The following is a 115,343-nucleotide window of genomic DNA, read 5'->3' as shown; positions in this document are numbered from 1 at the left end:
CTACAGACTTTGACTATACGCTATCTATGGACCCTCGACCGCGCTGGTCAGCAGTCCCGCAATGGCCTCGCGACTGAGAACGAACTAATCGATTTACTCAATAAAGAAGCCTTGCCCTGTGTGATGCCCGCTGATTGGCTCCTGGCGACTATGCAAATCGATATGGAAGGCAGCGGCCTTTCGATCCACGAGTCCAAGCACAATCCCCAGGATACGTGGAAGCTTGAACTGAAACTGGCGGCGTGAAACCGAGCGCTACACGGAAACCGGGAACATGACAATGAGTGAACTGACCGTAGAAGATGCAACGAAGCGGATCTATGAATCCCTTCAGGCCGACAATGTCGATATCGACGAGCGCATCGCAGACCTCAAGGCGGCGCTGACGCGTGCAGGCCAGAAAGAGGCCCTGTTCGACCCCGCCAAGCTCGTGCAGAGCAATCGCGAGGGCCGGAAACGGATGAAGGCGTATTTTCGCCAGCGCGGGGTCACTGTTAAGTTCTCGGATTGACGCAAACTCCTAGCGAGTAAGAATACGCCAATCTGACGGCTTTTGTTGCCGGCTTTGCGCCACTGCATTGATCGGTTGCTGGTTTGACGAAAGCGATGCCACTCGTGGCTGACGCTATCTGACCTAATTTTGTCTGGATTTGATTCGGCCCGGTGTAGTATCCCCTCGCGCGGTTAGACCTGTGTCGCGCGCTCATACCATTTCGGGAGATGATGCAATGTTCACGCACGTCATGATTGGCAGCAACGACCTGGAGCAAGCTAGACGGTTTCACGACGCCACGTTCGTCGCACTGGGAGGCAAGCCCGGCGAGATGGATGCGAGAGGCAGGCTGATATACGCCCACGAGGGCGGTCGGCTGATGATCACGAAACCGATCGATGGCAATCCGGCAACGGCCGCCAACGGCGGGACCATCGGTATCGCCGCCACGAGCCCAGATCATGTTTTGGGTTGGCATTCCGCGGGCACGGCGAACGGTGGCACAGCAATCGAGAGCCCGCCCTCGGAGCGTCCGAACGGGGCGTTCGTCGCATATCTCCGCGATCCTGATGGAAATAAACTGAGCGCGCGATCTCAGCCGACGAAGTGAGGTGGCATCATCCGAACTATATATCGAAGCCGTGAAAGCTCAAGAATGCTCGTGTCTGAAGGCTGAAACGAAATCCTTACGGGCTAACTCCACAACGCGGATATCGGAACAGCGGACAAACGTTCCCCGAACGGGCCGCGCCAATTCCGGAATAGTTCACGAGTTGTCCCGAATGCTAGGCAGCAGAATGGTGATGCCATCCAGGCGTCCCAGCGCGCCCTCTGCCCCACCCACCGCCTCCAGTGAAGCCATTTTGTCATCGCTCGCGCGCGTAAAGAGCAGTAGCCGGCATCGGCGACCGGTTCTAACGTGTCGATGTCTTTCGACATCCAGGCGCACAATCCAGCCTCGCTTCAACGGCAGACACTCTGACAACCTGGCGGTCCGCGAACCACAGATGCCATCGGCGCCTGCGGCGGCAACGGTTGTTGCCGGGATTGCACGCGCCACCGCGCATTGCCGCGTCATGTCGCATGACACGGCCTTCAGAATGGGAACACAAATGAAAAAATTCATCCGGTCACTGATAATACCCGCGCTGATGTTCGCGTCGCATGTTCATGCGGCCAATCTTCCGATCAAATTGACGCTCGACTGGAAGATCCAGGGTATCCACGCCTGGTTCTATCTTGCCAAGGAAAAAGGCTACTTCGCCGACGAGGGACTGGATGTCCAGATCGATCAGGGAGAAGGCTCGGCGGTGACGGTCACACGCATCATGTCCGGCGCCTATGACGCAGGCTTCGGCGATATGAACGCCATCATCCAGAATGCGTTGATGAAGCCCGACGTATCGCCTGTCATGGTCTATCAGATCTACAATCAGCCGCCGTTTTCAGTTCTGGTCAAGAAGGATGGCCCGGTCACCGACCTGAAAAAGCTGGCCGGTCTCAAGATTGGAAGCCCGGCCGGCTCGGCCGCGGGCCGCCTCTTCCCCGCGTTGACCTCGAATGTCGGCATCGATCCAAGCAGCGTGGAAATGGTCAACGTCGCACCGAATATCCAGGAGCAGATGCTGATCCGTGGAAACGTGGATGCAAGCCTGGTCTTCAATGTCACCAGCTATCTGAACCTGATCGGTCTTGGTCTGGACCCCGACAAGGATTTCACCTGGTACAATTATGGTGCTCACGGCGTGGACATCTATTCCAACGGCCTGATGGTCTCCCGCAAATTGATCAACGAACATCCGGAAGCCGTTCGGGGACTGGTGAAGGCCGTGAACAGGGCCATGATCGAGGTCATGCATGATCCCGCGCTCGGCGCGGCGACAGTCAAGGCCGTCGAGCCGCTGATAAACGAGCAGCTGGAAAAGCGCCGGATCGAATTCGCCATCAAGAACCTGATCGTGTCGGAAGAAACCGGCAAGGTTGGCGTCGGTGATGTGGATGTCTCGCGCCTGACGAGATCGATCTCCAGCATCAAGGCTGCCTACGAGCTTAAGGGCGACGTGACGCCAGACAAGGTATTCACGGCCGAATACCTTCCGCCTCTTGCTGAGAGAACCGTCAACTGATCTCAAATAGGCGAGCTCCGGATTTCATCGGAGTTCGCCCACCGTTAACGAGAATGCTTATGAGTGACCGTCAAATCATTGTGGCCAAGGCCCTCATCGGAGAGAGCTACGAGCCGGTTGGACCAGTCGAAATCCGGGTCGAATCGGGCCGTATCACCGCCATCCGATCAGCAACTGACGATGCCGCAACGCCGCGTATCCTGGCCATGCCCGCATTGGTCGATGGACACAATCACGCACGACCGCTGTCGCCAACGTCGTTCGGCGCCGGGATGAAGCCGCTTGAGACCTGGCTGCCTTCGCTTGCCGTCATGCCGGCCGTTGATCCCTACCTCGCAGCGGCCGCGTCATTCGGGCGATCCGCGCGCGGCGGCTGCGTTGCCGTCATGGTGCACCTGATCCGCCCCATGGGCCGTGAGCCTCTGGCGAAAGAAGCGCACGACTATGCCCGCGCTGCTTCGGATGTCGGCGTGTCGATCGGTTTTGCGATCGCCATGCGGGATCGGAACCCGATCGTCTACGGCGACCATACCGACATCGCGGCAAAGCTCGCCGATCGATACAAGATCGACGATATCTGGCGGGCGGAGACGATGTCGCCCGAAGAACAGATCAAGCGCGTTTCGGACGTTGCCTCGGAACTGGAAAATGAGTTGCATGTCGATGTCCAATTCGGCCCCACCGGTGTGCAATGGTGCTCCGACGGCCTTTTGGAAGCGATCGCCAGCGCATCGGCGGAGACCGGTCGCCGCATCCACATCCATCTTTTGGAAACGCGTGAACAGCGCAGGTGGGCCGACCGCACCTATCCCGGTGGTATCATCGAACGTCTGCGTGAAATCGGCCTGCTGTCCCCTCGCCTGACGGTCGCGCATTGTGTTTGGGCAAGGCCGGAAGAACTCTCTGTCCTGGCGAGCCACGGCGTGAAGATCGCCGTCAATCCCTCTTCGAATTTGCACCTGAAATCCGGCATCGCGCGCGCGGGACGGATGAAGGCGTCGGGGCTTCGCTATGGCATCGGCCTTGACGGATGCGCGTTCGACGAGGACGATGACGCCCTGCGGGAACTGCGCCTGTTTCGCATGCTCAATGCTGGCGTGGCTTTCGACGAGGAGATCACGCCCGCTGATGCGCTGGCCGCGGCCTGCGCAACCGGGCGCGAGATGGTCGGTCTCCCTGCCGGCGGACGCATAGACGTCGGCATGCCCGCTGACCTCTTGCTGCTCGATCTCGACCGGCTGGACCGGGACCGCGTGATGGAGGTCGATCCTCGCCACTATCTCTTCGCGCGTGCAACGCAAAGGGACGTCGTCGAGGTGATCCGTGGCGGGAAGACGATCGTGGGGGACGGCAAGGTACTTGGGATCGATCTCGAATCCGTTGAAACGGCGCTTCGCCAGCAATATCGAGCGGCGATCGGTTCGACGCAGCATATCCAGGATGCATTCGCGGCACTCGAACCGTTGATCGGCGCGCATTATCGCGGTTGCTGCTAGAGCGCAGCTTCCGCGCCCAGGTTCAGCGCGCGGTGAGCGTTCGATCTACGTCATCGCCTTGACCAGCCTATCCGCGAAGCTGGACGCGGCGATCGGCAGGACGCGTCCCCTGAGTTGGCACAGTACGAGGTCGGAGCGCGGTATGTCGCGCTCGTCTATCGGCCGGCCGACCAGCCCCATCCCGAAATCCTGCCGCGGCGCGCCGGCCTCGATCTGGAATGAGATCATGTTTCCGCGAAGAACCAGCCCTCTCAGCATCTCGAACGAATTCGATTCCGCCATGATGTCGAACCGGAAGTCGCGGCGGGCAATCACCTCATCGAGAACCTGTCGCCCGCCGAGGCTTTGATCCGGCAATGCGAGCGGCTGTCCGACACAATCGGAAAGCCGAAGCACCTGCTTGGACGCCAGCGGGTGATCTTCCCGCATGATCGCGACCAATCGCTGCGGCAGCGAGGTTAATATGCGTATGCCCGGCCGCATGTAGGCTCGGTAGACCAGAGCGAGATCGACATCGTATTCGACGAGCGCGTTGATCGCCGCGTTATGGTCCATCACCTTCAGATCGAAAACGAGCCGAGGGTTGTCCTTTCGGAACTCCCCGATCTGAAACGGCAGAAAGTCGAGTGCAAGCGCCTGGCTGCAGGCGATCTTCACCGGTCCGCGCCTTAAGCCACGCAGGTCTTCGACTTGTGAACTCAGCCGCTCAGCATCGGCGATCTGACTTCTGGCATAGCGCACAAACAATTCACCCGCCGTGGTCAACTTCACGCCACGCGCACGCCGTTCGAATATCGGCGTTCCTATCTCCAACTCCAGATCCTGGATCTTGCGGTTCATCGCCGATGCCGTGATGTTCATCCGCTCCGCCGCCTGGCGGATCGAGCCCGCTTTGGCGATTTCAGAGACTTGTTGCAGCAATTTCAGATGACGCATCGCTTGCTCCGAGTGAGGCCTTTTTGGCACCGTTCATACACAAAAATTGCGGTTGAGATACACACTGGACCGTGTACTCTCGCATTGCAACATCAAAGAACAAGCCGCGACAAAGGCGGCCTCCCACGACCGGACAAGGGGAACAACAATGGCTAATCACCAGATGAAGACGCGCGCCCGTATGCTGGCGCTTGCCGCCGCCACAGCACTTTCCGCATTGACAGGCACCGCGGCACATGCCGAAACTAGCATCAAGATGGTCCTGAACTGGAAGTATGAGGGGCCGCAGGGCCTACTTTTCCTCGCCGAGGACAAGGGTTACTTCAAGGAGGAAGGCCTCGATGTGACGTTCGACCAGGGCAACGGCTCCGGTGCAGGCGTTCCGCTGGTTGCCAACGGCGCCTATGACATGGCGTTCGGCGACATCAACGCCTTGATCGAACTCGCCGCCAAGAAGCCGGAAGACGCGCCCGTTGGTGTCTTCATGATGTACAGCCAGCCGCCCTTCACCGTCGCCGTAAAGGCAGACAGCCCAATCAAGTCGCCGGCCGATTTTCCTGGCCACACGCTGGGTGGCGCGGCCAATGATGGCGCGCTCAAGCTCTTCCCGGCGCTGTGCTCCATCACCAAGATCGACTGCACCAAGGTGAACATCACCAACATGCAGCCGAACCTTCGCGAGCAGATGCTGATGAAGGGCCAGGTCGAAGGCGTGTTCGGCTATGTCAACACGATCCGCTTCAGCTCCAAGCTCATCGGTGTCGATCCCGACAAGGAACTGCGCTTCATTCGTTACGGCGACTACGGAATGGATCTCTATTCGAACGCCATCATTGCCTCCAAGAAGCTGGTCAAGGACAATCCCGACGCGGTGAAGGGCTTCCTGCGCGCGATCAATAAGAGCATCAAGGACGCGATCAAGGATCCGGACGCAGCGATCGCCGCCGTTCAGAAGCGCGAACCGCTCATCAAGCCAGCCATCGAGCGCGAACGCTTCGACGCGACCATCGCCAACGAGATGAACCACGACGAAATCGCCAAGATCGGCTTCGGTGACGTTGATGACGCCCGTCTCGGCAAGTCGATCGATATCATCGTCAAGGCAAAGGAATTGCCGCGCACACCGGCGCTCACCGAAGTTTTCGATCGCAGCTTCCTCCCCGCCAAGGACGACCGTCTTACGGTCATGAACTGAGCCACCCAATGACGGCGGCGCCAGCGCGCCGCCCCTCCCATCACAGTTGAAATAACGGAAACAACATCATGGACCTGATGCTGAAGGATAAAGTCGTGTTCATCACGGGCCCCGCCAAGGGAATGGGCGCGGCCATCACGCTTGCCTTTGCCAATGAAGGCGCGAAGCTCGCTCTCGTCGGCCGTGATACGGCAGCGATCGGGCCAGTCGCGGAGGAAGCCCGGTCCAAAGGCTGTGCCGTTGTCGTTATCGGATGCGACCTGACAGACGCCGGACAATGTGACGCCGCCGCCCTGAAGACCGTTGAAGCCTTCGGCCGTATCGACGTCCTCGTCAATGTCGCCGGCGGCTCCGGCCCGATGGGCAAAACCGGCGTCGAGACAACACCGGAAGAATTCGACGACATAGTCACGCTCAACATGAACGGCTGTTTCCACACGATCCGCGCGGTTCTGCCGTCGATGATCGAGAACAGCTACGGCAAGGTCGTCAATGTCGGGGGCACCTTCGGCATGAAGGGGCGCGCCGGCCGCCTCGCCTATTCCGCCTCCAAATGGGGCCTACGCGGGATTACCAAGAGCTTCGCGCTCGAGGTCGGCCAGCACAACATCAACGTCAACTGCGTCGCCCCAGGCATGGTCGATGGCCCCCGTTTCCGCGACAAGGTCTGCAAGACCATGGCGCTGAAACTCGGCATCACGGAGGAAGAGGCAGCAAATCGCCATGCGGAAGACTACGCGCTGAAGCGCATCACCGTCGACGACGATGTCGCCAATGCTTGCCTGTTCCTCGCCAGCGACGTCTCGCGCCAGATCACCGGCGTCGACCTGCCCGTCGATGGCGGCTGGGCTGCCCTTTAAGGAGATATGAGATGACCACCGAGATCATTGCAGACCTCGTCGTCCATGGCGGCACGATCGTCACCCCCGACACCCAGTATCTGGCGAGCATCGCCATCAAGGATGGCAAGATCCTCGCGATCGGCGAGAAGGATGCGATGCCCGAGGCCAAGGACAGTCTGGATGCGACCGGTCTCCATATCTTGCCCGGCGCGATCGACGTCCATGTGCACTTCCGCGACCCCGGCTATCCGCAGAAGGAGGATTTTGCGAGCGGCACGGCGGCGGCGGCTTTCGGCGGCGTCACCACCGTCTTCGACATGCCGAACACGCTGCCAGCGATCTCCGATGCCACATCGCTGGCCGAAAAGCATGCGATCGCCGGCGCCAAGGCCCATGTCGACTATGGCCTGTACGCCGTGCTCGGCGAAGACAGCCTGCCGAATATCGGCGAACTGATCGAGGGCGGCGTCATCGGCTTCAAATGCTACATGGGCAACACGTTCGGCCGCATCCCCTCGCCGACGACGGGCGCCATGCTCGAACTCTTCGAGATCGTTGCGCCGACCGGCAAGCGCATTTCGCTGCACGCCGAGACAAATTCGATCATGGAGCGCCGCGAGGCCCGGTTGCGCGCCATGGGCCGCACCGATCCTCTGGCCCACCTCGCCGCCCGCCCGGCCGTCGTGGCGGCGGAAGCCGTTGCCCGCGCCGCCATCCTTGCGGAATGGACGGGCGCGCGTATCCATATCCTCCACATCTCGTCCGCCGCCGAGCTTCGGCCGCTGGCAGAGGCGAAGGCGCGTGGTGCCGATATTACCGGCGAGACCTGCCCGCAATATCTCCTTCTGTCCGCCGATGATTACGAGGCGAAGCGTGGCGTCATCCGCGTCAACCCGCCGGTGCGCGAGGCCGAAAACCAGGATCCGATCTGGCAGGCGCTTGCCGACGGCACGATCGACATGATCGCCACCGACCACGCTCCCCATTCGATCGAGGAAAAGACCCGCGAGGACATCTGGACTGTCGATTGCGGCTTCCCTGGCGTCGAAACACAGATGCCGCTGATGCTGACCGAGCTTGAGCGTCGAGGGGCAAGTCTGTCCGACTATGTGCGCTGGAGCGCCGAGAAGCCCGCCAAGTGCTGGGGCCTTTACCCGACAAAGGGTGCGCTGATGGTGGGTTCGGACGCCGATCTCGCGATCGTCGACACCAACCGCGAGTGGACGATCGACGACGCGCAGATCCAGTCGACGGCGAAAATCTCGCCCTGGCACGGGATGAAGGCAACGGCGCTTCCGATCCACACCATCGTGCGCGGTCGCTTCGCGATGAAGGACCGTACGCTGCAGGACAGCGCCAAGGGTTGGGGCCGTTCGGTTCATGCGATCCAGCAAATGCCGGCACCGGACGTTCGCAACGCCGACCAGACCATGGCCGCCGTGACAGCGCCCAGGAAGGGCTGATCGCCATGAACCAACCTCTCGCAACCGGGGTCGTCCCCGGCAATCCCGTGATCGATCTGGAAAGAGTGAACGTCACTTTCGGTGGCGAGAAGAACAAGACGGTGGCGCTGGCGGAGACGTCGCTCAGGATCGAGAACGGTGAGTTCGTCGCCCTCGTCGGCCCGTCCGGCTGCGGCAAGTCGACGATTCTGAAACTCGTTGCCGGCACGCTCTCGCCATCGAAGGGCAATATTTTCGTAACCGGTCGCGAGATCGGCGCGAACGAGGTCAGGATCGGCATGGCCTTCCAGAACCCGACCCTGCTGCCCTGGCTCAACATCCGCGACAATGTGATGATGCCGCTGAAGATCGTTGCGCCGTTCAAGCATGGCTATGCCAGAAAAAAGAAGGGCGAATACCGCGATCGCGCCGAAGCGCTGCTCTCCAAGGTCGGTCTCTCGGGCTTTGGTGATAAATTCCCCTGGCAGCTCTCGGGCGGCATGCAGCAGCGCGCCTCGCTTTGCCGCGCGTTGATCCATGACCCGACACTTCTGCTTCTGGATGAGCCTTTCGGCGCGCTCGACCAGTTCACCCGCGAGGAACTGTGGGAGATCATGCAGACGCTCTGGATCGAACGGCGCCCAACCGTCGTTCTCGTCACCCACGACCTGAAGGAAGCCGCCTATCTCGCGACCCGCATCTGCGTGATGCAGGCGCGGCCGGGCCGCATCATCGAGGACAGCATCGTTCCCTTCGCCCGTCCACGGACCATCGACGTCTCCTTCCAGCCCGAATTCGTGTCCCTGACGCAAAGGCTCCGCGAGCGCATCGTCGCCGCACGCGCCGTCAACGAGGTGCAGTCATGACAGCCGCCGCCAAACGCCAGATCCTCTCCGCCACCTGCATCGTCGGCTTCTTCGTGCTTTGGGAGGTCATATGCCTCGCCTTCAACGTCTCGGATCTTGTCTTGCCGCGCCCGAGCCAGGTGCTCGTAACGCTCTTTACTCAGTTCCCGGCCATTTGGCCGCACACTATCCAGACGATCTATACGACGCTGCTTGGTCTCGGCCTTGGCATCATCCTTGGGCTGGCGCTCGGTATGTTGATCGGCTCGTCGCGGCTTGCCTATGATGTCGCCTATCCGCTGCTCGTCGGCTTTTCGTCCATCCCGAAGGTCGCGATCGTGCCGATCCTCGTGCTCTGGTTCGGCTCTGGCACCGTTCCCGCCGTGCTAACGGCCATGGTGATGTGCGTCTTCCCAATTGTCGTCAATGTCGCCGCCGGTCTCGCCTCGACCGAGCCGGAACTGCAGGACGTCATGCGGACATTGAAGGCGACGAAGCTCGAGATTCTCTGGAATATCGGGCTGCCGCGCACCATGCCGTATTTCTTCGCATCGCTGAAGGTCGCGGCCACCCTCGCCTTTGTCGGCACCGTCATTTCCGAAACCGTCGCTTCCAACCGGGGGATCGGCAATGTGATGATGATCGCGAGCTCCAGCTTCGACGTGCCGCTGGTCTTCGCCGGCCTGTTCATTCTGGCGGCGCTTGGTGTCGCGCTGTACGTGGTCTTCTCGGTAATCGAGGGGCGCGTTACCGGCTGGGCCAGACGCGGCGACAATTTTTCCGCTGGCGGCTGATACGCCCGCTGGCCCTTACTCTTTCCCATTGACAGGAACAGCAATGACCAAGCTCAAGATCACCGCCGGCCCTTTTACCTTCGACGCCCGCCTGGAGACGGAGGATGCGCCGAAGACTTGCGCTGCCTTCCTCAAGCGCCTGCCCTATGAGAGCAAGATCGTGCACGTCCGCTGGAGCGGTGAAGGCGTTTGGGTGCCGCTCGGCGACGAAGACTTCGGCGTCGGTTACGAGAACCACACCAGTCATCCGGCCCCCGGCCACATCATCCTCTATCCTGGCGGCATCAGCGAGACGGAGATTCTGCTTGCCTATGGCGGCGTGGACTTCTCCTCCAAAATGGGCCAGCTTGCCGGCAATCACTTCATCACCCTGACGTCGGGCCTCGAGAACCTGAAAACGCTCGGCAACCTGACGCTCTGGGAAGGTGCGCAATCCATCCGCTTCGAACTGGCCTGATCCAGCATGCCCCATTACGACGTCTTCCCCACACCAGACACCGTGCATTGGGGCCACCTCGATGCGCGCCGTCGGCCAGTGATCGAGATCGATCCCGGCGACACCGTGACGATCCATAGCGTCAGCGGGTCGCCTTCCGAGGCCTCGCGCAACCCCACCCATTCGGTCCGGCCGGAATTGCAGGCGATCCACGAGGCGCTGGCGCCATCGCCCGGCCCCCACATAATGACCGGCCCAATCCATGTCCGCGGCGCCAAGCCTGGTGACGCCTTGCGTGTCGAGATCCTTGATGTCAGGCTTCGGGATGATTGGGGTTTCAATATCGTGAGGCCAGGCAAGGGCGCGCTGCCGCATGATTTCACGCAAGATGAAACCCTGCATCTGAGCATTGACCGCGAGGCCGGCACCATCAGCACACCTTGGGGCATGATGATGCCGGCACGACCCTTTTTCGGGGTCATGGCTACCGCCCCGAAACCAGAAGATGGTTGCCTGACCTCGATCATTCCGGGCTATTTCGGCGGCAACATGGATAATCGCGAGCTGACTGCCGGCTCGATCCTCTATCTGCCTGTCTCCGTCGAAGGCGCTTTATTCTCGGCCGGCGACGGCCACGCGTCGCAGGGAGACGGCGAGGTCTGCCTGACCGCCGTCGAGACCGGACTGAGCGGAACATTCAAGATCGATGTCGTCAGCGGCGCAGAGCTTGCAATGCCCTACGCCGAGACCGCCGATCACCTGATCGTCATGGCGTTTGACGAGGACTTGCAACAAGCAGTGCAGACCGCCCTTCGCTCTTCGATCCAAATGATCGTCGAAAGAACGCATCTGACGTCGGTACAGGCCTACAGCCTTTGCAGCATGGCTGCCGATCTACGCATCACGCAGGTCGTGAACGTGAAGAAGGGTGCCCATGTGATGATTCCCAAGGCTTTGGTCGCACAAAGTGCCAGAGACTCGTAACGGAGCGAGTCGGCGTGGCTATTTCCGTCTTGGCTCGCTGCCGCTTGGAGACGCTCCAATGCATGCCTAACACGATTGCACATATCTACTCTTATAGACAGCCGATACCAGCGATTACTCTGATGTGCCTGCTGGTCTTGCCGGAAATGAATCACATAGCCTGGTGCTCTTGAGGGGAATCGAACCTTCGGCTCATCTATCTTCATGAACTGATAGGTATGGGACCGGTGCCTTCACTGAGAATTGCGAGATATCGGCGATAACTGAACACGCGGCCACGTTGCAGCCGGTGACCTTATCAACGATGCCCAATCGCTCCAGATCGGCGAGTGCAGCGTTGACCGTTGGTGCGGACAGGCCTTTATCTGAACAATATGGTTCGCCGTGTGAAAAGGGTTCTGCTGGAAAACTTCGTGAATGCGAACTCTATCACTCTCCATTGTGATCCTTTCCCGATCTTCCTTGAAAAGTTCGGCGATCTAGGTCGTAGCTTCAAACGCTTGATTGGCAGTATCCGCCACACCGGCCAGGAAAAAGTCCAGCCAAGCTTCCTATTTCGCTGACAGATCGTTTCGACGAAACGACCAAGCGATGTTTGAATTGGGAAGCAGACATAACCTTATTTAAGCAAGAAGCATGTCATTTAATTAAGCGCTGAGCTTAGGTAAGCGCGCTTAATTAACGCGCGCACGTCGTACACGCGACAATCAATCGTCCGGCACCGCGATCTGGATAAGATCAGCGAGAATAGCTCGTAGCTGCGGCCACGGTGCTTCCTGCAAGCCCGAGCCTGGATCTTCCGTCTCCAGAACACAATGCAGTTTCGCCGCGATGCCGGCGAAAGATTGGGGCGCGGCGTTCCATAGCGCCTCGGATAATTCGTCTTCTGCTTTAGCGGTTTCCGCTTCATCGTGCTGGGCTTTGGAGTATCCGATGCGAAGTGCCACTCTATCCCAGTCAGCATGCCGTGCCGCTAGTTCAGCCAGAGTCGTCCGAAGCATGCCCCCCTGTTTGGGGTCTGACAATAGGCAGTTGATTTCGTCAGCGGTGTAGGCCCAGATGAAACCATCGCCCTCGAAAAGGGCGATTTGCACCCGTGGGAAACTGCCAAACTCGCGGAGCATTTCTGTCTCGAGCCTTTGCTGCCGACGACAGGCGTCGCGGAACGATCTGTGCGCCGTCAGCCAATCACGCCATAAAGCCACCGCGGGATCCGCACTATTCCCAACCCATGCAGGTTGGACCACTCCCTGGGCCTTGATGATCGATGCGGCGGCACCGGCCAATAGGCTCCGGCGCGTTGCCTCAATAGTGTGTTCAGAACCAGTCATTTGCGTGTTCCTCGGCTCCGATAAAACTACATGAACTTGATGCTCCGAAAGCCGATGAAAACGTCGCGAGTATATAGGGGAGTTTTCGGCGAGTGATTGCGCGCAAACTTCTGCTATTCTCAGAATCAGCCATGATCTAAGCTCCTGATAGCTAGATTGTGGTTAGGTCAAGCGAGGATTGCAGCTCCTCTCTTGACCGTCGTGCGACAGCAAATAAGGAGTCTGAAGCAATTAATTATGATGTCAAGGTTATAATATGATAACAGGGGATCAAATTCGTATGGCTCGCGCGGCACTGAAATGGGGTGTGAGAGATCTTGCGAAAGCGGCTGGTGTTACTCCGGCTACAGTAACGCGCATTGAAGGCGGAAAAACCGGGCACACTGCGACGTTGAAGGCAATCCAACTAGCATTTGAAGCGGCAGGTCTGGAATTCCTATTCGAAAATGGAGTCGGTGTTCGTATCACGAAATCCGGCGACTAGTCCGATTTGCCGCCTCTGCTCGCCTGACCGACTTCATGGAGTCCGTTCCGGCCCTGGCGCGGGATGAGCAGTTTTCACCTAATAACGGCTTTGAGATTGAAGCCGAATGTCTATTAATAATAGACAGATTCGCACCTCAATAAAGTCGGGCTCGCATGGACTTTATTTTCATGCTATAATGTCAACCATGAGTGGACAACGAGAAACAAAGCTAAAGCAACTTCTCCATCAAGTCCCACCTGGTTTCTTGGTGGATTCGGACTGGATGACTCGGCACGCGATCTCGAGGCAGTCCGTCTCAGGCTACGTCAGACAGGGCTGGCTCGAGCCCGTCAAGTCGGGCCTGTACCGCCGTCCGTTTTCATCGGGCACTAACCCGGACGTCGTCGGAGGCTGGAAGATACCCGTGCTCTCGGCCGTCTGGCTCATGCAGCATAGATTTCATGTCGGTGGAGCGAGCTCTCTCTCTTTGCTGGGACACGCTCATTACCTGTCGCTAGGCAGCGAATTCGCCCTTTATCTGTACGGATCCAATATCCCGAAATGGCTCTCGAAGCTGCCGACGGAGGCAGACGTAAAGACAAGGAGTAACGTCCTGTTTGGCGAAGGAGCGACTGGCGTTGAGAACGCGAACTTAGACCTTTCCAGCGACGATGATCCAGAACTGGCACAGAGCCCATGGCGCTGGCCGATGCCGATGTCCTCACCCGAACGCGCGATTCTCGAAATGCTCGACGAAGTCCCGAAGGGCGAAAGCTTTCATAAGGTGGACGTGGCGTTTGAGAGCCTTGCTAATCTGCGCCCGAGACTGCTGACGACGCTCCTCTCTCTGTGCCGAAGTGTCAAAACAAAACGCCTCTTCTTCGTCTTCGCCGACAAGCATAATCATGCCTGGCGCCGGTACATTGACATCTCCTCCATAGATCTAGGCACGGGTGATCGGGCGTTGACGCCGGGTGGCCGGCTGCATCCTATGTACCGGATTACAGTACCGGCCAACTTGATGCCAAAGGAGATCCAAAGTGGCCCGTGAACAATACATGCGCCAGGTCGACCTCCTGGTGCGAACCCTTCCTATTATCGCCCGCCAAGAGGCTTTCGCCCTGAAGGGCGGGACTGCGATCAACCTCTTTTATCGCAACATGCCTCGGCTCTCGGTCGATATCGATCTAACCTATCTCCCAATCGAAGACCGTGAAACGACGCTGAAGAATATCGACATGACACTGGAGCATATCCGTGAGGATTTGATTCGTAGTCTGCGCGGTGTGACCGTCCATAGGATCGCCGGCGGCGGAAACAACGACACACGCGTTTTGGTCCGCCAGGGAAATGCCGAAATCAAGATCGAAACGTCACCCGTTGCAAGAGGAACGGTCCATCCGCCTGAACGCCGACGTGTGAGCGCGGCCGTGGAGGACCAATTCGGGTTCGCCGAAACGCAAGTCGTCTCGTTCGAAGACCTGTTCGGCGGAAAACTGCACGCGGCGGTGGACCGGCAGCATCCACGAGACCTGTTCGATGTGAAACTGCTCTATGAAAACGAGGGTCTGACCGACGCCCTGTTCCGGACTTTTCTGATCTATGTTGCCAGTTCCGGGCGCCCGCCGCACGAATTGATCAAGCCGTCGATCGCAAACCTCGACGAAGCCTTCGTGAAAGAGTTCCAAGGGATGACGATCGAGCCCGTCGACCTCGAAGATCTGAAGGCTGCGAGGACCCGAATGACGGCCGATATCCTCGCAAAGCTCGACGACGAGACGATGCGCTTCCTGCTATCACTCCACGACGGCAAACCAGATTTCGGCGCAATCGGCTTGCCCCAGGCGGCCGAACTTCCCGCCGTCCGTTGGAAGCTTCTGAACCTGGAAAAGTTAAAAGCCCAAAACCCAGAGAAACATGCGCAGCAGAGGCGTGAGATACAGGATATTGTGCCGCAGGCTAGTGACAACCTCGAAGCGGCTAAGCGCTGACCTCTAGGGTAGGCCTCACCGATGAACCTCGGCTTCGCTATAATACGTTCTTGAAAGGACGCGAACCATCGACCCGCGAAGGTACTGCAATTATTTAGCGTACACGCCGATGTTCTGGGTCTTGCCTCGAACGAAGATAACTCTCGCTTTCGTTACGGCCAACCGAGCTCACTCTTTGATTTTACTGGCAGTCGGCTTCAAGCTACCGATCGCCTCCTAACAGAAAGCGATCGGTGATCGTCGGGACCTCCTCTCAGCCACACCACTTCTGCACGGCAAGCGCAATGGCCTTTGTGCAGTCGATCAAATCACGCACGGAGACCCGTTCGTTAGGCTGATGCGCTTGCGCAGGATCGCCCGGACCGAAATTGACGGTCGGCGTGTTGCCGAGTCCGGTCGGCAGGCCGATATCGCTATGAGCGCCGAAACCCGACAATGCCGGCGACAGGCCGGCCGTCTCCGCTGCCTCCTGGAAGACGGACACGAAGGGATTATCTGCCGGGATTTCGGCGCAGTCGGCATCGAGAATCCACTCGACGCGGGCAGGATGCTCGCGCAGATAGGGATCTGCCTGGCAGACGTTTCGAACGTGCTCTTCGATCTCGCGCTTGACATTACCGCCGAGCGCAAACTCGTCCTTTTCGCTCGGCAGATATTGCGCGTCGATGATGATTTCAGCACGGCCGGCCATCGACGACGGATGCTCGCCGGCGGTCATCTGGGTAACGATGATCTGGTTCGGCAGGTCCATCAGCGGATGGTTCTTCTTCGGATCGAACATCCAGCGGCGGTTGAGGATATCGATACCATCAAGCATCTGGCGGCAGAGTTGCACCGCATCGACCGGGCCGCTCGTATACCAGGAGTTCGGCGTCAGCTCTGCGTGGCCGCCGATCCCATCGATGATGATCTTACCCCAGAGGATGCCGTGGCAGAGTGGTGCGATGCGGTTCGCGGTCGGCTCCGTCATGATGCCGGCATCAGCCTTGAAGCCGCGGTCGACCATGGCGAGCGAGCCCATGCCGCCGATCTCCTCGTCGACAACGGTGGTGAAGACGACATCGCCCTTCAGTTCGATGCCCATCTCCTTGAGGATTTCGACCGCCATCAGCATGCAGGCGACGCCACCCTTCATGTCGACCGTGCCGCGGCCATGCAGAAAACCGTCCTTCAGCACCGGCACGAATGGGTCGGTGGTCCAGTGCTCGACCGCGCCCGGCGGAACAACGTCGATATGGCCGGTCAGCATGATCGAGCGGCCCTCGCCGGTGCCCTTCAGCGTGCCGCCGAGATTAGGGCGCCCCTCGAAGGTGCGGCCCTTGTTGGCGCCAGGGCGACCCTCGTACTTGGCATAAAGTGCTGGACCATCCGGATCCCAGAGGTCGGTGGTAAAGCCGAGTGCTTCCAGCCGCTTCTGCAGATAGAGCTGGCAGTCACGCTCGCCGGGGCCGGCTTCCTTCGGGTTCGACTTGACGATTGACGGGAAGGACACGAGGTCGCTCAACGTCCTTACGATCCGATCCTGCGCCGCCTCGACGCGTTCGGCAATCTGTTCTTCTAAGGATGGCATGCTTAACTCCAGCGTTTTGAAAGGCGTTCGATGAGGAGGACGGCGATCAGCAGTGCACCGACGATGCCGACTTGCCATACGGTGTTGACGTTGAGTTGCAGAAGCCCGGTCTTCAGCGTGACGAGCAGGATCACGGCGGCGATGACGCCGCCCACTCCACCGACGCCGCCCGTGATGGCGACGCCGCCGAGCATGACAGCCGTCAACGATTCAAGCTCCAAGTTCTGCCCGATATTGGGCCTGCCGCTTCCGAGCCAGGCGAGAGACACTAGCCCCGCCACACCGGCAAGCAGGCCGCTCAGGCCGTAGACAAGAAGCCGGGCGCGATCGACCGGAATACCGACCAGCCGCGCCGAGCGCTCGTTGAAACCCATCGCGAACAGCCACCGCCCCCAGGCGCTGCAGAGAAGCAGCACGGCGGCAACGGCGAAGACCGGCACGACAAGGGTCACGAAGGGCATCGGCAGGGAAAGCACCGCGCCACGGCCCCACGGCAGCAGCCAACCCGGCACGCCGGACTGCGCCGCACCACCGGTCAATGCCAGCGCAAGGCCGGAATAGATGAAGAGCGTGCCGAGTGTGGCGATCAACGGCAGGATCTTCAACCGGGTCACCAGCAGGCCATTGAAGAGCCCCAGCAGCAGCCCGGCAAAGACGCATGCGAGCGGCAGCAGGCTCGGCGGCAGGCCGGCCTTGACGGCGAGCATGGCGAGCACCACCGACAGCGACATGGTGCCGCCGACCGACAGATCGATACCGGAGCCGCCGGCCAGGATGACGACGCACTGCCCGAGCGAGACGAGCGCCAGGATCGTCGAGAACTGCAGCACGGTCGTGACCGTCGACGCACTGAACATAGTCGGTCGAAGGGCCGCGAAGAGCAGGATGACGACAATCCACAACAGGGCGAGCAGCACGAGGATGCGGTTGGAGCCCGAGAGCTTTAGAAGGTTTCTCATCACGACATCCACTTCGCCTTGAATTCACCGATGCGCGAGGCTGGCATCTCGAGCGCGAGCACGCCGATCAGAACCATGCCCGTGACAACTGGCTGCCAGAGCGACGGTACGCCGATCAGAAGCAGGCCGTTCTGCAGGATGCGGAGCAGGATGACGCCGAGCGCCGTGCCGAGCAGGCTGCAGCGGCCGCCCATGATGCTGGTGCCGCCAAGGACCACTGCCGCGATGGCATCGAGCGCCAGCGTGCTGCCGATCGCCATTTCTACGTTGCGATAATTCGCCACGTAGAAGCTCGCGGCCAATCCGGTCAACGTACCGCTGATGACGAAGGTCGCGATCCTGACCTTGGCCACCGGCACGCCCGAAAGCCGCGCCTTCTCCTCAGCATTGCCGATCGACAGCAGATGCGGTCCGTAGGGCGTGCGGCGAAGCCCGAGCCAGACGACGAGATAGGCGAGCGCGATGACGATCACCGATAGCGGCAGGCCGAAAATGGTGCTGGACAGGAGTTGAGTCAGCCCGACGGGCAGACCCGAAAGCCATTGCCCGCCAAGCAGCGCGAATATCCCCATGCGATAGACGCCGAGGAGACCGAGCGTGCCGACGATCGCCGGCACCCGGCCGAGAACGACGACGAGCGCCGTCACCAGACCGAGAACCGCACCGGCCGCCGGGCCGATCAAAAGGCCAAGCGCCGGCGCTACCGACGCTAGCAGGCCATGGGCGACGGCAATGGCGGCAAGCCCCATGAGGATGCCGATCGAGACGTCTATGCTGCCCATCGCCAGCAGCAGGGTCATGCCGAGACCGGCCAGCATCAGCTCTGTGCTGTTGCGGGCGATGGTCGCCGCATTGCCTGCCGTCGCGAAATAGGGTGACGCGACAGAAAATACGATCGAAGCGAGAATGGCGGCGCCAAGCAGCGCCCATTCACGTCCGCCGATGGCGAGAAGACGTGGACTTGACTGTCGCATCACGGATTTTACCTTGCCTTAGAAGTCGAACTTGTCGACGTTTTCGGCGGTAAAGACGGCCGGAGGGCCGAGCAGCAGGATGCCGCTGTCGGCATTGTAGGTGACCGGCGAGGTGAAGCCCGGAACGGTGTTTTCAGCCGCGAAAGGCTTGCCGTCGATCAGCTGCTTTCCGGCCCAGACCGTCAGGTAGCCAAGCTGTGCCGGATCCCACAGGACCGAGAAGCCGAAGGAGCCGCTCTTGAGATAGGCGCGCGCCGTGTTCGGGCTGCAATAGCCGGTACCGATGACGGAGCCGATCTTGCCTGCCGTCTCGATGGCCTGGGCCACACCCGGGCATGTCGAAGAGGCAACCGCGATGATGCCCTTGATATCGGGGTTCGCGGTCATCAGGTCGCCTGATATCTGCGCGGCGCGCTGGGCGGTGCCGCCAGCGAACTGCGGTTCGAGCAGCGTCAGCTTCGGATACCTTTCCTTTGCCCGCTTCTGCATGAAGCCGATCCAGGCGTTGAGGTTGGACGCCGTCGCCTCGCCCGAGACGATGCCGATCTTGGCGTCTTCACCGACGCGCTTGACCATTTCGTCAATGATCGAATTGCCGAGGCCTTCGTCGGTCGCCTGCGCGACATAGACGGCGCGGCCGCTGTCGGGGGCATCGCTGTCGCTGGTGAAGAGCTTGACGCCCTTCGCCTTGGCGGCTTCGACGACCGGGGCAATGGCGGAAGCGTCGAGCACGCTGACGGAGACGGCGCTGACGCCTTGGTCGATAAGGTTCTGGACGATCTGCAGCTGGTCGACCGGATTGGTATCGACCGGGCCCGAATAGATGAAATCGACGCCGAGTTCTTCAGCGGCCTTCTTGCCACCGGCTTCCATGGCATTGAAATAGGGAATGCCGATCAGCTGCGGCACGAAGGCCACCTTCGGCTTGTCCTGCGCAAAAGCGGAGGAAGCAAGCGCGAGCGTCAGTGCGGATACGGCGAGAACTGTTTTGAACTTCGGAAACATGGGATCCTCTCTGGAACGGTTTGACGCGCTTTATTGGTTGTTTTGTTCAAGCGCCCGCACGTCGGGATGAGCGCCTGTGATGAGGGAGACGATTTCTTCGGGGTTGGTCTCTTCCTTCCGCCGCTCGGCGACCTTTCGGCCGCGGAGGAAGACGACCATGCGGTCGGCGACCTCGAAAACATCGGCAATGTTGTGGCTGATCAGCACGACCGCGCAGCCACGTTCTGCAAGCTTGCGGGTGAGCTGCAGCACCTTGCGGGTCTCGGCAACGGCAAGTGCGGCCGTCGGTTCGTCCATGATGACGAGCTTGGCGTTGAGGTTGAGCGCCCGGCAGATCGCGACGGCCTGGCGCTGCCCGCCCGAGAGACTGCCGACAGGCGCCTGCGGGTCGGAGATGTGGGCGTCCAGCTCGTGCAGCAGGCCATCGACCCGGTCGCGCATCGCCTTGCGCCGCAGGAACGGAACCCCGAGAACCGAGCGCTTGAGCTCTCGCCCAAGAAAGACGTTTTCCGAGATCGACAGATTTTCCGACAGCGCGAGCTCCTGAAAAATCGTTGCGATGCCGGAGCTTGCCGCATCCTTGGGCGAAGAGAAATGGACGGGCTCGCCTTCGACCAGCAGCTCGCCGTCGCTCTGCGGATGAGCGCCGGCCAGGATCTTGATGAAGGTGGACTTGCCGGCTCCGTTGTCGCCGAGCAGGGCCAGAACCTCGCCGCCGTTGATCTCGAGATCAACGCCCCTTAGCGCGGTGAGCGCGCCGAAGCGTTTGGTGATCCCGATCGCGCGCAGAAATGGAACAGTCATCGTGCTTGTCCTTCGCTGCTGATCACTTGGCCTGGCTCGCCCAGCGCAGGATGTTCTTCCAGATCGTGGCGTAGCCGGGCCAAGCAACGAACTCGTTCGGAACCCAGTGTGGACCGATATCCGACGTCCAGGCGACGGTGCGACCCTTGCCATAGCTACCGGTGACGAGAAGCGGATGACCTCCTTCTTCCTCGGGCAGAGTGGCCAGAACCTCGATGCCCTCGCCGTCCTTGACGACGACCTCGTTGGCGCCGAGGAGCAGCGGCCATTCGCCTTCGACGCCTTCAAGGATCGGATGGGTTCCCGCGCCGGCGACGACGGCCTTGAAGCCCTCAGGTATCTCCAGACGGTCGTCGTAGGGCAAGCAGGTGACGGGCAGCGCTTCCTCGACCGGCGTGCGGCGCCAGCGCGCCTTGCCATCAATGCCTTGGAAGGAGAAGTAGCCGCCAGCCATGACGAGGCCGCCACCGGTCTTCGTCCATTCGCGGATGAGCTTCAGCCGGTTGGGAACGGGCTTGCCGTGCAGCCATACGGCCGGCGGCAGGAGCAGTGAATTGGCGCCGATATCGGACAGGAGGGTAACCTGGTATTCCGACAGCCCCTCCAGCGTGAAGGGGAATTTCTCGACGCAATCATGCGCCGTCAGATAGGTAATCTCGAACTCGTCGCCCTGAAGGGCGGCGACCAGCGGTTCGGCGCCCAGATGGAAGGTCACGCTGCCGAACTGGTCGAACCCCTTGTAATGGGTCGCCGAGCTGACCCAGCTCTCCCCAACCAGCAAAACCTTCGTCACCATGTCCATCTCCTTGTCTTTTCAGTCATGTCGTTTCGAAAATGTGCCAGCCTTGGCTTCGACCGCCGACAGCAGTGCCTCGAGTTCTCCGGCGCTCGCCGTGCGACCCTGCGCGCCTTCGGCCGTCGTCGTCAGGCTGGCGCCGACGGCGGCGTGGCGCGCGGCATCGACCAGCGGCCGTCCGTGCATCCAAAGGCTGAGGAAAATTCCGGCGAAAGCGTCGCCCGCGCCGGTCGCATCGATCCGGCTCACCGGTAGCGCCGGCACCTCGATTGGCGGGCCACCGCTCTTGCGGAAAACCACCGCGCCGAATTCGCCGAGGGTCAGCACGACGTCGCCGCGCCGCTTTACCCGAGCGATGGTGCGCGCTGCTTCCTCGATCATCGAAGCAAGCGGCGTGCGGATGGCGTAGATCTCGCGCAGCGTATCGTCATTGATGAAGGTCAGGTCGACCTGGCCGATCATGTGCTCGAAGGCCTCCGGATTGCGCGACCCCTCCGGCAAGCCGGCAGTGTGGAGGCTGACATTCCAGCCTGCCTCGTGGAACCGGGCGATAGACGGCATCATGCGTTCGTAGTGGAAGCCCTCGATATGGACGCAGGAGCGAACCCGGCCGGGGGTAATATCCATGTTGGCGGTGAGATCGATCTCGCTGAGCTCGAAGGTCTCGTGAATGATCGTGCGGCTGCCATTGGCCTCGATGATGACCATGGCGCGAGGCAGGCGGTTCTTGCCCGGCCGACGGATCGGCAGCACGTTGACGCCATGCGCCATCAGTTCGGCCATCGCCCACTCGCTGTCGGCATCGTCGCCAACGGCCGTCGCAAGATCGACCTGAAGCCCGTAGGGCGTGCCGACGGCCGCGGCGGCGACGGCAAGGTTGGCAGCCGGGCCACCGAGCGCCTTGTCGATATGGCTTGCGGCGACGCGGTCGTCTCTGTGCGGCAGGACCTGAACGCGACAGAGATAATCGACGCAGATATGACCGACGACGAGCAGGCGAGGATTGCCCTCCGCCGCCTTGACCTTGCGCGCCGACATCATCGGCAGCGACCGAGCAAACACACTTGGGCGATAGGCAAGCTTCTGAATAGTTGCCTGAATTTTTTCGGCGGTCTCCGCTTTTACAGGCACCGTCCCGTTGAGGAAATTGGACACGGTGCCGACCGAAACTCCGGCGGCGCGCGCAACATCCGTAATCGTGGGACGGCCTTTTTTCATCGTTTCCCTGCCAATTGAAGCGCTTCAAGCGTATGGGCGGGTTTCGCGATCGTCAAAGAAACGATATTCCAATGTCTGTCGCAAACTTTGCTAAAATATCGGAAACTCGACAAACAATTGGAAGTATTCCCTTCAAATTGCCCGAATTGAAAATATTTCAATCCAGATTTACGATCGCCCGTTTTCGCTCTCGCCGGCAATCTCAAGCGTCGCCTGTGCCAGCACGTCGCAGCCGGTGACTGCATGCGCAGGCTCGACATATTCGGCCTCGTTGTGACTGAGCCCATCGCGGCACGGAACGAAAATCATAGCAGCCGGTGCGACGCGATTGACGAACAGCGCGTCATGGAAAGCCCCTGACAGCATGGCGGCGCTTTTGATTTTGCGCGCGGCGGCGGCCTGCTCGATCGCCTGCTGCAGCGTGTCGGAAAAAATACAGGGCGCCATATCGAAGGATCGCGTGATTTCGGCGTTGCAGCCCTGCCGCCTCGCCTCCACGGTGATGCACGAGATCACGAGCCGTTCGATATCATCGAGCCGCGATGGTTCTGGATGGCGCATGTCGATTGTGCAGCGGACCCGATCCGGGATCGCGTTGACCGAACCCGGTTCGGCCGAAATGCGTCCGACTGTGAATCTTGCGTCTGGATCATCAGGCATCACCGTCTCGTATAAGCTCGACAAGGCGGCAGTCAGCGCCCGCAGCGGGTCGCGGCGATAGGACAATCCCGTCGTACCGGCATGCGCCGTCTGGCCCGTGACCGCCACGTCCAGCCAACGCGTGCCCTGGATGCCCTTGACCACGCCGATCGGAATTTCGTTTGCCTCGAGCGAAGGCCCCTGCTCGATATGGACTTCGATATAGGCGTGAACCGAAAAGCCGAGCGGAAGCATCTCGGCCTCCGGCAGGCTCGCGATCGTCAGCGCCAACTCCTCGGCAAAGCTGGCGCCATCGGTGGCGACCTTGCCCTGCCAGGCGGCAGGGATCTCGCCGGCAGAAAAGGCCATGGAGCCCATGCAACCCGGCGCAAAGCGGCACCCCTCCTCGTTGGTCCATGAGACCACAACAACGGGGCGTTCCGTCTCGATGCCGGCATCTTCCAGGCTCTCCAGCACTTCGAAGGCGGACAGCGTCCCCAACGCGCCGTCGAACCGGCCGCCGGCTGGCTGGCTGTCGAGGTGACTGCCGATGACAACAGGCGCCGCCGTGTCGTCCCGGCCTTTGCGCCGAATGAATAGGTTTGCCATCGGGTCCTGGAAAACGAGGAATCCCCTCGCCTGCGCAAGCTCGCCCAGAAGCCGCCGCGCGCGACGGTCGCCTTCCGTCAACGCTTGCCGATTGACGCCGCCATTGGCCGTTCCGCCGATGGCGGCAAAAGCTGCGAGCCGCGCATTGAGACGATCGCCGTCGATATCGAGCATAGGATTACCTCAGAGATAGGGAGCGTCATGGAAGGCGATTTCCAGTGCCTGCGCGCGGCCGAAGATGGCACTGAGGCGAGACCGCTTCACCATGCTCATGCCCTCGCCGGCCATATCGAGCTCCGCCTTCAGCCACAGCGCTTGGGCGGCGAAGTCCTCGTGCGCGTGCAGGTCCACCCACGCCTTGAGCAGCGGATCGCTCATCGTGCAACGGACAGCCTCCTTCGACCACGTCCAGTACATCCACTCGGCGGCGAACATCGCCGCGACGGTATCAAGGTAGCCGCCATCGCGGGAGATCGACAGCATACCGTCGCGGAACGCCGCCACTTCGGGCATCGCCGTGTTATAGGCCGCAGGATCGATGCCGCGCTCGGCAAAGGTCTTTTCGAAATAGGCGATCTGCTGGTTGGCCAGCGCATCCAGAACTCCGATCAGCCAGCGCTTCTGGACGATCGTCTCTGCCTTGGCGGCGGCAAAGGCGAAAATCGAAATTGCGGTATCCACGAAGGCGCCCTCGAACACGAGGTAACGCTCGAAAACCTCCTTCGAAAGCCGGTTGGCCTTGATGTCCTCGACGAAGCGATGGTTGACCATCGCATCTAGGACGGCGGCATTTTCACGCAGGATTTGCTCGGAGAGGGTCTCGCTCATATCAGGCTTCCAGACCCGGACGCGCCGCTTCGACGAAGGCTTTGACGCGGGAGAGTTCCACCGGATTCCACCAGACGCCACCTTCCTTCAGCGATGAGGCGACGATGACGCCGTTGGTGCGCTTCAGGATTTCGACGATGTTGTCCTTGGTAACGCCGGAGCCGACGAGCAGCGGCAGGTGGGTCGCCGCACCGATCGTATCGATCTCCTCCACGGTCGCCGAATTGCCGGTCCGCTGGCCAGTGGCAATCACCACGTCGGCGTCGAAGAAGGCGAGATCGCGGGTCAGTTCCTCGATCGTCCGGTCGGCGGTGATCGCGTGCGCGCCATGCTTCACATGGCTGTCTGCGAAGACCTTGATGTGCTCGGCACGCAGGGCCGAACGATAGCGCATCGCCTCGGCCGCACGGCCTTCCATGAAGCCTTCGTTGGCGACATAGGCGTTGGCCCACTGATTGACGCGAATGAACTTGGCGCCGCCGGCCATGGCGATGGCAAACGCCGGAATCGGCGCGTTGGCAAGCACATTGATGCCCATCGGAATGCCCGTGGCGCGACCGATCCGGTCGGTGACAACAGACATGAAGGCGGATGTCTCGGGGCCGATATCGTCGGGCTTGGAGAAGGGAATATCGCCATGGTTCTCAATGATCAAACCGTGCAGCCCGCCTTCAATCAGCGCCTCGGCATCGCGCATCGCCACGTCGTAGATCGCGTCGACACTCGTGCCTCGATAGCGAGGGGCGCCGGGAAAGGGCGAGCAATGGATCATCCCGATCAGTGCCTTGTCAGTGCCGAATATTTCCCTTATGGCGCTTGAATTATTATCCGAAATCGTCTGCATTTTCATTTCCTTTCGAAGGCCAGCCATGCCTGCCAATGTTCGTGCTCATGTCATCGGTAACGTCGCTGTCGACGAAACCATATCCGTGTCGACCATGCCGGAAGCCGGGGCTTCGATCCTCGGCCGCGAAGAAACGCGCGACCTTGGCGGCAAGGGTGCGAACCAGGCGGTGGTCATGGCGCGCACCGGCCTCCCCACCACCCTCGTCGCGGCCGTGGGCGAGGATCTCCGCGCCCAGACTATTCGCAATCAAATGGCGCCGGAACCGGTCGAGGCCAAGCTGATCGCGCTTGCCGGCTGTTCCAGCGACTTCTCTATCATCTTCACCACGCCCGACGGCGAGAACGCCATCGTTACCACCACTGATTCAGCCGGCTCGCTGACGCCGGAAGAAGCCATCGCCGCGCTCGACACCGCCACTGCCGGCGACCTCATGGTCCTGCAGGGCAATCTGAACGCGGCAACCACGCTCGGCCTGCTTCAGGAAGCCCGCCGCCGTGGCCTCGTCACGGCCTTTAACCCCTCGCCTCTCAGGCCCTATTTCGGCGACTTTTGGCCGCTGATCGACATCGCCTTCTTGAACCGAGGCGAGGCGGAAAGCCTCACCGGTTCGTCCGACACAGCAGCGACCGAAAAGCTGCTGCAGTCAGGGGTCCGCCACGTTGTTCTGACGCTCGGCAGCGACGGCGCACTGCTGGCAAGCCGTTCGGCGGCGATTGCCACCATCCCGGCCGTAGCCACCAGGGCGATCGACACCACAGGCGCCGGCGACACTTTCATGGCCGTGGCGCTGGCGTCAGCCGCTTTGCGCGGCGTCGAACTCGACACCCGCGCCATCGGCCATGCCGCATCCGCCTCCGCTCTGACCGTCAGCCGCCGCGGCACCCGCTCGGCTTTCCCGACCAGCGAGGAACTTCAGGCGATCCTGGCGCGCTGAAGCGCGCCGGATCCCATCGACGCCTCAGCGATTGTCGCTCAACCAGCCGAGAATGTTCTTCCAAAGACGGCCGTAGCCTTCCCATTCGCAGAAAGCGGGCGATAGCCAGTGCGGCCCGATATCGGACGTCCAGGCAGCGCTTCGTCCGCTACCGAACGTACCGGTGACGAGCAGCGGATGGCCGCCCTGGTCTTCGGGCAGGCGGGCGACAACCTCGACATCTGCGCGGTCGCGCACCTCGACCTCGTTGACGCCAAGCAGCGGCGGCCATTCACCGTCCATGCCGGCAACCGTCGGGTGGTCCGCCTTGGTGATGACCGCACCCGTGCCTTCCGGAATCTCGACGCGGTCGTCATAGGGCAGGCAGGTAACGGGGAGCACATCCTCGACGGCCGTGCGGCGCCAGCGCGCCTTGCCGTCGATGCCCTGGAAGGAGAAATAGCCGCCGACCATCAAAAGGCCACCGCCCTTTTCCACCCAGGCCTTGATCAGCTTCAGCCGGTTCGGCACGGTCTTCGAATGCAGCCAGACGGCGGGCGGCAAGAGCAGCGAGTTGGCGCCGATATCCGACAGGATGATCACGTCATAGACGTCGAGACCCGCCATATCGAAGGGGAATTTCTCGACGGCCTCGTGGGCCGGCATGTAGGTCAGCTCGTACTCGCTGCCTTCGAGCGCCTTCACCAGCGGCTCGGCGCCGAGATGGAAGGTGACGCTGCCGAACTGGTCGAAGCCTTTGTAGTGGGTGGCGGAGCTGACCCAGCTCTCGCCGACGAGGAGGACTTTCTTGGTCATGGTCTTTCCATTTCTATAGTCGTTTGGCAATCAGGCCTTGGCCTCGAATACCGATCTCGGATTGTCGCGCATGAGAATGTCGAGCTGTTGATCCGTCAGCCCGTGACGCTTCAGCCGTGGCAGAAAGTGCTTGAGGATGTAGGCATATCCATTGCCGCCATAGCGCGTCAGCATCATCTTCAGGAAGACGTCGTGGGAGAGCAGGATGCGGTCGATGTGCCCCTGCTCCACCAGCTTAACGATGGCACGCGCCGCTTCCTCGTCGCTCGGGCACTGGACCTGCTGATCGGCGTAGAAGAAATCCATGCCGATCATGTCATATTCCAGGAAAGCGCCGCGCGAGGCGAGTTCGCCCTGATAGGCGATATCGTCATGCGACGGGTTCATGTGGCAGAGCACGGTATGGCGAAGCTCCGCCCCCTCCTCGGCCGCTATATCCAGCACCTTGTGGCCGAGCCGGAACCAGCCTGGCAGATGCACCATCAGCGGCAGGCCGGTGCGTGCCTGCGCCCTCGCCGCCGCGCGCAGCGACTTCTCTTCCTCACTGGTGAAATCCGAGGATACACCGATCTCGCCGATCAATCCGACCTTGATATCGGTGCCATCGACGCCAACGGTCGCTTCGTGAACGATCTCGTCGGCGATCTGGTCGATCGCCATGCCAGCGACCTTGGCCGGATGCGACGAGCCGAGATAGTAGCCGGCGCCCATGATGATATTGAGCCTGGAAGCCTGCGATATCCGCTTCAGCGCCCGGGGATCACGGCCGATGCCCTGGCACGTCGGCTCGACGACCGTATGGCCGCCATGCGCTGCGAAATCCTTGAGTTCGGTGATCGCCAGCGGCTCGTCATCAAGCGTGATGTTGTGCTTGTTGACGAAGGGGTCCTGATGCAGCTCGCTCAGGATCTCCATGCAGACGAAGCTGTCGGCAAGATACTGGCGCTCCGGCGTTTTCGGCGCGTGCCACCAGCAGCGGCAGTCGTTGAGGATATGCTCGTGCATCAGCGTGATGCCGAGAGAGGAAGCAGGAATAGCTCCCGCCACCGTCATCACCTTGCCCGAGCGTACATGGGCTTCCGATAGTTCGCTCATATCGCCCTCACTTCTTCTTTCCGCCGAAGCGGAAGTCGGTGGTGAAGATCTTGGTGTTGAGCCAGATCGCCACAAGGATGATCGCGCCCGTCACGATCTGCGTGAAGAAGGGCGAGATGTGCATCAGGATAAGCCCGTTGCCGATGACGGCGATGGTCAGGGTGCCAAGAACGGTGCCTAGAATGCTGCCGCGGCCGCCCATCAGTGACGTGCCGCCGAGCACTACGGCCGCGATGACCTGCAGTTCAAAGCCGACGGCTGCGTTCGACGAGCCGGAGCCCAGGCGGGCGGCAATCAGAAGACCCGCCAATGCGCAGGCAATGCCCGACACCATGTAGACCGAGGCCACGATCCATTTCGCCGGCATGCCGACGCGGCGGGCGGCCTCGAGATTGGAGCCGACGGCCACGACCTGCCGGCCGTACTTCGTGTAGGCGATGACAACGTAGCCGATGACGGCCACCAGCACGGCGATCAGCGCCGGCACCGGAAGTCCGAGGAATTCTCCCCGGCCGAGCCAGAAGAAGCCGGGCGCATCCTTGATGGGGATAGAATAACCCTGCGTCAGCCACAGCGCGAAACCACGCAGAATGGAGAGGCCCGCGAGCGTGACGATGAAGGCCGGGATGCCCTGATAGGCCACGAACCAGCCTTGGGCGATGCCCATCAGCGCGCCGAAGGCGATCATGCCGATCACGACTGTCGGCCATGGATAGCCCATGGCCATGATGATCGCGGCCACCGCATTGACGAGCGCCACCTGCGAACCGACGGAAAGGTCGATTCCGCCGGTGATGATGACGAGCGTCATCGCCACTGCAACGACCAGGATGGGAGCCGCCTGGCGCACGACGTTGAGGATATTGCCGAGCGTCAGGAACGTGTCCGTGGTGGCGGAGAAGAAGACGAGACACGCAACGAAGAATATTGCTATCGACAGCACCTGCGCGTGTTCGGAGAGGAAGTCCGCGACCGGCGATCCAGCCGCGCGTTCGGTATACGCGCTCAATGTCTGCCTCCGACGATAAGCTGCACGAGGTCCTGCAGGTCGGTCTTGGCGATATCGCGCTCGGCAACCTTGGTGCCTTCATACATGACGGCAATGCGATCGCAGACGCGGAAGAGATCCTGCAGGCGGTGGGTGATCAGGATAACCGAGACGCCCTTGGCCTTGACCCGGTTGATCAGGTTGAGCACAGCCTCGACTTCCGCAACGGCGAGAGCGGATGTCGGCTCATCCATGATCAGCACCTTCGGATTGAAGGACGCGGCGCGCGCGATGGCAATTGCCTGCCGCTGGCCGCCTGACAGTTTCTCCACCTTGGCGCCGAGACGCGGAATGCGGATTTCGAGCGCATCGAGCATTGCGCGGGCCTCGGTCAGCATGCGAGGCCTGTCGAGGAACGGCCCCTTTGTCAGTTCGCGGCCGAGAAACAGATTGCCGACCACGTCGACATGGTCACACAGGCTGAGATCCTGGAACACCATTTCGATATTGCGGTCGCGCGCATCGGCCGGTCCGCCGAAGCGAACAGCCTCACCATCGACGGCGATCGTGCCGTCATCCGGGATATAGGTGCCGGAGATGACCTTGGTCAGCGTCGACTTACCGGCCGCGTTATCACCAACCAGTCCCAGGCATTCGCCGGGATAGATGTCGAGATCGACGCCGCGCAGTGCCTGATGCGAGCCGAAATTCTTGCGGATGCCCTTCAATGAAATGCGGGGCTGGCGAATGCCGCTTTCGCCGGACTGCCGGGGGAGGATCTCTCCGCCCCCGGCTCCTGCGACAGCGGTTGGGTGCTGTCCGTCAGACATCATTTGAAAACAGCCCGGTAGGGTTCGACGTTCGCCTTGGTGACAATGGTGATCGGCACCGAGATCGTCTTTTCGACGGTTCCGCCGTCCGACACCTTCTTCAGGGCATCAACGGCGGCCGCACCCATGGCGGACGGATCCTGCTGGATGACGGCGGTGACATAGCCCGCGTCGATCCCGGCGATCGCCTGCGCCGTCAGATCCCAACCGAAGACCTTGACGGAAGACTGCTTGCCCTGGCTTTCGACAGCGGCGATGGCGCCCATCAGAGCCGGTTCGCCGGTGGCGTAGACAGCGGTCATGTCGGGGTTGCCGGTGATCAGGTTTTCGGCGGCAGCGAGCGCGTTGTCCTGGATGTTCTGGCCATCGACGACGCCGGCGGTGGTGACGCCTTCGGCACCCTTGACGGTCTTTTCGAAGCCTTCCTGGCGGACGTTTTGGATGAAGGAATTCAACGCGCCGACAACGCCATACTTCACCTTGCCGCCCATGTCGGTCTTCACGTAATCGAGGAAGAACTTGCCCATGTCGGCGCCGGCCTTGGCGTTGTCTACACCGATCTGCGCCTTCTGCGGCCCCTCCGGAAGGATCGCATCGATGGCGACGACCGGGATGCCCGCCGCAGCGGCCTGCTGCACGGCCGGCATGATGCCGTTGACGTCGATGGCAACGACCGCAAGGCCATCGACCTTCTGCTGGATATAGGTCTCGATCGCGCTGTTCTGCGCGGCCGGATCGTTGTTCGCGTTGAAGATCACCAGCTTGGCGCCATCGGCATCGGCCGCCTTCTGCGCGCCTTCGTTCATCTGGTTGAAGAACAGCGCCTGCTGGTTGATCTGGACAAGCGCAAAGGTCTTCTCAGCGGCAAATGCACTTCCGAACGAGATGCCGGCAAGGACGGTGGTTGCGAGTGCAGTCGTAAACGTCCTGCGTGTCAGAATACTCATGTCTAGTTCCTCTGGTTAGGTTCATCTTCGTTGCTTTTTATTTTTCGCCGGCGGTGCAACGGAGTTCCGCACGACGATTTCAACAGGCAGCAGTTCCTCGGAGTGCAAGCTCTCCGGCTCCTGCCAGTTTGTTTCGAGAAGCAGTGCCAGCGCCCGCTCGCCAAGCGCCCGAACGGGCTGGCGGATGGCGGTGAGCGGCGGTGCGAAAAGATGCAAGGGGCTTACGTCATCGAAGCCGATCACCGAGACCTCGCCGGGAATGGAGACGCCCTCGGCAAGCAGCACCTCGATCAAGCCAATCGCTATTTCGTCCGAACTGGCGAAGATTCCCGTTGCCTGCTTGCCCTCATCGATAAACCGGTGTGCAGCTTGCCGACCGAATTCCACCGTGAAGCTGCCTTCGTAGCGGGTCACTTCGAACGCCCCCCCCCGCTCCATAAGTGCCCGCTCCAAGCCCGAGGAACGGCGGCGCGTACTGATCATGTCTTTCGGGCCGCCGATATAGACCACGCGTCGATGCCCGTGGTCCGCGAGATGCCGGCCAGCAAGATAACCGCCCTCCTCGTTGTCGCAAAAAAGCTTTGGCACCATGGCGCTCGGCACATCTTCGTCGACGATGACCACCTTGCCGGTCTGGTTGATCAACGCACCCAGCTCTCCGTCGTCCGGGTGATTGGTCACGAAAATAAGGCCATCGACATGGTTGCGCGCAAGCGCGGTCACGTAGGAAACCTCACGGCCGGGACGGTTCAACGTTACGTGCAGCGACAGGGCAAGGCCGCGCCTGTCCGCCTCTTGCTCTACGGCAGCTACGAACGTCGCGAAGAATGGATTGGCGATATCAGGCACCACAAGCCCGATCGTCTCCGAACGACCGCGACTCAGACGGCGAGCATGCGGGTTAGGCTGGTAACGAAGATCCCTTATTGCCTTCTCGATGCGCTCCTTGGTGTCGAGTGGAAGCTGAAGCGAACCATTCAAAAGCCGCGACACTGTCGTGACCGACACGCCAGCGGCTTCAGCAACGTCCTTCAGGCTTGCAGCTCGATTGCCAGACATCATGTTCCCGTGGCAGCCTAATCGCCATCATCTTGTAAAGCGCTTTACTAAACCGCTTTACAATGCCACTCTCGCTTGCTGTGTCAAGCTTGAAAATTAAGCACGGCGAAAAAAAAGGCGACTCCTCGGTTTGGTTGTTTTCTGGTTTAGCCGAAGGGAATTTCGCTCCTCGCGATAGTTCCACGCTGTAGCAAACGGTCGGTCTTGAACCGATACGAACTGCGGACCCGCTGTTCAACCATCGCCAGTCAATGCAAATTCCCTGCCTTCACCGAAAGCTTATCGATTTGCAGATCCGGGCCGAACTTTAAAAGTCAGACCGCGCCAAACATCCTGGCTGCACTCCGGCTCTTCGAAGACTGTTTGACTTTTGTCAGAGCCCGTGAATAATGTCGAAACTGTTCATTTCTGGAATATGCCGTATGCCTATCCGCCCCACCGACCAGGTTCTGCACAAAGCCGCCTGGCTCTACTACACACATGGTATGCGACAGGATGAGGTGGCCAAGCATCTCGATATTTCCCGGGCTTCCGTTGCCATGTACCTGCGTCGGGCAAGGGAAACAGGCATCGTCAATATCGCGACATCGACGCAGCTTTTCGCAGACGACGTACTGGCGCGTCAGTTGGAAGATGCCATAGGCCTCAAGTCCGTCTGGATTGTTCCGGAGGATCGGCATGCGCTGGATCCAACAGCAGAAATGCCGGTCGTGGCCGCCGCCGTATTTCTGGAACTGATCGGCAAGGGTGATAGGGTCGGCGTTGCCTGGGGGCGAACCGTCTATCACATTGCCGACGTCATGCCCTTCGCCGACCTGCAAGGGGTAACGGTGGTCCAGCTTTGCGGAAACCTAGGCGCGCCCTATTCCTATCGGCCCGACCAATGCACCACCGAAATTGCACGGCGCTTGAACGCAGAAGGTATCAACTTCTATGCGCCGTTGGTTCTAAGCTCCGAGCGGTTGGCGCACGAGCTGCGGCAGGAACCGGTTATCCAGGAGCAATTGGCCACGATACCGGACTGCACGCTCGCGCTTTATTCCGTTGGCGGCATCGAGGCAGACAGCCATCTTGTCAAGTGCGGGGCGCTGACCGCCGAGGAAATGAAGGCGCTGGGCGAGGCAGGCGCTGCCGGTGTCATCGCTGGCCAAGTGATCGACCGCGAGGGGCGATTGATGGATTGCGCCCACAACCGTCGATGCATTTCTGCCGATCTCGACTCCATCCGGTCGATCCCCAAGCGAATGATGGTCGTGCAGGAGGACGAGAAGCTGGAACCTTTGGTCGCTGCTATCAAGGGCGGCTTTGCTTCGCATCTTATCATCACCGCTTCGATGGCGCGGCGTCTGCTCGATCGCTGGAGCGGCACCGCGGCATCAGGCAGCGGGACCTGAATTCAATAAAAGTCAGGCATGGCGGGTGCGGAGGCGCTGGCTTTGCCGTGAACGGAGGAGGACATCATGAAGAATCTTTGGCGCGACAGCGATGCGGAAGCAATGGTCGAAGCCTATGCCAAGAAAGGCATCAATCGCGATCTCGCTCTCAGAACCTACACAACCCGGCTGCTCGGCGGAGAGCCGCGACTGGTGCTGCACGGCGGTGGCAACACGTCGGTCAAGACGGTGGTCAGCGATATCGTCGGCGACGAGTGGGAGGTACTCTGCGTCAAGGGCAGCGGGTGGGACATGGGCACGATCGAGCCTGAAGGGTTGCCCGCGGTCAAGATGGCGTCGCTGCTCAAGGCCCGCAAACTCGACGCGCTGTCGGACGAGGACATGGTGACGCTGCAACGCGCCAACCTGGTCGATCCGGCATCGCCCAATCCCTCGGTCGAGGCGCTTTTGCACGCCTTCCTTCCGCACAAGTTTGTCGACCATACCCATTCGACCGCCATCCTTGCGATCGCCGATCAGGCGGCCAGCAAGGAAATGAGCTCGGCAATCTTCGGCAAAAAGATGGGCTTCGTGCCCTACATCATGCCGGGCTTCGCCCTCGCCAAGGCCGCTGCCGAAGTGTTTGATCGGGACCCCGATGTTGACGGTCTCATCCTCGACAAGCACGGCATCTTCACCTTTGGCGAGACGGCCAAGGTAGCCTACGACAGGATGATCCATTACGTCACGCTGGCGGAAGACTATGTGCGCGACCACGGAAAAAACCCGTTCACGCCGGCAATGCTGCCGCAGACAATCGCTCCCGCGAGCGAGATCGCATCGATGTTGCGTGGCGCCGTTGCGGTCGCGCGCGGCGATGGCCGCTACGATCGCATGGTGAGCGAATTCCGGACGTCCCCTGCGATCCTCGAATTCGTCAATGCACGTGAGGTCGAGGACATGGCCTCACGCGGTGTCTCGACCCCTGATTTGTCGATCCGCATCAAGACCGGTCCGATGGTATTGCCGGCGCCGGACGCCGTTCGGATCGAGGATTTCGCCAGCATCATCGACGCCCGCGTGGCAGCCTTTGTGGCGGATTATACGGAGTACTTCCGCACGAACGACGCGCGTGACGACGTGAAGCGGACGATGCTGGATCCGATGCCACGTCTCACCCTCGTCCCTGGCCTCGGCATGTTCGGCCATGGCCGCACGCTCAAGGACGCAAAGATCGCAGCCGATGTCGGCGAGATGTGGATCGAGGCGGCACGGGATGCGGAATCGGTCGGGCGCTTCGAGCCAGTCAGCCGACCGGATCTTTTCGATCTCGAATACTGGTCGCTGGAACAGGCAAAGCTCGCCGGCGCCAAGCCAAAACCGTTAACGGGACAGGTGGCATTCGTAACCGGCGGTGCCGGCGCCATCGGCGCAGCGACGGCCAAGCTCTTCGCACGCGAAGGAGCGCATATCGTGGTGGCGGATCTCGACGGCGGCAAGGCAAGCGATATCGCCAAGGCGATTGGCAACCAATCGATCGGCGTGGCGTGTGATGTTACGGATCCAGCCTCGGTGCGCGCCGCCTTTGATCGTGCCGTTGCAACCTTCGGGGGCGTCGACATCCTTGTCTCCAATGCCGGCGCGGCATGGGAGGGCGCGATTGCAACGCTTGATGACAGCTTGCTGCGCCGGAGTTTTGAGCTGAATTTCTTCTCGCATCAACTGGTCGCGCAAAATGCCGTCCGGATAATGAAGCAGCAGGGCACCGGCGGCGCATTGCTCTTCAATGCGAGCAAGCAAGCAGTCAATCCCGGGGCAAAATTCGGCGCCTACGGACTGCCGAAGGCCGCGACGCTGTTCCTCTCGCGGCAATACGCCCTAGAGCACGGCGCAGACGGCATCCGTTCGAATGCCGTTAATGCCGACCGCATTCGCTCCGGACTGCTGGACGATGAGATGATCTCCAAGCGGGCCACCGCCCGTGGCCTCTCGGTCAAGGATTATATGGGCGGCAACCTGCTCGGGCAGGAGGTTACCGCCGAGGATGTGGCTCAGGCGTTCCTCAACCATGCGCTGGCCGAGCGCACGACCGCCGACGTCACGACGGTAGACGGCGGCAACATCGCTGCCGCCCTGCGCTAGAACCAGAGCCTAGATTCGCTTCTCCGGTCACTGACCGGAGGGGCCAAGCCTCAGCCAGACGACTCCGCAAACGAAAAAGGCGGCCCGAGGGCCGCCTGCCATTCGTCAGACGAAGCCAGAAGCTACTTCTTGCTCGGCGTCGGCATCCATGCAGGCACCGCGACATCGGCATGGGCGAACTGCGGCAGCTTGGCGCCGAGCTCTTCCATGTTCTTAATGTCGGCATCCTTCAGCTGTTGCTGCGTGATCAGGGTCGGAGGAACGATCACGTTGTGGCCCGGATCTTCGCCGGCAAGCAGCATGGCAAGGGCGCGAACGGACACCTGACCGACCACGGCAGGATTGGTCGCGGCCGTTGCAGCCCAGGCGCTATCCGGTTCGCGCATAGCGGCGATATCGGAGGTGGAAATATCGGCCGAGTAGATTTTCACGCTGGTCGAAAGGCCAGCTTCGTCGACCGCGATCTTTACGCCCTTGGCGAACTCGTCATAGGGCGCGAACATCACCTGGATATCGGGGTTGGCCGAAAGGACCGAGCGGGCCTGGTTGGCGACAGAGTTGGCGATAGGATTGTCCATCGTCCCGAACATCGCGGCTTCCTTGATGCCCGGATACTTCGTCTTGAACTCCTTCCAGGTCTCGTCGCGGCGGTCGAGCGGCGCGATGCCGGCGACATAGACGTAGCCGGCGTTCCAGCTCTCACCGTTGTCCTTGATGGACTGCTCGAGCGCGAGCCGCGCCAGATCGCGGTCGGACTGCTCGATCTGCGGAATCTGCGGATTCTCGACGTTGACGTCGAAGGCAACAACCTTGATCCCGGCGTCGACGGCGCGCTTGGCCGCTTCCTTCATCGATTCCGTCAGGCCATGCTGGATGATGATACCATCGACCTTGAGCGCAATCGCCTGGTCGACCATGTCGGCCTGCAAGGCAGCATCCTGGCGACTGTCAAGCACGCGAAGATCAACGCCAAGGGCCTTGGCCTGCGCTTCGACGCCCGACAGATAGGATTGGAAGAAGTCGCCGGTCGACAGATAACGCACGAGTGCGATCTTGACCTTGCCGGGATTGTCAAAAGGCTTGGGCATTTCGGCCGAAACGGCCATGCCAGAAAAGGCCGTCGCGCCCATTAGACCTATGGTCAGCTTGGCGAGTGTTCTGCGCGTAATATTCATTCCTGTCTCCTCCACAGTAGACGCTTTGTTGTTCATGCGCATGCGCGATGGGCCTCCCAGCCCTATCGTTTGCCTCTCCCCGATAGAGCAAAGGTAAAGACAAGCGCGATGACCAGCACCGCACCCTTGACGAAATCCTGCGTATAATAAGGCGCGTTCATCATCGTCAGGCCCTGCAGGAGAACGCCGACGAAGAGCGCACCAATCGCGGTGCCGAAAGCGTTCGGCTTGGCAACACCAAGCACTGCAAAGCCGATGAGCGCGGCCGCAACCGCATCCAGCAGGAGATTGTTGCCCGAAGCGATATCGCCACGGCCCAGACGCGCCGCAAGCAGGATGCCGCCGATCGAGGCGAAGACGCCTGAGATGACATAGGCGAACATCTTGTAGGCGTTGACCGGCGCACCGGCGAGCTGGGCGGCGCGCTCGTTCGAACCAACAGCGTACATCATCCGGCCGTAGCGGGTGTACTCCAGGAAGAACCAGATGAGCATGGCAAGAACGATCAGCACGACGACGGAAACCGGCACAAGATTGGGTAGGATGAGATCGAAACGATGGCGTCCGAGTGCCAGAAAGGCCGGGTTGAATGTGCCGCTTGCGGTGCTGCCGTCAGGCAGGCTCATGCCGGTCGCAATCGATCGGCCTTCGGTCGGAATGCGCTGCAGCCCGACAAGCAGGAACATCATGCCCAGCGTCGCCAGCAGGTCGGGAACGCGCATGTAGACGACCAGGAAGCCGTTGATCAGCCCAATGACGATACCGATCAGCAGGCACGCGGCAATGGCGGTCGTGGCATCGCCGTCCATGATGACCATGATATAGGACGAGGCCATCATCGCCGTTGTCGCAACGGAGCCAATCGACAGGTCGAAGCCGCCGACGACCATGGTTGCAGTGACGCCAAGCGCCAGGATGCCGGTGATCGAAACGGATTGCAGGATGAAGACGGCGCTTTGCGGCGATGCAAAGCCGCTGGTGACGATAGAGAAATAGACGAGCATGCCCGCCAGCAGCACCAGGAACCCATAGCGGATCGCGAGCTCCCGAATGGTGGCGCTGCTCGCCCGCGGCGGAACGCTTCGTGTCGTCGGCTCGGCAGCGATCGGCGTGTCGTGATCAGTCATTCAATTCACCATTTCATGCTGCCCGGCGATTTCCGCCAGCAGCTTGTTGACGTCGATATTCGCGTTGCGGTGTTCGCCGACCAGGGTCTGCTCGGACATCACGAGAATGCGGTCGGCAATTTCGAAGGCCTCATCGAGCTCGGTGAGAAAGACGATCGTCGCCCTCCCCTTGGCCGAGGTCCGCAGCTTGCCCGCAATATCGCGCCGGGCGGCGATGTCGACGCCCTGAAATGGCTCATCGAGCACCAGCAGCCGGCACGGCTGGCTCAGCCAGCGAGCGACCATGACCTTTTGCTGATTGCCGCCGGACAGCGTGTGCATTTCGTCGCGCTCCGACCGGCAGACAATGCCGAGCGCCGCAATCTGCCGCTTCGCCTCTCCCCGTTCCGAACCACGGCTCGCGACCCCCCCGAGATGCGCGAGCCGCCTCAGGAATGGCAGGCTCATGTTCTCGTAGATATTGAAATCGGGGACGATGCCATTGTCCGTACGGTCCTTGGCAACGAGGAAGACGCCCTCGTTGATTGCCTGTTGCGGTGTGCGGGGCTTGTAAGGCTTGCCATCGAGCACCATCTGGCCGGCGGCGGGCTGCCTTGCGCCGAACAGCGTTTCGGCAAGCGCAGTCTTGCCGACGCCGACGAGGCCGGTGACAGCAACGACTTCCCCCTCGCGAAGGGCAAAGGAGAAGGGCCGAGCACCGCTTGCCAATTGCAGGCTCGCGGCGGAGATAACCGGCGCCCCTCCGGTTTGTACGGTGATGCCGCCATGGCTGATCGTCTTGCCGAGCATGGCGTTGACAGCGCCCTCATAGTCGAGCACGGGGCCGGCAAAGGTACCGGTGATCCGTCCGTCGCGGAGGCTGACGATACTGTCGGCAAGGCGCCGGATATCGGACATCCGGTGCGAAATATAAAGAATGGCCACCCCATGGGCGCGCAGGCGGTCAACAAGCTGGAAAAGCCGTTCAGCCTCGGCGCTCGACAACGACGATGTCGGTTCGTCCAGAATCAGGACTTTCGGCTCGTGCGCCATGGCGCGGGCGATCGCGACCATCTGCCTGTCGGCAAGGGATAGGTCGGCAATGCTGGCGTCGAGATCGATCGACAGGCCCATGCGGTCGGCAACAGCTTTTGCTTCACGCCGCACCCGCCTTGGATTGAAGAACCAGCGGGCCGAGCGACCGTTCAGCCGGTCAAGGGTGAGATTTGTCGCGACATCGAGGTCCGCGACGACACCATCGTTGATGTTCTGATGGACAGTCACGACACCAGCGCGGATGGCCTCCGCTGGCGAGGCCGGAAAGAAGTCCCTTCCCGCGAGCGAGATATGGCCAGCGTCGCGCGTATAGACGCCGCTCAGGATACGAACGAGTGTCGACTTGCCAGCGCCGTTTGCGCCCATGAGCGCGGACACAGAGCCAGCGCGCAGTGAAAGATCGACCCCGCCGAGCACCAGAATACGACCAAACGACTTCCGCAGTCCTTCGACGCGGAACACAGGTTCTTCGTTCATCTCCATCCTCCCAACATGATGCTAGGACGGGAAGTCATCAAATGTCAAGCTCGTTGACATTTGACAAAGTAGCCCATATCAAATGCCATCAAGATCGTTGATTGGGAGATCGCTGGCCGACCAAAGAGGAGGGAAGCCAGCTGTGTGGGGCGGAGACGATCCCGCACGAAAACGATCCGGGAGGAAAGTAATGACGGACACGAAACCGTTCGTGGCGCTATGCCCCGAAACGTTGCCGCAAAGGCTGGGCGCCCTGCCCGAGCTCAGGGCGAGATTTGGAGCCGACAACAGCAGTTGGCGTGTCAGGGAGGTCGGCGACGGCAACCTCAACCTGGTCTTCATCGTCGAAGGCGAACAGGGAAAAGCGATCGTGAAGCAGGCGCTGCCTTACGTGCGCCTTGTCGGCGAGAGCTGGCCACTGCCGCTGAAGCGGTCCTTCTTCGAATATCACGCGCTGGTCCGCCAATCGGAGCGCGACCCCGGCATGGTGCCGGAGATTTTCTATTTCGACGCCGAGCAGGCGATCATTGTCATGGAATTCCTGTCGCCGCACATCATCCTGCGGCGCGCGCTTATCGAGGGCCAGCAATTGCCCAGGATTGGTCGCGATCTCGGCCTCTTCGCTGCGCGGACGCTGTTTCGCGGCTCGGACCTCGCGATGTCCGCGCGCAAGCGCAAGGAGGATCTGGCGCTGTTTTCCGAGAATGTCGAGCTTTGTGACATCACGGAAAACCTCGTCTTCTCCGATCCCTACTTCGAAGCGTCCCTCAACCGGCACACCTCACCGCAGCTTGACGGCCTCGTGGCCGAATTACGGGCTGACCGCGACCTGAAAGTCGAGGCGCAGAAGCTCAAGCATCTCTTTACCGCCAAGGCCGAGACGCTGCTCCATGGCGACCTCCACACCGGATCTGTGATGGTGACGAGCGAAGAGACGCGCGTCATCGACCCGGAATTTGCCTTCTACGGCCCCATTGCCTTCGACGTGGGCATGATGATCGCCAATTTCTGGATGAGCTATTTCTCGCAGGCAGGGCACGAAGAAGACGGTGATCGCGAAGAAATGCGACGCTACCTATTGGGTGTCATCGACGAGATCTGGACGACCTTCCGCGCGGAATTCGCCCGCCTCTGGCACGAGGAGCGCAACGGCATCCTCTACCAGCGATCACTCTTCGAAGATCGCGGCGACCGGCTGGGCTCCGAACAGGCTCTCGACCACATGCTGCACGAGATCTGGACCGACATGCTCGGCTTTGCCGGTGTGGAGATCCATCGCCGTATCCTCGGCCTCGCGCACAATGCCGATTTCGAAACTATTTCGGACCTCGACCTGCGCGCCCGCTGCGAAACGAAAGCCCTGAAGCTGGGCCGCCATCTCGTCGTCAACCGCCGGCAAATTCATAGCCTTGCAGAGATCAACTCTTTGGCCAACAGGCTCGAGAAGGAGATAGTCATTTGAAAGTCGGAGAACGCCACTACCACACCATCTGGCTGAACGAGGACGGCAGATCCGTTGATATCATCGACCAACGGTGGCTGCCGCATGAGTTTCGGGTGGTCACGCTGAAGAACGTGGAGGACGTTGCCGTTGCCATTCGCGACATGTGGGTGCGAGGCGCGCCACTGATCGGCGTGACCGCGGCTTATGGTGTCGCCCTTGCCATGGCCTCCGACAGCAGCAACGCCTCGCTCGACACAGTCTGGGAAACTCTTCACGAGACGCGCCCTACGGCCATCAACCTGCGCTGGGCGCTCGACGCTATGCGTGAGTTTCTGCGCAAGCTGCCGGAAGGCGGGCGAGCTGATGCCGCCTATCGGCGTGCCGCTGAAATCGCGGAGGAAGATGTCGACCTGAACCGCAGCATCGGCATGAACGGCCTTGCCGTCATCCGTGAGATCGCTGCGCGTAAGAAGCCCGGCGAGCCCGTCAACATTCTCACGCACTGCAACGCCGGTTGGCTTGCCACCGTCGATTACGGCACCGCGACCGCCCCGATCTATCTGGCGGCAGAAGAAGGCATTCCGGTGCATGTCTATGTCGATGAAACCCGGCCACGTAACCAGGGCGCCCAGCTGACGGCATGGGAACTGAACGGCCATGGCGTACCGCATACGCTGATCGTCGACAATGCCGGCGGCCACCTGATGCAGCATGGCGACATCGACATGGTCATTGTCGGCACCGACAGGACCACGGCAAACGGCGACGTCTGCAACAAGATCGGGACCTACCTGAAGGCTCTTGCCGCCAAGGACAACAACGTTCCCTTCTATGTGGCACTTCCCTCGCCCACCATCGACTGGACGGTGCACGACGGTGTGCGCGAAATCCCGATCGAGGAGCGCAGCGCCGACGAGGTAACCTTCGTCCAGGGTCGCGGCCTTGACGGCTCGATCGCCACCGTTCGCGTTTCCCCGGATGGAAGTCCCGCGGCCAACCCCGCCTTCGATGTGACGCCGGCACGCCTGATCACCGGCCTCATCACGGAACGCGGCATCGCCGAAGCCTCGCCATTAGGGCTGAAGGCGCTTTTTCCCGAGCGGAGATAATCATGAGCATCCCCAACAAGCAGCGCACGGAGGATGTCGCAGCCGGCATTCGCAAGCGTGTCTTCCTCCATACGATGCGGAACAATGGCGGCTATCTGAGCCAGGCCTGCTCCGCGGCGGAAAGCCTGGCATTCCTCTACAACGAGGCACTCCATCTCGGAGAACCGACACTGCCGAAGGTGCCCCTACCCTTCGCCGGCGTTCCGTCGTCCACGAACCCAGAGGCATTCACCGGGGCGGGTTATCATGGTCCGTTCACGCCCGAATACGACCGCTTCATCGTCTCGCCCGCGCACTATGCGCTCGTCATCTACTCGGCGCTCATTCAGCTGGGTCGTATGGATGAACATGCGCTTGACCATTTCAACCGCGACGGCGGTTCCGTCGAGATGATCGGTGCCGAGCATAGCCCGGGCATGGAGGTAACAACCGGATCGTTGGCGCAGGGCCTCTCCATGGCATCGGGCCTCGCCTGGGCGCGCAAACGCCGCGGCGAACCCGGCAAGGTCTGGGTTTACATGTCCGATGGCGAATTCCAGGAGGGACAGACCTGGGAATGCCTGGCCGCGATGAGCTACCATGGCATAGACAACATTCGCGTCGTCGTAGACGTCAATCGTCAGCAATGCGATGGCGCCATGTCGTCCGTCCTCGATCTCGGCGATCTGCCGGCGCGTGTTGCTTCCTTCGGCGCCACCTGCCGCTCCATTGACGGCCATGACCTGCAGGCCTTCCGGACGGCAGCCGATAGCGCCGAGACGGGAAAGCCGCTCTTGATCCTCGCGAACACCTCGCCATTCGAAGGGATGCCTTTCCTGAAGAAGCGTTCCCCCCGCCTCCACTATGTCCGTTTCAAATCCCCCGACGAGCGCCAGGAAATGCAGGCGGCGATTGCCGCCGAACTCGGCGTCGATGTTTCAGAAATCGCGAGGGCCTGATCATGGTCGAAATCGTCAATCGCCCCTACGCAAAGGCTTTCGAAGCCTTCGCTTCGGCCCGACCTGAAGTACTTTGCCTGTCGGCCGACCTGACATCGTCGTGCGAAGTCGACGGATTCCGCGATCGTTATCCGGATCAGTTTCTGTCGCTTGGGATGGCCGAGCAGAATATGCTGTCCTTTGCCGGTGGGCTGGCTATGCAGGGGTTCCGCCCGTTCATCCATACCTTCTCTGTCTTTCTCTATCGCCGTCCCTACGATCAGTTGATCAACTCGATCGCCTATTCCAACCGCAAGGTCCGGATGATGGGTTTCCTGCCCGGCATCACGACACCGGGCGGCATCACCCATCAGGCGATCGAAGACATATCCGTCATGCGGGCGATCCCGAACATGACAGTGCTCGAGACCGGCGACGCGACCGAAGTGGAAACGGTGCTCGATGTTGCCGACGCCATCGACGGACCCGTCTATGTGCGCGTCTTGCGCGGCGAGGTGCCGCGGCTGTTTTCGACGCCGTTCGAATTCAACCGACTGCGTACGCTGAGCGAAGGCGACGATATCCTTGTCGTCACCTCGGGTGTCTGCACGGAAGAGGCGTTGCGCGCCGCCGGACCGCTGAAGGATCGCGGGATCGGCGTGCACCATCTCCACGCGTCGACGCTGAAGCCGTTCGATCGTGATGGTCTCATCAGGGCTGCGCGCGGCAAGAAGGGTGTTGTCACACTTGAAAACCACACGATCAACGGCGGGCTTGGCTCGCTGGTCGCGGAAATTCTGGCCGAAGAGGGTCTCGGCATCCGCCTTCGCCGGCTGGGGCTGGAAGATACGTTCGCCCATGGCGCTTCCAAGCCCTATCTCATGAAGAAATACGCGCTCGACGCCAGCGCGCTGACGCAGGCGATCGCGCAGCTTCTCGGCCGCGACCTCGATACTGCCGATGCCGAACTTGACGCCGTCCGCCTCGATACGGTGCATTCAGCGCAAAAAGCGGAAGCACTGTGATGGCTGCGCGGTTCTCCGTTACCTACTGGCTCGGCGCCAGCGACGAGAAAGAGGCTCGAGCGCGAGCTCTGGATATCAGCGTCGAACAGACCGTCGAAATCCCGCGCGATATCGTGCCCCACGGTTACGTCGAAGACGAGATCCTCGGGCGGCTCGAGACCTTAACCCCCGACGGCAGCGAGCGCGGCGGCTTTATCGCCGAGATCTCGTACAGCGAGGAGGATGTCGGCGGCGACTTCCTGCAATTGCTGAACATCGTTTTCGGCAACTCGTCCATCAAGACCAACACCCGTGTCGAAGGAATCAGGCTGTCGGCCGGCCTGCGCGCGCTATGCCCCGGACCGCGGTTCGGTGCAGCGGGACTGCGAACGCGCACCGGCGTCACCTCCGGACCGCTGATCATGTCGGCGATCAAGCCGGTCGGTCTGTCGACGGCCGAACTTGCCAAGCTTGCCTACAACTTTGCACTTGGGGGCATGCATCTGATCAAGGATGACCACGGGCTGGTCGACCAGCCGACGTCCCCCTACGCGGATCGGCTTACCGCCTGCGTGACAGCCGTCGCGGAAGCGAATGCCAAGACCGGTTTTCAATGCGCTTACGTGCCGAACATCACAGGCCTTGCCTCGCAAATCGTCGATAGAGCATTCATGGCAAAGGAAGTGGGCGCCGGCGCCGTCATGCTCGCTCCCTCTCTTGTCGGCTTCGACGTTTCGCGCGGCCTTGCCGTAGATCCCGATTTTGGCCTGCCTATCGTCTCCCATCCGACCTTCTCCGGGGCGAATGTCATCACGCCCACGACCGGCTTCTCGCATCGCTTCTTCTTCGGAACCCTGCAGCGGCTGATGGGTGTGGATGCGGTGGTGTTCCCGAACTTCGGCGGCAGGTTTGGCTTCTCGCGCGATGAATGCCTCTCGATTCTAAAAGGCTGCACGGAAGATCTTGGCGACTTGAAGCCGATCTTCCCCGCCCCTGGAGGCGGCATGACCTTCGAACGGGTCCCCGACATGCAGCGCGCCTACGGCGAACACGTGATCTATCTGATAGGCGGTGCGCTTTTGCGCGAAATTGACCTTATTGCCGCGTGCGAGACCCTCCGCGCCGGCATCGGAGCATCAACGCACATTCGCTAACAACGATCAGTCCCGGCTTTTGATGATGCGAATCGAGAATGAGGGGCCTTGCTTGAAACGATCAATCGGCAAAGTGGAATGCACTCGTTGGTTCGGCTTGACAGGAAACGAACCAGCGGATCGCTTCCAGAACGCAATAGACTCAGAACAGATAGAGCTTCTAAGGCGGTAACTATCTCGGCCCCAACGCAAATCATGCGTGTCGATACCGATCACTCGTCTATCGGGAACGCAAAGCCAGCTTTCACACGATCCATCACCACCATAGTCTTGAACCCTTTGATATCGTGGTTCTCATAGAAGAACCTACGCGTGAAGGCCTCGTAGTCCTCCATGTCCTTCGCCGTAATCACCAAGATGAAATCGGCATCGCCCGTCACATAATAGCCGATCATCACTTCTCGGGTGGCGCGGATCGCCGCCTTGAATCGATCGACGATATCGGCCCTTTCGCGCTCAAGCGAGACAAGGACGATCATCGTAATCCCGCGACCGACCGCCTTGGGTGAGACGATCGATACGTCCGCTTCGATCACCCCTTCCTCACGCAATCGCTTCAGCCGGCGCTGACAGGCCGTCGGCGAGAGATTGACGATCTGCGCCAACTCTTCCGAGGTCATGCGATTGTTCTTTTGGACGGCATCGAGAAGTGCCCTGTCGGCGCGATCAAGTGTGGCCATGCAGAAATCCTGCGATCAGTATCGAATCTAAGCACAATTCCTGCATCAGGACTGACATCAATGCAGGCAGTCGATCATGGCGGGAGGTTAGTCTCTTTGTAAACCCTTATTGGAGCTTCGCATGAAAGGCCTTGCCAACAGCGCGCTGAAAAACCTGAAACGACCCGATCTGATCGAGCGCCGGGCCTTTCTGAACGGCACATGGGCTGCGCGCGCAGAGACCCTGGGCGTCATTGATCCGGCAACCGGTGAACAGTTCGCAGATGTCGCGGCCTGCTCTCTTGAGGATGCCGATGCTGCCGTCGACGCCGCGAGAGACGCTTTTCTTGACTGGCGTGACAAGCTTCCCGTGGAACGCGGTCGGATCCTGCTCAAATGGGCAGGGCTGATGCGCGACAATGCCCAGGATCTCGCCATCATCATGACGGCCGAACAGGGCAAGCCGCTGGCAGAATCGCTCGGCGAAATTTCCTATGCCGCGAATTTCCTCGAATGGTTTGCCGGCGAAGCCGAGCGTGCCTATGGCGAAACGTTTCCGAGCCACCTGCCAGGCAGCCGGCTTTCGGTCCAGATGCAGCCGCTTGGCGTTACCGTGGCGATCACACCATGGAACTTTCCCTGCGCCATGATCACGCGCAAGGCCGGCGCTGCGCTGGCGGCTGGCTGCACCATGATCGTCAAGCCTGCCCCTGAAACGCCGCTTTCAGCGCTTGCCTTGGCAAAACTTGCCCAAGAGGCCGGAATGCCGGCCGGCGTCTTCCAGGTTATCACAGGCGAAGCCGCGCAGCTTGCCCGCCGCCTGCTGGAGCACACGGATGTGCGGGCCTTTTCCTTCACCGGCTCGACGGAAGTCGGGCGCATCCTGCTCAGCCAGTCGTCGGCCACCGTGAAGAAAGCCTCGTTGGAACTTGGCGGCCATGCACCTTTCATCCTGTTTGACGACGCCGAATTTTCCAAAGCCGTAAAGGGCTGTATCGGCGCCAAATTCGCCACGTCGGGACAGGATTGCCTCGCCGCCAACAGGATTTACGTCCAGCGCGGCAACTACGATCGGTTCGTGGATGCCTTTGCGAAGGCGACCCGAGAGCTTACGGTCGGCCACGGTCTTGAACCCGCCACCGAGATCGGGCCGATGACGCGGCCGACTGTTGCGGAGAAATGCCGTCAGCAGATCGCCCAGGCGCTTTCGGCCGGTGCACGTCTCGTGTGCGGCGGGCAGGACAGCCCACTCGGTGGCAATTTCATAATGCCAACCGTGCTTGCCGACGTCACCGACGACATGCTGATTGCCCGCGAAGAGACCTTCGGCCCGGTCGCAGCCATACTGCCGTTCGATGACGAGCAGGAGGTACTCTCCCGTGCCAATGCCACCGAAATGGGGCTGGCAGCCTATCTCTACACCAACGATCTTGGCCGGGCGATGCGCCTCACCGATCGACTTGAATACGGCATGATTGCCGTCAACACGCCGAAATTCACCGGCGCCCCGATACCCTTCGGTGGCTGGAAGCAATCCGGCCTTGGTCGCGAAGGCTCGCGCCACGGCCTCCTGGAATATCTCGAAGCAAAATATGTCTGCTTCGGCAATCTCGCTGCATGAAAGGACCCGTTGATATGACCACCAACGTTAACCAGATCGCCACGATGGACCGCAATTCGGTCCTGCATCCCTTCACGCAGCTCAAGGATTTCGCAAGCGGCAAGCTCGGCGATCCGACGATCGTCGAAACCGGCAAGGGCATCCGCATCCAGGATGCCAACGGCACGCAGCTGATCGACGGTTTCGCCGGCCTCTACTGCGTCAATGTCGGCTATGGCCGCACCGAGGTCGCCGAGGCCATCTCGCGCCAAGCCTATCGCCTCGCCTATTACCATTCCTACGCCGCTCACACGACGGATGAGCTCGCGATCCTCTCCGATCGACTGGTGAAGATGGCACCGGGCAAGATGAGCAAGGTTTTCTACGGCATGTCGGGCTCCGATGCCAACGAAACGCAGGCTAAGCTTGTCTGGTACTACAACAACCTGCGCGGCAAGCCGAACAAGAAGAAGATCATCTCCCGCGAACGCGGCTATCACGGTTGCAGCGTGGTTTCCGGTTCAATGACCGGCATGAGTTTTTACCATGACCACATGGACCTACCGCGTGCTGGCATCCTCCACACCGGCGTGCCGCATCACTATTGGGGCGCGGAAGCCGGCGAGACGGAAGTCGAATTTTCCCAGCGCCGTGCCGATGAGCTCGAAGCCTTGATCCTGCGCGAAGACCCCGACACGATCGGCGCCTTTATCGCCGAGCCCGTGCTTGGCACAGGCGGCATCACCCCGCCGCCGCAAGGATACTGGGACGACGTGCAAAAAGTCCTCCGAAAATACGATATCCTGCTCATCGCCGACGAAGTCATCACCGGTTTTGGACGGACCGGCTCGATGTTCGGATCGCAGCACTACGGTATCGAACCCGACCTGATCACCATCGCCAAAGGCCTCACCTCGGCTTACTTCCCGCTATCGGGGGCCATCGTCGGCGAGAAGGTCTACAAGGTGATGGAAGAAGCGGCCGACCGCGTCGGCGCTTTTTCGCACGGTTACACCTATTCCGGCCATCCTATTGGCGCAGCAGCGGCCAATGCCGTTCTCGACATCGTCGAGAAAGAGGATCTACCGGGCAATGCGCGCACGGTTGGCACCTATTTCCAGGCGCAGCTAAAGGCCAAATTCGCTCAACTTCCGATCGTCGGTGAAGTCCGCGGTGTCGGCTTGATGGGGGCCATCGAATTTGTGGCCGACCGGGAAAAGAAGGTACGTTTCGCGCCTGGCCTGACTGTCGGCGCCCGGATCTCCAAAGCCGCACGCAGCCGCGGCCTTATCGCCCGTGCCATGCCGCATGGCGACATCTTGGGTTTCGCACCACCGCTTGTCACGACCAAAGAAGAAGTCGATGAGATCGTTGCCATCGCCGAATCCGCCGTCCGCTCCGTCATGGACGAATTGGTTCGGGCAGGCGAGACGATCTGAGGAAAGCATGTTTGCCGGCGAGACAAACCTCACCTGGCAACAGCGTCTTTGGATTATTTCTGAGGCAATCGCGGCTCGCGATGCATAAGGCTTCAACTTTTGAGAGGAAGCATGCATAATGTCATGAAATTATCGCCTCAAAAACGAGACAATTCATGCGCCGCCAAGCCAATCCCTTCGTTACCGATCCGACTCCCGCGACAAAACCGGTTATCTGGCGGACGAGCGTGGCGAAGCAGAAGGGCGAGACGAAGCATGCGGCTCTGACCGAGCGGATCATCGCCGATATCGATTCCGGCATTCTCAAACCAATGGACCGGATGCCGACGCATCGCGATCTGGCGCGCGAACTCGGCCTGTCAGTTCAGACCGTCAGCCTCTCCTACAAGGAAGCGGAGAGGCTCGGCTATCTGAGTGGCGAGATCGGCCGCGGGACCTTCGTCAAGGCGCGCGTGACGGACCGCGCGGGCCGGATGATGCTCGACCACAGCCAGAACGAGATACTCGACCTCTCGATCATCCGCGCCGTCTATCTCGATGCGCACGAGGATGCTTCGCGCGAGATTTTTCGCGAGCTTGCCGAGAGCGATATCGCAAGCTTCATGCGCCCTTGCCGGCCGATCGCTGGGCTCGACCGGCATCGCGAAACGGCGCGGCTCTGGCTGCAGCCGATGGGCGTCAGCGCCGGCGCCGAGCGCATCCTCGTCACCAACGGGGCGGCACACAGCATCTTCCTCGCCCTGAGCTGCATCATCCGCTCCGGCGATGTCGTGCTGTGCGAGAACCTCACGGATCACGGCATCATCGGGCTCTCAAACATCCTCGGCTTCAGCCTGAAGGGGTTGCCGACAGATGCTGAGGGTATCTTGCCCGATGCGCTGGAAGCGGCTTGCGCCTTGGGCAGTGTCAGGGCGCTGGTGCTCATTCCGACGCTCAACAACCCGACCAGCCACGTTGCCGGTGCAGAGCGGAGGCGCGCGATTGCCGAGATTGCACAGCGTTACGGCATCTTCGTCATCGAGGATGAGGTTTACAGACCGATGATCGAGGAGGACCTGCCCTCGATCACTGAGATGCTGCCCGATCTCGGCTTCTTCGCTACAAGCTTCACCAAGACGGTGCTCACTGGCCTGCGGGTCGGCTACCTCGTCGTTCCGCCCGCCTATTCGATCCGCGCGGCTTCCATCCTGCGGGTATCGAGCTGGAGCGGCACCTATCTGACCGCCGAGATCGCCACGCGCTGGGTCGAGAACGGGACGGCGCAGGAATTGCTGGCGATACAGCGCGAGGAAGCGCGCGCGCGCCAAGGCATCGCCGCCGAGATCCTCGGCAGCCATTTCGCCTCCAGCCACCCGTTGTCGCTCTGCGCATGGTTGAAGGTGCCGCATCACTGGACGGAAGATGGCCTGGTGCGCTCGCTTGCCAACCAGAATGTCGCCGTCACGCCGTCGGAGCCATTCATTGCGGGACCCGGCCACGGCGGCGGCATCCGGATCTGCCTTGGCGGTCGGGTGAGCCAACCGACACTTCGGAAAGCGCTGACAACAGTGCGCCAAGCCTTCGAGCAGCTGCCGCCCGTCTATGACGTCGGCTCCATCGGCTGATGTCCGGTTCAGGGCAATCATTGAATCATTACAATATAATAATTGACATGATTTTACTTCGCTCCCAACATGACAATCATGAAGAGCGAGCCGAGATCAATAGAAAACGAGATGCCGCCAGTCAGTCTGGCTGATATCGAGCGCGCTGCCGATCGCATCCGTGGTCGTGTGACACGCACGCCACTCGTTCACTCCGCTTCGCTTTCCAAGCGGGCTCGTCAACCCATTCATCTGAAGCTCGAGACCCACCAGCCGACCGGCGCCTTTAAGCTGCGCGGCGCGACGAATGCCATTCTCGCGCTCGACCGTGCGGCCCGCGAGCACGGCCTTGCCACCGCCTCGACCGGCAATCACGGCCGCGCCGTCGCCTATGCGGCACGCGCGCTCGGTATCCCCGCAACGATCTGCATGTCATCGATGGTACCGGCCAACAAGGTCGAGGCCATCAGGGCGCTCGGCGCCGAAATCCGCATCGTCGGCGTGTCGCAGGATGATGCGCAGGATGAGGTCGAGCGGCTTGTCGAAAGCCGCGGCCTGACGCCGATCCCGCCGTTCGATCACGCTGACGTCGTTGCCGGTCAGGGCACGATCGGCCTCGAAATCGTCGAGGATCTGCCCGATCTCGCGACCGTTCTCATCCCCCTGTCTGGTGGCGGATTGGCGGGCGGCATCGCTGTCGCGGTCAAGGCGCTGAGGCCGCAGGCGCGGATCGTCGGCATCTCGATGGAGCGTGGCGCCGCCATGCATGCATCGATTGCCGCCGGCAGGCCCGTCGCGGTGCGCGAAGAGGAGACGCTGGCGGATTCGCTTGGCGGCGGCATCGGCCTTTCGAACCGGGTGACCTTCCCGCTCTGCCGCAATCTGCTCGACGAGATCGTCCTGCTGACCGAAGACGAGATCGCCGCGGGAATCCGCCATGCCTCGCATGAAGAAGGCGAGATCGTCGAGGGCGCCGGAGCGGTCGGCATTGCCGCTATTCTTGCCGGCAAAGTCGAACTCACTGGCCCCACAGCCGTGATCCTCTCGGGCGGCAATATCGACGCCAGGGTTCACCGGAATATCATCGAGGGAGGTGCTGCATGAGCCGCATTCGCATCCTGACGGAAAGGGACCTGCGCGCCGTCGTCAGCCTTGATATCTCGGCTGTCGACTGCGTCGAGCAGGCCTTCCTGGCGCTTGCGACGCAGCCGGTGGCGATGCCGCCGATCCTGCGGCTCGACATTCCCGAATTCCGCGGTGAAGTCGACGTCAAGACGGCCTATGTGCCGGGTTTCGATGGCTTCGCGATCAAGGTCAGTCCCGGCTTCTTCGACAATCCGAAGCTCGGCCTGCCCAGCCTCAACGGGTTGATGATCCTGTTCAGCGCCAAAACGGGCCTGGTCGAAGCCCTGCTTCTCGACAACGGCTATCTGACCGACGTGCGCACCGCCGCAGCCGGTGCGGTCGCCGCCCGGCATCTGTCGCGCAAAGAGGCGTCGGTCGCCACGATCTTCGGTGCCGGCATGCAGGCGCAGCTGCAGCTCTCGGCACTGACGCTGGTGCGCCCGATCAAATCGGCACGCATCTGGGCGCGCGATCATGCAAAGGCGGAAAAGCTCGCGGCCGAATGCGCGCGGCAATTCGGCATCGACTTTACCGCCTTCTCCGATCCGCGCGAGGCGATGCGCGGCAGCGACATCGTCGTCACCACCACACCGGCCGAAGAGCCCATCCTGATGGCCGATTGGCTGGAACCCGGCCAGCATTTGACGGCGATGGGTTCGGATTCCGAACACAAGAACGAGATTGATCCCGCCGTCTTCGCCCGGGCCACCTACATTGCCGACCGCCTGTCACAGACCCGCATCCTTGGCGAACTGCACCACGCCATCAAAGCGGGTTCGGCGACGCCGGAGCAGCAATTTGCCGAGCTTGGTGCGGTCATCGCCGGCACAGCGAAGGGCCGCGTCAGCGCCGGGGACATAACCTTTGCCGACCTGACCGGGACCGGTGTGCAGGACACCGCGATCGCCAATCTGGCCGTCAGCCGCGCGACAGCGGCAGGCAGAGGTCAGACAATCGAAAACAAAAGAGAAATGGGAGATGCCGCGTGAGCGTGACGCTGAACTTTACGCGTGAGGAGTATGCCGAGCGTCTGTCCAAGACCCGTCATGCCATGGAAAAGGCCGGGATCGACCTGCTTGTCGTCACCGACCCGTCCAACATGCACTGGCTCTCCGGCTACGATGGCTGGTCCTTCTATGTGCATCAATGCGTTCTGGTGCCGCCATCAGGGGAGCCGATCTGGTATGGCCGCAAGCAGGATGCCAACGGCGCCAAGCGCACCGCATACCTGCATCATGACAATATCATCGGCTACCCGGACCACTATGTGCAATCGACCGAGCGACACCCGATGGATCTGCTCTCGCAGATCATCGACGAGCGCAAATGGTCGGGGCTGACCGTCGGCGTCGAGATGGACAATTACTATTTCTCGGCGGCAGCCTATGCCTCGTTGCAGAGGAACCTGCCGAACGCCCGCTTCAAGGACGCAGCCGGCCTCGTCAACTGGCAGCGCGCCGTCAAGAGCCCGACCGAACTCGACTATATGCGCAAGGCGGGCAAGATCGTCGAGCTGATGCACAAGCGCATCGTCGAGGTCGTCGAACCCGGCATGCGCAAATGCGATCTCGTTGCCGAGATCTATGATGCGGCAATCAGGGGAACGCCGGAGTTCGGCGGCGATTACCCGGCAATCGTACCGCTTCTGCCGTCGGGCGCCGACGCTTCCGCGCCCCACCTCACCTGGGACGACAAGCCGATGCGCATCGGCGAGGGCACGTTCTTCGAGATCGCCGGCGCCTACAAGCGTTATCACTGCCCGCTGTCGCGCACCGTTTTTCTCGGCAACCCGACGCAGGCATTTCTCGATGCCGAAAAGGCGACGCTGGAAGGCATGGAAGCCGGGCTTGCCGCAGCCAAGCCGGGCAACAGCTGCGAGGACATCGCCAACGCCTTCTTTGCCGTGCTGAAGAAATACGGGATCATCAAGGACAATCGCACGGGCTACCCCATAGGGCTCTCCTATCCACCGGACTGGGGCGAGCGCACCATGAGCCTGCGGCCCGGCGACCGGACGGAACTGAAGCCCGGCATGACCTTCCATTTCATGACCGGTCTCTGGCTTGAGGATATGGGGCTGGAGATCACCGAAAGCATCGCGATCACCGAAACCGGCGTCGAATGCCTATCGAATGTGCCGCGACAGCTTTTCGTGAAGGGGTGAGGCAATGCTGACCAGCGCTGCGCTCCGTCCCTCGCCGATCACCCCTACTGTCGATTTCGACGGCAAGGGCGTCCAGCACGGGCATCTGCGCCTGCCCTATAGCCGCGATGACAGCGCCTGGGGCTCGGTTATGATTCCGATCTGCGTCATTGCCAACTGCGAAGGGCCGACCGCGCTGCTGACCGGTGCAAACCATGGCGACGAATATGAGGGGCCCGCGGCACTCTTCGAACTGGCGCAAACGCTAGATCCCGCCGCGATCAACGGACGCGTCATCATCGTGCCGGCGCTCAATTATCCTGCGTTTCGTGCCGGCACACGGACCTCGCCGATCGATCGGGGAAATCTGAACCGCAGCTTTCCGGGCCGCTCGGATGGAACGGTGACGGAGAAGATCGCCGACTACGTCACGCGCCATCTGATACCGCTCGCCGATATCGTGCTCGACTTCCATTCCGGCGGCAGGACATTGGATTTCCTGCCCTATGCCGCGGCCCACGAGCTGCCGGACAAAGACCAGGAAGCGCGCTGCTTCGATGCCGTCGCCGCCTTCGCGGCACCGTTTTCGATGAAGATGCTGGAGATCGATGCGGTCGGCATGCTCGATACGACGGTCGAGGAAATGGGCAAGGTCTTCGTCACCACCGAACTCGGCGGTGCCGGGACGGCCACGGCGCGGTCGATCGAGATTGCCCGCAAGGGCAGCCTCAACCTGCTGCGGCATGCCGGGATCCTTTCGGGTGAACCGAATGCCGTGCCCACTCGTTGGTTGGATATGCCATCGAGCGACTGCTTCACTTTTGCGCAGGATGAGGGACTGATCGCCTTCGCCGCCGATCTCGGCGACCCGGTCAGGACAGGCGAGGTCATCGCCCGCGTCTACTCTGTCGGCAAAACCGGCATTGCGCCAATCGAGTACCGCGCCGCCATGGATGGCGTGCTCGCGGCTCGCCACGTACCCGGCCTGATCAAGGCCGGCGACTGCCTTTCCGTGATCGCGACGATCACGGAGGAGACCTAACCCAAGAGACCCCGCGAGATCCGAAAACGGACAGCAAAACCCTAACCAGAGGAGAATTCGCATGCCAATCAAGACAATCGCCGGCCTTTCCGCCCTTGCACTGATGGTGGGCGTAACGTCCGCCAGCGCGCTTACGCTCTCAGAGGTCAAGGAGCAGGGTTACATCCGCGCCGCGACCGCCAATGAAGTGCCCTATTCCTACATGCAGCCCGACGGCACCTCTGCCGGCATCGGTCCCGATGTCGCCAGCGCCGTGTTGAAATCCATGGGGATTGAGGAGATCAACTGGACGGTGACGCCGTTCGGCACGCTGATTCCGGGCCTCAAGGCAAAGCGCTTCGACTTTGCCGCGGCCGAGCAGAACATCTCGCCGGAGCGCTGCAAGCAGGTCGCCTTCACCGAGCCAAACTCGTCCTATGGTGAAGGCCTGCTCGTCAAAAAGGGCAATCCGAAGGGCCTGAAGACCTATGCCGACATCGCCAACGACCCGTCGCTGACGGTGGCCGTCGTCTCCGGCGCCAACAATGTTGACTTCCTGCGCGCCGTCGGTGTCAAGGATGAGCAGATCGTCTTCATTCCGGCCAATGCCGATGCTATCCCGACCGTGCAGAGCCGTACCGACGCCTATGCGGCGACCGAACTGACTGTCGCGGCGCTCGCCAAGGGCCAGGCCCAGGTCGAGCAGGTCGCGCCGTTCACGGACCCGATCGTCAAGGATGCGCCGGTTCGCAATTATGGTGGCTTTGCCTTCCGCCCGGAAGACAAGGAACTGCGCGACGCCTTCAACGCCGCGCTCGTCAAGTTCCGCACGACGGATGAGTACAAGGCGATCCTCACCAAGTACGGCCTTTCCGAGCAGAGTATCGCTGCAGCCGCCGACAAGAAGGTCGATGACCTCTGCGCCGGCAAGTAACGGCAGAAGGCGCCCGATCCCATCGGTCGGGCGCCGCTCCTAACGCTCAGGAGACTTCCGTATGAACTGGACAGCCTACCTGCCGATGCTTTGGCATGGCGCATTCATCACGATGACGATCACACTGGCGTCGATTGCCGTCGGCGCGATGCTCGCTTTTATTTTCGGCATCCTGCGCGTCGAGGGAGGACCGGTCCTCTCGGCTGTCGCGCTGTGTTACACAGAGGTGTTCCGCGGCACCTCGCTCTTCGTTCAGCTTTTCTGGTTTTACTACGCGCTGCCGCTGGTCGGCCTGAGCTTCGATCCGATCACCACCGGAATCCTGGTGCTGGCGGCCCACGCCGGCGGATATGGCGCAGAGATTGTGCGCGGGGCGCTGTCATCCGTGTCGGTGCAGCAGCTGGAGGCCGCCCGCGCCTTGAATTTCAGCCGCTTCCAGACGCTGTTTCGCATCTCGCTGCCGCAGGCGATCGTCGAGATGATGCCGGCCTTCGGCAATCTAGCGATCGAGACGCTCAAGCTCTCCTCGCTCGTGTCGCTGATATCGATTGCCGATCTCACTTTCGCGGCCCAGTCGATCCGCAACATCACGCTGGATAGCGCGAGCATCTATTCGATCACGCTCCTCTGCTACTTCGCCATGTCGCTGGTGCTGATGGTGGCGATCCGGCTGATCGAGCGTTTCGTGCGGCGCGGACATGCCTTTCCGCAGATGCCCCGTTCGTGAGGATATGACCACATGATGTATGGATACGAATGGGATACGACGACCTGGCTCACCTATACAAGCTCGATCCTGCCGATCATCCTGATCGGCCTGACCGTGACGTTGAAGGCAGCGGCGGCAGGCTTTGCCATCGCGCTCATGCTCGGCCTCGTCTTCGCGCTGCTGCGCCGCAGCCGCGTGATCGCGATCTCCTGGGCTACCGCCTTCGTCGTTGAGTTCCTGCGCGATACGCCTCTTCTGGTGCAGCTGTTCTTTCTCTATTACGTGCTGCCCGACTTCGGCGTCGTGCTTCCGGCCTTCCTGACGGGCGCCATCGCCCTTGGCCTGCAATATGCCGCCTACACATCCGAGGTCTATCGCGGCGGCATCGAGGCCGTGGCCCGCGGCCAGTGGGAAGCGGCAACGGCGCTCAATCTGACGCGCATGCAGGCCTACCGCGACATCATCATTCCGCAGGCCATCCCGCGGATCGTCCCGGCCATGGGCAATTATCTCGTCGCCATGATCAAGGAAACGCCGGTCCTTTCCGTTGTCACCGTCATGGAAATGATGGGCCTTGCCAACATGATCGGCGAACGCACCTTCGAATATCTCGTGCCGCTGACGCTTGTCGGCCTGATCTTCCTCCTCCTGACGCTGATCTGCTCGGCCGGTCTCCACCGGCTGCAGAAAGCTCTCCCAAAAGCAGGAATCCCCTTGCGATGACTGAGAACAACAATCCGCCCATCATCCAGTTTTCCAACGTCGCCAAGCGCTTCGGCCACCTGACGGTGCTCGACGACTTCAATTTCATTGTCCGGAAGGGCGAGAAGGTGACACTGATCGGACCGTCCGGGTCGGGGAAATCGACCGTCCTGCGCATCCTGATGACACTCGAACCGTTTCAGGATGGAAAGCTGACGTTACAGAACATGTCCTATCATGAACCGAACGGCAAAGGCCCTTTCAAGGCCACGGAAAGCCACCTGCGCCAGATCCGCAACCATGTTGGGATGGTGTTCCAGAGCTTCAATCTTTTCCCCCACATGACGGTTCTGCGCAACGTCGTCGAAGCGCCGCTGCGGGTGCTGGGTATTGCGCGCGCAGAAGCGGAAGCGCGGGCGCTACAACTGCTTGATATGGTGGGTCTCGCCGACAAGAAAGACTTTTATCCCTCGCAGCTCTCCGGCGGACAGCAGCAGCGCGTGGCGATCGCCCGCGCGCTGGCAATGCGCCCGCGGGTGCTTCTCTTCGATGAGCCGACCTCGGCGCTCGATCCGCAACTCGTTGGCGAAGTGCTCTCGGTCATCCGCGGCCTTGCGCATGAGCACGACCTGACGATGCTGCTCGTCACCCATGAAATGCGTTTTGCTCGGGAAGTTTCGGATCGGGTCTGCTTTTTCGACAAGGGGCGGATCTGCGAACAGGGCGCGCCCGAGGAAATATTCGGCGCACCCCAAAGGGAGCGGACGCGCGAATTTCTGTCATCGGTTCTAGGATAACACGGAAACCTAACGGGCTGAGGGCAGCCAATGCATTAGCGGTTCCGCTGCTTTGAAGCAGCAGAAGCGAATTTTCCTCTGATAACCTAACTGGTTTACCTGACAATGTCCCGTTGAAGATGAACAGGTACCGCGCGCGGCCCAAGACTATTATCGGACGTCTGTACTCAGGCAGATTGCCGAAGCGGGGATGGCCGGTGCCTGGCGGGAGACCACGCTCATCGTTCTTGATAATAGTTGATAAAAGACCTATCTTGTCTCCATTGAATTAGATGGAGGACCACATGATCAGTGCCGATCTGGGAAAACAGCTCGAAAACTATATCCAGCAACTCGTCGACACGGGCCGCTATGGCTCAAAAAGCGAAGTCCTGCGTGAAGGTGTGCGACTGGTCCAGGATCGCGAGACACGCCTCACCGCACTTGATGTTTCCATCATGCGCGGAATTTCCGATGCGGACGCCGGCCGAACGAAGCCGGCAAGCGATGTCTTCGACCGTCTCGAGGCTAAATATCGTGCTATGGCTGACAAAGCCGAAAAATCAGCATGATCCTGGAGTTTTCCAGCGAAGCGGAAAGCGATCTTGAGCAGATCGCGGATTATGTTGCTGAGCACAATCCACTGCGTGCCCTGTCATTTATTCGGGAGCTGCGGAGCAAATGTGAGGGTCTCGTTGATCGTCCAAATAGCTTCGCCCTCGTTCCGCGCTACGAGCACCATCATGTTCGTCGCCGCGTTCATGGGAACTACCTGATCTTCTACCGTGTCGAAACCGGAAAAGTAATCATCATTCATATCTTACATGGAGCCACCGACTATGGCGCCGCCGTGTTCGGCGAGTAATGTCGATGATCAACGGCATCGGCCGAAAGACGACAACGCGCGTTAACTCGCTCAAGACATATCCTGGGTTCTTAAAGGGATCTGAACCGGCGGCAGCTTGTCCAAACAGGTCAAACCGTTGAAGTGGCTACCGAGCGATTCTCGCATCGGAGCCCGCGCGACAGGTGACCAATGCCCAACGAGGCTGCCGTAGCAGCTTTACGTTACCTCTAGGACAGAAGAGTCACTTTCTTAATGCCATCAACAAGAACTTGGCTAGCCGTCGAAGTATAGCCACCCTTCCTTGTCGACAGCGCTTGCCTTTTCCATTGTCCGCGCGGGGGCGGCAGCCGCTCAGGCGGCGACGCTGAGCATGGCAGGTGGCGTCGGCGTTCTGTTTACCGATCCAGATCATGAAGCAGGCTGAGCTTGTCGAAAGGCGGGCAAAAGCGGCAGGACAAGATCTCAGCCTGGAGATGCTCAGCTTCCCAAGCTGACGACAGTGGTTTGATCCCCTTCACCCGCTCCAGCAAATTCAATAATCTAAGTATGGCGGCGTTTCACTCGTTTCGGTGCCGTGTCACTTGCGGTTCGCGCTTCGTACTTTGGCGATTTTGCGGCTAGCCTTGAGCCGTCGCTGCGACTGTACTTTTTCGTCATCTACGTCGTGTGGGTAGCGAGGTCGCTAGCCATTTCGATAGAACCCGTTGCTTCCACCGTCTATGAAACGGCGCTAGCGCGGGTAACTACCAGCGCGGCTTTTCGGTCAACGATTACCACTTCTGCGGCATGGGGATGGCGCCGTCGGACCTTCCATTTAACCGGTTCGCCACCGTCATAAACATCTGCGATGAGGATGACGCGCGCGGTGATTTTCGCAGTGCGATATGCCGGCCTCATTGTGGGCGAGCGAGCGATTCAATGGGGTGCCGATCGTAGTTGATCGGGACGCCCCAGTACGGATTATGGGCTGGGCGTCCCCTGCGGTCCACGGGCTTTCCACCCTCAGACTGGAGCGCCTACGGATAGTCCTTTCTTCGGAAGCAAAGTCGTTCGCTTTTGACGGTGGACGGATTAGGCAGATGAGGCCTGATGTTGCTGGCGCGCTGCAAGATAGAGCCTATTTGTGGTCAGGTTTTGATGCTTTTCTAGACTTGAATGGCCTACCCCCAGGCGAGTATCGAGTGATGGCCGGCACAGAGACGATGCCTCAGTGCGACTCCGGCCAGATCATATCAGTCAGTATGACGAAAGTCCCTATGTCTCAGTTCTGACCTCGCATCGGGTGACGCATTCGCGAGTAGCAACGCCATTGATCATGAGCCGCTACGACGTCCGCCGCTTGGCTCCGGGATAGGAAAAGTTTGCACTATTGTGTTCCACGACCGTCGAACGCAGACCCTCTCTCTCGCTATTGCGCCGGGCAAGCTGACGAGGGGCATTGCGTGACAAACAGACCGCGGCGTCATGATATTTTCCCGTTGCCGCAGTCTCAAGGTGGGCGAGATGACCAGCATGGCGGCGGCTGATATTGTAGGCGAGATCCGTTACACTGGAGAGGACATCCCGACGAGTCGGGCATCGCATTCAATGACCGCGGCGGAGTACATGCTTCCCCCGATCACTGCTGAGCTCATCCGACAGGCGCCGGCGGTCACGCTCGAGCTCGCGGTAGGCATGAACGATGTCCTGATCCGCGGTCTCTTGGAGAAGAACCTCGACCTCGTCTTCGGCCCGTTGACGCAGACGACGCGGGACAGCGGCAGTTTCGAATCATTCCCGCTTGTTGCCGATGATGTCGTTGCCGTCGCCAGCCATGACCACCCGATCTTCGACCAGACGGTCACGATCGATGAGGACGATGCGACGCTGATCACATCCGTCGTCTCCGGCCAGGTCGATGTCCAGCCAGTCGCCGTCATCAACGGCATCAACAAGAAGATGACCGCAAATCCGCTGCAGGTGAAGTTTACCCAGAAGGAAACCAATCTCGGCATCGGCATCCCCAAGGTCGAGACGGCTTTGAAGGGTTGGCTCGACCAGTGGGTTAAGACCAACTTCGACAACAAGGTACTGCGCGATATCTACCGCAACTACCACAATGCCGAATTACCTGACGATCTGACCTCGCGTCAGTGATGGAAGCAAAAACGCTGGGGTCGAAAGGCCCCAGCGAATTTCCGGGAGGTGAAGTTGGCCCGGCGGTGTTGCCGTCGGCAGCCACCCGGCCGATCGATAGAAACGGCGAGTGGGTCGCCACCATCTGTTTGCCGCTCTAGGCAGCTCGGTCAACGGGCGGATCCGAACCCCTGCCGCTTCTTCGGGGTCGTGTTCGAAGCCGTTATGCCAGTCGGATGGTCGAAGCCGACGAGCATCACTCGACATGGAATGGAATCGCCGGGTGCTGGCAGCATTCCGGACCTTTAGCCTTGTGGCAACGGATCAGTAGTCGCGCATTTGCTGGCCCAGCTGCTGTAGCGACTTGAAAGCGTCATATCTTCTCCGGTGAACATCGGCGGTCTCCCCCGCTGACGGCGTGAACGTCCCATCAACCATCGTCAGCTTGGTCATCGCTTCGCGTACATCGCTGTAACTGCCGCTGGCGACCGCGCCGAGAATCGCAGCGCCCAACAATACCGGCTCATCGGCCGAAGTTGCGACGATGGGTTTGCCACAAGCGTCCGCCAGAAGCTGGCGAACGAAGGCCTGCTGTCCAGCCCCGCCGCTGATGACGACGGTATCGATCTCGACGCCCGCCTCCGCCTGCGCGTCGATGATCTGCCTGAGACCATAGCCGATGCCATAGAGGCCGGCCACATAGAGCCGGACGAGGCTGTCGATATCGCGCTCCATGCCGAGGCCTGCGATCAGCGCGCGAGCGTGCGGGTCGGCGAGAGGTGCGCGGTTGCCCAGGAATTCAGGGACGACGTGAAGACCTGTCACGAGCGAGGTGGCATCGGCGCCTGCCGCGCTGCCAGCAAGGTCGGCAAGCATGACGGGGAGCGATTGGCCCTTGTCTTTTGCGATCCGCGTGGCCTCAACGGCTGCAGGATGAAATGAAAGAAGCTGTTCGATCGCAGCACCCGCAGCACTCTGCCCGCCTTCGTTGAGCCAAAGCCCGGGAACCATCGCCGAATAGTAAGGCCCCCAAACGCCCTGCACGAAGCCAGGTTCGACGGTCGATGTCATCGTGCAGGATGAGGTGCCGAAGACATAGCCGAGGTTTGCCGTCGGCCCGTCGCCAAAGCCGACCGTCCCGATCCCGCCGGCGTGGGCGTCGATCAATCCTGCCGCGACTGCCGTCCCAGGTAACAGCCCAAGTTCCGCTGCCGCCGCCTGCGTCAGGCCGCCGCCAAGCGCCGAGCCCGGTTCGACGATCGCCTGGCCGATACGGGCAAAGCCGTCATCCGCCAACGCGCCGAGGCCGATCTCTTCGAAATATGTCGGATCCCAGCGCTTCTCATGCGCGAGATAGGTCCACTTGCAGGTCACGGTGCAGGTGGAGCGCGAGAGGTCGCCCGTGGCGCGCCAGGTCAGGAAATCGGCGAGATCGAAGAATTGCCACGCCGCATCGAATACCTCCTGCCGGTTCTCTTTCAGCCACAGCAGCTTGGGCGTCTCCATCTCCGGAGAGATACGGCCGCCGACATAGCGCAGGACCTCGTGGCCGAGCGCATTGATCCGCTCCGCCTGGGAAACCGCACGGTGATCCATCCAGACGATGATGTTGCGTTCCGGGTCTTTGGAGGGGCCGACGGGCAAGGGCTTGCCCTGATCGCCGAGAACGACGAGCGAGCATGTGGCGTCGAAGCCCAATCCGACAACGGCTTCTCGGGTTACGGCGGCATCGTGAACGGACTGACGCACGGCCTCGCACACCGCCTGCCAGATCTCGTTGCTCGACTGCTCGACGATCGATCCGGCCTCGCGGTAGAGCGAGATGTCGCGCTTGGCGGAAGAAAGCATCCGTCCGCCGAGATCGAACACCCCCGCGCGAGCGCTTCCGGTGCCGACGTCAACGCCGATCACGTAGCGCGGTGTTTGGACTTCGTCGCTCATGGTCTCTCATCTTTCTGGCATGAATGGCTGATGCCCGCGCAACGCGCGGAGACCACGATTTTTTAGAGGTCGACGCTATTCGGGAGGATTACGAGGTCGCGGATGGTGACGTTGCGGGGCCGCGAGAGCATGAAGAGCACGCAGTCTGCGACTTCCTTGGGCTGCATCAGGCTGCCGTTGGCAAGCGCTTCCTCCATCTTCGCCTTCGGCCAATCATCGAGCAGCGCGGTGACGACCGGACCCGGCAGGACGGCGCCGACGCGCACGCCGTGCTGCGCCACCTGGCGGCGTGTCGAATGCACGAACGCCTGCACCGCGAATTTCGAGGCGGTGTAGATCGGCTCCCAGACAACAGGAACGACACCGGCGATCGAGCTGGTGAACAGGATGTCGCCCGACTTCTGGGCGATCATGTGTGGCAAGACGGCATGAACGGAGCGGAAGGCGGCGTTGATGTTGAGGTTCAGCATCCTGTCCCAGGCATCGGGATCGCCTTGCGCGACCTGCCCGCCGATATAGGCGCCGGCATTGGCGTGGAAGATGTCGAGCCTGCCGGCGATCTCCATAATCCTGGGAAGGATGCCCGAGAGCTGCTTGCCGTCGAGAAGATCGACGACCAGAGGGAATGCGCGCTCGCCGAATTCCCGGCAGATTTCATCCAACTTGTCCTTGGCGCGGTCGATCAGAACAACCGTCGCGCCTTCGGCGTGCAGTGTGCGGGCGCATTCGAGGCCAATGCCGGACGCCGAACCGGTGATGGCGGCAACTTTGCCTTTCATGAGGTCGGTCATGAATTTACTCCTTGAAGTTTGATCAGGCGCGTCCGTGGCTGACGCGGGAACGGCGGGCGAGCGAATCGACGATGACGGCAATGGCGAGAACGCCGCCCGTGATCATGTAGCGCAATGAAGAGCTGAGGTTGAGCAGGGTCAGGCCGTTGGAAATCGCCTGGATGACGATGATCCCGAGCAGCGCGGAATAGGCGCTGCCACGGCCGCCGAAGAGGCTCGTCCCGCCGATCACGGCGGCGGCGATGGCATTGAGGTTGACGTCACCCGTGCCGGCCTGCTGGCTCGACGAGGCAAGACGCGATGCCGACAGAATGCCGCCGATAGTCGCGAGTGTCGAGCAAAGCACGAAGGCGCTCAGATAGATGCGGCGAACATTGATGCCGGCGCGCCGTGCGGCTTCGCGATTGCCGCCGACGGCGAACATCGAGCGTCCCCATTGGGTGCGCGTCAACCCGTAGTTCAGGACCACCGCGATGGCGACGAACAGGCCGAACATCCACGGAATGCCGCGACCGAGGTTGAGATAATAGACCGCGAATTCGAGTGCCGCGGTCAACACGACGGCCTTGATCGCAGTTGCGGCAAAGGGTTGCGAGGACAGGTTGACGGCAGCGCGCTGCTGGCGTGTCCGCACGCCCTTGGCGATGATCACCGCGCCCGGAACCAAGGCCAGCAGATAGGACAGCCAATCGGGCATCACCAGGATCTGGCCGAAGCGGACCAGCGGGGAAGCATATGGAAGGTTGATGCTGCCGCTGGGACCCAGGATATAGAGCTGCATGCCGAGCAGCGCGAGCAAGCCGGCGAGCGTGGCCACGAAGCTTGGCATTCCCAACCGGTTGTAGAGCACGGCGTAGACTGTTCCGATGACCGCGCCGGCGGCGATGGCCGCGATGATCGCGACGACGAACGGAACGCCGTTGTTCACCCAGAGCACGCCGAGAATGGCGGATGACAAGCCGCTCATCGAGCCGACGGAAAGGTCGATTTCGCCAAGCATCAGCACGCAGACGATGCCGAGCGAAATGATCCCGACGGTCGCGCAATCGAAGAGCAGGTTGACGAGATTGTTCGGCGCGAGAAACACCGGATTGAGCAGCGAGAAGACAGTCGAGATGACGATCAGCCCGACCGCGACCGGAAGCATGCCGAGATCGCCGGATTTGACGCGATCGATGAAGGCCCCGACCATCGCCATCATGCTGTCGTCGTGGCGAACGCGTTCGTCGCTGCGATCGAGCGTCGTGGCGGGTGCGAGTGTTGTATCGGATGGTTTCTGGCTCATGCCGGTCTCCCGCTGTGTTCCTGCGCCGTGCCTGTCTTGCGCTCGATACGGCGCGAGACGGAATTTTCCGTGGCACCCGTGATCGAGGCGACGAGTTCCTGGTTGGAGGCATCTGGCGTGAAGACGCCGTTGTTCCGGCCCAACCGCAATACGACGATGCGATCGGCGACGGCGCGCACGTCTTCCATGTTGTGGCTGATGATGATCACGCCAAGGCCGCGATCACGAACCCGCTCGATGAGATTGAGCACCTCGGCGGTCTGCGCGACGCCGAGTGCGGCGGTCGGCTCGTCGAGCATGATGATCTTCGGATTGAGCAGCAGCGACCTTGCGATGGCAACCGTCTGGCGTTGGCCGCCGGAGAGCGAGGCGATCGGCTCTCTGACGGATGGTATGCGCGCGGCCAGCTCCCGAAGCAGCGTCCAGGCGCGGACCTCCATCGCCACCTCGTCGAGCGCCCAGGGCGAAAGTTCATGCCCGAGGAACAGGTTGGCGACGACGTCGAGGTTTTCGCAGAGCGCCAGATCCTGGAACACCGTGGCGATGCCGAGCTCCAGCGCCTTGCCGGGGCTGTCGAGCGAGACACTCTGGCCGCAGAATTCGATCGAGCCGGAAGATGGCTGGTGAACGCCCGCCAGAACCTTGACCAGGGTCGACTTGCCGGCGCCGTTGTCTCCCACCAGGGCCACGACTTCGCCCGCCTTGACGTCCAGTTCTATATCGGTCAGCGCCGAGACGGCACCGAAATTCTTCGACACGTTTCGCAGTCGCAGGATGGGCTGCCCGCGCTCCGGTACATTGCTTGCTGTGGTGCTCATGGCTGAAGGCCTTTGTACGTCCTTGAGAAACCGGCCGCACGCGGTGCGGCCGGAATGGCGGATCGGCTTTTAGTTGCCGATGCCGAGCTTCTTGCAGCCCTCGGCATATTCGCCGGTGCAAATCTGCTCAGCCGTCTGGATCTTCTTGTCGAAGATTTCCGCCTTGATGTTTTCAGCGGTGACGACAGCAGGGATGAAGAGCTGCGACGGCGTGTTGTAGAGCGTCGTCTTGGCTTCCGGCTTCTCGCCCTTGATGAGCTGGACCGCCACCTGTGCGGCCGCGGCCGCCACGATCTCGGAAGGCTTGGAGATCGTGTTGTACTGGTCGCCCGAGATGATGAGCTGCAGTGCCGCGATCGTCGCATCGTTGCCGGTGACCGGCGGAACGGGGTTGACGCCCGCTGCCTTGAAGGCGGCGATTGCGCCGCCGCCGGTGCCGTCATTGGCGGCAACCACGCCCTTGATCTCGGCGCCGAAGCGCGTGATCTGGCCGGCAGCCCATTCCTGCGCTTTCGGCGGCGCCCATTCCGGCGTGTCGAATTCAGCAAGCGTCTTGTACTTGGATTCCTTCAGGCCGCGATGGATGCCGTCGCGAATGAGGCCGGCGGCCGCGTCTGTCGGCGAACCATTGATCTCAAGCACGCCGGCGCCGTCAGGCACGCCTGCCTTCTTCAGATGCTCGACGAGCGACTTGGCAATCGCGTAGCCGATACCTTCATTGTCGAAGGAGACGTAGAAATCGGCAGGCTTGTCGGGGATCGGACGGTCATAGGCGATGACCTTGACGTCCTGGGACTGCGCGAGTTCCACGAGGCCAGCGGCGGCGGCGGAATCGACCGGATCGAGGACCACGACCTTGGCGCCCTGCGCAATCACCGAGTTGAACTGTTGCTGCTGCAGCGATGCATCGCCATTGGCGTTCTGGTAGACGACGGTGCACTTGGCGCACAGCTTTTCCATTTCGGCCTTGAAGCCCGGAAAATCGTGCTGCTCATAGCGGGTCGACGCCTGATCGGGCATCAGGAACGCCACCGTGGACGCTTCCTGGGCGAATGCTGCTCCCCCGAGCGCCATCAGCATGGTCGCCGACATCAGGGAAAGTTTGCGATAGGTCATGTTCTCCTCCTTAATTGACCAACGGCAAGGTTCGGCCATTGCCGCAACATCGGCCTGACGCGCCATGCGTCATTGCCCCAAGCCGCAGCTCGACGAGAGCCGCACGGCAAAGAGGACCACCAATAGCTGCGAAATCACCTCCCGGTGCCAGCCTCCTAGCTGACACGTATCATCGATTGAGCGCACTTGCTCAATCGATGAAGCAAGATTTGCCACTTCTCTCGTTTGATGTCAAGTTAGCGCCCGATACAGGAGATGAGAATTTTGAGTCTGGACAGGCAGCAGAAGCGAACGACGATCTACGACCTTGCCGAACTCGCGGGCACCTCCGCGAGCGCGGTCAGCGCTGTCTTGAACGGAAACTGGAAAAAGCGTCGCATCAGCAAACAGCTTGCCGAGAAGATAACGCGCATCGCCGAGGAGCAAGGTTACGCGCTCAACATGCAGGCAAGTCTCCTGCGCCGCGAGAAGTCGCACATCATCGGCATGATCGTTCCCAAGTACGACAACCGGTATTTCGGCTCGATCGTCGAGCTCTTCGAGACCATGGCGCGTGACAAGGGCCTCTTCCCACTCATCACCTGCACGCGACGCGACCCCGCGCTTGAGATCGAGGCCGCCCGAACGATGCTTTCGTATCAGGTGGATTGCGTGATCGCGACAGGTGCTACCGACCCCGACAGGATCACCGAGCTTTGCGCCGCCGCCGGCGTGCGCACCATCAACCTCGATCTCCCAGGCAAACTCGCGCCTTCCGTCATTTCCGACAATTTCGCGGGTGCCCGCGAGCTGACGCGGAGAATTCTCGTCAGTTGCCATCAACGATTTGGCGCCATGGAGCCGCTGATGTTCGTTGGCGGCCGCGGCGGCGATCACAACACGATGGAGCGCTTAAGGGGGTTTCGCCAGGCACATGCGGATCATGGCATCGACCTTGAGGACGACAGGGTCATCGCCTGTGGTTACGCCCCTGAAAAGGCGCAAAGCGCACTCCAGGAGCGCGCCGCCAGCGGCCTGCCCTTCTCCAGAGGCATGTTCGTCAATTCGACGATTACGCTTGAAGGCGTGCTGCGCTGGTTGCGGCTTGCCGGACCTGTCAGCGAACAGGAATTCGCCCTCGGCTGCTTCGACTACGACCCTCTCGTCGCCCTCTTAGGCGACAACATCGAAATGGTCCGCCAGGACGTCCCGGCAATGTTGACCAGGATGTTCGAGCTGATCGAGCACGGAAGTTTCGAGCCCACCGTCTCCGAAATCCCGCCGCTGCTCCGGTAGCCGCTTCCGCAGGGCCGATTGCCATGGCAGCGCGACCCCTGCCGGCATCGCGAGATGGCGACAGCCATGGGTGACTCCCTGCAATGCTACACGGCAAGTGGAAAGGCTGCTCGATTGGCGCAACCTCGATCCACGACCGGGAACCCAAGGATCCCCCTAGATCGCGGTACCCGCATCCCACTCCCAGTACCAAGCAACATACATCGACTTTCGGTCATGCTTTCGGCTCTTGAGGAAGCTGCGCACCGACCTGGCGTCGTCCTTCTCGCAGGCAACCCAGACAAAGGTGTCGGGATCCGAGGCGGCAATCGCGGCCTTGGCCTGATCTGCTAAAACACCGTTCGCGCCCGAAGCATAGCGTCTGCGATGCAGCCAGCGCACCGTCAGCGTGCCTTCGGTCGGCAGCGGCTGCTCCTCGCGACTATCTTCCACTTCGATGATTGCCTCGATATCCGTCCCAGGCGCAACTTCGGCGACGATGCGGGCAATTCCCGGCAAAGCGCTTTCGTCGCCGACGAGCAGCATTCGAGAGGACACCGGCAGACCGCCGCTGCCCGGACCGAGCAAGCCAAGCCGATCGCCAATCTGGCAATTGCGGGCAAAGTCCGCGCCTGGTGTCGCGACACCCGGCATCGGATGCTGGAAGAAGTCGATCCATAGTTCTTGACGTTCGACATCGACCGCGCGGATCGTATAGGCACGCACGAGAAGCTCATCCTCACCGTCGGGCCATGCAATGCGGCCATCCGTTCGATAGCGGGGCCAAACCGGCTGCCGTCCCCTCGGCGGCACGAGGATGCGGACATGCATGTCGCCGCCGATGAAAGGGGTAACGTCGGCACAGCTTACCTTGACCCGCCGCATGTGAGGCGTGACATCTTCGGCCCCGGTCACCATGACTTCATGCAGGTTCGGCAGCAACGCTGCCGAAACGGGCTGCGACCATGTGAGGTCAAATTCCGTCTCGCCGGCGAAATAAAACAGATGCTCGGCGAGGCTCGTGCGGACCATCTGTAGGCTGTGTTCCGACGGGCAGTTCAGATCGATCAGCAGTCTCTGATCTTGAAGGTGGATGCTGGCCGTTCCGAATGGGCTTTTCAACACGGCACGGTCGGCGTTTCTCAGCACCTCGGAATGTTCGACGAAATGTTCGCATATCTCGTCGAGCATATGCGCCGGGTCCTGCGGATATGCTATGCCCGAAAGCTGGAATTCAAGACCCGTGCTCATGCGCGTTGCGCCTGGCTCTTGCGCTCGGCGAGGCGATGCCGGCCGATCGGTAGCATCATCGGCCGGTCGGAGACGGGGTCGGTAATGATCTCGCTTTCGAGACCGAAAACGTGCCGGACCGTCGCCTGCGTCAAGACCTCCTCCGGCGCGCCCTTAACCTCCACTCGCCCATCGCGCATGGCGACCAGATAATCCGCATAGCGCGCGGCGAGGTTGAGATCATGGAGCACCATGATGACAGTCGTGCCGCGCTCCCGATTGAGATCGGTCAGAAGATCGAGAACCTCGACCTGATGGCTGATGTCAAGGAAGGTTGTCGGCTCGTCTAGCAGCAGGATGTCCGTTTGCTGAGCAAGCGCCATGGCGATCCATACACGTTGGCGCTGTCCACCGGAAAGCTCGTCCACCGACCGCTCCGCGAGGTCTGCTGTCCTGGTCGCGGTGAGCGCGCTTTCCACGGCTTCATCGTCGCTTTTCGTCCAGCGCGAAAACAGGCTTTGATGTGGATGCCGGCCGCGGCCGACGAGGTCAGAAACGGTAATGCCTTCAGGGGCGATCGGCTGCTGGGGTAGCAGCCCGAGCGTGCGCGCGAGTTGACGTGGCGCGGTCCGATGGATCGATTTGCCATCGAGCAGCACTTGGCCCTCGCGGGGAAACAGCAGCCTGGACATGGCGCGGAGCAAGGTTGACTTGCCGCAGGCATTGGCGCCGACGATCGCGGTGATCCGCCCAGGCGGCACGGCAAGGTCGAGGCCATGAAGCACTTCGTTATCGCCATAGCCGGCCGAAATCTGGCTGGCGTTGAGGGTATGCGCAGTCATAGCGAGCCTCCACTGCGGTTGACGCGTATGATCAGGTAAATAAGGTAGGGAGCGCCGAGAGCGCCTGTAACCACACCGACGGGGTAGCGGCTCGGCAACAGGAACTGGCCGACGTAGTCTCCGCCGAGCACAAGAATCGCACCGATCAGCGCCGACGGGATCAGCAGCGACCCACTGGCGCCGATGATGCGGGCCGCGATGGGACCGGACAGGAAGGCGACGAAGGCGATGGGTCCGGTGACGGCTGTCGCTGAAGCGATCATGCCGACGGCTGCGATGATGACAAGCATTCGGGTTGCCGAAATCCGGACACCGAGGGCCGCGGCCATATCATCGCCCATACGCAATGCATCGAGATCACGCGCCCGGCTGAGCAATAGGCCACCGAAGATCACGAGCGCCAGCAGCAATGGCAAGGCCTGGCCGAATTGGGCCCCATTCAGACTGCCGGTCAACCAGCGCATGGCCTCCTGCAGCGTCCATGACGGCGCGAACGAAAGAATATAGGCGATGACGCTTTCCAGCATGGCCGAAACGCCGATGCCGATAAGGATCAGGCGCGTTCCCGACACGCCGTTTCGAAACGATAGCGCATAGACCAGAACGGCGACACCGAGGCCAGCCGCAACCGCCAACACGGAAACCGACGTACCTTTCATTGCCAGGACGACGATGGCAAAGACAGCGGCGGCACTCGCGCCTGATGTAATCCCGATGATATCGGCACTTGCCAGCGGATTGCGCAGCATCGTCTGGAAGGCGACGCCGCCGAGCCCGAAACTCAAGCCAGCCAATATGGCGACAACCGCCCTTGGCAGCCGCAACTGGCCGACGGTGAAGCTGGCGCCGGCAACATCGTCACCCATCAAGACCCTGACGACATCGGAAATCGGCGTGTAGGATTGCCCAAGCGTCAGCGTCAGGACAAAAAGGGCAACGACGATTGTCAGAAGCATTGCCACAACCATGGCATGGCGACGTGAACGGTGCTGCCGAGCGGAAATGATCAAATCGAGAGTGGAAGTCATGATGGTCATAGTTCCCGCACCCGCTGGCGTCTGACGATCCAGATGAAGAATGGTGCGCCGATGAGTGCGGTGACGATGCCGACATCGATTTCGGAAGGCCTGGCAACGATGCGCCCCGCGACATCCGCAAGTGTCAGCAGGCAAGCGCCACCAACCGCCGAGAACGGCAGAAGCCAACGGTGATCGACGCCGATCAGCAGCCGGCACAGATGCGGCACCACCAGCCCGAGAAAGCCGATTGGGCCGCAGACCGCGGTGATGGCGCCGCATAGCAGGATGGCACCCAGCGAGGCGATTGCTCGCGCGGCGGCAACCCTTTCTCCGAGCCCGGCGGCCAACTCATCGCCAAGCGCCAGCGAATTCAGCTTGCGCGCGGACAAAAGGCTGATCGCAAAACCCACTGCGAGGAACGGTAGCACGGGAAGGACGCGTTCAAACGTTGCGCCACCGACGCCACCGATCTGCCAGGAGCGGATGCCACCGGCAATATCGCCGCGCGGCAATACGACCGCAATCACCATGGCCGAAAATGCCACGGAGGTCGCAGCTCCGGCGAGCGCGAGCTTCAAAGGTGTTGCCCCGCCGCGTCCGAGCGATCCGATGGTGTAGACAAAGAGAGCAGCGGCGCCCGCACCCAGAATTGCCGTCCAGATATAGGCGTCGGCCGAGTCCATGTTGAACCAGGCCACGCCGATAACCACGGCAAGCGAGGCGCCCATATTGACGCCGAGGATGCCGGGATCGGCAAGTGGATTGCGGGTGACGCCCTGCATGATCGCGCCGGCGAGGCCGAGGCCGGCACCGGCCAGCACCGCAAGCAGCGTGCGCGGAATACGCAGAGCGACCGCCGCCTGCCCGATCGTTTGCGTGTCACCCTTTAGGGCCGCGACGATATCCACCAAGCCCACGTCGCGAGCACCGATGGTGATAGACAGGACGCAAAGCAGAGCAAGCATCAGAAGGAGGCCAAGCAGCCAGAGACCGCGCACGCCATTCGAGCGCGCGATCACGCCGATACCTCGGTTGTCCGATTTTACGGCTGCGACACTCATTTCGATTTGCTGGCCGACTTCTTGGCAGCCTCGGACAGCAGAGCGACATAATCCTTCAGCACCCAGGATACCGACAGCGGCGTCGGGTTTGCAGCATTGCCGACCGGATTATTGCCCAGCATCACGAGCGAGCCGTTGGCGACGGCAGGCATCTTTGATAGCAGCGGGCTGGCATCCAGCGCATCCAGGAGTTTCTGTCCACCATAGGTCACGAGAATATCGACATCGTCGAAACTGTCGACATGTTCAGCACTGACCGAGCCAGAGAACTTGCCCGGTTGCGAGGCTTCGACGACGCTCTTGGGCGACGTCAGCCCAAGATCGGCAAAATACTTCACCCGCGTATCGTTGGTCGTATAGAAGTTGACGATGCTCAGATCCGTCGCGTTGAGATGGGTAATGAACATCGCCGATTTCCCTTTAAGTTCGGGATGGCCGGCCACAGTCTGCGCGATCTCACCTTCGATCTTCGCGATCAGTGCCTCGCCTTCCGCGGCCATACCCATTCCGGCGCTGTCCATCCGTATCGTTTCCCGCCAATCGGTCGAATAAGGCGCCTCCGGATAGGCGACAACGGGCGCGATCTGGCTCAGCGTCTCATAGTCAGCCTGGCTCATGCCGGAATAAGCGGCAAGGATCACGTCTGGCTTGGTGGCCGCGACTGCCTCGAAATCGATACCGTCGCCTTCGTCGAACAACACGGGCGTCTCGGCATGCAGTTCCTTCAGCTTCGCCGTGTTCCAGGGCAGCACGCCGTCGTCGTCGTCGTCACCGAAATTGGCCCGTGCCATACCGACGGGAACGATTCCGAGTGCCAGCGGCACCTCATGGTTTGCCCACTCGACCGTTGCGATACGTTCGGGCTTCTTGGTGATCACGGTTGTTCCGAACGCATGCTTGATGGTGATCGGATAGGTCGTGGCTTCCGCCGCCCATGTGATTGCAGGCGCAAGCCCCAACAAAACGGTGAACACCGCACCCATTGCAAACAAGAACAATCGCGTCATCACACTCACCCATCCAGTCAAAAGTTGACTTTCAGTTTCAGGTTAGGTCTGTGACGTCAACACCGAGAGTGTCGTTGCAGCCACGGACGCGTGAAATTTCCGTGGGTTCGTACAAGGCGAGGGAAAGCTACAATACTGGATCGCATTACTCAAGTTAAGAGCGACGTCGGGACATATCACACAAGACCGACGGCACGCCTCGAGCATTCTCGCTCGCATGGCGCCGCCACCGGCTTGGGCGATCCTTTTGACGCCAACTTTGGAATTTTGATCATGGATATCGACACAACGGGCCGCCGCTCGAGCCGAGTTTCCCTACGCTGCCGGACTGCGTTTCTTCTGGGCTGCACAGCGGTCGCCGCCCTGGCCCCGACTTTGCTGCTGGCCCAAGACGCCAATGCTGATGGCTCCGAGACCTCGTTGAAACCGATCGTTCTTCAGGGCAGCGGCAGCACGCAGGGCGTTCTCAATACGGAAAACGATTCAAAGTCGGTTGTAGCGACAGAGACGACCGGCGTCGGCAAGATGCCGACCGACATTCTGACGGCGCCCGCCTCCGTCTCGGTCATCACGTCCAAGGAAATCCAGGAGCGCGCCGCCGAGACAGTAGAACAGGTCGTGCAGTACAGCGCAGGCGTATCGAGCGATTTCTATGGCTCGGACGATCGTTATGACTATTTCGATATTCGCGGCTTCGTACCCTACACCTATCGCGACGGCCTGGCGATCGGCCGCACCTTCGCCGGCGTTCGCGAAGAACCCTACGCGTTCGAGCGCATCGAAGTGCTCAAGGGCACCAGTTCCGCGGGCTTCGGCGTGGCCGAGCCGGGTGGCTCGGTGAATTACGTCACGAAGCTGCCGAAAAGCGAGCGGTTCGGTGAAGTCTACGGCACCGCCGGATCTTATGCGCATAAGGAGGCCGGTTTCGATTTCGGCGACAACATCACCGAAGACGATACGCTGTCCTATCGCCTGACCGGGAAGTTCCAGAACGCGGATGCGGAATACGACTACTCAAAGGATAACGAGAAATTCCTCATGGGCGGCGTCACATGGCGCCCGACCGACGCGACCAGCCTTTCCTTCGTCTTCGATCATCTGGACAAGGCGGGCGTTCCCGGCAGCGGCGGCCAGCCATACGGAACCGATTTTGACCGAAGCACATTCTTTGGCGAGCCGGACTATTATTTCAGCAACACGAACCGCAACAGCTACAGCCTGCTGTTCGACCACGATTTCGGCGACGGACTGAGCTTCAGCTCGAATGCCCGCTACAGCAAGTCTAGGCTCGACTTCGGCAGCGCCTATCTCTCCAACACGCGAACCGACGGCTCATTCCTGGCGGACCGATATTATTTCGGCAGCGACACTGATAACGAGCAGTTCGTGATCGATGCGCATCTGATGTACGAGGGGAATTTCGACAGTGTCGAAAGCCGCACCCTGCTTGGCCTCGACTACAATAACTTCAAGTCGAAAAACTACGGCCTCTACCTCCCCGGCGCCCCGCCAATCAACTGGTTGGACCCGGTCTACTCCGGTGGCCCCAGCTCGACCGATCCCACTTACGGCACAAGCAACGATCAGAAGACGACGGGGCTCTATCTTCAGCAGGACCTGACCTTCTTCGACAGGCTGACGGTGAGCCTCGGCCTGCGCAACGATTGGCTCGATCTTGGTGAAACAGACCTGTTCACCGATGCACGAACAGCCGACACCCATAGCGAATTTTCCAAGCGCATCGGCGTGAGCTACAAGATCACCGATGAATTCGCAGCCTTTGCGAGCTACGGTGAATCGGTCGCGCCTCCGGCAATCGGGGCTGATCCTACCACCGGCAAGCAGTATGAGGTCGGCGTCAAATACCGGCCCGACGCCTTCCCCGCTCTGTTCACGGCGTCGATCTTCGACCTGACCAAGGGCAACATCACAACCTACGATTCCGTCACCTATATCCCCCAGACGGTCGACAAGGTCAGGCATCGCGGCCTTGAACTCGAGGCCAAAGCCGAAGTCACCGACAACATCGATCTGATTGCGGCTTACACCTATATCGATTCCCGCATCGACGAGCCGGGTGGCGCGAATGATGGCAATCGCCTCATGCATGTTCCCAAGAATATGGCATCGGTCTGGGGAACCTATAAGCTGGAGGGCAATGGAGCACGCGGCGACATGACGTTCGGCCTCGGCGCGCGGTATGTCGGCTCGTATTTCACGGATCTCGCCAATACCCAGTCGGCAAAGTCCGAGAGCGCTGTGCTGGTCGACGCCTCCTTTACCTACAAGATCCAGGAGAACACGACGTTTCAGCTCAACGCCAGCAACCTCTTCGACGAAAAGCACCGCGTCCATCAGGACAGTGGCGGCATCTTCTACAATCCTGGCCGAACGGTCATGGCCACTCTGCGTCAGAGCTGGTGATACGAATGGCCCGCCGGCAGCTGCTGTTGGCGGGCCCGTTCTCCCAATGTGCCAAGGCAACGTCGCGAAAGCGTGCTAAGCGATTTCCGTGCGGGCCATCGGTCTAAGAGGAGATGGAACGCTCTTTCTTCCTCAGAAAGCTAAAGAGCATCGTGAAACCGGCGCCAGGCGGCCGGCGTATCGCCTGCGACTTGCCTGAAAACGCGCGTAAAATGTGCCTGGTCGGAAAAGCCGATCTGCGCGGCAACTGCGGCGATCGTCATGTCGGTCTCGGCAAGCAGGCCCTTTGCGCGATCGATCCGCTTGGCGAGCTGCCACTGCAGCGGCGTTTTTCCTGTGGTCTGCTTGAAGACATTCGAAAACCAGCTCTCCGACAATCCGACCGCCTGCGCCATTTCGGCGACCGTCAGCCTGTCGTCACGGAGGTCATCAACGCGCGACGAGAGCTTGTTCAGCTGAGCCTGAGTGAGCCGTCCCGCCGCCTGCCCATCGTTCGGCTGATGAATATCGAGCAGGCTCGCCACAATGCTGCTCACGAGGCTTTCGGCATAGAGCGCGTGCTTCGACCAATCGGACAGTTCGTTGACCATCAGACCGGCCAGCACCTGAATGGCCTCAACGTCGTAAATCTCGACAGGCCGACGAATGGCGGCGAGAGCGGCCGACGAGCCAATCGAAGGCGAAAGAAATCGCAAAAGACGATCTTTGTGAAGGTGCAGGTTCAGATGCGAGAAACGGTGCGCGCCGGTGCTGCCGGTCCACACAGGAACGCCAGGCGGCACATAGATGGCGCGGGGCATCGGCCGGTACTGCCGGTCAAACTGACCGTCATGGTTCGAAATTCGGAACTGATCCGACATGTCGTTGAAGAAGACCATGATATGCGGGTGGCCGGCCAAATAGTGGCCTCGAGCGCCCGATTGGCTCTCGGCCTCCCAGAACGCACTGAGCAGACCATCGAACTGCCGCCACCGCACCGGGGCAATCGGCCGAATACCTTCGGTGCGCCAGATCATCGACTGCAAGAAATCCAATAGCCCGACCCACTTTCGTCGCCGTTATTCCAGGTGCAGAATCTCGTGGAAAACGACCTCGCCAGCTGAGCTGGCGTTTATTGCCGCCACGATAAAGATGAGAACATTTATCATGTTTTATTGGATAATCAATCGATAGCGGACCTTCTGCTGCCTTGACGCCCCGATGACCGAAAACGATCGCTCGGGACGAGCACCACCTGAAACGTCGTTATAATTTATTCTCTAAAACATTATAACCAGCAACGATTGACATCTTTTGCAGTAGTTATAATTTTCTGGATAAAACATTATAACTTAGTCAGTAGAGTTCGAACACGTCCGCCTGGAAACACGACGTAATCCACCGGGGAAGATCCGCACATGAAAACAATCGACTTGATTTATCGAACAATGTTCGCGGAACTGGCCCAGCGCTCGCTCGATGGACAATTCCAAGCAGACTTCCCCCTTGAGGGCCGTTTTGTCACGGTGCCGGTCAAAGGGAAGGACTACTGGTACTTTGATCTCCCTACGCCCGACGGCGATAAAAGGCGCTACGTTGGCCCGCACAGCGATGAAGCGATTACCTCACGGGTAATGGCTCACAAGGAGCTCAAAGATGATATCCGGGAGCGTCGGCGGATGGTCGGCACGCTCCGCAGAAGTGCCGGTCTTGCCGGACCGGACCCGTTCGCCGGCGACATTACCAAGGCTCTCGCCGATGCCGGCTTGTTCCGCTTGCGCGCCGTCCTGATCGGTTCCGTCGCCTTTGGCGCTTACGCCGGCCACCTCGGCGTTCGCCTCCCCTCGTCGGCGATGCAAACCGGCGATGCCGACTTCGCGCAGGACTTTGCGATTTCTGCCGGAGTAGCAGACAGCCTGCCGCCTGTCTTGAACCTGTTGCAGACCGTCGATCCCGGTTTTCGACCGATCCCGCATCAGGCCGATCGAGCCAAAGTCATCGCATTCCAAAACGGCAAGGGCTACCGTGTCGAGTTCCTGACGGGTAACCGCGGATCGGACGACTATACGGGCAAACCATCGCCAATGCCCGCTCTCGGTGGTGCTTCTGCAGAGAACCTGAGGTTCCTCGACTACCTGATTTACGAACCGGTACGGACCGTTTTGCTGCACAGGGAAGGCATTAACGTGCTCGTTCCCGCACCTGAGCGCTACGCGATCCATAAGCTTATCGTCGCTTCCCGGCGATCCACGGATGCGCTGGGTCGGGCCAAGCGAGACAAAGATTTGCAGCAGGCGGCGCTGCTTTCGGAAGCGCTCACTTTGACACGCCAGAGCGATTTGCTGGCCGATGCCTATCAGGAGGCCTGGGACCGCGGCGCATCATGGCGCGAAGCAATAAATGCCGGCATCGCGATGATGCCCGGAAACGCCAAGGCCGCACTTGCCGCAGCCCTTGGGGTCAAAATCGGCGACCTCGGCACGTCACTTTAGAAATGCAGTGGGCCGGACCTCTCGCCAGGCATCCCGTTGATTGTCCGCTAAAATACGGCAGAACTGAACGAGGCGGATAAAGGCCCGGAGATTTCGGGCCTTCGCCACTGCGCACAATCCGTGCCGGGCTTGGCCGGAGATCGTCTGAATGTTATCAGGATCAGATGTCCTATTCCGCTCAGCCGACTGCTTCCGACGGCGGCTTCAAGACCGCATTGTATCAGCTACGATTGACCGCCTCTCTCGTCTGGCGTTTCTGGCCGCAATTGGCGGCGCTCTGGCTGCTCGGCTTCATCGGCAATCTTCTGCTGAATGAAATCGCTGCCATGATCGGGCGCTGGAACTCGCTTGCTGGCCTGTCCGTCCTCGCCTTGGTCGTGCTGTTGAAGCTTGTTGTCATCGTCGCCCTGTTTGAGACGGTTCGGCGCGGTCTTCCGGCGCTGAATGCCGCCTCACATCGAACGGCGGATCAGCCGGATACGTCGACCGAGGCGGAGCTGCCCCCGCCCCGTAGCGATTTCCTCAGCGCTCTGGCGCTCAGCCTTGTCCCCTTTTTCGCCTTCTATACCGCCTGGGGCTTTCTCGGCGATACGGTGAGGGACTATTCCCGCCTTTCGCTCAGCCTCTTCATGGCAGGCGAGAGCGCCGGACTGCTCGATGTCTCCGGCGGCACGTGGCTGATCGTGCCCGTCGTCGTCGCTTGGGCCGTGAGACGGCTCGCAAAAGCCATGCACAAGCGTTCGCAGGCACCGATCTGGCCGATCCTCATTGTGGTCTGCGAAGCGAACTGGGCATTCATCGGTCTCTTCGTCGTGTCGGAGTGGCAGGATGAGATCAGGGCTTGGTTCAGCCATTTCCCGGAAACAATCGGCACTTTGATCAGCCAGCTTGAGCCAGTAGCAGACGCCCTCGCACAGCAGGATGTGCCAATTCCGCCCGAATTCGCGTCACCGCCGATCACAACGCAGCTCGTCAGCCTGTTCTTCTATGCGCTCTATCCGGTCGTCTGGCTCACGCTCGCAGCCCTCGTCTACGGCTATGACATCGATAGCGAGCACACACCCGACGAAGGGCGCCTCGCCGGCGCGGTGTCCCGCTGGCAGGCGCTGCCGAAGTCGGTGCGCGATTTCATTTCGCACTTCATCTCTGGTACGCTGAAACGCTATCGCGCGCTCGCCGAAGGGATCGGCCTGGCGCTGAATTCCGGTATTGGTCCGATCCTCGTCGCCATTGTCGGCTACCGCATGTTGGATTGGGGATCCGCCTGGGCCTGGTATTGGCTCACACAGCTCATCGGTCCGCATGATCTGCCGCTATGGCAGGTCATCGCGCAGACGATTTCGCCCTTCATTGGCACGCCGAGCGATCCAGGCGACGGCCTGCTGATCACACCGATCAAGATCTGCCTGCTCGCGGCGACGCTGGAAATCGGCTTTGCCCAGGGTCGGGTATGGAGGGGGCGAGAATTGCGCTTCGGCGAGGCGTGATTGTCAGTTGAACGCGAGCGGAAAGCTGATCGCCTGCGGCCGCAGCGGCCCGACACTCAACCTTACAGCCAGTGAGGAGACCGCCGCGGCAGGAACCACGAACTTTTCTTCGATCAAGGCAGCATGGTCTTGATGAGGCGGATCAAGCGACGTGATACCGCAGCCTTTCAAAGGTTCGCTGGCAGGCTCCAGATCGCGGCTTATGTCGCTTGAAAGGATCACGTCAAGCGGCAACCAACGGCGCCCCGCCCCGTCCACCAGGCTGACCTCGCATTGGCCCCAGCCGTCACCGATATCGCGAGCGGCGGTTGCAACCATGCGGACGATGACAAGCCGCATCTCGCCGGGAAGACGCAGTTGCGTGTCGCGTCCATCGCCAATCAGCCTCACCTTCTCGAGGCGCCACGTCGCGCCGGCGTAGTCGAGCTGGCCAGATTCCTCCACGACATCGGTCTCTATCCGACGCCTGTAATCCTCCATGTTCCGCCATGTATTGATCGCAACAGCTGCCGCGACCAGAAACGGCAGGCTTGCGAGCGAGAGCCACCATGTCCATCTTGCGCGATCAGATACCATCTTTGCGGATCTCCAGTCTCGCTTGCGGGGCCGTGTCATCCGGTTCGAGCGATACGCTGATCTCGTCCTTGAGTTGCGGATCATACTGCTCCGAAAGCACCAGTTTGATGTTGCGTATCTCATCCTCGGGGAGCTCGAACACGAACAGACCCGTCGTCGGCAGTCCGGGCTGAACGATTTTCGCCGAGAGAATGTTTGGCGCATCCCCTGCCCGCCGTGATTGACGGTACATTCGGCCGGACGCGCCGATCAGCGTCGCGGCGCGAACAGGCATGGTTTTCTGGAACGCCTGCAACTCGGCGGAGACTACCACCCAGACACCAGAGCTCTTGAGATCGACTGCCCGTCCGAACTGTTCGTAGGCGATGTTTTTCGCCTTCAGAACGCGATTGACCTTTACGCTGAACGTCTTGCTCGAAACCGTCTCGCTCTGGCGACCCACGGTGCTGATCGGCCCGGTCAATGTGGCATAGGGTGGCGTGGTTGCCTGCAGTGCTGCGAGCACAACCGCTGCCGCAAGAACAGCCGCGATCACAAGAGCAGGTCGCCTCATGGTCTTTCCACCGACGTCTCGCCATTGAGCGGCAATGCCAGTTCCGCAACGGTTCCCGAGGGAAACCAGCCGGGTGCACTGTAGAGATTGTCCCTCGGCTTGAAGAACTCGCCCTCGATCTGCAGCCTTAGAACATCGGGCAATACGACATTCTCCGGAACCTCCCATCCCGCGGTCACGGCCTCGGGCATGCGCGGTTGCAGATCCCACAGTATCGCCCGATCACGCATCAGATAATATTGCGGCTTCGACGTATCGGGCAGATTGGTGGGCTTGATCAGGCTTCCATAGAGATTGGAGCTCTGCGCCGACAGGTTTTCCAGCATCATGCTAACGACGACGGCCTTTTTGCCCGGCGATATCTTTGCTCCGTTCGGCATCTCTTTGGCCAACGCGCTGCCGAAAATTGAAACCTTCCAGCGCCCGGCCTCCACCGGTGAGGCCACCTCGACCTGAGGAACGACATCGGCCTGTCTGCGCTCATACAACGAGTACCCAAGTGAAATCGAAGCTGCCAGCAGCCCGCCGGCGCCGGCAAGCAGCTTGGTCATCCATGTTTTACCCGTCTTCGGATTCATTGCTAGTTTCAGCCCACCCATTTTGTCATATCTACTGTAGATAGCGGATTTCAGTACGGTTTCGACCGAGAAGAAGCATTTCCTGTGCCTTTCGTTTTAGGACCGTCTCGAAACGACGTCAGCCTTCTCATCATAAAAGTGCTCCTCACAACTGGCCGAGGTGGCCTCTAAAAGGAGAGCGTCGCTGTCAAACGAACCGCTCGCCTTTTTAGCGGCGTTGCAAAAAGACGGTTCTCGTATTTTGCTCTCCGCCTACTGCATGGATGGCATTAGCGAACCGGGGTTATAACATGGCAACTTTTGTGAAATCGACCGCTTCCCACAGCGCCGAAAAGCGTGTCTCGACTACGAGCCGCCGCCGTCAATTTTTGGAACGCCCGCGTTGATCGCTCGGATTACAATCGTTTGCTCAACCAGTGCAGGCGCCCTCAAAGACTCTGCGCTTCCAAGAACACCATCAGCTTCGGTCCCAGCGAAAACTCGTTGCGCTTCGACCGCTCTGCCAAGTTCTTATAGATATCTTCATAGACATTGCATCCATCTCGGGCGAGTTCGCGAATGGCGGGCCTATCAACGCCGGGTACGCGCACGAGATCCAAATGAAGGGCCGCTGCCTGTTCGGAAAAGTCGCTCCATCGATCTGTCCACCGGTCGAGATTGATCACACAAATCGGAGTCGTCATTGTCCGTCTGTCATCTCCGCTCAAGTCTAAAACAACGACCCGTACTAAGATCCCTGATGCACGGGCGTAACGCTTTGGCGAGCTGTAACTTGCACCTTAACGGCGAAAATTCAGAGCAAGGTTCTTCTTCATCGGAGGGCGCGACGCCCATGAAGAAGCCAAACGCGAAAATCCGCTAAAAGAGTGCTAGCTTGTAGGAGCAACTCAAGCAGGCTGAAACACGGGCGCATAGCGTCGTTTGTGCTACGTACGGGGATCAGAGAAATCGAGATCGAAGAGGCTGATCTTCTGTCGGAAATCGAAGAGGTTACCGGTCGGTTCCGCGGAAAAACGAGACCAACTGAAGGCTGCAAGCCTACGGGCACGTCGCCGAACGGCGCTGGTGTAGCCATGGTCCTACCTGCTGATGCTTAAGCGAATGCAAAAGATGACGGCGATCGAAGCTGGGGGAAGATCAAACTCGCAGGCCTGATCGCCAAGGTGGGCATACGCTATGCGAAACCCGCACTCTTGCTCGGGTTGGTGATCGACGCAGGCGCGAGGATCAAGGTTGATACTCGACAAGACGATAAGATTTATTGTTATGTGTCCACCCGTGCTGCTCGTTGCTCGGCCGAACGCCGGATTGCCCCTCGGCGAGTATGTCCTTAATAAGAAGAGCAATTTCGGAGCTTCGAGGAAAGAACGGCGAATGAGTAATGCGGCACTGAAGCAGAATGAACCAACAGAGCAGCATCTCTCCGTCTGCATTGTCACTTTCAAGCCGGACCTTCAGATTCTGGCGCGTACTCTAGAAAGTCTTCGTATTGCGACGGACAACCTGACGCAGGTAACGTCCTCCGTCTTGATCATCGACAACTCGTCGACGGATGTCCTTAGCGGGTGGCTCAGGGCGCAGTTTCCGGATTTTGCGATCACCCTCAAAGCCGGACATGGCAATGTCGGCTTCGGACGCGCCAATAATATGGCCCTGCCGTATTGCGGAGACTTCCATCTGGTGCTCAATCCAGACGTCGAACTCTCGCCCGAGTCCCTAGTCAACGCAGTGGCTTTTATGGAGAACAATCGCAATTGCGGTTTGCTGACTCCGCTGGTGTTTGGCATCGACGGGCAACGCCAATATTTGTGCAAGCGCTTCCCGAGCCTTCTTGATCTGGCGCTACGCGGTTTTGCTCCGGCAAGAATACGCAAATGCTTCGGGGTAAGGCTCGATCGCTACGAGATGCGCGAAATACGAGATGACCAAGTATACTGGCGACCGCCGATCGTTAGCGGATGCTTTATGTTTTTTCGCGGTGATGTGTTCCGTGCGGCAGGCGGCTTCGACCGTGACTATTTCCTCTACTTCGAGGATTTTGATCTCTCCTTGAGAGTGGCAAGAATGACCGAGATTGCCTTTGTTCCCTCCGTCCAGATTGTTCACGGAGGTGGCAATGCCGGCGGCAAGGGCCTATGGCATATTCGCCAGTTTCTAGCGGCGGCAGCCACCTTCTACTGGAAATTCGGTCTCAAATTGATCTAACCGCCGAATACCAACTGCGCTCAGGCGAACAGGTCGGCAGAATCGAAAGGCATTGCTTTTGCGTCTTTTCCCGAGAGCTTGGGCTCTCCAGCTAAAGGCCACTCGATTGCAAGGCGAGGATCATTCCATAATAGGCTGCGCTCGTATTCCGGGGCATAGTAGTTCGTCGTCTTGTAGAGGAACTCTGCTGTTTCGCTCAGCACCAAAAAGCCGTGTGCAAAACCCTCCGGCACCCAAAGCTGCTTTTTGTTCGTAGCACTCAGAAGCACACCCACCCATTTACCGAAGGTCGGTGACGACTGCCGAATATCGACGGCAACATCAAACACCTCGCCCTGGACAACGCGGACAAGTTTTCCCTGAGGCTGCCTGATCTGATAATGCAAACCCCGCAGTACATTCCGAGACGATTTGGAATGATTATCCTGAACAAACTCGCGGTCTAGGCCCGTCAGTTCCTTGAAGGTCCGCGCATTGAAGCTTTCAATGAAGAAGCCGCGCTCGTCTCCAAAAACCATTGGTTCAAAGACAACGACATCCGGGATGGCGGTCAGGGTCGTCTGCATTAAAACATCTCTTCTGTCAGAATGTTGCGCAGATATTGCCCGTAACCACTTTTTATCAGCGGAGCGGCAAGCGCCTCGAGCTTTGCCGCGTCAATCCAACCAGCCCGATAGGCAACCTCTTCCGGACAGGCTACGCGCTGACCCTGACGCTTTTCGATCGTAGCAATGTAGTGTCCTGCCTCAAGCAGGGAATCGTGCGTTCCGGTATCGAGCCACGCATAGCCCCGGCCCATAATCTCTACCGTCAGACGGCTCTCCGCCAGATAACGGTTGTTCACATCCGTGATCTCAAGTTCGCCGCGCGCTGAGGGTTTTATGTCGGCTGCGATGTCGCAGACTTGTTCGTCGTAAAAATAGAGGCCAGTTACGGCATAGTTGGACTTTGGTCTCTCCGGCTTTTCCTCGATCGAAAGCGCACGTTGGTTCTTGTCGAACTCCACAACGCCGTACCGATTGGGATCCCTCACGTGGTAAGCGAAAACCGTGGCGCCGAAGGTTCGGCCCGCAGCGTGCTTCAACAAATTCTGGAAATGATGACCGTAGAAGATGTTGTCGCCCAGTACGAGTGCCGATGGATCGTTGCCCACGAAGTTACGGCCAAGAACGAAAGCCTGTGCGAGTCCGTCCGGGCTCGGCTGGACACAGTAGCTTAGATTGATGCCCCACTGGCCACCATCGCCCAGTAGCGCCTGGAAGCGCGGGGTGTCTTGAGGCGTAGAGATGACCAAAATGTCCTTGATCCCCGCGAGCATAAGCGTGGTCAACGGATAGTAGATCATCGGCTTGTCGTACACCGGCATCAACTGCTTGGAAACAGCGAGTGTTGCCGGATGCAATCTGGTGCCGGACCCTCCGGCGAGGATGATACCTTTGCGTTTCTTCATTGCCTCAAATCATCTGCTGGAGAATGTGGTCGATACCCGCTTGCCATTGCGGCAAACTTAAATTGAAAGTGCCACGAAATTTGCTCGTGTCCAGCCGGGAATTCGTCGGGCGCTTGGCCGGCGTGGGGTATTCGGCTGATGTAATGGCGCGGATCGCATCACTAGCCACGCGGATCGGCTTGCCCGCCAGCCGGGCTGTCTCGATGATGTGAACCGCATAGGCATGCCAATTAGTCTCTCCGCCGGCGACTAGATGATATACCCCGCTAGGGATATTTTGGGGAACACGAACTGCGGCACGCACTGCGTGGGCCGTGGCGTCAGCGATCAGGTCTGCCGTAGTCGGCGCACCGACCTGATCGGCTACGACGTTGATTTCATCACTCTCTGCAGCAAGGCGCAGCATGGTCTTCGTGAAGTTGGCACCATGCACACCGGCAACCCAACTCGTCCGAAAAATGAGGTGTCTTGCCCCACTGCATCTTAGTGATGCTTCACCTGCAAGCTTGCTGCGGCCGTAGATCCCTGGCGGGTTCGTTTGCTGTTCCTCTGTGTAAAAACCCTCTCCACCACCATCGAAAACATAGTCTGTCGAATAGTGGACGACCAACGCGCCGAGCCTTGCAGCCTCTTCGCCAATAACGCCGGGTGCCATGCCGTTGATTGCAAAGGCCAAGTCCTGTTCCGTCTCGGCCTTGTCGACAGCAGTGTATGCGGCTGGATTGACGATGACGTCAGGTCGCGTGTCCCGGATCACAGCGCGGAGCTGTGAATAATTCGTAAGATCGCAAACACCTCGATCGACAGCAACGACTTCGCCGAGCGGCGCAAGCGAACGTTGCAGTTCGAACCCGACTTGACCATTTTTGCCCGTCAACAACAATCGCATCGATCAATTACCGTACTGCTTGCCGACCCAGTGTTTGTAAGCACCGGTCGTCACATTCTCCACCCAGTTTTGGTGCTCGAGATACCATAGAACAGTCTTCCGAATTCCCGTTTCGAAGGTTTCTGCCGGCTTCCAGCCTAGCTCCTTCTCGAGTTTTGTAGCATCAATCGCATAGCGCCTGTCATGCCCTGGACGATCCTTTACAAAAGTAATCTGCGTGGCATAGGGCTTACCATCAATGCGCGGCTTCAACTCATCCAGGATGAGGCAAAGCGTATTGACGACGTCCAGATTGGACATTTCGTTCCAGCCACCAACATTATAGGTTTCCCCGAGACGCCCACTCTCGAGAACGAGACGAATGGCCGAACAGTGATCCGTTACATAAAGCCAGTCACGGATCTGTTGACCATCCCCGTAGATCGGTAGCGGCTTGCCGGATAACGCATTGAGGATACAAAGCGGAATAAGTTTTTCCGGGAAATGGAAGGGGCCGTAGTTGTTAGAGCAATTGGTGGTCAGAACTGGCAGTCCATAAGTGTGATGGTACGCGCGAACCAGATGATCGGAGGAAGCTTTACTCGCAGAATATGGGCTATTGGGCTCGTAACGATTGGTTTCAACAAATGCGGGGTCGTTCTTTCCAAGAGAACCGTAAACCTCGTCAGTGGATACATGCAGAAAGCGAAACGACAGCTTTTCGGTGTCGGACAACGTGGCCCAGTACGTGCGGACAGATTCGAGCAGATTGAATGTGCCAACCACATTCGTTTGGATAAAGTCCGCCGGACCATGAATGGATCGGTCGACATGGGATTCGGCTGCAAAATTAACGATTGCTCGCGGCTTGTACTCGGAAAGCAACGTCGCCATCAGCTTAGCGTCGCCTATGTCTCCCTGAACAAAAACGTGCCGTGCATCGCCGTCAATGCTTGCCAGGTTTTCCAGATTGCCCGCGTAAGTCAGCTTGTCGACATTCACGACGGTCTCGTCGCTTTCGGCCATCCAGTCCAGGACGAAATTGCTGCCGATAAAACCCGCACCACCGGTCGTAAAAATCGTCATCGATCTCTTATCTCGCGAACTTGCTGCAACAGGGTGCAGGAACATTGTCGGGTTGCTGAACCTTGCGCGGTACAGCTTCCCAGATTGCGGTTACACTACGAGATCAAACAGGTCAAACCTCGCGGCGCTCCCGGAAACTGGCTTTCCGCTAGTCTGCCCCGAGTGTCAAAGACGTGAAGCGATGTCGTTACCCGCCAAGCTAGGCCCAGATGTCGATCGGCGCATTAACACCAAGCATGACTCTGTCGCAAAGTCCGTATAGAGCGGTTACAGAGGTGCACGGCTTTAATTCCGGCGCCGCTCATTTTGGGGACCAACATACAAGCATGAAATTTCCAAGTCAGACGACGCCTAATGTTCTATTGAATTTCATTTTGCGGTTATCGGTGGTTTTTGTCGCCGTCGCGGTTCCGCGGCTGGCGGTTTTGGGAAGCCCGCCGTCCACAGATGAAGGGGTTTACGCGTATTTTTCGCAAATTGCACATACGTCGTTGAACAACGGGCAGGGATTGCCGAATACCGGCGCTCTTATGCTCTACCCCATACTTCTGTCATGGTCTTTCGAATTTCCATTCAACCATTTGATGTTTCTGCGAATTCTCGACATGGCCATCAGCTTTGTCGCTGGGTGGATACTCTATGGCATTGTCAGGAGGGAAAGCAGGAGCGCTTTGGCTGCGGCCCTTATTTCCTTTGTCTTTCTTTTCACCATGAACCAGCCGATCTTCATTCAGTCAGGCTTCAAGAACAGCTTCTTTGCGGCATATGTTCCGCTGTTTCTGGCCGCATATCTCGCCCAGACGGCGGTTGCTAAAGAGACCCGACGTTGGTTCATAGTCGGGGGACTTCTCGCTCTTACTATTTTGCTCCGAGAAACATTCATTCCTTTCGCTGTGGTAGCCGCTATCGCAATCCTCGTTGGCCGGGGTATTAAAGCTTCCTTGCAATATTGTTTCGGCGGGGTGGTGGCAGGCGGCCTGCTCCTGCTCTTGCTCTTGTGGGCGAGAGGCGGCGTTCATTCGCTGATCATTGGTTACCAGGATTTCGGAGCGATCTATGCTTCCTTGAGTGATCGACCATTCCCACTGTTCCTATCCAATGGCACCGTCGCAGTACAGGAGATGCTAGCGGCGCTGGCTCTCGGCGGGCTGTCCGTCGCGGTGACACTTTTTGCATCGTCCGGCAAGCCGGCAATCCGAGGCAGGCTCTGGTTCTGGATTGCTGTTAGTATCGTGCCGCTGATCGAACCGATCACAAAGATCGGTTTCCCGTATCACTTTTCAGCCTGCTTGCCGGGGCTGGCAGGGCTGTCGGCCAACGGCTGGCGAGCGCTTACAGTCAATGATGGCACGCGGATGAAGGCGACGATTGGAGCCCTACTGTTAAGTGTTGTTGTGATCTCGCTTTTCACCAAGTACACGCCGCTGGCTCAAACTTGGAGCGCAACGCGGGTCAACGCTCTTAACTGGGACAAGAATGAATGGTCGGCCGATGCAGTGTCATCGTCCAACTATCTGCTAGCCGCAAATGCTCTCCGGAAGAATGCCCCGCCGAATGGAACGCTGAGCGTCAGCGGCTTCATGTTCGCGCTCTTCCCCCTCAGTGGTCTGACCCCGTCAGACTACGAGCTCAGTCATCTAACGACACTCGCCATCAAGGTTGGGCTCGATAAGGATAAAGTGCGGAAAGCCTTAATTGAATGCCCCCCCGACGTGCTGATGACAAGCATCCGCGCCGGTATTCCAGGAAACGATGCCGTTACCGAAGCGGTGGAGCAGTCCGGATTATATCATAGCGTGGTCACCATACCGGTTTCACCGGAGAAGTCCTACGGCAATTTTGCAGGTACGATATACAAGCGAAGCGCTGGTGCGGGCGAGTGTAAAGCGCATTCTAATTGAACCGGGCCTCGCCTTTAGTGTCGTTGCGGGAGATGGCACCGCAAATGCTGGAAATAACCCATCTTGTGTTGACACTTTCTAATTTTGACGGCATGGCGAGACATTGATGGAAGGTGGAAAGTTGCGGAATTTCTGATGGCAGAGCTCGCGCGTATTGCACGCTTTATCGCCGTGGGCTTGCTCAACACGCTTTTCGGCTATGCGAGCTATGCGCTATTCCTGTTCTTTTCGATTCCGCTTTGGCTAGCCTTGGTTGGGTCCCTACTGGCGGGCTTTGTCTTCAATTTCGTCACCTATGGCGGGCTGGTTTTCAAAGATCTTTCCCGACAAAATCTGCCAAGATTTTTGTTCTTTTATTCGGCCTTGGCAGCAGCGAACTATACAGCCTTGAGGCTCTTGGAGACTGTGGAAGTCAAGCCGATCCTGGGGCAGGCCGTGCTGTTGCCTCTGCTTGCGGTGATATGCTATGCGGGCCTCCGACTGTTTGTCTTTCGGGCAGTCGGATATAATGATAGTGAGGATCGGATGAGCGTCGACGTGACCGAAGAGTTCAAGCCGATCCCGGTGCGAAGAGCAAGCGGACCGCTGGGAAGGTTGCTTTATACTTTACGGCTTATCATCGATTTGCAGCTTCTGACGTGCACCCGTTTCCTGGCGACACGATTAGCGAACGCCGAAGGTGCCGTGCTGGATGTTGGTTGCGGTGAAATGCCTTTCCGCCCGTTGCTCCCGGCAGATGTGCAATATACGGGCCTCGATGTGCCGCAGGCGGTTGCGTTTGGGATGAGCGATAACAAGCAGATCATCGCGTTCGATGGGAAGACCATACCCCTCCCGGACAATTCGCAAGATGTATTGCTATGCACCGAAGTCTTAGAGCATGCAGTCGATCCGGTTGTGCTGATCGAGGAGATGCATCGGGTTCTCCGGCCCGGCGGAATGCTCTTCGCAACGGTGCCCTTCGCTGCCCGAGTTCATCATGCCCCTTACGATTTTCACCGCTTTACCCGATTTCGACTCGCCGCAATGTTCTCGTCGTTCGCCGGCGTTCAGGTCATTGAGCGTGGAAACGATATCGCTGTCATAGCCAACAAGCTGATTGTTTTAAGCGTGCGCCTCGCGAAACCGAAGAAGTTGGTGGATCTGTTCTGGACGGCGCCCTTTCTGATCCTTCTGGCGCCTTGCACGATCGTCGCGCTGCTATGCGCACATCTGTCGCTTTTCCTCGGCACCGGTTCGAAAGACGACCCTCTTGGCTATGGCATAGTGGCGCGGAAGGGATAGGATGTCGAAATTCAAGATACAAGATGAACGCGGTTTCAATCAGGTTTTCTCCCCCGTCGGTTCAACGCCGCTTCGGGCCACGAGAAGAAACGACTGGTTCGTTTCGCAGGCTCGTCGGGTAGACGCAAAGCGGGTACTTGAGATCGGCTGCGGAACGGGCGAGGCAGCCGCGCATGTCGCTCGCCACACGAATGCCGAAGTAATCGGCGTAGACCTCAGCGACGCCTTCCTCGACCATGCCAACGCGACCCATCGATCGAGCAACCTGCGCTTCGAGAAACTCGATCTATTGGGCGGTAATCCGCATGTCCTTGGCAAGTTTGACCTGATCTACGGGAACGGCATCCTCCATCATCTAGTTCTTCAGCTTGAATCTGTGTTGTGTACACTTCGCGAGATGACCCACGGTGCGGGAGGCCTCGCATTTATCGAGCCGAACCTTGTGAACCCCTATTGCGCCTTTATTTTTGGAACCCGGGTTGGCCGCAGGTGGGCACGCCTCGAACCCGATGAAATGGCCTTCACCGCCGGCAGGCTTCGGAAAAGGGTGCTGGCTTCCGGATGGTCGGAAGTCGATATTAGCACAAAAGACTTTCTGCTACCGGGGCTACCCAATCCCTGCATCAAGCCCACCCTTGCGATTGAGCCTCTTCTGGAGGCATCAGTTGCGACACGCTGGCTGGCGCAATCTCACTTCATGACCGCAAGAGCTTGATTTAGACTTGGTTGTCATCGTTTATAGGGAAGATGTCAGGTGGTAGAACGAAACTGGACGGCGGCGGTTACGCGCCGGGATCCGGGGGGCCTAACGTGAACACGCAATCCAAAGCGAGAAACCGTCTCAACGATGCTGATTTCAGACGTGCAAGGCTGCGACTTCTGAAAATGCACTACGAGAGCGGCGTTGGGCACATCGGGGGAAATCTCTCGGTACTTGATGCGCTGCTGGTGTCCTTCCACGAGTTCGTGGGTCCACTCGATCGATTGATCCTGTCCAAGGGACATTCTGCAGGTGCGCTCTACATTGCCCTTTGGAGCCTTGGGCTCTTGACGGATGATGACCTGGAGACCTATCACAGGGACGATACCCTTCTCGCTGCCCACCCGCCCGCTGCAGGATTGCCGAAGATCGATTTTGCGACCGGAAGCCTTGGCCATGGGCTATCGCTTGCTGCCGGAACTGCCCTCGGTTTTAGGCTGAAATCAAGTGATGACCGGGTGTTCTGCGTGACATCTGACGGCGAGTGGCAGGAGGGTTCGACCTGGGAGGCCTTCATTTTCGCTTGCCATCATAAGCTCGCGAATTTGACCGTGCTTGTGGATCACAATGGATTGCAGGGATTTGGCACAACAAACGACGTGGCGTCGATGAACCCGTTGCCTGCACGCATTGCGGGATTTGATGCCGATGTGCACATCGTCGATGGGCACGACCCCGAAGCTATACGGGAGGTGCTCGATCACCGCGGCGATCGCCCGCATCTTGTCATTCTCGAGACAGTTAAAGGGAAGGGCGTGTCGTTCATGGAAGACCGCATGAGTTGGCACTACTTGCCTTTGAACGAAGCACTCTACGCTCAGGCAGTTCAGGAATTAACCGCGGAATGAGAAATCAGTTTTGTGACGCGCTTGTCGCTCTTGCAGACAGGCCAGATCTCGTTTTTCTCACCGGCGACCTGGGTTTCATGGCCTTGGAACCGCTTCAGGCAGCGTTAAAGGACAGATTTATCAATGCCGGCGTCGCAGAGCAGAACATGCTTTCTGTGGCCGCCGCCCTTGCCAAGCAAGGCTTTAGCGCATGGGCATATAGCATAGCGCCTTTTTGCTATGCACGGCCCTTCGAGCAAATCCGCAACGATGCGGCCTTCCACAACCTGCCGGTCAAGATCGTTGGGAACGGTGGAGGCTATGGCTATGGTGTGATGGGGCCGACCCATCATGCCATCGAAGACTACGGCATTCTGCTTACCCTGCCGAACACCCGTGCATTTGCGCCTGTTTTCGACGAGGATGTCGAGGCAGTCGTCTCGAAGATGATGGATAGCCCCGGCGTTTGCTATCTCAGGCTCGGTCGCGGGGAGCCGCCTGCGGCCTGGACTGTCCCTGCATATAAGCCGTGGCGTCAACTGACGGAAGGCGGCGGACCGGTGGTCATCGCAGTTGGGCCGCTGGCCGGCACATATATTCAGTCGTTTAATGCAATTAACGTAGCGCAGCGACCCAATTTGTGGGCGGTTGCGGAGTTGCCGCTGTCTGCCAATCCTGTTCCCGACCGCCTCCTCTCCGCCATTGCCGCTTCAGAACAATTCTTCGTGGCGGAGGAGCATGTTCGCCAAGGGAGCTTCGGGGCAGATCTGGCACTCTACCTGATGGGGAAGAGTGCAATCCGGAACGCAAGAATCCGGCATCTATACGCGAAAGCTCATCATTTTTCGAAGTATGGATCCCAACATTATCTTCGCCGCGCATCCAGGCTAGACCCTATTTCCATGATTGCCGCGATTGAGAACCGATTTTCAGAGCCTGCAGAATGATTGATATCGAACCGCATATACGCGCCCTCCATGGCCCTATCCTTGTGACCGGGGCGTCCGGTTTCGTGGGAGCAAACCTCTTTCACCTGATTGCAAAATATCGAAGCGACGTATTCGCAGTCGTCCAGCGCGAGAAAAATTGGCGCCTTCAGGATGTTCCCAACCATCAGATAGCGGCCGTCGATCTTAACGATGAAAATGCCGTCAAAAACCTTATCGACGGTACGACGCCAAAAACGGTCTTCAACTGTGTAGCCTATGGCGCCTATTCTTTCGAAAAGGATGCGAGCCTCATTTACGAGACGAACTTTCTATCGACCACGCGCATGGTCGCGATGCTAGCAAATCGCCCGTTCTCGGCGTTCGTCCATGCTGGCAGCTCGTCTGAATATGGGAACAATTGTGCCGGGCCAAGGGAGGAAGATCCATGCGCGCCCAATAGCGACTATGCGGTATCAAAAGTCGCGGTCAGCAATTACCTCAACTACATGGGCAAGCACAAACACTTCCCCTGCGTGAATTTGCGCCTTTACTCGGTTTACGGGCCGCTAGAAGACACCTCAAGGCTGATGCCAAGTCTCGTTCGGGAAGCGTCTGCAGGACACTGGCCGCCATTGGTCGATCCTCGGACCTCGCGCGACTTCGTCTACGTCGAAGATGTTTGTATAGCTTTTATCCTTGCCGCCACGAAAATGAACCCGTCCTTGTTTGGCGAGAGCATCAACATAGGCTCGGGCAAGAAGACCACCATCGCCGACCTCGTAGAGATTGCGAAGGACGCATTCAGCGTTCCGGACTCACCCGCCTACAACAGCATGGATGCTCGATCGTGGGATTTGCAGAACTGGTTCTCCAACCCCGAAAAGGCCGATAGAGCAATCGGCTGGCGAGCGGAAATCACGTTAGAGACCGGGTTGAAGAGGCTGTCCGAATGGATGGCGACGCTTAGCCCAGAAGAGATAGCCAGCAACACAAAGCGTTCAACAGCAGGAAAGAAACGCGGCGTCAGCGCGATCATTGCCTGCTATAAGGATGCACAAGCGATCCCAATCATGCATCGACGGCTGACCGACGTCTTTAGCAAGCTCCAGATCGACTACGAGATCATATTCGTCAACGACTGCAGCCCGGACAATAGTGCGGAGGTCATTCTCGACCTGTCGAAGCAGGATAGGCATGTCCTGGGAATTACGCACTCCCGCAATTTTGGCTCGCAGATGGCGTTTCGCAGCGGAATGGAGCTGGCGACCAAAGATGCTGTCGTTCTTCTCGACGGAGACCTTCAAGATCCACCTGAACTGATAGAGCAGTTTTACTCCAAGTGGGAAGAGGGCTTCGACGTCATTTACGGCCGCCGCATAAAGAGAGAAATGCCCTGGGCTTGGGGGCTTTTGTATAAGGCCTTCTATCGCGTCTTTGCTGCCTTCAGCTATGTCGCGATTCCTCTCGACGCCGGTGATTTTTCGCTGATCGATCGCCGCGTGGTAGGATGGCTGCTTCGGTCTCCGGAGCGTGATCTGTTCATGAGGGGGCTGCGAGCATATGTTGGTTTCCGGCAGATTGGAGTCGACTATATCCGGCCGGAGCGCCTTTTTGGCCGATCCACCAACAATCTCCTGAAAAATATCGATTGGGCAAAAAAAGGTATTTTCTCTTTCAGCAACGTCCCAATGTCCATCCTGACCGCAACCGGTGTGGTGCTATTCGGCATTTCTCTGCTCGCCGTTGCGACCGTCATTGTGCTGCGGCTGCTGTTTCCCGAAATTTCGCCTAAAGGGGTCACGACTCTCCTGATTAGTACCCTCTTCTTCGGTTCGCTAAACCTTTTAGCGATTGGTCTTGTTGGCGAATACGTTGCGAAAATCATGACTGAGGTAAAAGGACGGCCCCGCCTCATCCGATCGGCTCTTATTCGCGGCGGAAAGACAACACATCTTCTCGCTGACGGGGCGGCTGACTAAGTCGTTTGAATCGCTATCAGGCTAAGGGTTCGTAACTGCTGTCGAAACCAAGGGTGTGCCATCCTGAGTGATGGCACGAAGTCCTTGGTTTTGGAGCGAATATAGGTGTTAATCCGAGGCTACCTCCCTTCCTTTGGGTTCAAAGAACAGCGAGTTCGGAGAACATGCATCGCTTGATTCTCCGGCAGGGCTAAGCTATAGGCGCCTTTGCGATTTATACGCTAGGTCTATCAAAATGACCATCGGGAGATGGCAATCCAGCCGTAAGGCGGGGCGCCTTTTTACGGAGTAGAGCAGATTCACCTATTGCGGATAGCAGCGCGTAACAGAAATTTCCTTCCCCCAACACTCAACCGGATTACGAATGACAAGAGGCAGTCTGCCCGTAGGTGGACTACCCGACTGTGATCGGCTCGGCAAACCGAGCCAAGAAATGGGATTGAGCACGGCCTACTCCGGCGGCTAAAGTCACATCCGATGTTATCTGCAGGATCGCGGGGTGGCATCTTTGAACTTATCAGGGTCTTTGATTGATGCAGCGTTTTATGATTTCACCTCAAGGAATGCTGTCAAGCTTCTGGAGCAATCGAGGACTTATTCTTGCCTTGACTAAGCGTGAGGTCATCGGACGCTACAAGGGATCGTTCCTTGGCATCATGTGGTCCTTGTTCAACCCGCTGCTGATGCTCACGATCTACACCTTTTTCTTCAGCACTGTATTCAAGGCGCGCTGGCCGGGGGGAAGCGATTCTAAAACGGAATTTGCGCTCATTCTGTTTTCAGGATTGCTGATATTCAACTTTTTCTCAGAGAGCGTTGGACGAGCACCATCGCTGATTATAAGTAATGTCAACTATGTAAAGAAAGTTGTATTTCCGCTGGAGATAATGGGATTCGTGTTGGTGGCATCTGCGGGATTTCATTTTCTAGCCAGCATGGCTATTTGGCTTTTGTTTTACTTAATATTCTTTGGTATTCCGTCTATATATGTCCTTTATTTCCCTTTTATATTGATTCCCTTGATTCTCTTAGCAATGGGATTTGCGTGGTTCCTTTCTTCCCTCGGAGTTTATTTGCGCGACGTGAGTCAAATCGTTAACGCGGCTATCCCTGCGTTGATGTTTCTTTCGCCGGTCTTCTTTCCGATAAGCGCGCTTCCGGAACAGCTCCACATCGTCTTTCAGCTTAATCCCCTCACCTTCCTGATTGAAGAGGCTCGAAACGTTCTCATCTCGAAGCAAGGCATTCATTGGGGTCATTGGATCGTTCAGACTGCGTTATCAGGCCTGTTCGCATGGTTGGGGTACGTCTGGTTTCAGAAGACGCGGAAGGGTTTTGCTGATGTCCTCTGATATTTCCATCCGCGTTCAGAACCTCGGAAAACGCTACGAGATTTACTCGTCGCCACGTGAACGACTCAAGCAATTTGTCTTACCGCCGGTGAACCGCCTTCTCGGGCGGACTTCGGCCGCCTATTACAGGGAGCATTGGGCCCTGAAAGACATTTCTTTCGAGGTCAAGAAAGGCGAGGCCTTTGGTATTGTTGGGCGGAACGGGAGCGGCAAGAGTACGCTGTTGCAACTCATCACCGGAACCCTTGCCCCGACAGTCGGCAGCGTCACGACGCGGGGGCGGATCGCTGCGCTCCTCGAACTCGGTTCTGGCTTCAATCCCGATTTCACGGGCAGAGAGAATGTCTATCTTAACGCGATGTTGCTTGGCATGACTCGCGAACAAGTTGATGAACGTTTTGATGCGATCGCCGCTTTTGCAGACATCGGCGAATACTTGGAACAGCCCGTGAAGACCTACTCAAGCGGAATGCTCGTACGGCTGGCGTTCGCGGTTCAGGTCCAGATCGACCCTGACATCCTGATTGTCGACGAGGCTCTCGCAGTCGGCGACGCGCTATTTCAGAAGCGGTGCTTTTCTCGTATCGAGAAGCTGATCTCGGACGGAGTAACCCTGCTCTTTGTGTCTCATGATCAGGAGTCCGTCCGCACCCTCACTCACAGAGCGGTCCTGCTGAAGGGCGGACAGGAAGTTCTTATCGGCAGTTCGTCGGAGGTTCTCCTCTCCTACAGAAAGCTCCTTCACGAGGAGGAGTCTGCGTATTTCTCCCGATTGACACCGAAGCCGGCTGAAACAGGGAAACATCCGAGACCGCAGTCTGCGGCTGGCGGAACGGAGGCAACCGTCTCAAGCAATAACCTGCCGTTGCCTGGGCGCAGCGATAGCCTCTCCTTCGGAGACGGCGGCATCGAGGTCACAGCGGTTAAAACATTCGATGCCGAGGGCGAGCCATGTGCAGTCTTCTATCCCGGTGATATCATTAAAATTCGAGTAAGCTGTCGGTCCTCGATTGTGACCGACCGTATCAATGTCTCCGTTCGGATCAGAAATCGCGAAGGCATTAAGATATATTCTTGGGGAACGCTGAACCAAGACACGCAGGCGCTGAGCGGCCGACGCGATGCCGACGTGTTCTGGAAACGCAAACTCCGAGAGAATGAGGAGTTTGACGTCTGGCTCGAATGCGATTGTACCCTCGGACCCAATCTATATGAGATACAGGCTGCTATCTCTTATGAGGGAAAACCCGATTACACCGAACAACGTATCCTACACTGGATGGACGAGGCGGCGTTTTTTCAGACCCTGATGCGGCAGGATGAATATGCTTTCGGCGGTTTGTCTGACCTGCGCATGAAAGCTTCGTGGTAAGGGTTCTCTGCACCGTCGATTGCTCGACAACCCACATGATCAATGGACACACCAAGGAACAAAATGCAGGCGCGCTCATCCAATTCCAAATTAGTGGACTCGATTCTTGAGGCCTGCGGCCATGGCAAGTTGTTGGAGTGCGGCGGTGGAACCGGCATGCTGCTACCGGAGTTTGTCAGCCGTGGCGTCGATGCCAGTATTGTCGTTCCGCCAGGCACAGAACTTCAGCATATCCATTCGGCTTATCCGGCCCGATGCCTTGAAGGCTCGTCGCTGAAGCTTCCATTCCTGGACGAGCAGTTCGAGACAGTGGTTTCGATTGGCAGTCTTGATACGCTTGCGAAGGAAGACATTCCGGCAGCGCTGCGTGAAATCTACCGAGTCTCCTCCCGCTACGCTTTCTTGCGTGTTTCGACTGCGCAGACACAAATTGCCGATCAAATGCGTGCGCAGCGCGACTGGTGGGAAACCCGCTGTTTCGAGGCGGGATTTCGCAAGCACCCGCTATTTTATCAAGTCAATCCGTACGAGTCGCTAAATACCGACGGCGAAGATATCCTCATTGTCCTTGAGAAGGCCCCGCGTGCGGCACTACAGACCTACGACCTGATGGTTCTCGTGGAGGAGCGCCTCCTCCACACCGACATGCTTCGTGAAACCGGCAGGCGCAGCGACGCGCATTGCATTCGCTACCATAAGGCTGCCGAATATATCCGTCCGGGCGACCGCGTGCTCGATGTCGCATGTGGCCTGGGCTATGGAAGTCATATCCTTTACAATGCGTCTAAAGCTCGATCGGTCATGGGAATTGACCTGAGCGAGTTCAGCGTCAACTATGCCAACGCGCATTATAGCGACGGCGAAGCCGTTCGTTTCGAGGTCGGCGATGCGCAATACCTGTCACAAGTTCCCGACAACAGCATCGATTTCATCACCGCTTTTGAAACCATCGAGCACGTGCCGGACCCTGATATCTATCTCGGCGAGTTGAAGCGTGTTCTCAAGCCGTCCGGGCGCCTGATGGTCTGCGCGCCGAACAATTGGGTCGACGAAACAGGCAAGGATCCGAACCCCTACCACCTGCACATTTATACGTGGGAGCGGCTGATTGACGAATGCGGGTCCCAATTCCTCCTGGAGAAGGGCTTCTTTCAGACTGCAGGCGGCGCCATGCGCTATCACCATTCGCCCCGTAGCTGGGTCGAGGTTGTGCCAGAGAAAGTAAGGGAACAGGACGGAGAATGGGTTTTGCTTCTTTGCATGGCCGACCCAATCGACGGCATGCCTATTCCCTATGAGGAGACGGCGTGGAGCTTGCCGGATTCGTTGGATTTTCACGTTTCCGCCTTCGCGAGAGGCTACGAGAACCCTTGGATCGTTCGGAGCATGGTCGCGATTGGCATGCGTGCACAATCGGAAACGTTGCTTTCCAGCATGCGGCAACGTGTGCTGGCAGCATCCAACAAGACTTCCGCTGACTTTGGTGCCGCGTTTTGCGGCCAAATCTATGCACTGATGCGGGAGAACTCGACAACCGACGCCTGCTTCCAGGAGGTGCGAAACACCGTCCTACAATATGCGGCAATCGAAGCACCAACGCCGCAACAGTTACGATGGCAGGTTTCACTGCTATTCGCTGGTGGTGAATTGGCAAAAAATAAGGGTAACGTCCAGGTTGCGAGGGATTTTTACAGCCGATGCGCTGCACTCGATGTAATGCCATATAGTCCGTTGCTGGGAAACAAAACGCTTGATGCTCTCTATTGGCTGACAGTTATGGCGGTTGCTGACCGCGATCTTAAGACGGCAAAAGCACACCTGGAGAGAAGCATTGGAGAAGCCACCCGGTTGGTGTCCGCTTCGTGGCTAAATATCATTGGTGTGCCTGAAAAGCCGCTTCCCTTCGGCTTTCCAGAGGTGTCACAGTTGATGGACAAAGCCGCTCGAGCCGCATACATGCTGGATTTGTTGGGGACCTGCGAATCGAAGCCGGGGCTCTTCTATCGCGAAAGTCTAGGGTTCTTCGAAAGACAGTTGGGATCTGCTGCCGTTCGAAAATCAGAGTTGGAGGCTAGCGTCAGCGCGCTCGCCCAGCAGGCCATCGACACGGAAGCGCGCGCGCAGAACCTTGGGCAAAAGGTGGTAGAACTGGACGCGCATGCTCAGGAGCTTGCTCGCAACCTGGCCCGGGCCCAAAACGCGCTAAGCTTTTACGCGGTGCGTGGCATACGCTTCGTTTCACATCGAATTTCAAATCTGATCACGAAGAAAAAGTCATGACTAAACCTGCCACTACGGGGATCGTTATTGTTTCCTACAACGCAGCCGAAGCGCTTGTTGCGACATTGGCCAGCGTACGGAGAGCGCATAACGAATGCCCGGTTAAGCTGATTTTGGTCGACAATGCGTCCAATCCCACCGAACAAAGAAAAATCCGGGCGCTAATTTCCACCCATATCAGCGAGGTGGGCTCAAGCTGGCGCTACATAGAGCAGCCCGAGAACCTTGGGTTTTCCGGCGGCAACAACGTCGGCATTCGCGAGTTTCTTGTCGACGAGACGATAACGCACATCTGCCTGCTCAACGGCGACGTGGTCGTCACGGATCATTGGCTGGATAGGATGCTCGCGCACCAGAAGGACATCATCAGTTCCGTCACGAACAAGGCCGACAGCGAGCAATGTATTCCAATCGATTACGATGCGGAGCTATCCGAATTCATCGGTGACGACGGCACAGAGATTTGTGAAGCGCCGTACCTGCGCGTAAAAGCTTTTGCGGATCATCGGCACGAGGTTTGGCAGGGAAACCTCGTCGAAGCGGATGTGACCTTCTTCTGTGTCCTCCTGGCGAAGGAAGCGTGCCAGAAGATAGGCCTCCTCGATGAAACGTTTTTTCCTGGTGGATTTGAAGACGACGACTATTGTCTTCGTGCCCGTGACCTCGGTTACAATATCTTTCTGGCGCGGGACGTATTCATCCACCACTGGGGCTCAGCCTCGTTCGGCAAGCTGCAGTATGAATACTTCAGCGCACGCGCCGAGAAGAACAAGCGTTACCTAGAACAGAAGCATAATATTGTGTGGCATCGGCGGCCCGAAAAGCCGATCGTCTCCTTTTCAATGGATCTCGAATTTGCACTCCGAAAGCCGGTCGAACCCGCTTACCGGTCCGGCTTGAGTGCCTACCTACGAAACCTCAACCAGCAGATAGAGTATTTTGAATCGGAATTCCGAAGTCTTGCTATCGCCCTTAGAACCCAACGCTACGGCGCACCTGAGGCATTAGCAAAGCAACTCGCTATTGCAGAATCCTCAGGTGACATCGCCACAATCTGGACGGCGGCAAAGACCGCTATTTCGCAGGCGTTGAAAAAAGAACGTGTCGATGAAGCAAGCATCAACGCAATCACGACCGACCTAAGCCGGATCGCCGACGCAGTCCACAACCGCGTCGAATGTAACTTTGCCATCCACGATTTCATGACTGCCCTGGAGCGCGACGGTAAGATTACGGGTGCGGGCCGGCGTCGGCCTTCGAGCACAGCACCACTGGGGCAACCGGTCGGAAGACTATCGAGATTGTTCTGGCTCGCCAGACGCGGCGCTAGCTTCCTGCGGCAGCTCGACGGCATCGTCTTCTTCGGCGGATATTTCTATCCGGAGCGGCAGAGCGACGGATACTTCCAGCGCATTCAGATCGTCGATCGCCTCTTTCAAGACCGCTGGAGAATCTACGTCGAGAGTGAAGAGTTGGCCGGCCGCAATATCTGGTTCGATCGTCCTGAACCGAACGTTCTGGTTCTGCGCGTGACCGGGAGCCGGAAGCTTAAGATGCTCGTGCGCTTGCTGGTCGTGGCGGCGGTCATTCGTTCCCGCAAGATCTATTTCCACAGTGTTCTGCGGATGCACGACAACAGGTTCGGTAAATTTCTGTATCTGCCCTTCGTCCGTAAGGCTGTCGACGTACACGGCGTCGTACCGGAGGAATTCCGGATGCATGACGATTTCTATAGTGCGCTCATCTATGACAAGGAGGAGCGTCTTGCGGTTAAGAAAGCCGGTATGGTGATTGTCGTCACGAGTGCGATGATGCACTACCTGCAGCAGAAGTTTCGAAATGCCCTGAAGGCCCGAAGCGTGTCGTTTCCAATGTTTCCTACGTTTACGCCGTCTATCGACGCGCGACCGTTGGCGGACGGCAAGCCTATCGTCGTTTACGCTGGCGGACTGCACCGGTGGCAGCAAGTACCGAAGATGATCGATGCCATCACCAAGACGGTGGCGCGCTACCAGCACCGCTTCTATTGCCCGGAGCCGGAGGCCGTGAAGGCCATACTCCCCGCGGATATGGAAGGCTCCGTTATTATTGAATCGAAGACACATGCCGAGCTTATGGCGATCTACCCGCAATGCCACTATGGCTTCATTCTGCGTGAAGACAGCATTGTCAATAAAGTCGCTTGCCCCACGAAACTCGTTGAATATTTGGCGATGGGGATCGTACCAATCGTTGATTGCGAGAATATCGGCGACTTCAAATCGCTAGGCATGCGCTACGTTACTCTGCCCGATTTTCTCGCCTCCAATCTGCCAGACGAAGCAGCCAGGAGCCAGATGGCAAAAGCGAATTTTGCCGTTTACGAGATGCTTCAAGATGTGCGTCAGTCCGGCGGCGAACAAATTTACGATTTCTTTACGCGGCGTCGCACTTTCATGCCGGGTCGGAGCGTTGTGGGGAAAGCTCGGGGTATCCTTCCTCCGGAAACGATCGCTGGGCGCATGGCGCGTCGGTTCTGGCGTAAGGCTGGGCCCATCCTCGGCCGACCTACCGGCAACGCGATCGGTGCGGTTGCCTTGGCCGATCTGTCTGCCGTGCCACGTGAATGCGATGTCCTTGTACAGGTCGACAATTTCGAGGCAGGTGGACTGGAGAACGTCGTCCTTGATCTAAACGACACGCTTGCTCGGTCAGGTCTCGACGTCCGCCTTCTTGTCCTTGGCAATTGCGGACCCGCTGTTGAGCAGGCGCGCGTTCGCGGCCAAGCCGTGATCTCGCAGAAGTACAGCGCCGCAGCCTATGAAAGGGTGATCGACCACCTAAAGCCTAAAATGGTACTGTCCCACTATTCCACGCAAGGGATCGAGACGTGCAGAGGTAAGGATATCCCCTTTCTGCAAGTGGTTCATAACGTTTATATGTGGTTCAACGAGCAGCAACGCCGAGAATTTTCTGACGCCGCAAAGCTTACGACAAAGTTTATCGCCGTCTCCGACTATGTGCGAGAGTACAGCGTTTCGCGGCTTGGCGTTGAAGCGGAGAATTGTGTTGTCATTCCGAATGGCATCGACTTCGCGCCTTTCGCCGAGTTCTCTCCCTTGGAAGCGCGAGATCGCCTTCGCCTGAAGCACGGCATTGCCAGCGATGATTTCGTCTTCATTCACGTCGGTGCCATCAACCATCAGAAAAACCACCTCGGCACACTTAAGGCCTTTGAAATTGCTGCACGCACTTGTTCAAACGCCAAGCTTCTTCTACTCGGGCCGGCATATGAAACTGCCCTGTTGGACGAAATTCACAACCACATCCGTAAACACGGCCTTGAGGACCGGGTTGTATATTGCGGGGCAGCATCACGGTCCCACGAGTACCTCGCCATGGCCGATGCCTTCGTCAGCGGCACGTTCTTCGAAGGAGGCCAACTTATCCTCCTTGAGGCCATACGCTCGAACCTGCCTATCGTCACTAGCGGAGTCGGATTTGCTTCGTCGTTTGAGGGACGAGCCGGGATCGATGTGATTGCCCCTGCGCACGACATGTCCAAGTATCGGGGCGCGATCTGGGAATTGAAGTCCACCTCGGACTTCGAGCAGCGCCTCGCTGATGCGATGGTTCGAACCTGGAGGAACCCCATTCGCCCTAACCTCACTGAAGGTGAGTTGAGCAAGTTGGATAAGACCACGACATACGAGAGCTATCGCCAGTTGATCGAGAGGCATCTGGCGCAGGGCAACGGACAGACGGCGCGCAGGGCATGATGTCGCGTTTGCAAAGGGCTGTACGAAAGTTGGTATATGATGGCGCTCGAAGGGCATTTTGGGCACTACCCGCCCCCCTGCGCAGTCACTTGCACGGCGCGCGACATTCGTTGGTGCGACGGCTCCGTGCGGGAGGAAGCGGCGGCAAACCACTCGCAGGCGATTTGGACTGGCAACGCTTTCGCGATGGTCCGCTTGCTGAAGGGCGCCACCGCGTCGTCTTTATTCTGGAGGCGAGCGTTGATTGGGGCATAACGTTATACCAACGCCCACATCATATGGCACTTGCGCTCGGGAGAATCGGCTGCTTGGTGTTGTATCGCACAACGGGTGACGGTGTCGTTGGCTTTCGCCCGATCGGAAGCAATGTGTGGCTCGTCAACGACCGAAACGTCGACTCAATCCCTGGCGCAGTGCGGAGCTTCTACAGCACGACCTTGTTCGCCGACAAAAGCCATCTTCGCGCCGCAAAGAACACGGGGCTTGTCGCCTATGAATATATAGATCACATCGATGCCTCCATATCGGGCGGTTCATCCAGCCTTCGACGACTGCTGGAGCTAAAGCAGGCCGCATTTGAAAGCGCCGATCTCATCGTCTCCTCTGCTAGACTGCTGCACGACGAGGCAGTGGAGGCCTGTGGAGAACATCGCTGCCTCTCAGTCCCGAATGGGGTGGATGTTGCGCACTACAGGGATGAACACAGCACGACGGAAATCTCACAAGTGCTCAAAACGTTCATGCTGGGTCATAGCCACATTGTTGGTTACTTCGGAGCAATCGCACCTTGGCTCTGGTACGACCTAATCGAGGAAATCAGCAATCTGCTGCCCGAGGTCGGTTTCGTGTTGATCGGGCCGGACTATAGCGGTTGCGTTCCGCGCCTACCTCGAAAAAGCAACGTGATTTACCTTGGACCGATCGACTATCAGAAGCTGGCGGCCCACGCAGGCCTGTTCGACGTCTGTTTCATCCCCTTCGTCATGGGAGAGATAGCGCGATCCACATCGCCGCTGAAACTGTTTGAATATTTCGCACTTGAGAAACCGGTGGTGGTTACCAGCGATATGATGGAGTGCGTCGCTTACGACGAGGTTTTCTCCGGCAGCAATGCAGAAGAATTTGCACGCGCCATCAAAGAAGCATTGAACCTTCGAAACGACCCCCAGTTCAAACAGCGGTTGCGCGTTCTTGCTGACGCAAATAGCTGGGATGTTCGAGCAGAAGTCTATATATCGAAGATCGAGGCCTTGATTGCAGGCACGCGTTCCATTTCCTGAGGTTACCATGAAAAAGAAAATCATCTGCGTCATCGGCACACGGCCGGAGGCCATCAAGATGGCCCCGGTCATTCTTGCATTGAAGCAAGAGCCTTGGGCAGACGTGAAAGTGCTGGCAACAGCCCAGCACCGCCACATGCTCGATCAAGTCTTGACCTTCTTCGATATAAAGCCCGATATTGATCTCGACATCATGCGCCCAAACCAGGCGCTCGCTGCTTTGACAGCCAGACTATTGTTGGCGATCGACGAGGTGCTCGAGACGGAAAAGCCGGATGTAGTGCTCGTTCAGGGTGATACGACGACGGTGATGACTGTTGCACTGGCTTGCTTCTACCGCGCAGTTCCCATCGGTCATGTGGAAGCGGGTCTGCGGACATGGGATATTCGCAATCCATTCCCGGAGGAAGCCAATCGCGTCATTGCTGGTAAGCTGGCTCGTTGGCATTTCGCTCCAACGGAAGGCTCCCGTCAGAACCTTCTCAAGGAAGGTATCGCAGATCGGGACATACTCGTGACCGGCAATACGGTCATCGATACTCTTCTGATGACTGCAGCAAAACCCTTGGAAATCACGGTCCCGCTTGATGACAGCAAGCGACTTGTGATGGTGACCTCGCATCGACGTGAGAATTTTGGGGAACCGTTCCGAAATATCTGTCAGGCTCTAAAGGCCCTGGCAGAGCGCAATCCCGACGTTCAATTCCTTTACCCGGTCCACCCAAATCCCAATGTCAAGGACGTTGCGCACCAGGTGCTCGGCGCTATTCCCAATTTTATTCTTTGCGAGCCGCTGGACTATGCACCGTTCGTCGCGGCGATGAAGCGCGCCCACTTCATTTTAACGGACTCCGGGGGTGTGCAGGAGGAAGCGCCGGCGCTTGGCAAGCCGGTTCTTGTTTTACGTGACGAAACGGAGCGTCCCGAGGCTGTCGAGCAGGGCGTAGTGAAACTCGTCGGACCGAACTATGACCTTATCGTTCGTGAGGCCCAACGATTGCTGGACGACGATAAAGCTTATGGGGAAATGGCACGCGGAGTATCGCCATATGGGGACGGACTTGCATCGAAGCGCATCGCGGGAACCCTGCGAGAGTTTTTTTCCTGATGCGTTTGGTTTATCTGTCACCTGTTCCGTGGGCGAGCTTCGCGCAACGCCCCCACAAATTCGTGGAGTGGTTTCACAAGCGTACTGACGCACGCGTGCTATGGATTGATCCTTATCCAACACGCCTTCCCGAACTCGCAGATTTCAAGCACCGCCCCACCCCATCGCGCGAAGAACGGCAGGGTCTGAGTGACTGGATAAGCGTGGTACGGCCATCAGCGCTGCCCATCGAACCGTTGCCTGGATTATCGTTGATCAACAAACTGGTTTGGTCGTCAACCTTTCTCCAGGTCAGAGAATTTGTTGGCGGACACAATGCATTGATAGCCGTTGGAAAGCCAAGTTTGCTGGCGAACCTGTTGATTCGGGAGCATGTGGAAATACCGTCCTTATACGACGCTATGGACGAATTCCCGGCTTTTTATAGCGGTTTATCAAAAGCCGGAATGAAGAAGAGGGAAATTGAACTCGTAAGAAAATGTCGCGATCTTTGGGTGACAAGCACCCGACTGAAACAGCACTGGGTGAAAATGAGGCCCGATCTTCAGCTTGTCCCAAATGGCCTCGAACCAGCTCTATTTGTCAATGTCGGTAGAGACGAACGAAGCGAGACAAAGAAGGTATTCGGCTATATTGGAACCATCGCGAAATGGTTCGACTGGGAGTGGGTTGTCGAGCTAGCCAAGGCGAGACCGAACGACACTGTGCGGCTGATCGGCCCGACCTACGTGCCCGTACCAAAATCGCTTCCCACGAATATCGAGCTTCTGCCTCCATGCAGTCATCAACAGGCAATCGACGCGATAAGTCGCTTCAACGTAGGCATTATCCCTTTTAAAGATAGTCCTTTGACTGCTTCGGTAGATCCCATCAAATATTATGAGTATCGGGCAATGGGGCTTCCAGTTATCTCGACGGATTTTGGCGAGATGTCGCTTCGATTCGAAGCCGAAGGCACATTCATAAGTCGCTCTCTCGAAGATATCGAGGAGCAGGCTGTACGTGCCCTAGAGCATCAAGACGCGCTTGAAGACGTGCGCGAGTTTATCAATGACAATAGTTGGGCTCGACGGTTCGACAGAGCCAAATTGTCGGCAGAGAACAAGTCAGTCGCGCATTCATCCTGACCCTATGTTGATGAACATCGAGAACTGACCCGGCGTTTCCAGCGAGAGTTCTCAATAGAGATATCAGGCCACGCCGGGTCGGTTCTCAGTGGCAATCAACAGACCTACAAATGAGTGTTACTTTAATCCACCGCCAAGCAGCCGAAGGCAATATCCGCGACGAGTCGCAGGGATCATAAAGATGGGCCCGTTCGATCCACCTCGGAATGAGGCAATGCCTTCGCTGCGACGACGCTGACACGAAAACGTGCGGTCATGCTGGCTCTCCACTTAACCTGAGACTTAGCACTTAGTTTGAGACTGCCAATTGGAACGAGGCGTGTCGACGCGCTGAGGCAATCCGGGCGTTTCCGAAGCGCAGGTCTGGTGATGTAACTTCCGGGGATAGAAGAGATTTTAGACTGTTCGCTTCAGTCGCTTGGATACTCGCAGCTGCATTTAATTTGAGATTCTAGACCGGTAGAATCTCAAATTAAGTGCCAAATGGGAATAAAACGGGCGAAATCTCACGGTTAATCGCCAAACGACACCCCATCCCAAAGAGGAAAACGGCTCGAAGAGCAACCGGTTAACATGAAGGCTGAACAACTTGAAGCAGGCAAGCCAAGCCGATCCCCTGCTCGCGCCAAACAGGTTGCCTCCTCAATCGCCGCACTTGAGCGAGCAAGGATCGCGTCAATGTCGGCGAAGACGCTGGCGTCTGGATCGGACGCGTTCTCGTCAACCTCGTTGTCAAGCTCCCCCTCCCCTCCCCCGGCCAGTTCGCGATTAGCCCCACTCCCGCCGTCCTCTCCGAATGATTGTCCGGGCCATGCCCGGGCTGCAGGCCCCGCCTGCCGGAGGGTGCGCAGGCCGTCGGGGCTGAGGGCCCAGGCCGGCGGTTGGCTGGCGATGCGGCGGCGGGTGCGCAGCACGTCGCGGGCGATGGTCAGTTCGTGGGTCGGGGCGCGGACGTCGGCGCCAGCGTCATGGAGGACGAGGTCCTCGAGATGCACGAGCTCGCCGTCGAGCCACAGCGAGGCGCAGGCATCGGCAAAATTTTGGCGTTCGATGAGGCCGGCGCCGACATTCGAGCGACTGATGCGTTCGTCGAGCCGGCATAGACCTGCTGTCGCCGCGGTGACGGGCTTTAGCATCCTCTGGATGGGCACATGAGTGAGATCGTAACGCATTGAATTCATGGTAAAATCATTCGTTAAACGAATGCTATTGGATATTTACTGTTCGTCAGTGCGTATGATCTGTAGTGGGATTTTCAATTATCGATAATTATAAGTTATCGATAGTAGTTGATTTCGAGTCGCAAATCATCGAAAGCTGGCCTTCGCCACGGCCGCAAAGGCCACAGAAATCGCTGTTTTGGGGCAAGAACCGCACGATGGACGTCACGCTTCAACTGACAAGCTATCCCGGGCTCGACGAGCGCATCACCATCCTGCGGGCGGCCGACGAGGTCGATGCCGTCTTCGTCCGGACTGAGCGATTCAATATCCTGGTCGACACCCTGGCAACCCCTGCCCTGTGCCGGCAAGCGCTCGACCTGCTTGCGGAAAAGATGGGCCGCCGCCCATTGCTGGTGATCAACTCGCATATGGACTGGGATCACTTCTGGGGGAATGCCGCCCTCGACCGCAGCGTGCCAATCATCGCTCATGCCACAGCCACCGATCGGCTTCGGGATCCGGCTGCACAGCAGGTCCTCGCCGAGAAAAAGCAAGAGCCGCGGTTTCAGGCGGTCGAACTTGTCGCGCCCAACATCACCTTCGCTGGCGAGACGATGGCTCTGCATGGCGGTGATCTAACCCTGGAGCTCATTCATACACCCGGACATACGCCGGATCATATTGCCGTGTGGGTCCCGGAAATCCGCACCTGCCTGGCGGTCGATACCGTCGAGCATCCGATCCCGGAAGTCTGGAGCAGCGATCCAGCCGATCTATGCGCCCTCATCGCCTCCCTGAAACAGATCCAAGATCTTCAAGCGGACTACGTCGTCCTTGCCCATGGCCAGCGTGCCGACCCGGCTGTTGTCGATTCCAACCTGCGCTATTTCGCCAGGCTACGCGACCGCGTTGCCGGCCTCGGCGAGATCGACATTGGCGCAACCGACCTCGCCGACCGCGGAGGGGTGCGGCTGCAGGACCTGGTCACCGTGCCGGAGGACATGACGGCGGAGACGCGCGTCTTTTATGAACGGTGCCATCGTTCAAACCTCGCAGCGGTAATAGCGGCTTATAAAGCCGGGATAAAGTTCATCTCGGACGGCTCTGATGGCTAGAAAGCTGACCGGCATCGAAGCCCGCGCCGTCGAGCTCGACACCATCGCCGCCGTGTTGCCGATCGAGCGCCGCGACGAGCTTGCCGAGCTCCTGACCGATCAGGACATCGAGACGCTGCGCCACCTCGTCAATGAGGGGATGGGCGACAACACCCTGCGCGCCATTACCTCGGATCTCGCCTACCTCGAAGCCTGGGCCCTGGCGGCGACCGGCAGCCCCCTCCCCTGGCCGGCGCCGGAAGCGCTGCTGCTAAAATTCGTCGCCCATCATCTGTGGGATCCACAGCGCCGGGAAGACGATCAGGATCATGGCATGCCAGCCGATGTCGATCACAGCCTGCGAAGCCAGGGGTTCCTTAAATCCACCGGCCCTCACGCGCCGGCGACCGTGCGCCGGCGCCTGGCTAGCTGGTCGACCTTGACCCATTGGCGCGGCCTCGACGGCGCCTTCCCCTCCCCTCCCCTGAAGGCGGCCATTCGCCTCGCCGTTCGCGCGGTCCCTCGGACCCGACGGCGCAAGAGTGCCAAGGCGGTCACCGCAGATGTGCTCTCCAAGCTGCTGGAGACCTGCGAGAGCGACAGCCTGCGCGACCTGCGCGACCGGGCGATCCTGATGGTCGCCTTTGCCTCCGGCGGTCGCCGGCGTAGCGAAATCGCCGGATTGCGCGTCGAGCAGCTCACGAGCGAGGCGCCGGTCGAGCAAAAGGACGGCCCTCACCTCCCCTCAATCGCCATTCATCTCGGCCGGACGAAAACGACATCGGGTGAGCAGGACGAGGTCGTCTATATCACAGGGCGGCCGGTGGAAGCGTTAAACGCCTGGATGGCGACGGCCAAGATCGACAAAGGTAGCGTCTTCAGGGGGATTGGACGGTGGGGAACCCTGTCGCGGCGCCCTCTCGACCCGCAGTCGATCAACCTCATCATCAAACAGCGAGTGGAGATGGCAGGGTTGAAGCCTGGGGAGTTCTCCGCGCATGGTTTGCGATCGGGCTACCTGACGGAGGCCGCCAATCGCAGCATTCCGTTGGCCGAAGCCATGGAGCAGTCGCGCCACCGATCGGTGCAGCAGGCGTCGAGCTTTTATAACAGTGCTACGCGGCGAAGTGGGCGAGCAGCGCGCATGCTCTAGAACCAGATAGTCCCCCATTGTGAAGTTCCCGGGAGTTTCCGAAAGCGCCCAGCAGGCGCATCCCGCCGGCAGTGGCTCCGGCTCGCGAGTGAAGTATGGAAATCGGCAGTGACAAGTCGCTCGTCTTGCTGTAGCAAGATGTCATGTCGATCGCTTGCGCCTATGTTTCCCGATTTTATTATTTCCGTGCCTCGGTGCGGAAGCGGGAACATGCGTAGTTAAGAAAGACGCAATTTCACCCGACCAACCGCTAGTCAACCTGGCGGTTTTTTTATGCGCCCGGTATGACCTCCTGGAGACCAATACCGTGACGAACGCTACTGACGACCTTCGTATTACCAATATCGTCGAACTCTCCTCCCCTGCACTCATCATAGATGAGCTGCCGCGTGACGAGACTGTCAGCAAGACGGTGCTCGGCGCACGCAGCGCCATCCATGATATCCTGACCAAGAAGGACGACAGGCTTCTTGTCGTTGTTGGCCCCTGCTCTATCCATGATCCGGTCGCGGCGATCGACTACGCCAAGCGGCTCAAGGAACAGCGCAACCGGCTGCAAGACGACCTCGAGATCGTCATGCGCGTCTACTTCGAAAAGCCGCGGACGACCGTCGGCTGGAAGGGCGTGATCAACGATCCCGGCCTCGACGGCAGTTTCCGGATCGAGCATGGTCTGCGCATCGCCCGCAAGCTGCTGCTCGATGTGAACGACCTGGAGTTGCCGGCGGGCTGCGAGTTCCTCGATACGATTACGCCGCAATACATTGCAGACCTCGTCAGCTGGGGTGCCATCGGTGCGCGCACGACTGAAAGCCAGGTCCACAGGGAGCTCGCCTCCGGCCTATCGTCGGCGATCGGCTTCAAGAACGGTACCACCGGCGATGTCCGCATCGCCCTCGACGCCATCATGGCCGCCTCGCAGCCGCATCATTTTCCGGCGGTGACGAAGGACGGACGCGCAGCGATCGCATCGACAAGCGGTAACGAGGATTGCCACGTCATCCTGCGCGGCGGCAAGCAACCGAACTATGATCGCGAAAGCGTGGCGTCGGCAATGACCGCATCCCGCGAGGCAAAGCTCGACCCGCGTATCATGATCGATGCCAGCCACGCCAACAGCCGCAAGGATCCCGAGAACCAGCCCGCCGTCCTGCAGGATGTCGCGCAACAACTTGCCGACGGCAATGATGCCATCATCGGCGCAATGGTCGAGAGCAACCTCGTCGGCGGCCGGCAGGACTTGATCCCCGGTAAGAAACTCGTCTACGGCCAGAGCATCACGGACGGCTGCATCGACTGGCCGACGACCGTCAACGCCCTCGAGACATTGGCATCGGGCGTCAAGGCGCGCCGGGCAGCCAACAAGATAAAGTCCTGAACAAACGGCGGAGCGCAGAGCTCTGCGCTCCGCCTTGTCTGTCCCCGGCTTACGGCCAGGCTACCTCAAGTCGGCTGGCATCACGGCACTCACCGTCAATACAGCAACCGGGTTCTGATCGTGCCCGGTATCGCGCGGAGTGCCTGTAGGATTTGATCGGGCGCTTCCGACACATCCTCGACCTCAATGACCACATAGCCCGTGTCTCCATGGGTCTGGAGGAACTCGGCGACGATGTTGAGCCCGCGCGTGGAGAAGATTTCGTTGAGCTTGATGAGCGTGCCGGGGCGGTTTTCATGGACGTGGATGAAGCGTGTCCCGTTCGGGCGTTCAGGCAATTGCACCTGCGGAAAGTTTACGGCGCCCATTGTCGAACCAATGTCCGAATACTCAACCAGTTTCCTGGAAACTTCGCCGCCGATGCGCTCCTGCGCTTCCTCGGTGGAGCCGCCGATATGGGGTGTCAGTATGACGTTGCTCAACCCCTGAAGCGGTGTTTCAAAACGATCTCCGTTCGACGCCGGCTCCACAGGGAACACATCAACGGCGGCCCCAGCAACGTGACCTTCCTTCAGAACCTGCGCGAGCGCATCAAGATCGACGACTGTTCCGCGCGAATTGTTGATGAAGATGGCACCCTTCTTCATGCGGCGCAGTTCGACTTCGCCGATCATGTTGTGAGTCAATGCCGTTTCCGGAACATGCATCGTCACATAATCCGAAATTTCGAGGAGCTCGCCGAGCGACGCCATCGATTCCGAATTGCCGCGGCGTAGCCGATCGGAAAGATCGAAATAGCGCACCACCATGCCCATGCTTTCGGCAAGCGCACTGAGCTGCGAACCGATATTGCCATAGCCGACGATTCCGAGCGTTTTGCCACGCACCTCGCGGCTGCCAACAGCGGATTTTTCCCAGCCGCCTTGATGAGCTGACGCAGAACGCGGGAAGATCTGCCGTGTCAGCATGATGATCTCGCCGATCACAAGTTCCGCGACCGAGCGGGTGTTCGAATAGGGCGCGTTGAAGACAGGTATCCCGCGGCGTCGTGCTGCATCCAGATCGACTTGGTTCGTGCCGACGGAGAAACAGCCAACGGCAATCAGCTTCTTGGCGGATTCGAAGATCTCGTCCGTCAGCTGTGTTCGTGAGCGAATGCCGATGATATGTGCATCGGCGATATGACGCTTGAGATCCTTGTCGTCCAGCGCCTTCGACAGATGAACCAGGTTGGTGTAGCCACACGCGGTAAAGTATTCTACGGCGCTCCGGCTAATGCCTTCGAGCAGAAGCACCGAAATCCGGTCACGAGAAAGAGAAAGCTGTCGAGTCATGTTAGACCTCTGGTCTCGGATAAAAATTTGCCGGCATCGCCTGGAGACGACCGCGGCGTTCTCGACATGGCTTTGCGACCATCCTGTAAACAGTGCAAGCGCAAAACCCAATTATTCTCCCATCTCTCTGTGAGGAGAGTGGCAATGCGAGGACACTGGAGCATGCTTCAAACGTGCTAATGCCCTGTTTTAACACACAAAAGAACCCAAAAAAACGGCCGTCAAGTTCTGCTGAAGCGCTTCGGCCGGCCGGATCGCAGGAGGGTCATCAACCAGCGCGGCGCTGGTCCAATCCTTGGGCCTTCAGCAACGCCATCAGCATCGGTCCGAGCGAGAACTCGCCGCGCTCCGACCGCTTGGCCAAGTCTCGCAAATACCCGCCAGGCGAGTTTATCATATTGGATTTCTCCAAGATGCAGGCCATAGCCACCGCGGCATTCTCAGGCCCCATCGATCCGCACGCCTCCTCGTAAGCAGATGGGCTGACACCCAGCATTGAACGGACGACTACCGCGGCTGCCATCAACTCGCGCCAATGGTCGATCTTGCCGCCGGGCCCGTAATCGCCGATCTGCGGGCAGGCCCGAAGCACCATGCCAAGCGGAAACGCTTTGATCGGCTCAATGTTGCGCTGCCTTCCGCCTTGCGCCCTGCCCTGTGTTTCCGGCTCTTGCTCCAAGTTCTCGCCCTGCTCTTTTTCAGAGCGAGGTTCAAATTCAATGATGGATTCGGGTTTTGAACTCTGTATGTGGCGCTCGTTTTGGATAGCATCGCCATCCATATTTTCAGCTTTTATCTGATTTTCCAGCCGGTTGACTATTTCATCGCGAAGCAGCTCCATTTCATCGAGGGTGGCCTCTACCTGCTGACGGGTTGCATAGCGTGGAACCCACCCCGGTGGGGAAGCTAACCCAAGTGCGCCGTGCCTGTACTTCAGGGTAGGGGATCACCCTCCTTCTTGCAAATGAGCGATAAACACCTCGGCTGGTGTCTTGTAGCCGAGGCATTTACGGGGTTGGTCGTTCAGGTGACGTGTGAGTTGGATCAGGTCGCGCTGTGACACGCCCGCCAGATCCGTTGTTCCCGGCATGAAGCGACGGATGCGCTTGTTTGCGTTTTCGACAGCTCCCTTCTGCCAGGGTGCACTCGGGTCGCAGAACCAGCTGCGTGCGCCGATCCCGTCTTCCAAAGCCCTGAATCCGGCAAACTCGGTACCGCGATCAAACGTGAAGCTTTGACGCGCAAAGGCCGGCAGAGGAGAAAACGCTCTGATGATCTTGTCCATGATCGGGCCAGAGTGCCGGCTTGGATTCTTGATGAGAACGGTATAGCGCGACTTGCGCTCCACCAGAGATGTCACGTTGGCATGGCCGAGTGGACGTTCGAAGATGAGGAGGTCGCCTTCCCAATGCCCGAACTGCGATCTATCTCCAATGAAATCAGGACGTTGAGATATGCGATGCGAGGCCGGAAAAGCACCGTCGCGCGGCTTCCTGGAGCGTAGTGGACGACGTTTGCGACGGGCTTCTGGAAGATACTGATAGAGGCCGAGACCATAGTCTTCCTTGCTGTAAATAAAGCGATAGATGGTCTCTTTGCAGACACGAACGCGATCGTGTCCATCCAATAACAGGCGACCAGCGATCTGCTCAGGAGACCAGCGTGCCTCCAACTGGCTAATGATCTCCTCGCGCAAATTCGGGTAGCGTCGCAGCTTTCTCAGTCTCCGTCGGCGTTCGTTGGAAATATCCTGCGCTACAGTGCTGTAGTAGCCATCGTACTCTGGCAATTCACGATCATGAAACGTGTTGCGTTTGATCTCGCGGTAAATCGTCGAGCGGTGACGGCCAAGCTGGCGGGCCATCTCGTTGACGGGAACTCTTGCCGCTACCAGCTGATGTAGTCGTCGGCGATCGGCGAGGGTGATCTGCGTATAGCATCGGGACATGCCAAAATCTCCAAAGTGAAGCCATTGAAATCATTGGCATGTCGCACTTGGAAATAGAATGTACCCGGCTACAATCAATGTCAAAGCTGAATAGGGCTGCGACGTTGTCAGCCATTTAGAAACGCGACACTGGCTGCTCGGATCAGCCCCCGATCCGACCGGCTGGGCCGGGTTGAAAGGGCGGAGCGGGGGCGGGTGATGACGCTCCCTTTCGGCTTTAGCTTTCTCTGTGGCAATTGTTTCGTCGTCGGCTGATACTCGCTTTTATCTGAATAGAGCGGGTAAGGATCAAAGCTGCACGATGCTTCCGGAAATCAAGCTGCAGGGTGACGTCGATGTCGCCGCGCTGTCACCTCTTCTTCGCGGCATG

104 protein-coding genes and 3 pseudogenes are annotated in these 115,343 nt (G+C 59.2%); 60 read left to right on the top strand and 47 right to left on the bottom strand.

The genetic code is table 11. The annotated features are described in order from the left end of the window. The first annotated feature begins 9 nt into the window (after positions 1-9). The 5 genes from D460_RS34660 to D460_RS0123180 all read left to right on the top strand — a co-directional run bounded on the left by D460_RS34660 (position 10) and on the right by D460_RS0123180 (position 4,115). Complete coding sequence (locus D460_RS34660; protein ID WP_081619962.1) at positions 10-246, top strand: hypothetical protein; 237 nt, start codon at positions 10-12, stop codon at positions 244-246. Between the two features lie 34 nt (positions 247-280). After that, on the top strand, positions 281-511 hold the full coding sequence (locus tag D460_RS0123195; protein WP_026283438.1) for a hypothetical protein: 231 nt from the start codon (positions 281-283) through the stop codon (positions 509-511). A 217-nt stretch (positions 512-728) separates the two neighbouring features. After that, positions 729-1,103, top strand: coding sequence for a VOC family protein (locus D460_RS0123190; RefSeq protein WP_018900988.1), 375 nt, complete (start codon positions 729-731; stop codon positions 1,101-1,103). A gap of 502 nt (positions 1,104-1,605) precedes the next feature. Further along, entirely contained in the window at positions 1,606-2,619 is a 1,014-nt protein-coding gene (locus D460_RS0123185) for an ABC transporter substrate-binding protein (protein WP_026283437.1), read from the top strand. Positions 2,620-2,678: 59 nt separating this feature from the next. Next, entirely contained in the window at positions 2,679-4,115 is a 1,437-nt protein-coding gene (locus D460_RS0123180; protein WP_018900986.1) for an amidohydrolase family protein, read from the top strand. A gap of 45 nt (positions 4,116-4,160) precedes the next feature. Here D460_RS0123180 and D460_RS0123175 read toward each other — a convergent pair whose 3' ends face one another. Continuing rightward, a complete protein-coding gene (locus D460_RS0123175) occupies positions 4,161-5,051 on the bottom strand; it encodes a LysR substrate-binding domain-containing protein (RefSeq protein WP_018900985.1) in 891 nt (296 codons plus the stop codon). A 148-nt stretch (positions 5,052-5,199) separates the two neighbouring features. On the opposite strand from D460_RS0123175, the gene D460_RS0123170 reads away from it, so the two are divergent. The 7 genes from D460_RS0123170 (at position 5,200) to D460_RS0123140 (ending at position 11,589) form a co-directional block, all read left to right on the top strand. Beyond that, entirely contained in the window at positions 5,200-6,246 is a 1,047-nt protein-coding gene (locus D460_RS0123170) for an ABC transporter substrate-binding protein (protein ID WP_196809363.1), read from the top strand. 68 nt (positions 6,247-6,314) lie between these two features. Then, on the top strand, positions 6,315-7,106 hold the full coding sequence (locus D460_RS0123165) for an SDR family NAD(P)-dependent oxidoreductase (RefSeq protein ID WP_018900983.1): 792 nt from the start codon (positions 6,315-6,317) through the stop codon (positions 7,104-7,106). 11 nt (positions 7,107-7,117) lie between these two features. Beyond that, positions 7,118-8,551 carry an allantoinase AllB gene (gene allB / locus D460_RS0123160; protein WP_018900982.1) on the top strand — a complete coding sequence of 478 codons (1,434 nt, stop codon included), beginning with the start codon at positions 7,118-7,120 and terminating at the stop codon, positions 8,549-8,551. A gap of 5 nt (positions 8,552-8,556) precedes the next feature. Further along, on the top strand, positions 8,557-9,396 hold the full coding sequence (locus tag D460_RS0123155; protein WP_018900981.1) for an ABC transporter ATP-binding protein: 840 nt from the start codon (positions 8,557-8,559) through the stop codon (positions 9,394-9,396). After that, positions 9,393-10,169 carry an ABC transporter permease gene (locus tag D460_RS0123150; protein ID WP_018900980.1) on the top strand — a complete coding sequence of 259 codons (777 nt, stop codon included), beginning with the start codon at positions 9,393-9,395 and terminating at the stop codon, positions 10,167-10,169. Before D460_RS0123155 ends, D460_RS0123150 begins: the two co-directional genes overlap by 4 nt. 43 nt (positions 10,170-10,212) lie before the next feature. Then, positions 10,213-10,626, top strand: a complete 414-nt coding sequence (locus tag D460_RS0123145) for a DUF3830 family protein (RefSeq protein WP_018900979.1) — start codon at positions 10,213-10,215, stop codon at positions 10,624-10,626. Positions 10,627-10,704: 78 nt separating this feature from the next. Continuing rightward, positions 10,705-11,589, top strand: a complete 885-nt coding sequence (locus D460_RS0123140) for an acetamidase/formamidase family protein (protein ID WP_245267787.1) — start codon at positions 10,705-10,707, stop codon at positions 11,587-11,589. A gap of 202 nt (positions 11,590-11,791) precedes the next feature. Here the strand turns inward: D460_RS0123140 and D460_RS37180 are convergent. Both D460_RS37180 and D460_RS34655 read right to left on the bottom strand, forming a co-directional pair. Continuing rightward, positions 11,792-12,140: pseudogene (locus D460_RS37180) on the bottom strand (winged helix-turn-helix transcriptional regulator); the annotation flags it as partial. 156 nt (positions 12,141-12,296) lie between these two features. After that, a complete protein-coding gene (locus D460_RS34655) occupies positions 12,297-12,920 on the bottom strand; it encodes a hypothetical protein (RefSeq protein ID WP_018900977.1) in 624 nt (207 codons plus the stop codon). A 256-nt stretch (positions 12,921-13,176) separates the two neighbouring features. Here D460_RS34655 and D460_RS35345 point away from each other — a divergent pair, with 256 nt between their 5' ends. The 3 genes from D460_RS35345 (at position 13,177) to D460_RS33650 (ending at position 15,377) form a co-directional block, all read left to right on the top strand. Then, a complete protein-coding gene (locus D460_RS35345) occupies positions 13,177-13,404 on the top strand; it encodes a helix-turn-helix transcriptional regulator (protein WP_280741333.1) in 228 nt (75 codons plus the stop codon). Between the two features lie 106 nt (positions 13,405-13,510). Continuing rightward, positions 13,511-14,437: a type IV toxin-antitoxin system AbiEi family antitoxin domain-containing protein gene (locus D460_RS0123120; protein ID WP_348625651.1), complete on the top strand. Its 927-nt coding sequence runs from the start codon at positions 13,511-13,513 to the stop codon at positions 14,435-14,437. After that, complete coding sequence (locus D460_RS33650) at positions 14,427-15,377, top strand: nucleotidyl transferase AbiEii/AbiGii toxin family protein (protein ID WP_051110824.1); 951 nt, start codon at positions 14,427-14,429, stop codon at positions 15,375-15,377. Before D460_RS0123120 ends, D460_RS33650 begins: the two co-directional genes overlap by 11 nt. Positions 15,378-15,630: 253 nt before the next feature. Here the strand turns inward: D460_RS33650 and D460_RS0123110 are convergent, their stop codons facing one another. The 10 genes from D460_RS0123110 to D460_RS0123065 form a co-directional block, all read right to left on the bottom strand. Beyond that, complete coding sequence (locus tag D460_RS0123110) at positions 15,631-16,947, bottom strand: ArgE/DapE family deacylase (RefSeq protein WP_018900974.1); 1,317 nt, start codon at positions 16,945-16,947, stop codon at positions 15,631-15,633. Between the two features lie 2 nt (positions 16,948-16,949). Then, positions 16,950-17,906 carry an ABC transporter permease gene (locus tag D460_RS0123105; RefSeq protein ID WP_018900973.1) on the bottom strand — a complete coding sequence of 319 codons (957 nt, stop codon included), beginning with the start codon at positions 17,904-17,906 and terminating at the stop codon, positions 16,950-16,952. Beyond that, positions 17,906-18,880, bottom strand: a complete 975-nt coding sequence (locus tag D460_RS0123100) for an ABC transporter permease (RefSeq protein ID WP_018900972.1) — start codon at positions 18,878-18,880, stop codon at positions 17,906-17,908. Before D460_RS0123100 ends, D460_RS0123105 begins: the two co-directional genes overlap by 1 nt. An 18-nt stretch (positions 18,881-18,898) precedes the next feature. Then, a complete protein-coding gene (locus D460_RS0123095) occupies positions 18,899-19,885 on the bottom strand; it encodes an autoinducer 2 ABC transporter substrate-binding protein (protein WP_018900971.1) in 987 nt (328 codons plus the stop codon). A 30-nt stretch (positions 19,886-19,915) separates the two neighbouring features. Beyond that, positions 19,916-20,689, bottom strand: coding sequence for an ATP-binding cassette domain-containing protein (locus D460_RS0123090; RefSeq protein WP_018900970.1), 774 nt, complete (start codon positions 20,687-20,689; stop codon positions 19,916-19,918). A gap of 22 nt (positions 20,690-20,711) precedes the next feature. Next, positions 20,712-21,485, bottom strand: a complete 774-nt coding sequence (locus D460_RS0123085; protein WP_018900969.1) for a glutamine amidotransferase — start codon at positions 21,483-21,485, stop codon at positions 20,712-20,714. Positions 21,486-21,503: 18 nt separating this feature from the next. After that, the gene (locus D460_RS0123080; RefSeq protein WP_018900968.1) at positions 21,504-22,703 is read right to left on the bottom strand and encodes a PfkB family carbohydrate kinase; all 1,200 of its coding nucleotides are present in this window, start codon (positions 22,701-22,703) and stop codon (positions 21,504-21,506) included. Between the two features lie 168 nt (positions 22,704-22,871). Then, positions 22,872-24,125: a Zn-dependent hydrolase gene (locus D460_RS0123075; protein ID WP_018900967.1), complete on the bottom strand. Its 1,254-nt coding sequence runs from the start codon at positions 24,123-24,125 to the stop codon at positions 22,872-22,874. Between the two features lie 9 nt (positions 24,126-24,134). Further along, the gene (locus tag D460_RS0123070) at positions 24,135-24,779 is read right to left on the bottom strand and encodes a TenA family protein (protein WP_018900966.1); all 645 of its coding nucleotides are present in this window, start codon (positions 24,777-24,779) and stop codon (positions 24,135-24,137) included. Between the two features lies 1 nt (position 24,780). Further along, entirely contained in the window at positions 24,781-25,623 is an 843-nt protein-coding gene (locus tag D460_RS0123065) for a BtpA/SgcQ family protein (RefSeq protein WP_018900965.1), read from the bottom strand. Between the two features lie 25 nt (positions 25,624-25,648). On the opposite strand from D460_RS0123065, the gene D460_RS0123060 reads away from it, so the two are divergent. Next, positions 25,649-26,560, top strand: coding sequence for a ribokinase (locus D460_RS0123060; protein WP_018900964.1), 912 nt, complete (start codon positions 25,649-25,651; stop codon positions 26,558-26,560). A gap of 24 nt (positions 26,561-26,584) precedes the next feature. On the opposite strand, the gene D460_RS0123055 is transcribed toward D460_RS0123060, so the two are convergent. Genes D460_RS0123055 through D460_RS0123030 form a run of 6 tightly spaced genes read right to left on the bottom strand, consistent with a single transcriptional unit; the run spans position 26,585 to position 32,274 of the window. Next, positions 26,585-27,355 (bottom strand): glutamine amidotransferase, encoded by a 771-nt coding sequence (locus D460_RS0123055; RefSeq protein WP_018900963.1) that lies wholly within the window; start codon positions 27,353-27,355, stop codon positions 26,585-26,587. A 30-nt stretch (positions 27,356-27,385) separates the two neighbouring features. Further along, a complete protein-coding gene (locus D460_RS0123050) occupies positions 27,386-28,450 on the bottom strand; it encodes a phosphotriesterase (protein ID WP_018900962.1) in 1,065 nt (354 codons plus the stop codon). 7 nt (positions 28,451-28,457) lie between these two features. Beyond that, the gene (locus tag D460_RS0123045) at positions 28,458-29,459 is read right to left on the bottom strand and encodes an ABC transporter permease (protein ID WP_018900961.1); all 1,002 of its coding nucleotides are present in this window, start codon (positions 29,457-29,459) and stop codon (positions 28,458-28,460) included. Further along, positions 29,456-30,271 carry an ATP-binding cassette domain-containing protein gene (locus D460_RS0123040; RefSeq protein WP_026283433.1) on the bottom strand — a complete coding sequence of 272 codons (816 nt, stop codon included), beginning with the start codon at positions 30,269-30,271 and terminating at the stop codon, positions 29,456-29,458. Before D460_RS0123040 ends, D460_RS0123045 begins: the two co-directional genes overlap by 4 nt. Further along, positions 30,268-31,215, bottom strand: coding sequence for a substrate-binding domain-containing protein (locus D460_RS0123035; RefSeq protein ID WP_018900959.1), 948 nt, complete (start codon positions 31,213-31,215; stop codon positions 30,268-30,270). The genes D460_RS0123040 and D460_RS0123035 overlap by 4 nt, the downstream gene beginning before the upstream one ends. A gap of 21 nt (positions 31,216-31,236) precedes the next feature. After that, positions 31,237-32,274 carry a LacI family DNA-binding transcriptional regulator gene (locus tag D460_RS0123030; RefSeq protein ID WP_026283432.1) on the bottom strand — a complete coding sequence of 346 codons (1,038 nt, stop codon included), beginning with the start codon at positions 32,272-32,274 and terminating at the stop codon, positions 31,237-31,239. A 422-nt stretch (positions 32,275-32,696) separates the two neighbouring features. Between D460_RS0123030 and D460_RS0123025 the strand changes: the two genes are divergently transcribed. Together D460_RS0123025 and D460_RS0123020 are read left to right on the top strand one after the other, a co-directional pair. Continuing rightward, entirely contained in the window at positions 32,697-33,668 is a 972-nt protein-coding gene (locus D460_RS0123025; RefSeq protein ID WP_018900957.1) for a sugar-binding transcriptional regulator, read from the top strand. A 66-nt stretch (positions 33,669-33,734) separates the two neighbouring features. Beyond that, positions 33,735-35,789 carry a bifunctional aldolase/short-chain dehydrogenase gene (locus D460_RS0123020; RefSeq protein WP_018900956.1) on the top strand — a complete coding sequence of 685 codons (2,055 nt, stop codon included), beginning with the start codon at positions 33,735-33,737 and terminating at the stop codon, positions 35,787-35,789. A 122-nt stretch (positions 35,790-35,911) separates the two neighbouring features. On the opposite strand, the gene D460_RS0123015 is transcribed toward D460_RS0123020, so the two are convergent. The 3 genes from D460_RS0123015 to D460_RS0123005 form a co-directional block, all read right to left on the bottom strand. Continuing rightward, positions 35,912-36,964, bottom strand: coding sequence for a substrate-binding domain-containing protein (locus D460_RS0123015; protein ID WP_018900955.1), 1,053 nt, complete (start codon positions 36,962-36,964; stop codon positions 35,912-35,914). Between the two features lie 62 nt (positions 36,965-37,026). Next, positions 37,027-37,968, bottom strand: a complete 942-nt coding sequence (locus D460_RS0123010) for an ABC transporter permease (RefSeq protein WP_051110825.1) — start codon at positions 37,966-37,968, stop codon at positions 37,027-37,029. Positions 37,969-38,091: 123 nt separating this feature from the next. Beyond that, complete coding sequence (locus tag D460_RS0123005; protein ID WP_018900953.1) at positions 38,092-39,603, bottom strand: sugar ABC transporter ATP-binding protein; 1,512 nt, start codon at positions 39,601-39,603, stop codon at positions 38,092-38,094. Positions 39,604-39,793: 190 nt separating this feature from the next. Here D460_RS0123005 and mtnK point away from each other — a divergent pair, with 190 nt between their 5' ends. Genes mtnK through D460_RS0122980 form a run of 5 tightly spaced genes read left to right on the top strand, consistent with a single transcriptional unit; the run spans position 39,794 to position 45,231 of the window. Next, positions 39,794-41,065 carry an S-methyl-5-thioribose kinase gene (gene mtnK, locus D460_RS0123000; RefSeq protein ID WP_018900952.1) on the top strand — a complete coding sequence of 424 codons (1,272 nt, stop codon included), beginning with the start codon at positions 39,794-39,796 and terminating at the stop codon, positions 41,063-41,065. After that, the gene (gene mtnA / locus D460_RS0122995) at positions 41,062-42,156 is read left to right on the top strand and encodes an S-methyl-5-thioribose-1-phosphate isomerase (protein WP_018900951.1); all 1,095 of its coding nucleotides are present in this window, start codon (positions 41,062-41,064) and stop codon (positions 42,154-42,156) included. The genes mtnK and mtnA overlap by 4 nt, the downstream gene beginning before the upstream one ends. 2 nt (positions 42,157-42,158) lie before the next feature. Continuing rightward, a complete protein-coding gene (locus tag D460_RS0122990; RefSeq protein WP_018900950.1) occupies positions 42,159-43,094 on the top strand; it encodes a 1-deoxy-D-xylulose-5-phosphate synthase N-terminal domain-containing protein in 936 nt (311 codons plus the stop codon). Positions 43,095-43,096: 2 nt separating this feature from the next. Further along, positions 43,097-44,098 (top strand): transketolase C-terminal domain-containing protein, encoded by a 1,002-nt coding sequence (locus tag D460_RS0122985; protein WP_018900949.1) that lies wholly within the window; start codon positions 43,097-43,099, stop codon positions 44,096-44,098. After that, positions 44,098-45,231, top strand: a complete 1,134-nt coding sequence (locus D460_RS0122980; RefSeq protein WP_018900948.1) for a RuBisCO large subunit C-terminal-like domain-containing protein — start codon at positions 44,098-44,100, stop codon at positions 45,229-45,231. The genes D460_RS0122985 and D460_RS0122980 overlap by 1 nt, the downstream gene beginning before the upstream one ends. Before the next feature lie 212 nt (positions 45,232-45,443). Here the strand turns inward: D460_RS0122980 and D460_RS0122975 are convergent, their stop codons facing one another. Next, positions 45,444-45,911 (bottom strand): Lrp/AsnC family transcriptional regulator, encoded by a 468-nt coding sequence (locus D460_RS0122975; RefSeq protein WP_018900947.1) that lies wholly within the window; start codon positions 45,909-45,911, stop codon positions 45,444-45,446. Between the two features lie 121 nt (positions 45,912-46,032). On the opposite strand from D460_RS0122975, the gene D460_RS0122970 reads away from it, so the two are divergent. The 14 genes from D460_RS0122970 (at position 46,033) to D460_RS35340 (ending at position 60,905) form a co-directional block, all read left to right on the top strand. Next, the gene (locus tag D460_RS0122970; RefSeq protein WP_018900946.1) at positions 46,033-47,511 is read left to right on the top strand and encodes an NAD-dependent succinate-semialdehyde dehydrogenase; all 1,479 of its coding nucleotides are present in this window, start codon (positions 46,033-46,035) and stop codon (positions 47,509-47,511) included. Positions 47,512-47,525: 14 nt separating this feature from the next. Next, a complete protein-coding gene (locus D460_RS0122965; RefSeq protein ID WP_018900945.1) occupies positions 47,526-48,929 on the top strand; it encodes an aspartate aminotransferase family protein in 1,404 nt (467 codons plus the stop codon). Positions 48,930-49,084: 155 nt separating this feature from the next. Further along, positions 49,085-50,533, top strand: coding sequence for a PLP-dependent aminotransferase family protein (locus tag D460_RS0122960; protein ID WP_018900944.1), 1,449 nt, complete (start codon positions 49,085-49,087; stop codon positions 50,531-50,533). 69 nt (positions 50,534-50,602) lie between these two features. After that, a complete protein-coding gene (gene eutB, locus D460_RS0122955) occupies positions 50,603-51,616 on the top strand; it encodes a hydroxyectoine utilization dehydratase EutB (protein ID WP_026283431.1) in 1,014 nt (337 codons plus the stop codon). Then, complete coding sequence (gene eutC / locus D460_RS0122950; RefSeq protein ID WP_018900942.1) at positions 51,613-52,626, top strand: ectoine utilization protein EutC; 1,014 nt, start codon at positions 51,613-51,615, stop codon at positions 52,624-52,626. The genes eutB and eutC overlap by 4 nt, the downstream gene beginning before the upstream one ends. Beyond that, the gene (gene doeA, locus D460_RS0122945) at positions 52,623-53,801 is read left to right on the top strand and encodes an ectoine hydrolase DoeA (protein WP_018900941.1); all 1,179 of its coding nucleotides are present in this window, start codon (positions 52,623-52,625) and stop codon (positions 53,799-53,801) included. Before eutC ends, doeA begins: the two co-directional genes overlap by 4 nt. A 7-nt stretch (positions 53,802-53,808) precedes the next feature. Further along, positions 53,809-54,822, top strand: coding sequence for a N(2)-acetyl-L-2,4-diaminobutanoate deacetylase DoeB (gene doeB, locus D460_RS0122940; RefSeq protein ID WP_026283430.1), 1,014 nt, complete (start codon positions 53,809-53,811; stop codon positions 54,820-54,822). 61 nt (positions 54,823-54,883) lie between these two features. After that, positions 54,884-55,735 (top strand): ectoine/hydroxyectoine ABC transporter substrate-binding protein EhuB, encoded by an 852-nt coding sequence (gene ehuB, locus D460_RS0122935; RefSeq protein WP_018900939.1) that lies wholly within the window; start codon positions 54,884-54,886, stop codon positions 55,733-55,735. Positions 55,736-55,796: 61 nt separating this feature from the next. Continuing rightward, positions 55,797-56,462, top strand: coding sequence for an ectoine/hydroxyectoine ABC transporter permease subunit EhuC (gene ehuC, locus D460_RS0122930; protein ID WP_018900938.1), 666 nt, complete (start codon positions 55,797-55,799; stop codon positions 56,460-56,462). A 12-nt stretch (positions 56,463-56,474) separates the two neighbouring features. After that, entirely contained in the window at positions 56,475-57,167 is a 693-nt protein-coding gene (ehuD, locus tag D460_RS0122925) for an ectoine/hydroxyectoine ABC transporter permease subunit EhuD (protein ID WP_018900937.1), read from the top strand. Next, a complete protein-coding gene (ehuA, locus tag D460_RS0122920) occupies positions 57,164-57,943 on the top strand; it encodes an ectoine/hydroxyectoine ABC transporter ATP-binding protein EhuA (RefSeq protein WP_018900936.1) in 780 nt (259 codons plus the stop codon). The genes ehuD and ehuA overlap by 4 nt, the downstream gene beginning before the upstream one ends. A 284-nt stretch (positions 57,944-58,227) precedes the next feature. After that, positions 58,228-58,494: a type II toxin-antitoxin system ParD family antitoxin gene (locus D460_RS0122915; RefSeq protein ID WP_018900935.1), complete on the top strand. Its 267-nt coding sequence runs from the start codon at positions 58,228-58,230 to the stop codon at positions 58,492-58,494. Further along, positions 58,491-58,787 (top strand): type II toxin-antitoxin system RelE/ParE family toxin, encoded by a 297-nt coding sequence (locus D460_RS0122910; protein WP_018900934.1) that lies wholly within the window; start codon positions 58,491-58,493, stop codon positions 58,785-58,787. The genes D460_RS0122915 and D460_RS0122910 overlap by 4 nt, the downstream gene beginning before the upstream one ends. Positions 58,788-60,233: 1,446 nt before the next feature. After that, the gene (locus D460_RS35340) at positions 60,234-60,905 is read left to right on the top strand and encodes a LysR substrate-binding domain-containing protein (protein ID WP_081619958.1); all 672 of its coding nucleotides are present in this window, start codon (positions 60,234-60,236) and stop codon (positions 60,903-60,905) included. A gap of 67 nt (positions 60,906-60,972) precedes the next feature. On the opposite strand, the pseudogene D460_RS36840 reads toward D460_RS35340, so the two are convergent. The 6 genes and pseudogenes from D460_RS36840 to D460_RS0122875 all read right to left on the bottom strand — a co-directional run. Then, positions 60,973-61,135 (bottom strand): annotated as a pseudogene (locus tag D460_RS36840) (MBL fold metallo-hydrolase); the annotation flags it as partial. Between the two features lie 73 nt (positions 61,136-61,208). Beyond that, a complete protein-coding gene (locus tag D460_RS0122895; RefSeq protein ID WP_018900931.1) occupies positions 61,209-62,825 on the bottom strand; it encodes an FGGY-family carbohydrate kinase in 1,617 nt (538 codons plus the stop codon). 62 nt (positions 62,826-62,887) lie between these two features. Next, the gene (locus tag D460_RS0122890; RefSeq protein ID WP_018900930.1) at positions 62,888-63,616 is read right to left on the bottom strand and encodes an SDR family oxidoreductase; all 729 of its coding nucleotides are present in this window, start codon (positions 63,614-63,616) and stop codon (positions 62,888-62,890) included. Positions 63,617-63,638: 22 nt separating this feature from the next. Further along, entirely contained in the window at positions 63,639-64,901 is a 1,263-nt protein-coding gene (locus D460_RS0122885; protein WP_018900929.1) for an ABC transporter permease, read from the bottom strand. Further along, positions 64,898-65,719: an ATP-binding cassette domain-containing protein gene (locus D460_RS0122880; protein WP_018900928.1), complete on the bottom strand. Its 822-nt coding sequence runs from the start codon at positions 65,717-65,719 to the stop codon at positions 64,898-64,900. The genes D460_RS0122885 and D460_RS0122880 overlap by 4 nt, the downstream gene beginning before the upstream one ends. Before the next feature lie 69 nt (positions 65,720-65,788). After that, positions 65,789-66,835 carry a sugar ABC transporter substrate-binding protein gene (locus D460_RS0122875; RefSeq protein ID WP_018900927.1) on the bottom strand — a complete coding sequence of 349 codons (1,047 nt, stop codon included), beginning with the start codon at positions 66,833-66,835 and terminating at the stop codon, positions 65,789-65,791. A gap of 264 nt (positions 66,836-67,099) precedes the next feature. Between D460_RS0122875 and D460_RS0122870 the strand changes: the two genes are divergently transcribed. Continuing rightward, positions 67,100-68,110, top strand: coding sequence for a LacI family DNA-binding transcriptional regulator (locus D460_RS0122870; protein ID WP_018900926.1), 1,011 nt, complete (start codon positions 67,100-67,102; stop codon positions 68,108-68,110). Positions 68,111-68,266: 156 nt separating this feature from the next. On the opposite strand, the gene D460_RS0122865 is transcribed toward D460_RS0122870, so the two are convergent. The 5 genes from D460_RS0122865 to D460_RS0122845 are packed head-to-tail and all read right to left on the bottom strand — an operon-like array spanning position 68,267 to position 73,224. Continuing rightward, the gene (locus D460_RS0122865) at positions 68,267-69,340 is read right to left on the bottom strand and encodes a DUF2218 domain-containing protein (RefSeq protein WP_018900925.1); all 1,074 of its coding nucleotides are present in this window, start codon (positions 69,338-69,340) and stop codon (positions 68,267-68,269) included. Beyond that, positions 69,337-70,161 carry an ABC transporter ATP-binding protein gene (locus D460_RS0122860; protein ID WP_018900924.1) on the bottom strand — a complete coding sequence of 275 codons (825 nt, stop codon included), beginning with the start codon at positions 70,159-70,161 and terminating at the stop codon, positions 69,337-69,339. Before D460_RS0122860 ends, D460_RS0122865 begins: the two co-directional genes overlap by 4 nt. Then, positions 70,158-71,198, bottom strand: coding sequence for an iron chelate uptake ABC transporter family permease subunit (locus tag D460_RS0122855; protein ID WP_018900923.1), 1,041 nt, complete (start codon positions 71,196-71,198; stop codon positions 70,158-70,160). The genes D460_RS0122860 and D460_RS0122855 overlap by 4 nt, the downstream gene beginning before the upstream one ends. Further along, positions 71,195-72,241 (bottom strand): iron ABC transporter permease, encoded by a 1,047-nt coding sequence (locus D460_RS0122850; RefSeq protein ID WP_018900922.1) that lies wholly within the window; start codon positions 72,239-72,241, stop codon positions 71,195-71,197. The genes D460_RS0122855 and D460_RS0122850 overlap by 4 nt, the downstream gene beginning before the upstream one ends. Beyond that, complete coding sequence (locus tag D460_RS0122845; RefSeq protein WP_018900921.1) at positions 72,238-73,224, bottom strand: iron-siderophore ABC transporter substrate-binding protein; 987 nt, start codon at positions 73,222-73,224, stop codon at positions 72,238-72,240. Before D460_RS0122845 ends, D460_RS0122850 begins: the two co-directional genes overlap by 4 nt. A 297-nt stretch (positions 73,225-73,521) precedes the next feature. On the opposite strand from D460_RS0122845, the gene D460_RS0122840 reads away from it, so the two are divergent. Next, positions 73,522-75,672, top strand: coding sequence for a TonB-dependent siderophore receptor (locus tag D460_RS0122840; protein WP_018900920.1), 2,151 nt, complete (start codon positions 73,522-73,524; stop codon positions 75,670-75,672). 140 nt (positions 75,673-75,812) lie between these two features. Here the strand turns inward: D460_RS0122840 and D460_RS0122835 are convergent, their stop codons facing one another. After that, entirely contained in the window at positions 75,813-76,706 is an 894-nt protein-coding gene (locus D460_RS0122835) for an AraC family transcriptional regulator (protein ID WP_018900919.1), read from the bottom strand. A gap of 363 nt (positions 76,707-77,069) precedes the next feature. Between D460_RS0122835 and D460_RS0122825 the strand changes: the two genes are divergently transcribed. Beyond that, positions 77,070-78,143 (top strand): GSU2403 family nucleotidyltransferase fold protein, encoded by a 1,074-nt coding sequence (locus D460_RS0122825; protein WP_026283429.1) that lies wholly within the window; start codon positions 77,070-77,072, stop codon positions 78,141-78,143. 164 nt (positions 78,144-78,307) lie between these two features. After that, entirely contained in the window at positions 78,308-79,630 is a 1,323-nt protein-coding gene (locus D460_RS0122820) for a hypothetical protein (protein WP_018900917.1), read from the top strand. Between the two features lie 3 nt (positions 79,631-79,633). On the opposite strand, the gene D460_RS0122815 is transcribed toward D460_RS0122820, so the two are convergent. From D460_RS0122815 to D460_RS0122800, 4 genes are all read right to left on the bottom strand, one after another. Further along, on the bottom strand, positions 79,634-80,110 hold the full coding sequence (locus D460_RS0122815) for a hypothetical protein (protein ID WP_155947839.1): 477 nt from the start codon (positions 80,108-80,110) through the stop codon (positions 79,634-79,636). 85 nt (positions 80,111-80,195) lie between these two features. Further along, positions 80,196-80,759, bottom strand: coding sequence for a hypothetical protein (locus D460_RS0122810; protein WP_018900915.1), 564 nt, complete (start codon positions 80,757-80,759; stop codon positions 80,196-80,198). Continuing rightward, on the bottom strand, positions 80,756-81,358 hold the full coding sequence (locus tag D460_RS0122805; RefSeq protein WP_155947838.1) for a hypothetical protein: 603 nt from the start codon (positions 81,356-81,358) through the stop codon (positions 80,756-80,758). The genes D460_RS0122810 and D460_RS0122805 overlap by 4 nt, the downstream gene beginning before the upstream one ends. Before the next feature lie 407 nt (positions 81,359-81,765). After that, positions 81,766-82,020: a hypothetical protein gene (locus D460_RS0122800; RefSeq protein WP_018900913.1), complete on the bottom strand. Its 255-nt coding sequence runs from the start codon at positions 82,018-82,020 to the stop codon at positions 81,766-81,768. Between the two features lie 183 nt (positions 82,021-82,203). On the opposite strand from D460_RS0122800, the gene D460_RS35330 reads away from it, so the two are divergent. The 3 genes from D460_RS35330 to D460_RS0122795 are packed head-to-tail and all read left to right on the top strand — an operon-like array spanning position 82,204 to position 83,542. Beyond that, positions 82,204-82,434 (top strand): TraC family protein, encoded by a 231-nt coding sequence (locus D460_RS35330; protein ID WP_348625650.1) that lies wholly within the window; start codon positions 82,204-82,206, stop codon positions 82,432-82,434. 39 nt (positions 82,435-82,473) lie between these two features. After that, positions 82,474-82,671: a hypothetical protein gene (locus D460_RS36095; RefSeq protein WP_155947843.1), complete on the top strand. Its 198-nt coding sequence runs from the start codon at positions 82,474-82,476 to the stop codon at positions 82,669-82,671. Between the two features lie 40 nt (positions 82,672-82,711). Further along, positions 82,712-83,542, top strand: coding sequence for a glycosyltransferase (locus tag D460_RS0122795; protein ID WP_018900912.1), 831 nt, complete (start codon positions 82,712-82,714; stop codon positions 83,540-83,542). Positions 83,543-83,562: 20 nt separating this feature from the next. Here D460_RS0122795 and rfbC read toward each other — a convergent pair whose 3' ends face one another. From rfbC to rfbB, 4 genes are read right to left on the bottom strand one after another with little or no spacing between them, the layout of a single operon-like run. Beyond that, positions 83,563-84,108 (bottom strand): dTDP-4-dehydrorhamnose 3,5-epimerase, encoded by a 546-nt coding sequence (rfbC, locus tag D460_RS0122790; RefSeq protein ID WP_018900911.1) that lies wholly within the window; start codon positions 84,106-84,108, stop codon positions 83,563-83,565. After that, complete coding sequence (rfbA, locus tag D460_RS0122785) at positions 84,108-84,992, bottom strand: glucose-1-phosphate thymidylyltransferase RfbA (protein ID WP_018900910.1); 885 nt, start codon at positions 84,990-84,992, stop codon at positions 84,108-84,110. Before rfbA ends, rfbC begins: the two co-directional genes overlap by 1 nt. Positions 84,993-84,996: 4 nt before the next feature. Beyond that, a complete protein-coding gene (gene rfbD, locus D460_RS0122780; RefSeq protein ID WP_018900909.1) occupies positions 84,997-85,881 on the bottom strand; it encodes a dTDP-4-dehydrorhamnose reductase in 885 nt (294 codons plus the stop codon). Between the two features lie 3 nt (positions 85,882-85,884). Then, positions 85,885-86,946 (bottom strand): dTDP-glucose 4,6-dehydratase, encoded by a 1,062-nt coding sequence (rfbB, locus tag D460_RS0122775; RefSeq protein ID WP_018900908.1) that lies wholly within the window; start codon positions 86,944-86,946, stop codon positions 85,885-85,887. Positions 86,947-87,155: 209 nt separating this feature from the next. Here rfbB and D460_RS0122770 point away from each other — a divergent pair, with 209 nt between their 5' ends. From D460_RS0122770 to D460_RS0122705, 13 genes are all read left to right on the top strand, one after another. Next, positions 87,156-88,847 carry a hypothetical protein gene (locus D460_RS0122770; RefSeq protein ID WP_155947837.1) on the top strand — a complete coding sequence of 564 codons (1,692 nt, stop codon included), beginning with the start codon at positions 87,156-87,158 and terminating at the stop codon, positions 88,845-88,847. Between the two features lie 135 nt (positions 88,848-88,982). Continuing rightward, on the top strand, positions 88,983-90,131 hold the full coding sequence (locus tag D460_RS33640) for a methyltransferase domain-containing protein (protein WP_018900906.1): 1,149 nt from the start codon (positions 88,983-88,985) through the stop codon (positions 90,129-90,131). 1 nt (position 90,132) lies between these two features. Continuing rightward, a complete protein-coding gene (locus D460_RS0122760; RefSeq protein WP_018900905.1) occupies positions 90,133-90,846 on the top strand; it encodes a class I SAM-dependent methyltransferase in 714 nt (237 codons plus the stop codon). Positions 90,847-90,941: 95 nt separating this feature from the next. Continuing rightward, the gene (locus D460_RS0122755; protein ID WP_026283424.1) at positions 90,942-91,739 is read left to right on the top strand and encodes a transketolase; all 798 of its coding nucleotides are present in this window, start codon (positions 90,942-90,944) and stop codon (positions 91,737-91,739) included. After that, on the top strand, positions 91,736-92,665 hold the full coding sequence (locus tag D460_RS0122750; protein WP_018900903.1) for a hypothetical protein: 930 nt from the start codon (positions 91,736-91,738) through the stop codon (positions 92,663-92,665). Before D460_RS0122755 ends, D460_RS0122750 begins: the two co-directional genes overlap by 4 nt. After that, on the top strand, positions 92,662-94,626 hold the full coding sequence (locus D460_RS0122745) for an NAD-dependent epimerase/dehydratase family protein (protein WP_018900902.1): 1,965 nt from the start codon (positions 92,662-92,664) through the stop codon (positions 94,624-94,626). Before D460_RS0122750 ends, D460_RS0122745 begins: the two co-directional genes overlap by 4 nt. A 533-nt stretch (positions 94,627-95,159) precedes the next feature. Continuing rightward, positions 95,160-95,978, top strand: a complete 819-nt coding sequence (locus tag D460_RS0122740; RefSeq protein WP_018900901.1) for an ABC transporter permease — start codon at positions 95,160-95,162, stop codon at positions 95,976-95,978. Beyond that, the gene (locus D460_RS0122735; RefSeq protein WP_018900900.1) at positions 95,968-97,350 is read left to right on the top strand and encodes an ABC transporter ATP-binding protein; all 1,383 of its coding nucleotides are present in this window, start codon (positions 95,968-95,970) and stop codon (positions 97,348-97,350) included. The genes D460_RS0122740 and D460_RS0122735 overlap by 11 nt, the downstream gene beginning before the upstream one ends. Positions 97,351-97,413: 63 nt before the next feature. After that, positions 97,414-99,630: a class I SAM-dependent methyltransferase gene (locus tag D460_RS34650; RefSeq protein WP_018900899.1), complete on the top strand. Its 2,217-nt coding sequence runs from the start codon at positions 97,414-97,416 to the stop codon at positions 99,628-99,630. Then, positions 99,627-103,388, top strand: a complete 3,762-nt coding sequence (locus D460_RS0122725; RefSeq protein WP_018900898.1) for a glycosyltransferase — start codon at positions 99,627-99,629, stop codon at positions 103,386-103,388. The genes D460_RS34650 and D460_RS0122725 overlap by 4 nt, the downstream gene beginning before the upstream one ends. A 164-nt stretch (positions 103,389-103,552) precedes the next feature. Next, positions 103,553-104,668, top strand: coding sequence for a glycosyltransferase (locus tag D460_RS0122715; protein ID WP_196809360.1), 1,116 nt, complete (start codon positions 103,553-103,555; stop codon positions 104,666-104,668). Positions 104,669-104,675: 7 nt separating this feature from the next. Beyond that, on the top strand, positions 104,676-105,776 hold the full coding sequence (gene wecB, locus D460_RS0122710; RefSeq protein WP_018900895.1) for a UDP-N-acetylglucosamine 2-epimerase (non-hydrolyzing): 1,101 nt from the start codon (positions 104,676-104,678) through the stop codon (positions 105,774-105,776). After that, a complete protein-coding gene (locus D460_RS0122705) occupies positions 105,776-106,903 on the top strand; it encodes a glycosyl transferase (protein ID WP_026283423.1) in 1,128 nt (375 codons plus the stop codon). The genes wecB and D460_RS0122705 overlap by 1 nt, the downstream gene beginning before the upstream one ends. Positions 106,904-107,415: 512 nt before the next feature. Here the strand turns inward: D460_RS0122705 and D460_RS33630 are convergent. After that, positions 107,416-108,084: a hypothetical protein gene (locus D460_RS33630; RefSeq protein WP_196809359.1), complete on the bottom strand. Its 669-nt coding sequence runs from the start codon at positions 108,082-108,084 to the stop codon at positions 107,416-107,418. A gap of 197 nt (positions 108,085-108,281) precedes the next feature. Here D460_RS33630 and D460_RS0122695 point away from each other — a divergent pair, with 197 nt between their 5' ends. The 3 genes from D460_RS0122695 (at position 108,282) to D460_RS0122685 (ending at position 111,691) form a co-directional block, all read left to right on the top strand. Continuing rightward, a complete protein-coding gene (locus tag D460_RS0122695) occupies positions 108,282-109,181 on the top strand; it encodes an MBL fold metallo-hydrolase (RefSeq protein WP_018900892.1) in 900 nt (299 codons plus the stop codon). Beyond that, positions 109,174-110,313: a tyrosine-type recombinase/integrase gene (locus tag D460_RS0122690; protein ID WP_018900891.1), complete on the top strand. Its 1,140-nt coding sequence runs from the start codon at positions 109,174-109,176 to the stop codon at positions 110,311-110,313. The genes D460_RS0122695 and D460_RS0122690 overlap by 8 nt, the downstream gene beginning before the upstream one ends. Before the next feature lie 307 nt (positions 110,314-110,620). After that, the gene (locus tag D460_RS0122685) at positions 110,621-111,691 is read left to right on the top strand and encodes a 3-deoxy-7-phosphoheptulonate synthase (protein WP_018900890.1); all 1,071 of its coding nucleotides are present in this window, start codon (positions 110,621-110,623) and stop codon (positions 111,689-111,691) included. Positions 111,692-111,786: 95 nt separating this feature from the next. Here D460_RS0122685 and serA read toward each other — a convergent pair whose 3' ends face one another. The 3 genes and pseudogenes from serA to D460_RS0122670 form a co-directional block, all read right to left on the bottom strand. Then, positions 111,787-113,025, bottom strand: coding sequence for a phosphoglycerate dehydrogenase (serA, locus tag D460_RS0122680; protein WP_026283422.1), 1,239 nt, complete (start codon positions 113,023-113,025; stop codon positions 111,787-111,789). A 268-nt stretch (positions 113,026-113,293) separates the two neighbouring features. Continuing rightward, positions 113,294-113,911, bottom strand: a pseudogene (repC, locus tag D460_RS33625) (plasmid replication protein RepC); the annotation flags it as partial. 60 nt (positions 113,912-113,971) lie between these two features. Beyond that, a complete protein-coding gene (locus tag D460_RS0122670) occupies positions 113,972-114,973 on the bottom strand; it encodes an IS30 family transposase (protein ID WP_018900887.1) in 1,002 nt (333 codons plus the stop codon). Positions 114,974-115,343: the final 370 nt, after the last annotated feature.

It is taken from the genome of Rhizobium sp. 2MFCol3.1, from assembly GCF_000377565.1.
Classification (GTDB): Bacteria; Pseudomonadota; Alphaproteobacteria; order Rhizobiales; family Rhizobiaceae; genus Rhizobium.
The sequence above is the reverse complement of the archived record's forward strand: the minus strand, read 5'-3'. Positions and strand labels throughout refer to the sequence as shown.

Coding starts and splice junctions, on each gene's coding strand:
- D460_RS0123165 (WP_018900983.1), top strand. CDS start 6,315: ATGGACCTGATGCTGAAGGATAAAGTCGTGTTCATCACGGGCCCCGCC.
- D460_RS0122860 (WP_018900924.1), bottom strand. CDS start 70,161: ATGACTGCGCATACCCTCAACGCCAGCCAGATTTCGGCCGGCTATGGC.
- D460_RS0123020 (WP_018900956.1), top strand. CDS start 33,735: ATGAAGAATCTTTGGCGCGACAGCGATGCGGAAGCAATGGTCGAAGCC.
- D460_RS0122815 (WP_155947839.1), bottom strand. CDS start 80,110: ATGGAGGATTACAGGCGTCGGATAGAGACCGATGTCGTGGAGGAATCT.
- ehuC (WP_018900938.1), top strand. CDS start 55,797: ATGAACTGGACAGCCTACCTGCCGATGCTTTGGCATGGCGCATTCATC.
- D460_RS0123065 (WP_018900965.1), bottom strand. CDS start 25,623: ATGCAGACGATTTCGGATAATAATTCAAGCGCCATAAGGGAAATATTC.
- D460_RS0122895 (WP_018900931.1), bottom strand. CDS start 62,825: ATGAGCGACGAAGTCCAAACACCGCGCTACGTGATCGGCGTTGACGTC.
- D460_RS0123175 (WP_018900985.1), bottom strand. CDS start 5,051: ATGCGTCATCTGAAATTGCTGCAACAAGTCTCTGAAATCGCCAAAGCG.
- D460_RS0122885 (WP_018900929.1), bottom strand. CDS start 64,901: ATGAGCCAGAAACCATCCGATACAACACTCGCACCCGCCACGACGCTC.
- D460_RS0122760 (WP_018900905.1), top strand. CDS start 90,133: ATGTCGAAATTCAAGATACAAGATGAACGCGGTTTCAATCAGGTTTTC.
- D460_RS0123155 (WP_018900981.1), top strand. CDS start 8,557: ATGAACCAACCTCTCGCAACCGGGGTCGTCCCCGGCAATCCCGTGATC.
- D460_RS0122810 (WP_018900915.1), bottom strand. CDS start 80,759: ATGAGGCGACCTGCTCTTGTGATCGCGGCTGTTCTTGCGGCAGCGGTT.
- D460_RS0122820 (WP_018900917.1), top strand. CDS start 78,308: ATGTCCTATTCCGCTCAGCCGACTGCTTCCGACGGCGGCTTCAAGACC.
- D460_RS0123150 (WP_018900980.1), top strand. CDS start 9,393: ATGACAGCCGCCGCCAAACGCCAGATCCTCTCCGCCACCTGCATCGTC.
- D460_RS0122745 (WP_018900902.1), top strand. CDS start 92,662: ATGATTGATATCGAACCGCATATACGCGCCCTCCATGGCCCTATCCTT.
- D460_RS0122875 (WP_018900927.1), bottom strand. CDS start 66,835: ATGACCTATCGCAAACTTTCCCTGATGTCGGCGACCATGCTGATGGCG.
- D460_RS0123060 (WP_018900964.1), top strand. CDS start 25,649: ATGCCTGCCAATGTTCGTGCTCATGTCATCGGTAACGTCGCTGTCGAC.
- D460_RS0123085 (WP_018900969.1), bottom strand. CDS start 21,485: ATGGTGACGAAGGTTTTGCTGGTTGGGGAGAGCTGGGTCAGCTCGGCG.
- D460_RS0122805 (WP_155947838.1), bottom strand. CDS start 81,358: ATGGGTGGGCTGAAACTAGCAATGAATCCGAAGACGGGTAAAACATGG.
- D460_RS0123050 (WP_018900962.1), bottom strand. CDS start 28,450: ATGAGCGAACTATCGGAAGCCCATGTACGCTCGGGCAAGGTGATGACG.
- rfbC (WP_018900911.1), bottom strand. CDS start 84,108: ATGCAGACGACCCTGACCGCCATCCCGGATGTCGTTGTCTTTGAACCA.
- D460_RS0122910 (WP_018900934.1), top strand. CDS start 58,491: ATGATCCTGGAGTTTTCCAGCGAAGCGGAAAGCGATCTTGAGCAGATC.
- D460_RS0123075 (WP_018900967.1), bottom strand. CDS start 24,125: ATGCTCGATATCGACGGCGATCGTCTCAATGCGCGGCTCGCAGCTTTT.
- D460_RS33640 (WP_018900906.1), top strand. CDS start 88,983: ATGGCAGAGCTCGCGCGTATTGCACGCTTTATCGCCGTGGGCTTGCTC.
- ehuB (WP_018900939.1), top strand. CDS start 54,884: ATGCCAATCAAGACAATCGCCGGCCTTTCCGCCCTTGCACTGATGGTG.
- D460_RS0122980 (WP_018900948.1), top strand. CDS start 44,098: ATGGCTGCGCGGTTCTCCGTTACCTACTGGCTCGGCGCCAGCGACGAG.
- D460_RS0123180 (WP_018900986.1), top strand. CDS start 2,679: ATGAGTGACCGTCAAATCATTGTGGCCAAGGCCCTCATCGGAGAGAGC.
- D460_RS0122825 (WP_026283429.1), top strand. CDS start 77,070: ATGAAAACAATCGACTTGATTTATCGAACAATGTTCGCGGAACTGGCC.
- D460_RS34650 (WP_018900899.1), top strand. CDS start 97,414: ATGCAGGCGCGCTCATCCAATTCCAAATTAGTGGACTCGATTCTTGAG.
- D460_RS0122750 (WP_018900903.1), top strand. CDS start 91,736: ATGAGAAATCAGTTTTGTGACGCGCTTGTCGCTCTTGCAGACAGGCCA.
- D460_RS0123170 (WP_196809363.1), top strand. CDS start 5,200: ATGGCTAATCACCAGATGAAGACGCGCGCCCGTATGCTGGCGCTTGCC.
- D460_RS0122800 (WP_018900913.1), bottom strand. CDS start 82,020: ATGACGACTCCGATTTGTGTGATCAATCTCGACCGGTGGACAGATCGA.
- D460_RS0123185 (WP_026283437.1), top strand. CDS start 1,606: ATGAAAAAATTCATCCGGTCACTGATAATACCCGCGCTGATGTTCGCG.
- D460_RS0122725 (WP_018900898.1), top strand. CDS start 99,627: ATGACTAAACCTGCCACTACGGGGATCGTTATTGTTTCCTACAACGCA.
- D460_RS33630 (WP_196809359.1), bottom strand. CDS start 108,084: ATGAATTCAATGCGTTACGATCTCACTCATGTGCCCATCCAGAGGATG.
- D460_RS0123070 (WP_018900966.1), bottom strand. CDS start 24,779: ATGAGCGAGACCCTCTCCGAGCAAATCCTGCGTGAAAATGCCGCCGTC.
- D460_RS0122795 (WP_018900912.1), top strand. CDS start 82,712: ATGAGTAATGCGGCACTGAAGCAGAATGAACCAACAGAGCAGCATCTC.
- D460_RS0123110 (WP_018900974.1), bottom strand. CDS start 16,947: ATGCCATCCTTAGAAGAACAGATTGCCGAACGCGTCGAGGCGGCGCAG.
- D460_RS0123105 (WP_018900973.1), bottom strand. CDS start 17,906: ATGAGAAACCTTCTAAAGCTCTCGGGCTCCAACCGCATCCTCGTGCTG.
- D460_RS0123030 (WP_026283432.1), bottom strand. CDS start 32,274: ATGTCTGGCAATCGAGCTGCAAGCCTGAAGGACGTTGCTGAAGCCGCT.
- D460_RS0122880 (WP_018900928.1), bottom strand. CDS start 65,719: ATGAGCACCACAGCAAGCAATGTACCGGAGCGCGGGCAGCCCATCCTG.
- D460_RS0122970 (WP_018900946.1), top strand. CDS start 46,033: ATGAAAGGCCTTGCCAACAGCGCGCTGAAAAACCTGAAACGACCCGAT.
- eutB (WP_026283431.1), top strand. CDS start 50,603: ATGACAATCATGAAGAGCGAGCCGAGATCAATAGAAAACGAGATGCCG.
- D460_RS0123190 (WP_018900988.1), top strand. CDS start 729: ATGTTCACGCACGTCATGATTGGCAGCAACGACCTGGAGCAAGCTAGA.
- D460_RS0123090 (WP_018900970.1), bottom strand. CDS start 20,689: ATGACTGTTCCATTTCTGCGCGCGATCGGGATCACCAAACGCTTCGGC.
- D460_RS0122915 (WP_018900935.1), top strand. CDS start 58,228: ATGATCAGTGCCGATCTGGGAAAACAGCTCGAAAACTATATCCAGCAA.
- D460_RS0122985 (WP_018900949.1), top strand. CDS start 43,097: ATGGTCGAAATCGTCAATCGCCCCTACGCAAAGGCTTTCGAAGCCTTC.
- D460_RS0122770 (WP_155947837.1), top strand. CDS start 87,156: ATGTCGATCGGCGCATTAACACCAAGCATGACTCTGTCGCAAAGTCCG.
- D460_RS0122850 (WP_018900922.1), bottom strand. CDS start 72,241: ATGAGTGTCGCAGCCGTAAAATCGGACAACCGAGGTATCGGCGTGATC.
- D460_RS0122960 (WP_018900944.1), top strand. CDS start 49,085: ATGCGCCGCCAAGCCAATCCCTTCGTTACCGATCCGACTCCCGCGACA.
- D460_RS35340 (WP_081619958.1), top strand. CDS start 60,234: ATGATATTTTCCCGTTGCCGCAGTCTCAAGGTGGGCGAGATGACCAGC.
- D460_RS0123145 (WP_018900979.1), top strand. CDS start 10,213: ATGACCAAGCTCAAGATCACCGCCGGCCCTTTTACCTTCGACGCCCGC.
- D460_RS0123035 (WP_018900959.1), bottom strand. CDS start 31,215: ATGAGTATTCTGACACGCAGGACGTTTACGACTGCACTCGCAACCACC.
- D460_RS0122735 (WP_018900900.1), top strand. CDS start 95,968: ATGTCCTCTGATATTTCCATCCGCGTTCAGAACCTCGGAAAACGCTAC.
- rfbB (WP_018900908.1), bottom strand. CDS start 86,946: ATGACGATTTTTACGACCGGTGGTGCGGGTTTTATCGGCAGCAATTTC.
- D460_RS0122975 (WP_018900947.1), bottom strand. CDS start 45,911: ATGGCCACACTTGATCGCGCCGACAGGGCACTTCTCGATGCCGTCCAA.
- allB (WP_018900982.1), top strand. CDS start 7,118: ATGACCACCGAGATCATTGCAGACCTCGTCGTCCATGGCGGCACGATC.
- D460_RS0123005 (WP_018900953.1), bottom strand. CDS start 39,603: ATGAACGAAGAACCTGTGTTCCGCGTCGAAGGACTGCGGAAGTCGTTT.
- D460_RS0122865 (WP_018900925.1), bottom strand. CDS start 69,340: ATGAGCACGGGTCTTGAATTCCAGCTTTCGGGCATAGCATATCCGCAG.
- D460_RS0123055 (WP_018900963.1), bottom strand. CDS start 27,355: ATGACCAAGAAAGTCCTCCTCGTCGGCGAGAGCTGGGTCAGCTCCGCC.
- D460_RS0123080 (WP_018900968.1), bottom strand. CDS start 22,703: ATGAAAAAAGGCCGTCCCACGATTACGGATGTTGCGCGCGCCGCCGGA.
- eutC (WP_018900942.1), top strand. CDS start 51,613: ATGAGCCGCATTCGCATCCTGACGGAAAGGGACCTGCGCGCCGTCGTC.
- D460_RS0122990 (WP_018900950.1), top strand. CDS start 42,159: ATGAGCATCCCCAACAAGCAGCGCACGGAGGATGTCGCAGCCGGCATT.
- ehuA (WP_018900936.1), top strand. CDS start 57,164: ATGACTGAGAACAACAATCCGCCCATCATCCAGTTTTCCAACGTCGCC.
- serA (WP_026283422.1), bottom strand. CDS start 113,025: ATGACTCGACAGCTTTCTCTTTCTCGTGACCGGATTTCGGTGCTTCTG.
- D460_RS0122695 (WP_018900892.1), top strand. CDS start 108,282: ATGGACGTCACGCTTCAACTGACAAGCTATCCCGGGCTCGACGAGCGC.
- D460_RS0122705 (WP_026283423.1), top strand. CDS start 105,776: ATGCGTTTGGTTTATCTGTCACCTGTTCCGTGGGCGAGCTTCGCGCAA.
- D460_RS0123010 (WP_051110825.1), bottom strand. CDS start 37,968: ATGCTCGTCTATTTCTCTATCGTCACCAGCGGCTTTGCATCGCCGCAA.
- D460_RS0122890 (WP_018900930.1), bottom strand. CDS start 63,616: ATGACCGACCTCATGAAAGGCAAAGTTGCCGCCATCACCGGTTCGGCG.
- D460_RS0123095 (WP_018900971.1), bottom strand. CDS start 19,885: ATGTTTCCGAAGTTCAAAACAGTTCTCGCCGTATCCGCACTGACGCTC.
- rfbD (WP_018900909.1), bottom strand. CDS start 85,881: ATGCGATTGTTGTTGACGGGCAAAAATGGTCAAGTCGGGTTCGAACTG.
- rfbA (WP_018900910.1), bottom strand. CDS start 84,992: ATGAAGAAACGCAAAGGTATCATCCTCGCCGGAGGGTCCGGCACCAGA.
- D460_RS0123040 (WP_026283433.1), bottom strand. CDS start 30,271: ATGATGTCTGACGGACAGCACCCAACCGCTGTCGCAGGAGCCGGGGGC.
- D460_RS0122740 (WP_018900901.1), top strand. CDS start 95,160: ATGCAGCGTTTTATGATTTCACCTCAAGGAATGCTGTCAAGCTTCTGG.
- D460_RS0122965 (WP_018900945.1), top strand. CDS start 47,526: ATGACCACCAACGTTAACCAGATCGCCACGATGGACCGCAATTCGGTC.
- D460_RS0122855 (WP_018900923.1), bottom strand. CDS start 71,198: ATGACCATCATGACTTCCACTCTCGATTTGATCATTTCCGCTCGGCAG.
- ehuD (WP_018900937.1), top strand. CDS start 56,475: ATGATGTATGGATACGAATGGGATACGACGACCTGGCTCACCTATACA.
- D460_RS0123025 (WP_018900957.1), top strand. CDS start 32,697: ATGCCTATCCGCCCCACCGACCAGGTTCTGCACAAAGCCGCCTGGCTC.
- D460_RS0122840 (WP_018900920.1), top strand. CDS start 73,522: ATGGATATCGACACAACGGGCCGCCGCTCGAGCCGAGTTTCCCTACGC.
- mtnK (WP_018900952.1), top strand. CDS start 39,794: ATGACGGACACGAAACCGTTCGTGGCGCTATGCCCCGAAACGTTGCCG.
- D460_RS35345 (WP_280741333.1), top strand. CDS start 13,177: ATGATAACAGGGGATCAAATTCGTATGGCTCGCGCGGCACTGAAATGG.
- D460_RS0122845 (WP_018900921.1), bottom strand. CDS start 73,224: ATGGGTGCGGTGTTCACCGTTTTGTTGGGGCTTGCGCCTGCAATCACA.
- D460_RS34655 (WP_018900977.1), bottom strand. CDS start 12,920: ATGACTGGTTCTGAACACACTATTGAGGCAACGCGCCGGAGCCTATTG.
- D460_RS0123195 (WP_026283438.1), top strand. CDS start 281: ATGAGTGAACTGACCGTAGAAGATGCAACGAAGCGGATCTATGAATCC.
- D460_RS0122670 (WP_018900887.1), bottom strand. CDS start 114,973: ATGTCCCGATGCTATACGCAGATCACCCTCGCCGATCGCCGACGACTA.
- D460_RS0122690 (WP_018900891.1), top strand. CDS start 109,174: ATGGCTAGAAAGCTGACCGGCATCGAAGCCCGCGCCGTCGAGCTCGAC.
- D460_RS0123120 (WP_348625651.1), top strand. CDS start 13,511: ATGTCTATTAATAATAGACAGATTCGCACCTCAATAAAGTCGGGCTCG.
- D460_RS0123100 (WP_018900972.1), bottom strand. CDS start 18,880: ATGCGACAGTCAAGTCCACGTCTTCTCGCCATCGGCGGACGTGAATGG.
- wecB (WP_018900895.1), top strand. CDS start 104,676: ATGAAAAAGAAAATCATCTGCGTCATCGGCACACGGCCGGAGGCCATC.
- D460_RS0123015 (WP_018900955.1), bottom strand. CDS start 36,964: ATGAATATTACGCGCAGAACACTCGCCAAGCTGACCATAGGTCTAATG.